99 protein-coding genes (2 of these 99 cut by a window edge) are annotated in these 112192 nt (G+C 69.2%); 44 read left to right on the top strand and 55 right to left on the bottom strand.

Annotated elements, in window-relative coordinates; translation table 11 throughout:
• Together ATSB10_RS13055 and ATSB10_RS13050 are read left to right on the top strand one after the other, a co-directional pair.
• Nucleotides 1-2589 carry the 3' portion of a M16 family metallopeptidase gene (locus tag ATSB10_RS13055; protein ID WP_063673215.1) on the top strand. The gene continues 273 nt to the left of window position 1, outside the view, so 2589 of the gene's 2862 nt are visible here — the last part of the coding sequence; its start codon lies beyond the left edge, outside the window; the stop codon is at nt 2587-2589.
• A 95-nt stretch (nt 2590-2684) separates the two neighbouring features.
• The gene (locus ATSB10_RS13050; RefSeq protein ID WP_063673214.1) at nt 2685-3095 is read left to right on the top strand and encodes a DUF4156 domain-containing protein; all 411 of its coding nucleotides are present in this window, start codon (nt 2685-2687) and stop codon (nt 3093-3095) included.
• Between the two features lie 28 nt (nt 3096-3123).
• Here the strand turns inward: ATSB10_RS13050 and ATSB10_RS13045 are convergent, their stop codons facing one another.
• From ATSB10_RS13045 to ATSB10_RS13015, 7 genes are all read right to left on the bottom strand, one after another.
• Nucleotides 3124-3927: an SDR family oxidoreductase gene (locus tag ATSB10_RS13045; protein WP_063673213.1), complete on the bottom strand. Its 804-nt coding sequence runs from the start codon at nt 3925-3927 to the stop codon at nt 3124-3126.
• Nucleotides 3928-3945: 18 nt separating this feature from the next.
• Complete coding sequence (locus ATSB10_RS13040) at nt 3946-4605, bottom strand: tetratricopeptide repeat protein (protein WP_063673212.1); 660 nt, start codon at nt 4603-4605, stop codon at nt 3946-3948.
• 3 nt (nt 4606-4608) lie between these two features.
• Complete coding sequence (locus ATSB10_RS13035; RefSeq protein ID WP_425478127.1) at nt 4609-5289, bottom strand: iron-containing redox enzyme family protein; 681 nt, start codon at nt 5287-5289, stop codon at nt 4609-4611.
• The gene (locus ATSB10_RS13030) at nt 5258-6748 is read right to left on the bottom strand and encodes an AMP-binding protein (RefSeq protein ID WP_063673210.1); all 1491 of its coding nucleotides are present in this window, start codon (nt 6746-6748) and stop codon (nt 5258-5260) included. Before ATSB10_RS13030 ends, ATSB10_RS13035 begins: the two co-directional genes overlap by 32 nt.
• Complete coding sequence (locus ATSB10_RS13025) at nt 6748-7482, bottom strand: thermostable hemolysin (protein WP_063673209.1); 735 nt, start codon at nt 7480-7482, stop codon at nt 6748-6750. The genes ATSB10_RS13030 and ATSB10_RS13025 overlap by 1 nt, the downstream gene beginning before the upstream one ends.
• 167 nt (nt 7483-7649) lie before the next feature.
• A complete protein-coding gene (locus ATSB10_RS13020; RefSeq protein WP_083966214.1) occupies nt 7650-8144 on the bottom strand; it encodes a hypothetical protein in 495 nt (164 codons plus the stop codon).
• A 9-nt stretch (nt 8145-8153) separates the two neighbouring features.
• A complete protein-coding gene (locus ATSB10_RS13015) occupies nt 8154-9263 on the bottom strand; it encodes a hypothetical protein (protein WP_157469234.1) in 1110 nt (369 codons plus the stop codon).
• A gap of 269 nt (nt 9264-9532) precedes the next feature.
• Here ATSB10_RS13015 and ATSB10_RS13010 point away from each other — a divergent pair, with 269 nt between their 5' ends.
• From ATSB10_RS13010 to pssA, 10 genes are all read left to right on the top strand, one after another.
• Complete coding sequence (locus tag ATSB10_RS13010) at nt 9533-11302, top strand: sensor histidine kinase (RefSeq protein ID WP_063673207.1); 1770 nt, start codon at nt 9533-9535, stop codon at nt 11300-11302.
• 2 nt (nt 11303-11304) lie between these two features.
• Entirely contained in the window at nt 11305-12675 is a 1371-nt protein-coding gene (locus ATSB10_RS13005; RefSeq protein WP_063673206.1) for a sigma-54-dependent transcriptional regulator, read from the top strand.
• 89 nt (nt 12676-12764) lie between these two features.
• Nucleotides 12765-13259 carry a MarR family transcriptional regulator gene (locus ATSB10_RS13000; RefSeq protein WP_063673205.1) on the top strand — a complete coding sequence of 165 codons (495 nt, stop codon included), beginning with the start codon at nt 12765-12767 and terminating at the stop codon, nt 13257-13259.
• A 6-nt stretch (nt 13260-13265) separates the two neighbouring features.
• On the top strand, nt 13266-15374 hold the full coding sequence (locus tag ATSB10_RS12995) for an FUSC family protein (RefSeq protein ID WP_063673204.1): 2109 nt from the start codon (nt 13266-13268) through the stop codon (nt 15372-15374).
• The gene (locus ATSB10_RS12990) at nt 15364-15564 is read left to right on the top strand and encodes a DUF1656 domain-containing protein (protein WP_063673203.1); all 201 of its coding nucleotides are present in this window, start codon (nt 15364-15366) and stop codon (nt 15562-15564) included. The genes ATSB10_RS12995 and ATSB10_RS12990 overlap by 11 nt, the downstream gene beginning before the upstream one ends.
• A 10-nt stretch (nt 15565-15574) precedes the next feature.
• Entirely contained in the window at nt 15575-16603 is a 1029-nt protein-coding gene (locus ATSB10_RS12985; protein ID WP_063673202.1) for an HlyD family secretion protein, read from the top strand.
• Nucleotides 16604-16704: 101 nt separating this feature from the next.
• A complete protein-coding gene (locus ATSB10_RS12980) occupies nt 16705-17445 on the top strand; it encodes a hypothetical protein (RefSeq protein WP_063673201.1) in 741 nt (246 codons plus the stop codon).
• A gap of 6 nt (nt 17446-17451) precedes the next feature.
• Nucleotides 17452-17949 (top strand): RNA polymerase sigma factor, encoded by a 498-nt coding sequence (locus ATSB10_RS12975; protein ID WP_063673200.1) that lies wholly within the window; start codon nt 17452-17454, stop codon nt 17947-17949.
• Nucleotides 17946-18533 (top strand): hypothetical protein, encoded by a 588-nt coding sequence (locus tag ATSB10_RS12970; protein WP_063673199.1) that lies wholly within the window; start codon nt 17946-17948, stop codon nt 18531-18533. The genes ATSB10_RS12975 and ATSB10_RS12970 overlap by 4 nt, the downstream gene beginning before the upstream one ends.
• A gap of 81 nt (nt 18534-18614) precedes the next feature.
• Nucleotides 18615-20015 (top strand): CDP-diacylglycerol--serine O-phosphatidyltransferase, encoded by a 1401-nt coding sequence (gene pssA / locus ATSB10_RS12965; RefSeq protein ID WP_063673198.1) that lies wholly within the window; start codon nt 18615-18617, stop codon nt 20013-20015.
• A 24-nt stretch (nt 20016-20039) separates the two neighbouring features.
• On the opposite strand, the gene ATSB10_RS12960 is transcribed toward pssA, so the two are convergent.
• From ATSB10_RS12960 to ATSB10_RS12940, 5 genes are all read right to left on the bottom strand, one after another.
• A complete protein-coding gene (locus tag ATSB10_RS12960) occupies nt 20040-21647 on the bottom strand; it encodes a diguanylate cyclase domain-containing protein (protein ID WP_083966213.1) in 1608 nt (535 codons plus the stop codon).
• 24 nt (nt 21648-21671) lie between these two features.
• Entirely contained in the window at nt 21672-23150 is a 1479-nt protein-coding gene (locus ATSB10_RS12955; protein ID WP_236886423.1) for an ATPase domain-containing protein, read from the bottom strand.
• A complete protein-coding gene (locus ATSB10_RS12950; RefSeq protein WP_063673197.1) occupies nt 23147-23572 on the bottom strand; it encodes a hypothetical protein in 426 nt (141 codons plus the stop codon). Before ATSB10_RS12950 ends, ATSB10_RS12955 begins: the two co-directional genes overlap by 4 nt.
• A 114-nt stretch (nt 23573-23686) precedes the next feature.
• Nucleotides 23687-24286 carry a GNAT family N-acetyltransferase gene (locus ATSB10_RS12945; protein WP_063673196.1) on the bottom strand — a complete coding sequence of 200 codons (600 nt, stop codon included), beginning with the start codon at nt 24284-24286 and terminating at the stop codon, nt 23687-23689.
• A 7-nt stretch (nt 24287-24293) separates the two neighbouring features.
• Nucleotides 24294-24500, bottom strand: coding sequence for a YdcH family protein (locus tag ATSB10_RS12940; protein WP_017463348.1), 207 nt, complete (start codon nt 24498-24500; stop codon nt 24294-24296).
• Nucleotides 24501-24597: 97 nt separating this feature from the next.
• Here ATSB10_RS12940 and ttcA point away from each other — a divergent pair, with 97 nt between their 5' ends.
• The 5 genes from ttcA (at nt 24598) to ATSB10_RS12915 (ending at nt 29472) form a co-directional block, all read left to right on the top strand.
• Entirely contained in the window at nt 24598-25479 is an 882-nt protein-coding gene (gene ttcA, locus ATSB10_RS12935; protein ID WP_063673195.1) for a tRNA 2-thiocytidine(32) synthetase TtcA, read from the top strand.
• A 39-nt stretch (nt 25480-25518) separates the two neighbouring features.
• Complete coding sequence (locus ATSB10_RS12930; RefSeq protein WP_063673194.1) at nt 25519-26718, top strand: amino acid aminotransferase; 1200 nt, start codon at nt 25519-25521, stop codon at nt 26716-26718.
• Nucleotides 26719-26962: 244 nt separating this feature from the next.
• Nucleotides 26963-27880, top strand: a complete 918-nt coding sequence (locus tag ATSB10_RS12925) for a recombination-associated protein RdgC (RefSeq protein ID WP_063673193.1) — start codon at nt 26963-26965, stop codon at nt 27878-27880.
• A gap of 134 nt (nt 27881-28014) precedes the next feature.
• On the top strand, nt 28015-28785 hold the full coding sequence (locus ATSB10_RS12920; RefSeq protein ID WP_063673192.1) for a M48 family metallopeptidase: 771 nt from the start codon (nt 28015-28017) through the stop codon (nt 28783-28785).
• Between the two features lie 108 nt (nt 28786-28893).
• A complete protein-coding gene (locus ATSB10_RS12915) occupies nt 28894-29472 on the top strand; it encodes a methyltransferase family protein (RefSeq protein WP_063674487.1) in 579 nt (192 codons plus the stop codon).
• Between the two features lie 48 nt (nt 29473-29520).
• On the opposite strand, the gene ATSB10_RS12910 is transcribed toward ATSB10_RS12915, so the two are convergent.
• The 8 genes from ATSB10_RS12910 to ATSB10_RS12880 all read right to left on the bottom strand — a co-directional run bounded on the left by ATSB10_RS12910 (nt 29521) and on the right by ATSB10_RS12880 (nt 36421).
• Nucleotides 29521-29853: a hypothetical protein gene (locus ATSB10_RS12910; RefSeq protein ID WP_063673191.1), complete on the bottom strand. Its 333-nt coding sequence runs from the start codon at nt 29851-29853 to the stop codon at nt 29521-29523.
• 71 nt (nt 29854-29924) lie between these two features.
• Nucleotides 29925-30947 (bottom strand): alpha/beta fold hydrolase, encoded by a 1023-nt coding sequence (locus tag ATSB10_RS12905; RefSeq protein ID WP_083966212.1) that lies wholly within the window; start codon nt 30945-30947, stop codon nt 29925-29927.
• 98 nt (nt 30948-31045) lie between these two features.
• Nucleotides 31046-32905, bottom strand: coding sequence for a M1 family metallopeptidase (locus ATSB10_RS12900; RefSeq protein ID WP_063673190.1), 1860 nt, complete (start codon nt 32903-32905; stop codon nt 31046-31048).
• Nucleotides 32906-32986: 81 nt separating this feature from the next.
• Nucleotides 32987-33628 carry a glutathione S-transferase family protein gene (locus ATSB10_RS12895; RefSeq protein WP_063673189.1) on the bottom strand — a complete coding sequence of 214 codons (642 nt, stop codon included), beginning with the start codon at nt 33626-33628 and terminating at the stop codon, nt 32987-32989.
• An 82-nt stretch (nt 33629-33710) separates the two neighbouring features.
• Nucleotides 33711-34025 carry an EF-hand domain-containing protein gene (locus ATSB10_RS12890; protein WP_063673188.1) on the bottom strand — a complete coding sequence of 105 codons (315 nt, stop codon included), beginning with the start codon at nt 34023-34025 and terminating at the stop codon, nt 33711-33713.
• A gap of 280 nt (nt 34026-34305) precedes the next feature.
• On the bottom strand, nt 34306-34635 hold the full coding sequence (locus tag ATSB10_RS19890) for a DUF2267 domain-containing protein (RefSeq protein WP_425478126.1): 330 nt from the start codon (nt 34633-34635) through the stop codon (nt 34306-34308).
• A 308-nt stretch (nt 34636-34943) separates the two neighbouring features.
• Complete coding sequence (pip, locus tag ATSB10_RS12885) at nt 34944-35897, bottom strand: prolyl aminopeptidase (RefSeq protein WP_063673187.1); 954 nt, start codon at nt 35895-35897, stop codon at nt 34944-34946.
• A gap of 29 nt (nt 35898-35926) precedes the next feature.
• Nucleotides 35927-36421: an Lrp/AsnC family transcriptional regulator gene (locus ATSB10_RS12880; protein WP_063673186.1), complete on the bottom strand. Its 495-nt coding sequence runs from the start codon at nt 36419-36421 to the stop codon at nt 35927-35929.
• Nucleotides 36422-36545: 124 nt separating this feature from the next.
• On the opposite strand from ATSB10_RS12880, the gene ATSB10_RS12875 reads away from it, so the two are divergent.
• Entirely contained in the window at nt 36546-37463 is a 918-nt protein-coding gene (locus ATSB10_RS12875) for a DMT family transporter (protein ID WP_063673185.1), read from the top strand.
• A gap of 202 nt (nt 37464-37665) precedes the next feature.
• On the opposite strand, the gene acpA is transcribed toward ATSB10_RS12875, so the two are convergent.
• A complete protein-coding gene (gene acpA, locus ATSB10_RS12870) occupies nt 37666-39390 on the bottom strand; it encodes an acid phosphatase (RefSeq protein ID WP_063673184.1) in 1725 nt (574 codons plus the stop codon).
• Nucleotides 39391-39519: 129 nt separating this feature from the next.
• Between acpA and ATSB10_RS12865 the strand changes: the two genes are divergently transcribed.
• Nucleotides 39520-40200 carry a glutathione S-transferase family protein gene (locus ATSB10_RS12865; protein ID WP_063674485.1) on the top strand — a complete coding sequence of 227 codons (681 nt, stop codon included), beginning with the start codon at nt 39520-39522 and terminating at the stop codon, nt 40198-40200.
• On the opposite strand, the gene ATSB10_RS12860 is transcribed toward ATSB10_RS12865, so the two are convergent.
• The 7 genes from ATSB10_RS12860 to ATSB10_RS12830 form a co-directional block, all read right to left on the bottom strand.
• On the bottom strand, nt 40175-40864 hold the full coding sequence (locus ATSB10_RS12860) for a Pr6Pr family membrane protein (RefSeq protein ID WP_157469232.1): 690 nt from the start codon (nt 40862-40864) through the stop codon (nt 40175-40177). The genes ATSB10_RS12865 and ATSB10_RS12860 overlap by 26 nt on opposite strands.
• Nucleotides 40865-40874: 10 nt before the next feature.
• Nucleotides 40875-41285: a hypothetical protein gene (locus ATSB10_RS12855; RefSeq protein WP_063673182.1), complete on the bottom strand. Its 411-nt coding sequence runs from the start codon at nt 41283-41285 to the stop codon at nt 40875-40877.
• A gap of 47 nt (nt 41286-41332) precedes the next feature.
• Complete coding sequence (gene ubiE / locus ATSB10_RS12850; RefSeq protein WP_063673181.1) at nt 41333-42100, bottom strand: bifunctional demethylmenaquinone methyltransferase/2-methoxy-6-polyprenyl-1,4-benzoquinol methylase UbiE; 768 nt, start codon at nt 42098-42100, stop codon at nt 41333-41335.
• Nucleotides 42101-42152: 52 nt separating this feature from the next.
• Nucleotides 42153-43517, bottom strand: a complete 1365-nt coding sequence (locus tag ATSB10_RS12845; protein WP_063673180.1) for a metal-dependent hydrolase family protein — start codon at nt 43515-43517, stop codon at nt 42153-42155.
• 61 nt (nt 43518-43578) lie between these two features.
• Nucleotides 43579-46242 carry a glycerol-3-phosphate 1-O-acyltransferase PlsB gene (plsB, locus tag ATSB10_RS12840; protein WP_063673179.1) on the bottom strand — a complete coding sequence of 888 codons (2664 nt, stop codon included), beginning with the start codon at nt 46240-46242 and terminating at the stop codon, nt 43579-43581.
• A gap of 10 nt (nt 46243-46252) precedes the next feature.
• Nucleotides 46253-47209, bottom strand: coding sequence for a hypothetical protein (locus ATSB10_RS12835; protein ID WP_063673178.1), 957 nt, complete (start codon nt 47207-47209; stop codon nt 46253-46255).
• A 252-nt stretch (nt 47210-47461) separates the two neighbouring features.
• Nucleotides 47462-48370, bottom strand: a complete 909-nt coding sequence (locus tag ATSB10_RS12830; protein ID WP_063673177.1) for a 5'-nucleotidase, lipoprotein e(P4) family — start codon at nt 48368-48370, stop codon at nt 47462-47464.
• Nucleotides 48371-48503: 133 nt separating this feature from the next.
• Here ATSB10_RS12830 and ATSB10_RS12825 point away from each other — a divergent pair, with 133 nt between their 5' ends.
• Together ATSB10_RS12825 and ATSB10_RS12820 are read left to right on the top strand one after the other, a co-directional pair.
• Nucleotides 48504-49538, top strand: coding sequence for an AI-2E family transporter (locus ATSB10_RS12825; RefSeq protein WP_236886422.1), 1035 nt, complete (start codon nt 48504-48506; stop codon nt 49536-49538).
• An 856-nt stretch (nt 49539-50394) separates the two neighbouring features.
• Nucleotides 50395-53331: a TonB-dependent receptor domain-containing protein gene (locus ATSB10_RS12820; protein WP_063673175.1), complete on the top strand. Its 2937-nt coding sequence runs from the start codon at nt 50395-50397 to the stop codon at nt 53329-53331.
• Between the two features lie 78 nt (nt 53332-53409).
• Here ATSB10_RS12820 and ATSB10_RS19575 read toward each other — a convergent pair whose 3' ends face one another.
• Nucleotides 53410-53610, bottom strand: coding sequence for a hypothetical protein (locus ATSB10_RS19575; RefSeq protein WP_169816686.1), 201 nt, complete (start codon nt 53608-53610; stop codon nt 53410-53412).
• On the opposite strand from ATSB10_RS19575, the gene ATSB10_RS12815 reads away from it, so the two are divergent.
• Nucleotides 53590-55569 (top strand): alpha/beta hydrolase family protein, encoded by a 1980-nt coding sequence (locus tag ATSB10_RS12815; protein WP_236886421.1) that lies wholly within the window; start codon nt 53590-53592, stop codon nt 55567-55569. The two genes, ATSB10_RS19575 and ATSB10_RS12815, sit on opposite strands and share 21 nt — an antisense overlap.
• Nucleotides 55570-55677: 108 nt before the next feature.
• On the opposite strand, the gene ATSB10_RS12810 is transcribed toward ATSB10_RS12815, so the two are convergent.
• The gene (locus ATSB10_RS12810; protein WP_063673173.1) at nt 55678-57657 is read right to left on the bottom strand and encodes a UvrD-helicase domain-containing protein; all 1980 of its coding nucleotides are present in this window, start codon (nt 57655-57657) and stop codon (nt 55678-55680) included.
• A 65-nt stretch (nt 57658-57722) separates the two neighbouring features.
• Nucleotides 57723-58199, bottom strand: coding sequence for an Lrp/AsnC family transcriptional regulator (locus ATSB10_RS12805; protein ID WP_063673172.1), 477 nt, complete (start codon nt 58197-58199; stop codon nt 57723-57725).
• Nucleotides 58200-58296: 97 nt separating this feature from the next.
• Between ATSB10_RS12805 and ATSB10_RS12800 the strand changes: the two genes are divergently transcribed.
• The 4 genes from ATSB10_RS12800 (at nt 58297) to ATSB10_RS12785 (ending at nt 62353) form a co-directional block, all read left to right on the top strand.
• Nucleotides 58297-59496 carry a trans-sulfuration enzyme family protein gene (locus tag ATSB10_RS12800; protein WP_063673171.1) on the top strand — a complete coding sequence of 400 codons (1200 nt, stop codon included), beginning with the start codon at nt 58297-58299 and terminating at the stop codon, nt 59494-59496.
• A 143-nt stretch (nt 59497-59639) separates the two neighbouring features.
• Nucleotides 59640-60842 carry a hypothetical protein gene (locus tag ATSB10_RS12795; RefSeq protein WP_063673170.1) on the top strand — a complete coding sequence of 401 codons (1203 nt, stop codon included), beginning with the start codon at nt 59640-59642 and terminating at the stop codon, nt 60840-60842.
• Between the two features lie 55 nt (nt 60843-60897).
• Complete coding sequence (locus tag ATSB10_RS12790; RefSeq protein ID WP_063673169.1) at nt 60898-61524, top strand: thymidine kinase; 627 nt, start codon at nt 60898-60900, stop codon at nt 61522-61524.
• 61 nt (nt 61525-61585) lie between these two features.
• Entirely contained in the window at nt 61586-62353 is a 768-nt protein-coding gene (locus tag ATSB10_RS12785) for a hypothetical protein (protein WP_063673168.1), read from the top strand.
• Between the two features lie 112 nt (nt 62354-62465).
• On the opposite strand, the gene mutM is transcribed toward ATSB10_RS12785, so the two are convergent.
• The 6 genes from mutM to ATSB10_RS12755 all read right to left on the bottom strand — a co-directional run bounded on the left by mutM (nt 62466) and on the right by ATSB10_RS12755 (nt 68259).
• Complete coding sequence (gene mutM / locus ATSB10_RS12780) at nt 62466-63293, bottom strand: bifunctional DNA-formamidopyrimidine glycosylase/DNA-(apurinic or apyrimidinic site) lyase (protein ID WP_063673167.1); 828 nt, start codon at nt 63291-63293, stop codon at nt 62466-62468.
• A 116-nt stretch (nt 63294-63409) separates the two neighbouring features.
• Nucleotides 63410-64819 carry an NADP-dependent phosphogluconate dehydrogenase gene (gene gndA / locus ATSB10_RS12775; protein ID WP_063673166.1) on the bottom strand — a complete coding sequence of 470 codons (1410 nt, stop codon included), beginning with the start codon at nt 64817-64819 and terminating at the stop codon, nt 63410-63412.
• A gap of 70 nt (nt 64820-64889) precedes the next feature.
• Entirely contained in the window at nt 64890-65384 is a 495-nt protein-coding gene (locus ATSB10_RS12770) for a hypothetical protein (protein ID WP_063673165.1), read from the bottom strand.
• A gap of 3 nt (nt 65385-65387) precedes the next feature.
• The gene (locus ATSB10_RS12765; protein ID WP_063673164.1) at nt 65388-66737 is read right to left on the bottom strand and encodes a GldG family protein; all 1350 of its coding nucleotides are present in this window, start codon (nt 66735-66737) and stop codon (nt 65388-65390) included.
• On the bottom strand, nt 66737-67522 hold the full coding sequence (locus ATSB10_RS12760; protein WP_063673163.1) for an ABC transporter permease: 786 nt from the start codon (nt 67520-67522) through the stop codon (nt 66737-66739). The genes ATSB10_RS12765 and ATSB10_RS12760 overlap by 1 nt, the downstream gene beginning before the upstream one ends.
• Nucleotides 67519-68259, bottom strand: coding sequence for an ABC transporter ATP-binding protein (locus tag ATSB10_RS12755; protein WP_063673162.1), 741 nt, complete (start codon nt 68257-68259; stop codon nt 67519-67521). Before ATSB10_RS12755 ends, ATSB10_RS12760 begins: the two co-directional genes overlap by 4 nt.
• 158 nt (nt 68260-68417) lie before the next feature.
• Here ATSB10_RS12755 and ATSB10_RS12750 point away from each other — a divergent pair, with 158 nt between their 5' ends.
• Entirely contained in the window at nt 68418-69608 is a 1191-nt protein-coding gene (locus ATSB10_RS12750) for a DesA family fatty acid desaturase (RefSeq protein WP_063673161.1), read from the top strand.
• Between the two features lie 74 nt (nt 69609-69682).
• Here ATSB10_RS12750 and ATSB10_RS12745 read toward each other — a convergent pair whose 3' ends face one another.
• On the bottom strand, nt 69683-70207 hold the full coding sequence (locus ATSB10_RS12745) for a DUF3016 domain-containing protein (protein ID WP_063673160.1): 525 nt from the start codon (nt 70205-70207) through the stop codon (nt 69683-69685).
• Nucleotides 70208-70306: 99 nt separating this feature from the next.
• Between ATSB10_RS12745 and ATSB10_RS12740 the strand changes: the two genes are divergently transcribed.
• Nucleotides 70307-71425, top strand: a complete 1119-nt coding sequence (locus ATSB10_RS12740; RefSeq protein ID WP_063673159.1) for a saccharopine dehydrogenase family protein — start codon at nt 70307-70309, stop codon at nt 71423-71425.
• A 12-nt stretch (nt 71426-71437) separates the two neighbouring features.
• Here the strand turns inward: ATSB10_RS12740 and ATSB10_RS12735 are convergent, their stop codons facing one another.
• The 4 genes from ATSB10_RS12735 to rpmB all read right to left on the bottom strand — a co-directional run bounded on the left by ATSB10_RS12735 (nt 71438) and on the right by rpmB (nt 72934).
• Nucleotides 71438-71845, bottom strand: coding sequence for a thiol-disulfide oxidoreductase DCC family protein (locus ATSB10_RS12735; protein WP_083966211.1), 408 nt, complete (start codon nt 71843-71845; stop codon nt 71438-71440).
• Nucleotides 71835-72389, bottom strand: a complete 555-nt coding sequence (locus tag ATSB10_RS12730) for a DUF4166 domain-containing protein (protein ID WP_083966210.1) — start codon at nt 72387-72389, stop codon at nt 71835-71837. Before ATSB10_RS12730 ends, ATSB10_RS12735 begins: the two co-directional genes overlap by 11 nt.
• A 129-nt stretch (nt 72390-72518) precedes the next feature.
• On the bottom strand, nt 72519-72686 hold the full coding sequence (gene rpmG / locus ATSB10_RS12725; RefSeq protein WP_017463578.1) for a 50S ribosomal protein L33: 168 nt from the start codon (nt 72684-72686) through the stop codon (nt 72519-72521).
• 11 nt (nt 72687-72697) lie between these two features.
• Complete coding sequence (rpmB, locus tag ATSB10_RS12720) at nt 72698-72934, bottom strand: 50S ribosomal protein L28 (protein WP_026107522.1); 237 nt, start codon at nt 72932-72934, stop codon at nt 72698-72700.
• Between the two features lie 325 nt (nt 72935-73259).
• Here rpmB and secB point away from each other — a divergent pair, with 325 nt between their 5' ends.
• From secB to ATSB10_RS12705, 3 genes are all read left to right on the top strand, one after another.
• Nucleotides 73260-73766: a protein-export chaperone SecB gene (secB, locus tag ATSB10_RS12715; RefSeq protein ID WP_063673157.1), complete on the top strand. Its 507-nt coding sequence runs from the start codon at nt 73260-73262 to the stop codon at nt 73764-73766.
• Between the two features lie 7 nt (nt 73767-73773).
• Complete coding sequence (locus tag ATSB10_RS12710; RefSeq protein WP_063673156.1) at nt 73774-74799, top strand: NAD(P)H-dependent glycerol-3-phosphate dehydrogenase; 1026 nt, start codon at nt 73774-73776, stop codon at nt 74797-74799.
• A gap of 104 nt (nt 74800-74903) precedes the next feature.
• Nucleotides 74904-77927 (top strand): DEAD/DEAH box helicase, encoded by a 3024-nt coding sequence (locus ATSB10_RS12705; RefSeq protein ID WP_063673155.1) that lies wholly within the window; start codon nt 74904-74906, stop codon nt 77925-77927.
• Nucleotides 77928-78006: 79 nt separating this feature from the next.
• Here ATSB10_RS12705 and ATSB10_RS12700 read toward each other — a convergent pair whose 3' ends face one another.
• From ATSB10_RS12700 to ATSB10_RS12685, 4 genes are all read right to left on the bottom strand, one after another.
• A complete protein-coding gene (locus ATSB10_RS12700; RefSeq protein ID WP_063673154.1) occupies nt 78007-78339 on the bottom strand; it encodes a hypothetical protein in 333 nt (110 codons plus the stop codon).
• Nucleotides 78340-78423: 84 nt separating this feature from the next.
• Nucleotides 78424-79107, bottom strand: coding sequence for an HAD family hydrolase (locus ATSB10_RS12695; RefSeq protein ID WP_063673153.1), 684 nt, complete (start codon nt 79105-79107; stop codon nt 78424-78426).
• Between the two features lie 73 nt (nt 79108-79180).
• Nucleotides 79181-80200, bottom strand: coding sequence for a glucokinase (gene glk, locus ATSB10_RS12690; protein WP_063673152.1), 1020 nt, complete (start codon nt 80198-80200; stop codon nt 79181-79183).
• Between the two features lie 81 nt (nt 80201-80281).
• Nucleotides 80282-81634, bottom strand: coding sequence for a GH1 family beta-glucosidase (locus ATSB10_RS12685; protein ID WP_063673151.1), 1353 nt, complete (start codon nt 81632-81634; stop codon nt 80282-80284).
• 126 nt (nt 81635-81760) lie between these two features.
• Between ATSB10_RS12685 and ATSB10_RS12680 the strand changes: the two genes are divergently transcribed.
• The 6 genes from ATSB10_RS12680 to hemB all read left to right on the top strand — a co-directional run bounded on the left by ATSB10_RS12680 (nt 81761) and on the right by hemB (nt 89034).
• Entirely contained in the window at nt 81761-82849 is a 1089-nt protein-coding gene (locus tag ATSB10_RS12680; RefSeq protein WP_063673150.1) for an ABC transporter ATP-binding protein, read from the top strand.
• Nucleotides 82850-82932: 83 nt separating this feature from the next.
• Entirely contained in the window at nt 82933-83598 is a 666-nt protein-coding gene (locus ATSB10_RS12675; protein ID WP_236886420.1) for an ABC transporter ATP-binding protein, read from the top strand.
• A complete protein-coding gene (locus ATSB10_RS12670; protein WP_063673148.1) occupies nt 83582-85498 on the top strand; it encodes an HlyD family secretion protein in 1917 nt (638 codons plus the stop codon). Before ATSB10_RS12675 ends, ATSB10_RS12670 begins: the two co-directional genes overlap by 17 nt.
• A complete protein-coding gene (locus tag ATSB10_RS12665; protein WP_063673147.1) occupies nt 85495-86724 on the top strand; it encodes an efflux RND transporter periplasmic adaptor subunit in 1230 nt (409 codons plus the stop codon). Before ATSB10_RS12670 ends, ATSB10_RS12665 begins: the two co-directional genes overlap by 4 nt.
• Nucleotides 86721-87956 carry an ABC transporter permease gene (locus ATSB10_RS12660; protein WP_063673146.1) on the top strand — a complete coding sequence of 412 codons (1236 nt, stop codon included), beginning with the start codon at nt 86721-86723 and terminating at the stop codon, nt 87954-87956. Before ATSB10_RS12665 ends, ATSB10_RS12660 begins: the two co-directional genes overlap by 4 nt.
• Nucleotides 87957-88044: 88 nt before the next feature.
• A complete protein-coding gene (gene hemB / locus ATSB10_RS12655) occupies nt 88045-89034 on the top strand; it encodes a porphobilinogen synthase (RefSeq protein ID WP_063673145.1) in 990 nt (329 codons plus the stop codon).
• Between the two features lie 36 nt (nt 89035-89070).
• Here hemB and ATSB10_RS12650 read toward each other — a convergent pair whose 3' ends face one another.
• Nucleotides 89071-89847, bottom strand: a complete 777-nt coding sequence (locus ATSB10_RS12650; protein WP_063673144.1) for a glutaminyl-peptide cyclotransferase — start codon at nt 89845-89847, stop codon at nt 89071-89073.
• Nucleotides 89848-89945: 98 nt separating this feature from the next.
• Between ATSB10_RS12650 and ATSB10_RS12645 the strand changes: the two genes are divergently transcribed.
• Nucleotides 89946-91784, top strand: a complete 1839-nt coding sequence (locus tag ATSB10_RS12645; RefSeq protein ID WP_063673143.1) for a monovalent cation:proton antiporter-2 (CPA2) family protein — start codon at nt 89946-89948, stop codon at nt 91782-91784.
• Nucleotides 91785-91820: 36 nt separating this feature from the next.
• Here ATSB10_RS12645 and ATSB10_RS12640 read toward each other — a convergent pair whose 3' ends face one another.
• Nucleotides 91821-95243, bottom strand: coding sequence for an ankyrin repeat domain-containing protein (locus ATSB10_RS12640; protein WP_063673142.1), 3423 nt, complete (start codon nt 95241-95243; stop codon nt 91821-91823).
• A 70-nt stretch (nt 95244-95313) separates the two neighbouring features.
• Entirely contained in the window at nt 95314-95604 is a 291-nt protein-coding gene (locus tag ATSB10_RS12635) for a YcgL domain-containing protein (protein WP_063673141.1), read from the bottom strand.
• 265 nt (nt 95605-95869) lie between these two features.
• Here ATSB10_RS12635 and ATSB10_RS12630 point away from each other — a divergent pair, with 265 nt between their 5' ends.
• Entirely contained in the window at nt 95870-97369 is a 1500-nt protein-coding gene (locus ATSB10_RS12630) for an OmpP1/FadL family transporter (protein ID WP_063673140.1), read from the top strand.
• Between the two features lie 69 nt (nt 97370-97438).
• On the opposite strand, the gene ATSB10_RS12625 is transcribed toward ATSB10_RS12630, so the two are convergent.
• The 6 genes from ATSB10_RS12625 to putA all read right to left on the bottom strand — a co-directional run bounded on the left by ATSB10_RS12625 (nt 97439) and on the right by putA (nt 108296).
• The gene (locus tag ATSB10_RS12625; RefSeq protein WP_063673139.1) at nt 97439-98848 is read right to left on the bottom strand and encodes a coniferyl aldehyde dehydrogenase; all 1410 of its coding nucleotides are present in this window, start codon (nt 98846-98848) and stop codon (nt 97439-97441) included.
• Nucleotides 98849-98855: 7 nt separating this feature from the next.
• Complete coding sequence (locus ATSB10_RS12620; protein ID WP_063673138.1) at nt 98856-101330, bottom strand: TonB-dependent receptor; 2475 nt, start codon at nt 101328-101330, stop codon at nt 98856-98858.
• Between the two features lie 82 nt (nt 101331-101412).
• A complete protein-coding gene (locus tag ATSB10_RS12615; protein WP_063673137.1) occupies nt 101413-102555 on the bottom strand; it encodes an SO2930 family diheme c-type cytochrome in 1143 nt (380 codons plus the stop codon).
• Between the two features lie 9 nt (nt 102556-102564).
• Nucleotides 102565-103803 carry a parallel beta-helix domain-containing protein gene (locus ATSB10_RS12610; RefSeq protein ID WP_063673136.1) on the bottom strand — a complete coding sequence of 413 codons (1239 nt, stop codon included), beginning with the start codon at nt 103801-103803 and terminating at the stop codon, nt 102565-102567.
• A 125-nt stretch (nt 103804-103928) separates the two neighbouring features.
• Nucleotides 103929-105008 carry an AraC family transcriptional regulator gene (locus tag ATSB10_RS12605; protein WP_063673135.1) on the bottom strand — a complete coding sequence of 360 codons (1080 nt, stop codon included), beginning with the start codon at nt 105006-105008 and terminating at the stop codon, nt 103929-103931.
• Nucleotides 105009-105140: 132 nt separating this feature from the next.
• Complete coding sequence (gene putA / locus ATSB10_RS12600) at nt 105141-108296, bottom strand: bifunctional proline dehydrogenase/L-glutamate gamma-semialdehyde dehydrogenase PutA (RefSeq protein ID WP_063673134.1); 3156 nt, start codon at nt 108294-108296, stop codon at nt 105141-105143.
• A gap of 379 nt (nt 108297-108675) precedes the next feature.
• Between putA and ATSB10_RS12595 the strand changes: the two genes are divergently transcribed.
• The 5 genes from ATSB10_RS12595 to ATSB10_RS12580 form a co-directional block, all read left to right on the top strand.
• Nucleotides 108676-109116, top strand: a complete 441-nt coding sequence (locus ATSB10_RS12595; protein ID WP_063673133.1) for a DUF2244 domain-containing protein — start codon at nt 108676-108678, stop codon at nt 109114-109116.
• Nucleotides 109117-109136: 20 nt separating this feature from the next.
• Nucleotides 109137-110069: a cytochrome c oxidase subunit II gene (coxB, locus tag ATSB10_RS12590; protein ID WP_063673132.1), complete on the top strand. Its 933-nt coding sequence runs from the start codon at nt 109137-109139 to the stop codon at nt 110067-110069.
• A gap of 61 nt (nt 110070-110130) precedes the next feature.
• Nucleotides 110131-111744: a cytochrome c oxidase subunit I gene (ctaD, locus tag ATSB10_RS12585; protein WP_063673131.1), complete on the top strand. Its 1614-nt coding sequence runs from the start codon at nt 110131-110133 to the stop codon at nt 111742-111744.
• A 54-nt stretch (nt 111745-111798) separates the two neighbouring features.
• On the top strand, nt 111799-111924 hold the full coding sequence (locus ATSB10_RS19800) for a hypothetical protein (protein ID WP_017463548.1): 126 nt from the start codon (nt 111799-111801) through the stop codon (nt 111922-111924).
• A 77-nt stretch (nt 111925-112001) separates the two neighbouring features.
• A protein-coding gene (locus ATSB10_RS12580; protein WP_063673130.1) for a cytochrome c oxidase subunit 3 crosses the window boundary here: on the top strand, nt 112002-112192 show its beginning. 697 nt of this gene lie beyond the right edge of the window; 191 of the gene's 888 nt are visible here — the first part of the coding sequence; the start codon lies at nt 112002-112004; the stop codon falls past the right edge of the window.

The following is a 112192-nucleotide window of genomic DNA, read 5'->3' as shown; positions in this document are numbered from 1 at the left end:
CACCTGATGTTCCAGGGCTCGGAGAACCACAAGGACGAGTACTTCAAGCCGTTCGAGCTGGCCGGCGCCACCGACATGAACGGCACCACCTGGCTGGACCGCACCAATTATTTCGAGACGGTGCCGACCACGGCGCTGGACATGGCGCTGTGGATGGAGTCGGACCGCATGGGCCATCTGCTCGGCGCGATCGGCCAGCCGCAGCTCGACGAGCAGCGCGGCGTGGTGCAGAACGAGAAGCGCCAGGGCGAGAACCAGCCCTACGGCCGCGTCAGCGAGCTGATCCAGGCCGAGGCGTTCCCGGCCAACCACCCCTACCATCACGACACCATCGGCTCGATGGCCGACCTCAACGCGGCCTCGCTGGACGACGTGAAGCAGTGGTTCCGCGGCTACTACGGCGCGGCCAACACCGTGCTGGTGCTGTCCGGCGACATCACCGTGGCACAGGCGAAGGAAAAGGCGCAGAAGTACTTCGGCGACATCGCGCCCGGCCCGCAGGTCCCGCGCCCGCAGGTCTGGGTGGCGCCGCGCCAGCAGTCGACCCGCGGCACGATGACCGACAACGTGGCGCAGACCCGCATCTACCGCGAGTGGAACGTGCCTTCGCGCACCAGCGACGAACTCAACCAGCTGCAGCTGGCCGCATCGGTGCTCGGCGGCAGCAAGACTTCGCGGCTGTACCAGCGGCTGGTCTACCGCGACAAGCTGGCCGACAGCGTCTCGGTGGACATCGACCAGCACGTGCTGGCCAGCATGTTCCAGTTGCAGGTGGACGTGAAGAAGGGCATCGATCCGGCCCGGGTCGAAGCGGCCATCGCCGACGAATGGGCCCGGTTCCTCAAGGACGGCCCCACCGCCGACGAACTGGCCCGCGTGAAGACCGAGGTGCGCGCCTCCTTCGTGCGTGGGCTGGAGCGGGTGAACACGCAGGCCACGATCCTGGCCCAGGGGCAGCTCTATTCGGGTGACCCGGGGCAGTACGAGAGGGATTTCAAGACGCTGATGGCAGCCACCCCGGCCAGCGTGAAGGCCGCGGCGGACCGGTGGATCAGCCACGGCGATTACACGCTCACCGTGGTGCCGGGCAAGGTCGATGCCGCCGACATGGCCACCGTCGCCGGTCGCCCCGCGGCATCCGGTGCACCGGCACCGAAGCTCAGCCCGAAGGGCGACTACCACGTGGTCAGGAGCGATGTGGATCGCGCCAAGGGCGTGCCGCAGGTCGAGCGTTTCCCCGACCTGACCTTCCCGGCCCTGCAGCGCGGCAAGCTGGCCAACGGCATCCAGGTGGTGCTGGCCGAGCGCCATGCGGTGCCGGCGGTGCAGATTGCCCTGCAGTTTGCCGGCGGTTATGCCGCCGATCACGGGCGCAAGCTCGGCACCTCCAGTTTCACCATGGGCATGCTGGACGAGGGCACCCGGTCGCTGGATTCGGTCGAGATCGCCAAGCGCAAGCAGCGCCTGGGCGCGATGATCAACACCGGCTGCAGCCTCGACGCCTGCACCGCCTCGCTCAACGCGCTGGACGACCAGCTCAAGCCTTCGCTCGACCTGTTTGCCGACATCGTGCGCCACCCGGCGTTCCGCGACGCCGACGTGGCGCGTGTGCGCGGCCAGTGGCTCGCCGGCATCGCGCAGGAGAAGAGCCAGCCGGTCGGCATCGCGCTGCGCACGTTGCCGCCGCTGCTGTACGGCGAGGGCCATCCGTATGCGATTCCGTTCACCGGCTCGGGCACCGAGGCGTCGATCAGGTCGCTGACCACCGCCGACATGCGTGCCTTCATGGCCGATTACATCCGCCCGGACAACGTGACCATCCTGGTGGCCGGCGACACCACGCTGGACAAGATCGTCCCGCAGCTCGACGCGGTGTTCGGCGACTGGACGGCCAGCGGCAAGGTGCCGCCGCGCTATCTCGGCAAGGTGGCGCCGCCGGTGCATCCGCGCGTCTTCCTGGTCGACCGCCCCGGGGCGCAGCAGAGCCTGATTCTCGCCGGCGAGCTGGCGCCGTCCACCGAGGCACCGAACAACCTGCCGATCGAAACCATGAGCAGCGCGTTCGGCGGCACCTTCACCTCGCGTCTGAACATGAACCTGCGTGAGGACAAGCACTGGGCCTACGGCGCCTTCAGCTTCCTGCGCGAAGCCAAGGGCCAGCGGCCGTTCCTGATGTACGCACCGGTGCAGACCGACAAGACCGCCGATTCGGTGGCCGAGATCCTGAAGGAGGCACGCGGCGTGGTCGGCGACAAGCCGCTGACCGCCGCCGAGATCGACAAGATCAAGGTGGGCGACGTGCGCTCGCTGCCGGGTAGCTACCAGACCACGGCCGCGGTGATGGGGGCGCTGCAGAACATCGCCCTGTACCACCGCCCGGACGACTACGTGCAGACGCTGAAGTCGCGTATCGACGCGCAGACCGATGCGCAGGTCAACGACGCGGCGAAGGAGATCATCCATCCGTCCCAGCTGACCTGGGTGATTGTCGGCGACCTGTCGAAGATCCGTGCGCCGCTGGAGAAGCTCGATCTGGGCGCGATGCAGGTGCTGGACGCCGACGGCAAGCCGGTCGCCGGCGGCAAGTAAGCCGCGGTTGGGGAATGCGAAGGCATTCCCGCGGTACGATCTGGGGCCGGGCAGGCAACTGCCCGGCCCTTTCGACATCCATCGCGGAGCCCTCCATGCGCAAGACCCTGCTGCTCGTCCCTGTCGTGCTGCTCAGCGCGTGCACCTGGGGCATCACCCTCGACGACGCCGGCAAGGCCGTGCGCACGGCATGGAACGGCGATGTCTCGCAATGCCAGGACCTGGGCAAGGTCACCGTGTCGGTGATGGATCACGTCGGCCCGATCGACCGCAACGACATCAAGGTGCGCGACGAGCTCGAGGTGATGGCGCGCAACGAGGCGGCCAAGATGAATGCCGACACGATCAAGCCGCTGGCCGAGCCCGCGGATGGTTCGCAGCCGTGGGGCGCGTACCGCTGCGGCAGTGCAGGCGCGCCCGCCGGCAATACGCCGGCCAGCGCAGCCTCGGCCCCGCAGACGGTCCCCGCCGCCGGGTTCCAGACCTACCCGATCAAGAGCCACTGAGCCGGCGGGCGCGATCGCATCGGCGGCGTCAGGCGGCGCCGCGGGCGAACCTGGCGATCGACGGCACCACCTTGCGCAGGCCCCGGTCCACCATGCCGGGGAGCAGGGCATTGAGCCGGGCGAAGAAGGACTCCGGCTGGCCCAGGTAGACCTCGGGTCGCCCGGACTCGATGGCCCGCACGATCTGCTCGGCGACCCACAGCGGATCGTCCATGTGCATGAGTCCATCGGCGGCCATCAGGTGCAGTTCGACCGGGTTGAAGGCGGTGCGCACCGCGCGTGGCGCGACGTAGGTGACGGACACGCCCGAGCCATGCAGTTCGCGGCGAAGCGCCTGGGAGAACCCGCGCAGGGCGAACTTGGTGGCCGAATAGGAAGCGAAGCCCGGGTAGCCGATGCTGCCGAAGATCGAGCCGATGTTGACGATCCGGCCGCTGCCCTGCGAGAGCATCGCGGGGAGCACCGCGTGGGCCAGCTGCATGGGCGCTTCCAGGTTCACCGCCAGCAGCCGGGGAATCATTGCCGGTTGCGCGTCCGCGAACAGGCCGAAATCCAGCGCGCCGGCCAGGTTGACCAGGATGTCGATGCCGCCGAACTCGGCGCGCATGCGCTCGACCAGGCGTTCGCGGTCGGCGGCGAAGGTCACGTCCGCCCGCACCACCAGCACGCGATCGCGGTGGGTGTGGACGTGGTGGGCCATGCTGGCCGCGGACGCATCGCTGCGGCTGGTCAGGCAGAGTCTGGCGCCGGCGTCGAGCAGCAGTGGCGCCAGCTCCCGGCCGATCCCGCCGCCCGCACCGGTCAGCAGGATCCGTTTGTCCCTCAGTTGCATGATGTGAACCTCGTCGGCCTAGGAGTTTGACTGGATGGTCTGCAGCAGCTTTTCCGCCTGCGCGCGGCGGCCGCGGTCGGCCAGCGGCTGGTCCGGGCGCGGGGCCGCGGCCAGCGCCTTCTTCACCGCGGCCAGCGCGCCGGCGCGATCGCCGTGGCGGTACAGGAAGTCGGCGTAGAAATAGTTCGAATCGATGCCGTCCGGATTGACCTGCAATGCCTTGAGCAGCAGGGCGCGGGCCTTGTCCTTGTCGCCGAAGCCGAGCGGCCAGCCTGGCACGTGGTCGTACAGGCTGCCCAGCGTGGTGTAGATCGAGCCGTCCAGCGCATCCGGCCGGATCGCCTGCGCCTGCTCGAGCAGCGTGCGCGCCTGCTTGGCCATGCCCAGTGCGCCCAGTCCGCCGTGTTCTCCGGCGTGCGTGCTGAGGATGATCGCCAGCCACACCTTGGCGTCGGCGTCGGCGTCGGCGGGGTTCGCCTGCACCAGTCTTTCGACGCGCGCCTCCAGTGCCTGATAGGCGGCATCCTGGTCGGCGGGCGGGACCTCGTACGTCACGTGGGCCCAGGTGTGGGCGATGTCTTCAAGGTTGGCGGGGAGCTGCGCGGCCCCGACGCAGGTCGACACCATCGCCAGCGCCAGCATCACCACGAAGGGCAGGAACAGGGGTTTGGCGGTCATGGCTCAGCTCCCGGCAGTCGGGTGGTCGATGGACTGGAACATCGCGCCATACAGCGCGTAGAAGCGGTTGGCGGCGTGGATCAGCGCAGCCTGGTCGGCGTCCTCCTCGAGTCGGTTCACCAGCTGCTCGAAGAAGCCGACGTGCTCCTGGTCGAGCGCGCCGTGCGAGCTCAGGTAGCGCAATCCTTGTTTGGGCAGCGCGAGCGCCTGCTGGATCGCGTCGGCGGCCCGACTGGCGAGCGCCGCGCTGATGCCTTCCAGCACGAACACCATGCCGAGGAAGCCGACCGGATTGCCGCGGCAGAGCGTGTCGTGGGCGTAGGCGATCATCAGTTCCACCGCCGCGCCGGGCGGGCTGCGGCGGGCCGCCTCGCCGTCGCCGCCGATGGCGTCGATGTCGTCGAGGATCCACTGGTCGTGGCCGATCTCCTCGGCGATGTACTCGGCGATCGCCGGCTGCATCCAGTGCAGCCGCTCAGGCAGGAAGTAGCCCATGCCCATCATCAGCCGCACCGTGTGGTGCACGTGGTGGTAGGCCTGCTGCAGGAAGCGCAGGTACTCCTCGCGGCTGACCTGGCCGGTCAGCGCGCGCCGGATGATCGGGATGGCGAGGAAGGCCTGGCGACTGGCTTCGGTCTCCAGCACCAGGCGGTCATGCACGTTCATGTCGGGCTTCGCTTGCATACAGGGTTTCCAGGAGCGGGGCGTGATGGCGGGCGATGGCATCGCGGACCAGGCCGCCGGAGGGGCGGGCCTGGCCATTGGCTGGGGTGAACGGGGCGTCGAGCGCGCGCCAGGCAGCGATCCGCGCGTAGTCGGGCAGCGCGGCATTGGCGCGGGCCACGGCTGCGGCGAGGCGGGCGGGGGTGGTGGCCGGATGCGGCACCAGCAGCGCGACGTTGTGCGGCTGACCCTCGCCGAACACCACGGCCTGCAGGATCTCGCCGCTGGCGGTGAGTTCGCTCTCCACCCATTCGGGGGCGACGTTGCGGCCGAAGGCGGTGGCATAGGCGGTCTTCTTGCGCCCGGTGAGGTACAGGTAGCCGTCGTCGTCGAGGTAGCCGAGGTCGCCGGTGGGCCAGGGCGACGGCGGTGTGGCGGCGGTTCCCAGGTAGCCTTCGAACAGGTTGCCCGCGACCAGGATCTCGCCGTCGTCGGCCAGCTGTACCTGCACGTGCGGCAACACCCGGCCGACGCTGCCCGGCCGCAGCGCGCCCGGCGGATTGAGGCTCACCACCGAAGCCGATTCGGACAGTCCGTATCCCTCATGCACCGGGAGGCGGAGCTCCCATGCCCGCTCGATCAGGTGGGGGGCGCAGGGCGCGCCACCGACCGCCAGCATGCGCAGGCTGTCCGGCGCCGGCGCGCCGGTGGCGACGCTCTCGACCAGCAGCTTGAGCAGCTGCGGCACCAGGATCGTCGCGGTGGGCGCGTAGCCGTGCAGGGCGGCGACGAAGCGTTCCGCCCGCACCGAGCTGGAGCCCTCGAAGCCGCAGCTGGCCAGCGACGGCACACAGGCCGTGCCGCCGGCGGCAAGTGCCACGTAGAGGCCGCCGATGTTCTCCAGCAGCGTCGACAGCGGCAGCAGCGAGAGCGCGCGATCCGCCTCCGTGCCGCCCACCGCCTCGCCCAGCGCCTGCGCGACGCGGCCGATCGCCTGGGCGGACAAGCACACGCCCTTCGGCTGGCCGGTGGTGCCGGAGGTGTAGGTGATCTTGGCGGTGCCCGGCGGCAGCGCGGGAGGCGCTGCCACGGCCAGTTCGAACACGGAGACCAGTTGTCCGGCAATGCTCAGTCGTCGCGCCGGTCGTCGCCCCAGCATTGCGCCGACCGGGTCCGGCTGGTTGGTCACCAGCAGGTCGGGTCGCGCATCGGCCAGCAGATGTCCGACCTGCCCGGCGGAGAAGAATGGCGGTACCGGCACGGCCACCGCGCCCTGGCGGGCCAGGGCGAGATCGATCACCGCCCATGCGCAGCTGTTGTCCATCCACAGCGCCACCCGCCCGCCACCGATGGCCTCCACGGCGAGGTCGATCTCCTGGGTCAGCTCGGCGTAGGTGAGAGCGGTGTGCTCGTCCTGCAGCGCCACGTGCAGGGGACGGGTGATCGCGTGCTCGCCGATCCGGCGCAGGATCCCGCGCATCAGCCTTCCTCCCGCTGCGGATCGTCGTCGCGCAGCCGCCGCGCGAGCCGCGTCATGCCGGCGAGAAGCTCGTCCAGGCGGGGCTGTGAAGTGGCACCGGGTCGATGGAGCTTGCGGAAACCGGAAGCGATCGGTCCGGCGCAGACCAGCGGCGCCGTGCGGTAGTAGTCGCCCCACTGCAGCGCCTGCGGACCGAGGCTGTCCGGACGGGCGGCGGCCAGCGGCATCGGCCGCATGCCCAGCCGCTGGAAGGTGTTCACCAGCACGCGGGTCGCGGTGAACAGCACCCAGCGATAGCCGGCCTCGTGCAGGAACTGGATCGTCGCGGCGATCACCCAGCGCGCGTCGCCCGGGTTCTCCAGCGCCAGATTGCCCACCTCGACCAGCTCGTCACGGGCGATGGCCTGGCCGAAGCGGTCGCCGATCGCCTCGTCGGCCGGCATGCCCAGATACCGTTCGGCGAAAAGCGGCCCCAGGGAGGCCTGCCGCATGCCCACCACGGCGCGCTGCCGTTCGTCGTCGCGGTATTCCAGCAGGTCCGGATAGAACGACTGCACGTCGGCGCGATAGCGGGCCGCGAACACGTCGTGCACGAAGCCCTCGCATGCCGCGCGGCCGGGGTGGTCGACGGTGACCACCTCGGCCCGGACGGACGTCTTCAGTTCGAGCAGGAGCGGCTGGACGCTGTCCAGGATGCACGGTTCGGGGGGAGCGGGGAGCTCGGATCGGGGCATGGGCACTCGCCGGCGGGGAACGGTCGGGTGCTTCTTTGCCAATCCCGTGCCATCCGCTCAGTCCGCTGATGCGAAAGGGAATTCCCGGCGATTCGGGGCGGCTCCCCCACAGCGCAAAGCTTGCAGTGCGCAAAAAATGTCTGCACGGATTGTCGGATCGGGCGGCGCTAGTGCGCGGCCGGTTCCCCGCAGCCGGCGGCGGCGGGATCGATCGCCGGGTCGACCACCAGCAGCACCCGGACCCGCTCGTCGAGATGGCACGAGGCGATATAGCCGATCGCCCCCGGCGTGGTGGCCACGAAACGGACCACGGCCTGCTGCGACGCCAGCACGTAGGGTGGGCTCACGCCCTGGAAGTACTGCCGGTTCCAGTAGTCCGCCAGCTGCGGCTCGCCCATGCCGATCAGCCGGCTGGCGAACAGCGCACGCAGCGGCGTCCCGGGGGGGAGGTTCACCGGGATCAGCCGCCGGCCGTCGTCGTCGATGAAGATCTTCTTCAGGTAGATGTTGCGCAGGTCGTCGCGGTCCGGCGCCAGCTTCAGCGGTTGGCTGGCTGATGCAATGACCACCAGGCGCACCGCATCCGTGCTGGCCGCCGGACACGGCGCGGCCAGCGGCAGCAGGGTCAGCGCCGCGATCCAGGCCAGCCGGTGCGAACGCATCCGCATCGCTCAGAACAGCACCGCGAACGAGGCCAGCCAGCCGGCCGGCGCCAGCTCGGTGCTGCGGTTGCCGTCGCGATGCTCGAGCTTGAATACCAGCCCCGGCACCGGCCGGAAGTTGAGCGCCAGCGTGCGCAGGGTCACCGTCTGCGCAGGCGCCGACGTGCGGTAGCGCTCCAGCCGGCCGACCAGATAGAGCCGCTGGGCCAGTGGCACCTCCGCCTCGACGAAGCCGCCGGTCTCCGCCGGCTGTCCCGGGCTGCCGCCTTCGCGGTAGATCCCTTCGCCGTCCAGGCTGAAGTAGCGCCCGCTCCAGCCGAAGTCCAGCCCCACCAGGCGGTAGCTCTGGCGCGGCGCATCGAGCCGGTAGCCGAGCACCGACATGCCGAGCGTGAAGCGGTCCCCGCGGGCGTGCCACAGCACCCGCCCGCCGAAGGCATGACGGAAATTGTTGCGGTTGGGCAGGTCCGTGCCGGAGGCGGCGTAGGCGCGATCCTGGTCGGGGCCGACGTCGAAATCGCGGCTGTCGTCGGCGAACAGCCAGTAGTCGAGATCGTGGCCGTGCGTCGTCACCGTGCCGAACGCCATCGCTCCGGCGGCGTGGCGCGCAAACGCGGACGAGGTGGCCAGCGGGCGCGACACGGTCCAGGTCAGCGGGTCGGCATGCACCTGGTTCCACTGCCCGACGGGGGTGAGGAACTTGCCCAGGCGCAGGTTCAGCCACGGATTGGCGCGGTAGTCCACGTACAGCCGCTCGACGTCCAGCTCGCCGTGCTTCCGGTTCGAGTGCGATCCGCCGAGCTGGACCGCGTCGCCGGCGTCCAGCTCGGTGAACAGCTGCGCGCGCGATCCCAGGTCCTTGGTGACGAACAGGCTGATGTCGCGGGTGTTCAACGTGGGCGGCTCATTGGCCACGTCGTAGTACTGCAGGTTGGCGTATCCACCCAGGCGCAGGCCCTGGGCCGGGAAATACAGGCCCTGGCCGAGCGAGTAAGGCGCGGTGGACCAGGCGTCGGTATCGGCGGCATGGGCCCCTGCCGTCGCGACGAGCATGCAGCCGGCGAGCAGGGCGGCTGCCAGCGGGGCGCGCCGCGCGGGCGGCATGTCTGGGATCTTCATCATGGACACCTGGTGGGCATGTCGCGGCGAACCGGACCGAAGGTGGCGAAGGATCGTCCAGACAGGCTTTCGCCTGGCTCACAGCCGCCCGGACCTGCCCGTGCCCGGTGATTCTGGGACATCCGCGCCGGCGCCGGCAAAGCGGTCCGGGATGGAGCTTGCCGTTGCCGCGCGCCATCGGCCACACTCGAAAACGACGGCCAAGCCAAGCGCACGAACCGCTCAACCATGCCCTGCGGTGCCCTATTCATCGATCGACCCGGCCGCCCATGACCACCCGGCGGCTGCTGTTGCGCCTGCTGCTGGGCATGCTGTTCGGCACCGTGGTGGTGGTCGGTGGGCTGTCCTTCCACGAGTTCCGGGGCGCGCTGCAGAACGAGATCGCGGGCAACCTGCAGTTCGGCGCCAGCACCGTGATGGAACGCATCGACACCTTCCTCTCCGCGCGGGTGGAGAACCTCCGCGTGTGGCGCTCGGTGGAGGTCATGCAGGACATCCGTGTCGATGACGTCGACAAGCGTTTGTCCCATTTCCTCTCCGACCTGCGCGCGCGCCAGGCCGAGATCTACCGGGCGTTGCTGTGTACCGGAGCGGACGGCCGGGTAATCGCGTCGAGCGACCCGGCGCTGATCGGCCAGCCCGCGCCGCGCACCGTCGTCTGGCGGGCGCTGCCGGGCGGGGCGGGCGGTGACGTCCAGATCGCCGTGGATACCGATGGCGACGATCATCGCGCGCTGCTGCGCACGCGTATTCCCAATGCGTTCGGCAGCGGCGACATCGGCTACCTCTACGTGTGGCTGGACTGGCGCGCCATCCAGGGCCTGCTGGACGAGGCGGCGCGCGACACCACGCGCGATGTGCTGCTGCTGGACGCGGATGGCTCCGTGATCGCACGGTCGCGGGCGTTGCGCGGCGCGGCGGCCAACCGCGCGGTACGGCTGGATGGCTGGACGCTGCCGCCCGCCGGCCAGGCGACCTCCTACCAGCACGACGGCCGCGCGCTCGGGCTGGGCAACCTGCTGGTGGGTGCGGCCACGTCGGCCGGCTACCAGCAGTTTGCCGGGCTGGGCTGGCACCTGGTGATGGTCGAGCCGACCGCGGTGTCGTTCCGCCCGGTGTGGCGACTGTTCTGGACCCTGCTCGGCGTGCTCTCGCTGACCGTGTTGGCCGGTATCTGGATCTCCACCCGGCTGGCCGACCGCATCGCCCGGCCGGTGGTGGCGCTGACCGGGTTCGCGCGCGGCTTCCGCCAGGGCGAATCGCAGCCCCCGCCGATGCCGGCGACCACGATCACCGAGGTGGTGGAGCTGCATCGCGCCTACGTCGAGATGATCGAGGCGCTGGAGCGCTCGCGCGAGCAGATCGTGCGGGCCGGCAAGCTGGCGGTGGTCGGCGAGATGGCGGCGATCATGGCGCACGAGGTGCGCACGCCGATGGGCATCCTGCGCAGCTCCGCGCAGCTGCTGCAGCGCGAGGCCGGGCTCGGCGCGCGCGAGCACGAGCTGGTCGGCTTCATCCTCAGCGAGACCGAGCGGCTCAACCGGCTGGTGACGATGCTGCTGGAATGCGCGCGGCCGTCGCCGCCGGAGTTCCGTCCGCATGACCTGCACGCGATCATCGAGGGCGTGCTCGGCCTGCTCGCCTCGCGCGCCGGGAGCGCCGGCGTGAGCCTGCGCAAGGACCTGCCGGAACCGGCGATCGTGCTGGACTGCGACCGCGAGCAGATCATGCAGGTGCTGTTGAACCTCGTGCTCAACGCCCTGTCTTTCGTCCCGCATGGCGGCACCATCGTGGTCAGCACGCATCGCGACGAAGACTCGGTATGGGTCAGCGTGGCCGACAACGGGCCGGGCGTTCCGGTGGAGCTGCGCGAGCGCATCTTCGATCCGTTCTTCAGCCGGCGCGAGGGCGGCATCGGCCTGGGCCTGACCATCGTGCAGCAGATCGTGCATGTGCACGGCGGCGAGATCTCGGTCGGTGAGAGTGCCTGGGGCGGCGCCGCATTCAACATCCGATTCCCATCTCCGCAGAACAGGTGACCATGAGCGCAAAGCGGATCCTGGTGGTCGACAACGAACCGAAGATGCGGCGCATCCTCGAGTTGTCGCTGAAGAACCTCGGCCACGAGGTGGAGCAGGCCGGCGACGGCCGCGAGGCGCTGGCGGCGATCGAGCGCGGTGCGTTCGACCTGGTGCTCAGCGACCTGCGCATGCCGAACATGGACGGCATCGCGCTGCTGGAGGCGCTGCGCGAGCGTGGCGAGGACGTGCCGGTGATCGTGCTGACCGCCTACGGCACCATCGAGACCGCGGTGGCGGCGATGAAGCTCGGGGCGGTCGACTACATCCTGCGACCGTTCGAGATCGAGACGATCGAGCTGGCGGTATCGCGCGTGCTGGCGATGCGCGCGGTGCAGCTGGAGAACCGCTTCCTGCGCGACGAACTGGCGCGCGGCTGGGGCGGATTCATCGGCACCAGCGCGCCGATGCGCCAGCTGTACGAATTGATCGGCCAGGTCGCGCCGGCGCGCAGCAACGTGTTCGTGGTCGGCGAGACCGGCACCGGCAAGGAGCTGGTCGCGCGGGCGCTGCACGAAGCGTCCGGGCGCAGCGGGCTGTTCGTGCCGATCAACTGCGCGGCGATCCCCGCCGAACTGCTGGAGAGCGAACTGTTCGGCCACGCCCGGGGCGCCTTCACCGGCGCGCTGCGCGACCGCGTCGGCAAGTGCGAGCTGTCCTCCGGCGGCACCATCTTCCTCGACGAGATCACCGAGATGCCGCTGGCGCTGCAGGCCAAGCTGCTGCGCGTGCTGCAGGAGGGGGTGATCGAGCGCCTCGGCAGCAATGCGGCGATCCCGGTCGACCTGCGCGTGGTTGCCGCCACCAACCGCGACCCGCAGGCGGCGGTGGACGAGGGACTGCTGCGCCGCGATCTGTATTTCCGCCTCAACGTGGTGCGGATCGACGTGCCGCTGCTGCGCGACCGGCACGGCGACATCCCGTTGCTGGCCGCGCATTTCCTGCAGCAGTACGCGCGCGAGCTCGGCCGTCCGGCGCCGCGACTGGACGAGACGGCGCTGGCCCGGCTCGAGCGCTATGCCTGGCCGGGCAACGTGCGCGAGCTGGAAAACCTGATGGAGCGGGCTGTGGTGCTGTGCCGGGGCGACGAGGTCACGCTGCAGCACCTGCCCGGCGAGATCGCCGGCACGCGTCCGGCCGCGCCTGTCGCCGCGGCGGAAGACGCGGTCGCGGCCCCCGCCGACCTCTCGTTGAAATCGCACGTCGAGACGCTGGAGTCGCGGCTGATCCGCGCAGCGCTGGAGCGCTCGGGCAACAACAAGGCGGCCGCGGCGCGGCTGCTGGAAATCAGCGAGCGGGCGCTCTGGTACAAGCTCAAGCGCTACGGGCTGTGAGGGCGGGTTCGCCGGCGGGCGGCACTTTGTTCATAAATAGATAATACATTTATGTAATACTTGCCGGGTCGTCCCCGATGGAGCCCGCCATGAGCAGCTTTGCCCCGACCGAGCAGCGCCTCGCCGTCACCTGTCGGCAGTACCCGGCGTTTCCCCGCGAGCCGGCGGTGGTGGTGCGCCTGGTCAAGCACATCCACAAGCGGGTGCACGACGACGCCAATGCGCTGCTCAAGCCGTTCGGCATCAACCATCCCGAATACAACCTGCTGATGATGCTGTACGGCACCGAGGGGTACACGCTCAACCCCTCGCAGTTGGCCGAGGCGGCCGGGGAGAAGTCGGCCAACATCACCCGGCTCACCGACGGTCTGTGTGCGAAAGGGCTGGTCGAGCGCACCACCAGCGACGAGGACCGCCGCAAGGTCGCGCTCACCCTCACCGACGCGGGGCTGGCGATGATCAAGAGCTTCCTGCCGGGCATCTGCGATCTGCTGGCGCGGCAGACCGCCACGCTGCAGCCGCGCGAACTGGCGCAGCTGGAAAAGCTGCTGAAGAAATTCCTCGACGGGCTCGAGCAGGGCTGATGCGCCATGGCCGCCGTTCCCGCCGCCCTCCCGATTGCCGAACGCCCCTGGCTGCGTGAGCTGCTGGCCGGCGAGGCGCACGCCTGGCTGTTCGTGGGCAAGAGCGTGCTGGCGATCTACCTGGGCGCCTGGCTGGCGATGTGGCTGCAACTGGAGCAACCCTCGACCACCATGATCACGGTGGCGATCGTGATGCACCCGCACAGCGGCATGGTGCTGGCGAAGAGCTTCTACCGCACGATCGGCACCCTGGTCGGCAGCCTGGTCGGGCTGGTCCTGATGTCGGCGTTCCCGCAGCAGCGCGAGCTGTTCCTGCTGAGTCTCTCGCTGTGGGTGGCGCTGTGCGCCGGCGGCGCGCTGCGTTACCGCAACTTCATGGCCTACGGCTTCGTGCTGGCCGGCTACACCGCGGCGATCGTGGCGCTGCCGGCGATCGCCAACCCCTACGGCGTGTTCGATTCGGCGGTGATGCGGGTGAGCGAAGTGCTGCTCGGCATCGGCGTGTCGGCACTGGTCAGCGAACTGGTGCTGCCGGAGCGGCTGCGGCCGATCCTGCGCCGCGAAGCCCGCGCGCACTTTGCGAAATTCGTGGCGTTCCTGCGCAACAGCACCGCCGGGCGGATCCCGCGACAGGCGATGCAGGACGCCCAGCTCGCCTCGGTGCGCGCGGCGGTGCAACTGGAGGACCTGCGCTCGTCGGTGATCTTCGAGGATCCGGAGGTACGCCTGCGCAGCCGCCGGATGCGCCTGCTCAACCAGCGCTACATGGCCGCAGCCACCAGCTTCCAGTCGCTGCACCACCTGATCAACCGCCTGCAGCGCGGCGGGCGGGAGGCCGCCGCCGCCGCGCTGATCGCGCTCTACCGCCCGCTGGCCGCGGCGCTGACGCCGCCGCCGGGGCACGCCGGGGATGACGATCTGCATGCCCTGCCGCCGCAGCTCGACGCGTGCGCCCGGGCGCTGCCCGGGCGTGCCGCGGCGCTGCGCCAGGAGCTCAACGGCGCGGCCTGCCGCGAGTTCGACACCGGCGCGGCGCTGCTTGCCCGGCTGGTCGACGAACTGGCGATCTTCGTCACCACCGAGCACGCGCTGCGTACCGGCATCCCGGTGAAGGGTGGCGTGGAGAAGGTGCACTTCAGCCGCTCCAGCGACCTGGCAAGCGTCGGCGTGGCGGTGCTGCGCACCTTCCTGACCATGGCCACGCTGAGCGTGTTCTGGCTGGCCAGCGGCTGGACCTTCGGCGCCAACGCCATGCTGCTGGCGGCGATCTTCAGTGGCCTGATGGCCGCGTCGCCGAACCCGATCGGCTCGGTGCTGCACACCCTGGTCGGCTATGCCGCCGGCATGCTCGGTGCGGCGATCACCGTGTTCGTGCTGATGCCTGGCGGCGACGGCTTCATCATGCTGATTGCCAGCACCCTGCCGCTGCTGCTGATCGGTCCCTACCTGTCCACCCGCGACACGCTGCCGGGCGTGGGCGCCGGCTACACGCTGGGCTTCGTCTACATCCTGGCGCTGAAGAACCCGATGGTCTACGCGCCGGAGCATTTCTTCAACGACGCCATCGCGCAGCTCGCCGGCCTCGGCCTGTCCGGCGCCGCCTTCATGCTGCTGCCCGGACTGGCCGGCACCGGCTGGCAGCGCCGCCGCCAGCTGCACCGGCTGCGCACGCTGGTGTGGCTGGCTGCGACCGAGCCACTGGACGGCCTGCTCTGGCGCTTCGAGAGCCGCAGCCGGGACCTGCTGCTGCAGGCGGTCGCCAACACCCGCCCCCGCAGTACCGAGTCGCGCACCTTGCTGGCCTGGTCGCTGGCGGTGCAGGAGACCGGCCGCGCGCTGATCGAACTGCGCCAGGACGTCGCCGCCGGCGAGCTTCCGGTCACCGCACGCGACGCCTGCCAGGTCGCCGTGCAGGCGGTCGGCGCGCTCTATCGCGAGCCCGGCCTGCCGGCGTGGGAAGCGGCCGACGGTGCGGTCGACACCGCCATCGCGCTGGCCCCCGGCCGCGCCCGCAATCACCTCCACCAGTTGCGCAGCGCGCTGCGCGACGACGAGTCGCCGCTGCTCGCCGCCGTGCATGCGATGCCCGCGCAGGAGCCCGCCCATGCCTCGTGAAATCGCCTTCTACGGCGCGCTGATGCCCGGCCTGTTGCCGGTGTTCGTCGGCTGCCTGCTGCTGATGGTGCTGCTGGACCTGCTGCTCAGCCGGATCGGGCTGTACCGGCACGTCTGGCACGCCTCGCTGTTCCGTCTGGCCCTGTTCGTCTGCCTGTTCGGCGGCGCGGGGCTGTTGCTGGTCCGTTGAGTACCGCCCCATGAAAATCGTCCCCGCCCTGTTCCGCTTCGCCCTCACTTCCGTCGTCGTCGTGCTCGCGCTCGTGCTCGGCCACGCGCTGTGGAAGCATTACCTGTACTCGCCATGGACCCGCGACGGCCGCGTGCGCGCCGAGGTGGTGCGCGTGGCACCGGACGTGTCCGGGCTGGTCAGCGCGGTCGCCGTGCACGACAACCAGTTGGTCCGCAGGGGCGACGTGCTGTTCGTGGTCGACCAAGCGCGTTTCCGCAACGCGGTGGATCAGGCGCAGGCCAACCTCGCCGCCGCCGAGGCCGCCGCGCGCGCGGCCGGCGCCAGCATCAGCGCCGCGGCCGCCGGTGCGGCCGCACGCCACGCCGAATACGAGATGTACGCGGCCCAGGCCGAACGTCGCCAGCGCATCGGCAGCGTGATCTCGCAGGAAGACCGCAACGATGCCGCCGCCACCGCAAGCGCCGCACGCGCCACCTGGCAACAGGCCCAGGCCAGCGGCCACCAGGCCAGCGCCTCGCGGGAGCAGGCCGCGGCCGCGGTCGAGCAGGCGCAGGTCGCGCTCGATCGCGCCGAGCTGGACCTCGCCCGTACCGAGGTGCGCGCGCCGGTCGACGGCTATGTCACCAACCTCGACCTGCGCGCGGGCGACTATGCCGCCGCCGGCGCTGCGCGGCTTGCCCTGGTCGACAGCCACAGCTACTACGTCTACGGCTACTTCGAGGAGACCAAGCTGCCGCAGCTGCACGTGGGCGACCCGGTCGACATCCGCCTGATGGCCGGCGGCGCGGCACTGAAGGGCACCATCACGGGTATCGCCCGCGGCATCACCGACGCGGACAATCCCGCCGGTGCCGACGGCCTGGCCGACGTCAATCCCACCTTCAACTGGGTACGCCTGGCCCAGCGTGTGCCGGTGCGCGTGGCGATCGATGCCGACCACCTGCCGCCCGGCACGGTCCTCTCGGCCGGCATGACCGCCACCCTGGTGGTGCATCCGCATCGCGACACCGGAGCAGCGCTGGCCGACGCGCGCTGAGCGGCACGGTGGCGGCTCGGGGTGGTGGCCTGCCCGATGGCATGTAAGGTTTTCCCCGCGGCGGAGGACTACCGGATAGCCACCCCGATCAAGGAACGACCATGTCCAGCGCCGTACCGTCCGTCTCCATCGTCCCGATTTCGCCGCTGGCCCGAGCAACTGGCTGGTATCGCGACGCCTTCCGCCTGTGGCGACGGGCGCCGTTCCGGCTGGTCGGGCTGAGCCTGGCCTGCCTGGTCGCCGAGGCGCTGCTGCAACTGGTGCCCTTGGCCGGCACCGTCCTGTCCAAGGCCGTGGTGCCGATGCTTGCGGTTGGCGTCTGGATCGGACTGGACCGGCTTGCGCGCGGCGAGCCGCTGCGTTTCGCCTGCCTGTGGTCCGGTTGGCGCCATCCGCGCTGGCCTGCGCTATGGGGGCTGGCCGCCGCCGTGGGACTGATCGTGTTTGCCGTGCAGGTGGCTGCGGCCACAGCGGTGTACGGCCCGGTCGTCTGGGATGCCGTCGTGCTCGGCCACCTGCTGCATCATCCTGCGCTGCAGACGCGCCGCATGGAGTTCGTACTGATGCTGCCCGGGCTGGTGCCCGCGACGTTGCTGACGCTGGCGCCGCCACTGTTCCTGTTTCGTGGCGAGGGTGTGCTGGCGGCGCTGGCCGGAAGCCTGCACCGGGTGGCAGCGCACGCCGTGGCCTTCACGCTGGTGCTGCTGCCGCAGCTTGTGCTGTTCGCCGTGGCCCTGTCCTCCCCGTGGGCGATGCCGCTGCTGCTCGTGTTGCTGCCGCTCGGCACCCTGCTGGCCTACGCCGCCTGGCGCGACTTGGCCGGTGCGCCGCCGGAGGGCTGAGGCGGCGTGGGCGCACGCAATCGGTTCGCCGAGGTACTCCAGGCCCATGGCGGCCTGATCTCACGCATCGCGGCCAGCTACGAAGCGGATCCGGCCCTGCGCGACGACCTGCTGCAGGAGATCGCGCTGGCGTTGTGGCGCGCCTTGCCGCGCTGGCGCGGCGAGGCCGGCCTGCGCACCTTCGTGGCCAGGATCGCGCACAACCGCGGCGCTAGCCACGTACTGGGAGAGCAGCGTCGGCCACGTCCGGGTGCGTTTCCGGAGGACCTGCCGGACCCCGGCATCGCGCCGGAGCAACACGCTCATGCCCGGCAGGAAGGCGCTCGCCTGCAGGCGGCGGTTCGTGCGCTGCCGCTGGCGTTGCGACAGGCGGTGACGCTGGCGCTGGAAGGCTTCAGCCACGCCGAGATCGCCGACGCGTTGGGTATCCGGGTCAATGCCGTCGACGTGCGACTGAGTCGGGCCCGCCAGGCGCTGCGCGAACAGTTGGGAGGGACGGCATGAGTGCACACGACGAGTGGAGCGACTGGGCCGCGCAGTGGCGGACCCAGCCGGTGGTGGATGTCGAGCGCCTGCGCCGGCGCGCGCTGACCAAGCGGTGGCGGATGCTGGCAATGGTGGTGTTCGAAACCGTCACGGCGATCGGTGCGCTGGTCCAGACCGGCTGGCTGTTCGCCCACCCGGGGCTGGCGCTGCGCTGGAAGCTGTTTGCGGCCGGCGGCACGGCGTTGGTGGTGGTGATGTGGTCGATCACCCTGTGGTTGCGCCGGGGCACGTGGCGGGCCGCTGGCGCACGCGTGGCCGATCTCCTGCAGCTCGACGCGCTCCGTGCAAAGGCCGGCATCCGTCTGGCGCAGGCACAGCTATGGGGGTTTGCCGCGCTGCTGGTGGGCGTGACGGTGCTGGCTTGGCCGTCCCTGCAGCCCTCGGCGTGGCTGCACGATGCCGCCCTTCGCCGGTTGTTGCTGGTGCAGGTTGTCGCCAATGCGCCGATCGTGCTCGGCGGCGTGGCCTTCTGCCTCTGGTACATCCGCCGCCAGCGCCGGCGGCTGGCACGGATCGCGCAGATGCAATCGGAGCTTGGCTGAACGCATCGCCTTTTCCTGCGACGGCGTTCCCGGCATGCTCGCCACTTTGTGACGACGTCCGGGGCGCCATCCTTGTCCGCGATGAAACGACTGACCCGACTGCCCGGCCGCGTGGTGCGGCGGTTGCTGCCGTTCGGCCGCGCCGCCCGCCGGCAGGCACGGCTGGACGGCATGCCGGCGTTCGCGGTGCCGGCAGCGGCGATCGAGACGCTGGACGGCCCAGCGGCCCACCGCGAGCGCCTGCTGGCGGCGATCGCCGCGGCCGAGCGGCGCATCGTCATCGTGGCGCTGTACCTGGAGGACGACGACGGCGGCCGCGAGGTGCTGGAGGCGCTGTACGCGGCCAAGGCCCGTCGGCCGATGCTCGACATCGCGGTGTTCGTCGACTGGCACCGCGCCCAGCGCGGGCTGATCGGCAAGGCGCGCAGCGAGGGCAACGCCGGCATGTACCGCGCCTGGGCGCGCGAGCGCGGCGACGGCGTGGCGATCTACGGCGTGCCGGTGCAGAACCGCGAACTGTTCGGCGTCCTGCACCTGAAGGGCATGGTGATCGACGACACCGTGCTTTACTCCGGCGCCAGCTTCAACAACGTCTACCTGCAACGTCACGGTCGCTACCGGCTGGACCGCTACCACCTGCTGCGTCATGCGCCGTTGGCCGACGCGATGGCCGGTTTCGCGCAGCGGCATTTCCTCGGCCAGGCCGCCGTGCCGCGCCTCAACGTGGCCGATGTGCCGACCACCGCCAGCCTGCTGCCGGCGATCCGCGCGCTGCGCCAGCAGCTGGCCGAGGCGCGCTACGACGTGCCGGACGAGCCGGTCGGCGAGGGCACGGTGGCGGTGACGCCGCTGGCCGGTTTCGGCCGCACCGCCAATGCACTCAACGACACCCTGCTCGCCCTGCTGGCCGGCGCGCGCGAGCGGGTGGTGCTGCTCACCCCATACTTCAACCTGCCGCGGCCGGTGCGCGCCGCGGTCGGCCAGCTGCTGCGGCGCGGCTGCACGGTGGAGATCATGGTCGGCGACAAGGTCGCCAACGACTTCTACATCCCGCCGGAGCAGCCGTTCCGCACCATCGGCGTGTTGCCGTATCTGTACGAGAGCAACCTGCGCCGCTTCGCCCGTCGTCACCAGAAGCATCTGGCCAGCGGCCAGCTGGCGCTGCACCTGTGGCGCCACGCCGACAACAGCTACCACCTCAAGGGGCTGTTCATCGACGACGACGTGGCGGTGCTGACCGGCAACAACCTCAATCCGCGCGCCTGGGCGCTGGATCTGGAAAACGCGCTGGTGCTGCGCGACCCGCATGGCCTGCTGCACGAACAGCATGCGGGGGAATGGGCGGCGCTGCTGCGGCATGCGCAGCGGGTGCACGACTACCACGCGCTGCAGACCTCGCGGCACTACCCCGCGCCGGTGCGCAAGCTGCTGCGCCGGCTGAGCCGGGTGCGGCTGGACCGGCTGGTCAATCGGCTGCTGTGATGCTTGCGATCGCCGCTTGCGCCGCTAACCCGGGGGCGCGGCATCGTCCGGCGCGCCATCCGGCAAGGTAACGACGAAGCGGCTGCCGCGGTCGATGCCGTCGCTGCTTACCGTGACGGTGCCGCCATGGGCCTCCACCAACTCGCGCACGACCGCGAGGCCGACACCGATGCCACCCTGCGCATGGGGCGCAGCGCGCTCGTCCTGCACAAACAGGCCGAAGACCGCTTCCAGGGCATCCGCCGCGATGCCGATACCGGCGTCGCTCACGGTGACCACCCGCGTACCCGCACCGGGACACAGTTCCAGCACGATCTCCCCGCCTTCCGGGCTGTACTTCGATGCGTTGTCCAACAGGTTGCCGAACACCTGGGTAAGTCGTACCGGGTCGCCGTAGAAGTTGACCGGACCCGGCGGCAGCGCCAACCGCAAGCTCTGCTGGCGGCGCAGGAACATCGGCCGGCAGCCCTCGGCCACGGCACCCAGCAGGGCCACCAGATCCAGCGTCTGTCGACGTAGCTTCAGCTTGCCGGCATGGATGCGGGTGCCGTCGAGCAGGTCGCCGATCACCCGCGACATGTGTGCCACCTGCTGGTTGATGATCGCATGCAGCCGCGTCATCGCGTCGCTGTCGCGACTGTCCCCGTCGGCCAGCAGGTCGGTAGCCAGCTTCAGTGGCGTCAGCGGATGCCGCAACTCGTGCGCGACCATCGCCATGAAGCGGACCTGCCGTTGCTGCTCGTGGCGTAGCTGCAATTCCTCTTCCTGTGCCTTCAGCGCGGCCATCAGCAGTTCCGTGTTGGCTTCGCGCAGGTCGTCCAGACGGGCGGCCGCGGCCGCACCAGCCGCGACGGTGGCCGTGCTGTCTGTGCGGCCAGCGCTCGTGTCGCTTTCGCGGAAGAAACAGAAGCCACCCGGAGCGGAGCTCTTGGAGCGATACATGGCAGCATCGGCATGCTTGACGAGGGTGGCGGCGTCCTCGCCATCTTCCGGGTAGATGGCAATGCCGATGCTGGCCGACAGGACCAGCGGGTGGCCACCCACGCTGGCCGGTTCGGCCAGTGCAGCGAGCATCTTGCGCGCCACCGGAACAGCATCCCCGGGCGTGTCGAGCCCGGTGACCAGGGCCAGGAACTCATCGCCGCCGTGGCGGCTCAGCGTGTCGCTGTCGCGTATCGCCGAACCCAGCCGCAGGGCACCCAACTGCAGCAGTTTGTCACCCGCGGCGTGACCGAGCCCACGATTGACCTGCCGGAAATGATCGAAGTCGACGAAAAAAACCGCGAAATGCGCATGCGCGCGTCGCGACGTCGCGATCGCCGCGTCCAGGTGTTCCTGCATCAGGGCCCGGTTGGGGATGCCGGTGAGCAGGTCGCGATGGCTGCGGTGTGCCAGTTCGGAAAGGCTGCGCAGGGCGTCTTCCGCGATCGCATCCGAGCGCAGCGCGGCGATCACCAGCCCCGCATTGGCTTCCTTCAGGTCCGTCCCGCTCAGCGAGCCGAGCGCCGTACGCGTGTGTTCGAGCTCGTCGTAAAGCCGGGCCAGCGCGGTCTGAAGCGCGTTGCGCGCGGCGGCCGGCGGGCGGCTTTCGGAGGCGGGTGGACCGTCACGGGAAGGGGAGTGGCGACTCATGGCATGTTCCGCGATGCGGGCCGGTCATCCATCGTCTGGGACATCGGGCAACGGCACGGCGCGGCGCGTGGGGCTACCTCCGAACAGACCTTCATAGCCCGTCAATGGTTGCCCGATGCGGATGCCCTGGTCGTCGATGGAGAACTGGCGCACTTCGTCCGAGTGGGCGCTGGCCCGCACCTTCACCACCGCCATCACCCGCTGCAACCGGCTGTCGACCTCGATGTAGCGCTGCACGATGATCGCATCGGTGAGGAAGGCGGTACCGTACGGGCTGAACCGCAACTCGGTATAGCGGTCTTCCAGTTCCGAGGTCATCAGCACGGTGACGCCCGTACCGCACAGCGCGGACACCATGCGCGCCAGGGATTCGCGGAAGTCCTCGCGGAACGTGGGGGCCAGCGCCAGCTCGAAGCCCGACAGCGAGTCGATCACCAGGCGCGTGGCCTTGAGTCGGTGGATTTCGGCGAGCAGCAGCATCGACATCTCGTCGACCGACAACCCGGGCGCGCGCGTGTCCACCACCCCCACGGTGCCGTTCTTGATCAGTTCGACCACCGCACGCCCGCGCGAGTGGTCGGCGCGTTGCTCGAAGGCGGCGATCACGCCGGTCTCGCCCTTTCTTGCGCCCTCGGCAAGAAAGGCGCCGGCGAGGATGCTCTTGCCCGAGCCGGAGGGTCCGGCCACCAACAGCGAATAGCCTGCCGGCAGTCCCCCGCCAAGCATTGCGTCGAGCCCCGGTACGCCCATCGCCACGCGGTGGCCGAACGGCTCCAGCAGCGGTGAGCTGGTCGGTGCCAGCGGTGGCGGTGCAAACATGCGGATGCCGTCGTCGCCGATGCGGAAGGTGTGCAGTCCCGGCTGGGTCGGTTGTCCGCGCATCTTCATCACCTCCACCTTGCGCACCATGGAGTTGCCCTGGACGCTCTGGCGCAGCCAGATCAGGCCGTCGGCGACGGTGAAGATCGGGCTGGGATCGCTGTCGTGGAAGTACTCGCCGAGCAGGAAGGTGGTCGCCTGCCAGCTGGTCATCAGCATGCCCAGCTGCTGGATGAATTGCTGCAGGCTGATGAAGGTCTGCTCGCCGCCGCGGCCGGCGAGCACCACCGAGCGGAACGAGTCGACGAATACCAGCCCCGGCCCGTGCCGGTGTACCTCGTCCACGATGCGGTCGAGCACCTGGCCGAGGTCGCCGGTACCGGCCTCCTCGGCCAGGTTGATGAAGTGGATGGATTGCCCCACTTTTTCGCTGTCGAAAAAGCCGAACTGCTGCTGGTAGCGCAGCATCTTCAGCGGCGGCTCGCCCAGCACGGTGAAGTAGAGTGCCGGTCGCTCGCGGGTGGCCAGGGCAAACATGATCTGGTGGGCCATGGTGGTCTTGCCGCAACCTGGCGGTCCGGCCAGCACGTTGAACGAAAACTCCGGCAAGCCGCCGCCGAGGATGTCGTCAAGCCCCGGCACGCCGGTGGGCAGCCGATGGATGGTGGCTTTGGCCATGCTCATGAAGCGTTGTCCTGTGCGGCTTGGTCGCTCGGAGGGGAGATCCATACGGACTGCAGCAGACGCCGGGTGAGCGAATCACCGATCAGATGGGTCAATAGATCGTGGAACGTGTATGCCAGCGCGGTGGCAGCGGCGGCAGCATCGGTGCCGGAGAGCCCGGCCAACGCCAGCCGCAGCGATTCGAATTCGTCCGGCGCCGGATCCGGCGCGCTGGCGGATGGCAACCCGGGATGCCCGGTACGGGTCAGGTGGATGCTGCGCTGGTACAGCGCGGCCACGCCAGCCGGGCCAACGATCGGCGACAGGGCCGCACTGACACCCCGCCACAAGACAACGGCGTGCTCCGCAATCTGCCCGGCGTCGGTGCCTGCGGCGGCCATCTTTCCCCACGAGGCCGGGATCTCGTTTCCATCATGGTGCATCGGTGATCCCGTGGAGTCCGGCGTTCATGCGGACGCCGCGACCATCCATCAGCATAGGCTCATTGGCGGCCAGCCATGTTCACAGAGCGTGAGGGCTCGCCGCAGAGCCGCTGATCAAGCCACGACCAGGCGCTGCAGGCGCATCGCCAGCCAGCGCCGTACGTCCGGCCACTCGCCGGCCAGCACCGAGTAGCACACGGTGTCGCGCAGGCTGCCGTCCGGGCGCCGCTTGTGGGCACGCAGCACGCCGTCGCGGTGGGCGCCGAGGCGCTCGATCGCACGCTGCGAGTCGAGGTTGCGGTGGTCGGTGTGGAACTCCACCGCCACGCAGCCGAGCCGCTCGAACGCGTGGCCCAGCAACAGTCGCTTGCAGGCGGTGTTGAGGTGACTCTTCTGCCAGCGCTTCGCGTACCAGGTGTAGCCGATCGCCACGCGCGGCAGCGCCGGATCGAAATCGTAGTAGCGGGTCGAGCCGACGATCTCGCCGTAGCGCTTCTCGCGCACGGCGAACGGCAGCATCCGCCCCGTCGCCTGGCCAGCCAGCGCCGCGGCGATGTAGTCGGCCGAGGTCCCCGGTGGCGGCGCGCTGGTGAACCACAGGTTCCACAGCTCGCCATCGGCGGCCGCGGCCTCCAGTGCGGGGGCGTGGTCGGCGTGCAGGGGCTCGAGCAGGACGTGGTCGTCTTCCAGGTGGACCGGGGCCAGCGTCGTCATGCGGGGCTCAGGCGTCGAGGTCGGGGATCAGCTTGCTTTCCAGCCGCGCGATGGCGTCCTTCAGCAGCAGCTTGCGCTTCTTCATGCGGGTGACCTGCAGCTCGTCGCGGAAGCCGGTGGCCTGCAGATGGGTCACCAGCGCGTCCAGCTCGCGGTGCTCCCGGCGCAGTTCGAACAGGGTCTGGGCGATCGAGGGTTGATCCGGTTCCGTCATGGCACGCGCACGAGGAGGTAGGCGCGCAGTGTACGCCTCCGGCCCGGTGCCGGTCAGCGGGCTACAATGTCGCGCTTCCAATCCGGTTCAAGCCCCGATGTCCGCCACTCCCGAATCTTCCCGCAAGCAGGCCTACGAGGCCGGCAAGCTGGCCAAGCGCCTGCGCCACCAGGTCGGCCAGGCGATCGCCGACTTCAACATGATCGAGGACGGCGACAAGGTGATGGTGTGCCTGTCCGGCGGCAAGGACTCGTACACCCTGCTCGACATCCTGCTGTCGCTCAAGGCGAAGGCGCCGGTGCACTTCGAGCTGATCGCGGTGAACCTGGACCAGAAGCAGCCGGACTTCCCCGAGCACGTGCTGCCGGACTACCTCACCGCGCGCGGCGTGCCGTTCCACATCATCGAGCAGGACACCTACAGCACGGTGACGCGGGTGATCCCGGCCGGCAAGACCATGTGCAGTCTGTGCTCGCGCCTGCGTCGCGGCGCCTTGTACTCGTGGGCGGCCGAGAACGGCATCACCAAGATCGCGCTGGGCCACCACCGCGACGACATCCTCGCCACGTTCTTCCTCAACCTGTTCCACCACGCCAGCCTGAAGGCGATGCCGCCGAAGCTGCGTTCGGACGACGGCCGCCACGTGGTGATCCGCCCGCTGGCCTACTGCAGGGAGAGTGACATCGCCGAGTACGCGGCCCAGCGGGCATTCCCGATCATCCCGTGCAACCTGTGCGGCTCGCAGGAAAACCTGCAGCGCAAGCAGGTCGGGCTGATGATGGCCGAATGGGAGCGCCAGTTCCCCGGCCGTGCCGAGACCATGTTCCGCGCGCTGGGCAATGTGGCCCCGTCGCAGCTGGCCGACCGCAACCTTTTCGACTTCGCCTCGCTCGGTTCGCGCGAGGGCGCGGGCCGGGCCGATGCGCATGGCTGGCTGGCCGGGTATGCTGGCGAGCCCGCCACGGATGACGCGGTTTAGCCGTCCAGACTTCCAATTTTCCTCTCTTCGAGTATCGACATGTCCTTCTTTGCTTCCGTTGAAATGGCTCCCGGCGACCCGATCCTCGGCCTGACCGAGGCCTATCTCGCCGACCCGCGTCCGAACAAGGTGAACCTCGGCGTGGGCATCTACACCGACGAGCAGGGACGGGTGCCGGTGCTCAAAGCCGTGCAGCAGGTCGAGCAGGCGCTGGCGCGTGACACGCAGCCGCGCGGATACCTGCCGATCGATGGCCTGCCGGCCTACAACAAGCTGAGCCAGGAACTGCTGTTCGGCGAAGGCTCGCCGCTGCTCGACGCCGGCCGCGTGGCGACCGCGCAGACCATCGGCGGCAGCGGCGCGCTGCGCGTGGCGGCGGACCTGCTCAAGCAGGTCGCCGGCGACAGGGCACGCATCGCGATCAGCAACCCGAGCTGGGGCAACCACCACGTGGTGTTCCGCACCGCCGGCTTCCAGCTGCAGGACTACCGCTATTACGACGAGGCCACCCGCGGCCTGGATTTCGCCGGCATGCTGGAGGACCTGGGCAAGCTGGAGCCGGGCACCGTGGTGCTGCTGCACGCCTGCTGCCACAACCCGACCGGCGTGGACCTGGAGCCCGTGCAGTGGGCGCAGGTGGTGGAACTGGTGAAGGAGCGCGGCCTGCTGCCGTTCGTCGACATGGCCTACCAGGGCTTCGACCAGGGCATCGACGCCGACGCCACCGCGGTGCGCATGTTCGCCGAGTCCGGCATCGAGGCGTTCGTGGTGGCCAGCTCGTACTCCAAGTCGTTCTCGCTGTATGGCGAGCGCGTGGGCGTGCTGTCGATGATCGGCGCCGACCGCGACGAGGCCGCGCGCCTGCGCTCGAAGATCAAGCAGACCATCCGCGCCAACTACTCCAGCCCGGCCGCCCACGGCGGCCAGCTGGTGGCCGGCGTGCTGGCCAGCAGCGAGCTGCGTGCGCTGTGGGAGAGCGAGCTGGGCGAGATGCGCGAGCGCATCCACGCCATGCGCGCCGGGCTGGTGCAGAAGCTGGCCGCCCACGGCCACGAGTTCGGCTTCATCCAGCGCCAGGCGGGGATGTTCTCCTACTCCGGCCTGAGCAAGCCGCAGGTGGAGCGCCTGCGCGAGGAATTCGCGATCTATGCGCTGACCACCGGCCGCATCTGCGTGGCCGCGCTGAACACCCAGAACCTCGACTACGTCGCCGACGCGATTGCCAAGGTGGTGGGCTGAGGGCGCTGTCGCAGACGGTGCGCGTTGCGCACGATAGCCTCGCTCCAGCTAGCCGTCATTCCGGCGAAAGCCGGAATCCAGCGCCTCTGCCGTACACCTCGAAAGACGCTGGATCCCGGCTTTCGCCGGGATGACGGTGAGGAAATCCGAAGTCTTTCGGAGCATCTCCATGGCATCGGCCATGACATCTTCATAAGGTAGTCAGGCCCTACCGCGGCGCGGCTACCCCCAACCCGGATCCTGCATGTTCTTCCGCAATCTCACCCTGTTCCGCTTTTCCCCAGCCGTCGCCGACGACCTGAACCGCCTCGACGAGGTGCTCGCCGAGCACCGCCTGCGCCCGTGCGGGCCGATGGAGATGTCCACCCGCGGTTTCGTGCCGCCGGTCGGCCGCGGTGAGGAGGCGGCGCTCACCCATGCGGTGAACGCCTGCACCTGGCTCACCGTGGGCGGCGAGGACAAGCTGCTGCCGGCGGCGGTGATCAACGACGAGCTGCAGCGCAAGGTGCAGAAGATCGCCGAGGAGGAAGGCCGCAAGGTCGGCGGCCGCGAGCGCAAGCGGATCAAGGAAGACCTGCTCAACGAGCTGCTGCCGCGCGCCTTCGTGCGCAACTCGCGGCTCTCGGCCTATGTCGACAAGAAGCACGGCTGGCTGGTGATCGACACCGCCAGCCGCAAGTCGGCCGAAAACGCGCTGAGCCAGGTGCGCGAGGCGCTGGGCAGCTTTCCCGCCGTGCCGCTGGCGCCGGAGGAAGGCCCGCGCGTGCTGATGACCGACTGGCTGGCCAACGGCACCCTGCCGGCCGGGCTGGCGCTGGGCGACGAGGTGGAACTGCGCGATCCGGGCAGCGCCACCGGTGCGATCGCCAAGTGCCGCCGCCAGGACCTGGACAGCGAGGAGATCAAGGAGCACCTGCGCAACGGCAAGCAGGTGTTCCAGCTTGGCCTGGTGTTCGACGACCGCATGAGCTTCGTGCTCGGCGAGGACCTGGTGGTGCGCAAGCTGAAGTTCCTCGACGTGGTGCTCGACGAGATGGGCGACAGCCACCAGGACGCCGCCGCCGAGGCCGATGCCAGCTTCGCCCTGCTGACCCTGGAGATCGAGCGCCTGCTGGCCAAGCTGGAGGAGTGGTTCGGCCTGCCGCGGCCGGCCGACGCCTGACGTACGCAGCCGTATGGTGATGATTTTCGCGGGTCGACGCGCGACCGCTTGAATCATCACCTCTCCGTCGCCAATCCCTGCCAGAATCCAATCGGGCCCCTCGCGGGGCCGTGTTTTCTGGCGGGCAACTGGGCATGGCGCAGCAACTGGAAGGCGACTGGCTGGAACTGGCGACCACGGGCGGCAGCACGATCCGCGTGCTCAAGGCCGCCCATCCGCGTGCGCGCCGCCTGCGCCTGACCGTCACGCCCAAGGGCGCCCGGGTCAGCTACCCGCGCGGCACCCATCCGGCCCAGGTCAGCGCCTTCCTGCGCAGCCACGCCGACTGGCTGGAGCAGAAGCTCGACGAGCTGAACCTGCTGGTGAAGCCGCTGCCGCCGCTGCGGGTCGGCCAACCGGTGGAGATCCCGCTGCGCGGCGAACGCATCTGGCTGGACTGGGACGAGGGCCCGTACCCGCGTATTGCCAGCGGTGAGGGTGTGCTCACGCTCATCCTGCCGCGCCCGCATACCCGGGCGCTGCCGGTGGCGCGCGGGCTGCTCGCCTCGCATCTGGAGTCGCTGATCCGCCGCGACGTATCGCGCTGGCTGGCGCAGTACGTACCCCAGCTCGGCCTGGCGCCCACCGCACTGAAGGTGCGCCCGCTGAAGAGTCTGTGGGGCAGCCTGGACACGCGCGACCGCATCAACCTCGACCTCGCGCTGGCGCTGGCCCCCCCGGCCGCGCTGCGCTACGTGCTGGCCCACGAGCTGTGCCACCTGAAGGTACGCAACCACTCGCCGCGATTCTGGGCGCAGGTGGAAACCCTGTTCCCGAACTGGCAGGAACAGCGCGACTGGCTGCGCCAGAACGGCGCCGTGCTGAAGGCCGAGCTGGACCGGCTGGTGGCCGACGTGGCGGACTGACCCGGCTTCGGCGCGCGGGCCGCGCCGTTGGATGACGGGTGTAACTTGCCGCCCCCGTCGTCGGCGGCCAAGCTGAGTCTCCCTCACGGATGGCTCCAGGCAATGACGATGCATCTCCCCCTCGGCGACATCATCAAGGCCGGCTGGCTGGTGTTCCTGCTGTACTGGGCGATCCGCGCCCGGGACGCGAAGGCCGCCGTCCGCAGCGAGCCGTTCGTGCTTCGCCTGCTCAAGCACTGGCTACCGTTGATGGTCGGCACGGTGCTGGTGTTGCCCTGGCGCGGCGGCGAAGGCTCGCTGTTGCGCCTGCGCTTCGTGCCGCCCGAGGCGGCGCTGTCGATCCTCGGAGCGCTGCTGGTCTGGGCCGGCGTGCTGTTCGCGATCTGGGCGCGGAACATCCTCGGCCGCAACTGGAGCGCCGTGGTGCAGGTCAAGCAGGATCACGAACTCGTGGAGCGCGGTCCGTACCGCTGGGTGCGCCATCCGATCTATACCGGCCTGCTGCTGGCCTTCTTCGGCACCGCGCTGGCGCAGGGCGAGTGGCGCGGCCTGCTCGGCACGGCCATCGTGGGCGTCTCGTTCTGGTTCAAGCTGCGGCTGGAGGAGCGCTGGATGCGCGAGCAGTTCGGCGAACGCTACGCGGCCTACATGCAGCGGACGAAGGCGCTGGTGCCGGGCCTGCTCTGAGGACACCGCACCCGCGCCTCCCGAAGGGACGCGGATGCGGTTCCGGTCTTACCCGAGCGCCATCTTCAGGATGACCAGGGCCCCGACCAGCATGATCACGCTGCTGATCAGGCTGATCGCGACGCCCTTCAGGAACGTCGTCTCCAGCACCCACTGGTAGATCAGTGCGCCGCCGGCCAGCGCCAGCACGAAATGCACGAACATGCCGCCGAAGTGCAGTGCGTCGAGCATCCGCGACAGGATCACCTGCAGCACCAGCGAGCCGAGCACCGGCCCGATCGTGGTGCGTTGCGCACCGAGCGCGCGTGCCGTGTACATCACCGGTGCGATCAGCAGCGCCACCAGCGCCGCCAGCAGGAATATCACCTTCAGAAACGCCATCCCCTTCCCCTGTCTGCTCCGTCAATGGAGCCGGGGAGTGTCGTCGTGAATTCTTGCGGCGTAAAGAGGCCTCAGTGCGACAGCTCGAACGCGGTCAGCACCTGCGCGGTCTGCTCGGGTTTCTCCAGCATCGGCATGTGATTGCAGCCGGCCAGCGTGGTGCTGCTGATCGCCGGCGCGTGCACCAGGCCGTCGCGCAGGCTGTCCATCGCCGAGATGTCGCTGATCTTGTCGCCGGCGCACCACAGGCCCATCACCGGCATGGTCAGCTGGTCCAGGCGTTGCTGCACGGAGAGATACTGCGAGGGCTGGCGCAGCTCGTTGAACACCTTGTCGAGGAAGGCGCGGTCGCGCTTGTTGCGCGCGATGAACACGTCGATGAAGCGCCCCGGCAGGTCCGGCACCTTCTCGAACGCCAGCGCGAACGCACGCTGGAAGCCGGCACGGTCGTCGTAGTCGAACGGGTTGGTGCCGGCCAGCGCCTCGCGGGCGAACGCGTTCTCCTTCTGCTTGAGGCCGAAGGAGTCGACCAGCACCAGCCGGTTGACCCGTTCCGGGTGTTCGGCGGCATAGACGCCGGCGATGGCGCCGCCCATCGAGTGGCCGACCAGGGTCACGTTGCGCAGCCCCAGCGCCTGCATGAAGCCATCCAGCCGCGCGGCCTGCGTGTCGACGTCGTAGTCGGCGCCCGGGTCGCGCGAGGAGTCGCCCCAGCCGGGCAGGTCCGGGATCACCAGGTGGAAGTGCGGGCTGAGCTTCGCCGCCACTTTCAGCCACACCGCCTTGTTCGAGTCGTAGCCGTGCAGCAGCACCAGGGTCGGCCCTTCGCCACCCTCGTAGTACGACCAGTGGGCGCCGCCGGCCTGCACCGTTTTCTCGTCCAGGTGCGCGGCCATCGCCTGGCGTGCCGCATCCGCGCGCATCAGCCACTGCGGAGCGAACAGGTAGCACGCGCCCAGGCCGAGACCGATCACCGCCACCACCGCGGCGAGAAACTTCAGCCGCCGGATCAGCAGGCGCTGCCACAGCGGACGGCTGCCGGGGCCGGCCGGGGGCGGTGCGACGGAGCGGGAGGAGGAGGTCTGCTTTGCCATGGGAGGAAGCCTGACGGTCGGAAACAACCGGGATGTGACAGCGTGGGTGGGCGCCGGTTCGGCTGGAACGGGGCGTTTCGTGCCCCGTCCCCTGACGATCACTTCGCCGACTTCGTCTTCGCCTTCGCGAAGATGCCCTCGATCACCTGCTGGGTCAGCGGGTGGTAGCCGTCCTTCGCCTTCGCGTATGCCGCCTCGGCATAGGCCAGGCCGTCGGGCGAGGCGGCGAAGGCGCGGTACACCGGTGCGGTAAGGTAGATGCGGCCGATCCGCGTCATGTGCTCGCGCGCCGCCGGCCATACCGCCTTGTCGCCGGCGGCGATGGCGTGGATGTACCAGCGCATGCCGATCTCCGCGTTCGGCGTGCCGGTGAGGTGCCAGGCCGCGTCCAGCGCCTGCATCTGCGCGAGCTTCGGCGTGTCGGGCAGGCGGTCGAGGAAGTACATCCACTCCTGGGTGTTCCAGTCCTTCGCGTCGAGCTTGTCGGCGGCCAGCGTGCCGGCGGTGAAGGCCTTCACCTTGGCGTCGATCATGTCGAAGCGCGCCGAGGTCGGCAGCGGTGCGTTCTTCGGGATGCCGGTGCCGTAGACCCACTCGTTCACCTCGGCCATGCTCATCTTGCCGGGGTACTTGTCGATCAGGTTCGCCTTGAGGAAGGCCAGCATCTGCTCGGTGGTGATGCTCTGGAACGCGAAGTGGTCGAAGTAGCTCTTCAGGTACGGGTCGAACGCGGCGCGGCCGAAGCGCTGCTCCAGCGTGCGCAGGAACCACGAGCCCTTGTCGTAGGCGACGTCGGACAGTGCATCGTCCGCATCCACCTTGCCCGGCACGGGTGCCAGCTTCTGGCTGTTCGGCGGCATCGTGCCGATGCTCTTCTCCAGCGCGCGGGCCGAAAGCAACGCCTCTTCGTCGGCCAGCGTCTTGCCGTACACCGCCTCGGTGATGCGGCCCTGCACGTAGGTGGTGAAACCCTCGTTGAGCCAGCCGTCGCGCCAGGTGGCGTTGGTCACCAGGTTGCCGGACCAGCTGTGCGCCAGCTCGTGCGAGATCACCGAGGCGAGACTCTTGTCGCCGACCACGATGGTCGGCGTGGCGAAGGTCATGTTGGGGTTTTCCATGCCGCCGAACGGGAACGACGGCGGCAGCACGATGAGGTCGTAGCGGCCCCAGCGATACGGGCCGTACAGCTTCTCGGTGGTGGCGATCATCTTCTCGGTGTCTTCGAACTCGTGCGCCGCCTTGTGCACCATCGACGGCTCGGCATACACCGCGCTGCGCGGCCCGGTGGCCTCGGCGGCGATGTCGCCGGCGGCGATCGCCAGCAGGTACGAGGGGATCGGGTGCGGCTGGTCGAAGCGGAAGTCGCCGTCGAGCGGGTGGTGGAGGTCGTTCAGCGCACTCATCACCACGCGCACGCCCTTCGGCGCGGTGACGTGGGCGTCGTAGGTGATGCGTATCGCCGGTGAATCCTGCAGCGGCACCCACGAGCGGGCGTGGATCGACTCGCTCTGCGAGAACATGAAGGGCAGCTTCTTGTCGGCGGTCTGCGCCCTGGTCAGCCACTGCAGGCCGGTGGCTTCTGGCGAGGTGTCGTAGACGATGCGCACCTTGGCCGGATGGTCCGGCGTGGCGATGGTGAGCTTGCTGCCCAGCTGCTTGTCGCGCGGCGCCAGCGCGTAGGTCAGCGCGTGGGCGTGGCCTTTCGCGTCGATACCTTCGATGCTGGCGATCTTCAGGTCACGCGTGTCCAGCACCAGCGAGCTCGCCTTGGGGTTGACCCACTTCAGGCTGAGCGTGGCGCGGCCGTGCAGTTCCTGGTGCGGGAAGTCGAGCTTCAGGTCGAGGTCGAGATGGGTGACCCTGACCTGGTCGGGCTGCGCGTACGAGTACGGATCGGTCGCATGGGCCGCCAGCGGCAGCAGCAGGGCGCTCGCGGCGAGCGTGGACAACAGGCGCATCGGGGACCACTCCGGCAGACGGAAAACCCCGAGTATGCCATTGGCCCTCCCGCGCCGACCCGTGCCCGAAGGCCCGGTTGCTCAGGGCAGGTCGCCGCCCGAATGCGGGTCGATGGCGTATGGGTGGGTGGCGGCCAGGTGCCCGGGCTGCGCCCGCACGCGCGCGATCCAGCCGCGGATCGCCGGGTAGCCGTCGAGCGGAAAGCCGGCCTCGTCGGCGCGGCTGCCGTAGGCGAACACCGCAATGTCGGCGATGGTGTAGCGCTCGCCGGCGAGGAACGACCGCTCCGCGAGTTCACGCTCGAGGATCGCCAGCGTCCGCTGCGCCGCCGCGCGCTTCGCTTCCACAAGCGCCGTCGCGCGTCGCGCCAGCTTGCCGGTCAGCGTCCAGTGGCGCAGCGTGCCGATCACCGACTCCACCCGTTCCTGTTCGAAGCTCAGCCACTGCCACACTTTGCCGCGGCCGAAGGCATCGTCGGGCAGGTAGGGCGTGTCCTCGGCGAGGTACAACAGGATCGCGTTGGACTCGGCCAGCGCGCGGCCGTCCTCCAGCTGGATCGCCGGCACTGTGCCGGTCGGGCTGATGCGCAGGTACTCGGGCCGCTGGCCGTCACCCTCGAAGATGCTCACTTCCACCGTGCGGTAGGGCCGCTGCAGGTGCTGCAGCAGCTGGCGGACTTTCCAGGCGTTCTGGGAGGGCAGGTAGTCGAACAGGGTCAGCATCGGATGGGCTCATGTGGTTGGGGAGCCCAGTGTCCTCAGCCGGCCGGCACCGGCGCCATCCGCTTCTTGCGCAACCCGGCGATCAGCTGCCGCTGTTGGTTGAAGATGCGGCCGCCGGCTTCGGTTGCAGCGAACGCACGTAGGCCTTTACGTCGTCGACCGAGACCGCGCCGCGATGCTCGCGATCGATCTGGTCGAAGTGGGCACGGATGAACGGCACCGGCCCCTTCTCCGCCTCTTCGCGGGAGATCAATCCGTCATGGTTGCGGTCGGCGATCTTCATGTTCTTGATCGCGATGGCGGCGTCGTTGGCCAGGCCGCCCATGCCGTGCTGCGCAGCGGCTGGCAAGGCGGCGAGGGCGAAGCAGGAAGCCAGGATCAGACGTGCATGGCGCATGGCGATCTCCTTGGATGGCCGCCGCGAGTATCGCACCACTCGTGATGCGAGGATCGGCCGGAGTAGTCGACTGACGTCCTGCGTCTGCGAACTGGCTCAGGTGGATGACGGAGCCTTGAAGCGCTCGCTGTAGCGGGCGGTGGTTCCTGGACCATGCCTGGGCATGGGGCACTCCTGAAAAGTTGGATCAGGGTGTCCACTAAACCGTAGGAACTACCGTCCGTTCGACCGGAGGGTTAGGCCATCACCCGATGCGCTACCGCGGGTCGAAGGCTTGAAATCAAGAAGTCGCCCAGAAGTCCGTTGCGCCGATAGGTAGGGCAGAGAGGGCCCGTTCAAGTGCCTCCCCCTTTATGCATGCCCGAAGCGCCGTTGCCACAGCCTCAACAGCGTTTGGCGGCGAGAAGTTGTGCTTGGGCCTCACGCTCCGGACTTCCGCAAGGATCTCCTCTGGAGTGCCCAAAGGCGTAGGGCTGGAGTCCGGGTGCCAGTTCTCGAGAAACAAGGCTCGAACCACGGGCGGGAGGCAATCGGCAAAGCGTAGAGCCTGATCCACAGTGAGGCGACGCCGAAAGGCGTGGAGTACGCCTTCAACCATGTTCCAGGCCATGTTCGTAGTCTGGAGCCCCGCTGCGTCACGCGCTGCGACCATGAATCTTTCAAACTCAAGCGAAGCGAGCTGGTACTCAAGTGGCCAGGTCATCGAGTATGCGAAGGTGTATGGCGTGGGGTCCAACGCTGGAATTGAGCGGCGGCGCAGCCGTCCGCCTTGAACGAACTGTTAGTCATCATATCTTTTTGTTGAGTGCAATCAGGATCGTGCGGGAGACGCTGACCTGACAGCGTGCTGGTGTGTCGCGCGTTCCCCGGGACGATGCCCGAGGTGCGCTTCAGGAGCGCACCGTTACCTTGGTGCGGTCAGGCGTAGCGGTCGGCCAGCGCGTCGGTGGTGGTGACCAGCGCGTCGACGATTGCCGGGTCGGTCGCGCTGTGGCCGGCGAGCACCACGCGCAGCTCCGCTTCGGGCCAGGCCTGGCTGAGGTCCCAGGCACTCTTCATCGGGCAGATGATGTCGTAGCGTCCGTGCACGATGGTGGCGGGGACATGCCGGATGCGGTCGACGTCGCGCAGCAACTGGTCCGGTTCCAGGAAGATGCGATGGCGGAAGAAGTGCGCCTCCATCAACGCCAGGCTGACGGCGCGATGCGGGTCGTCGAAGTCGCCGCCGCCGTCCGGGTCGTGCACGAGGGTGGTGCCGCCGCCTTCCCAGGCACTCCAGGCGTGCGCCGCGGCCAGCCGGATGGCTTCGTCCGGGCTGGTGAGCCGGCGCCAGTAGGCCTCGAGCATGGAGTCGCGCTCGGCTTCGGGAATGAGCGCGACGAAGCGCGCCCAGCGCTCGGGGAATATCTGCCGCGAGCCGCCATCCATTTCGTTGAACCAGCGCAGCTCCTCGTCGCGGCCGAGGAAGATGCCGCGCAGCACCAGCGCCAGCGCGCGTTCCGGGTGGGTCTGCGCGTAGGCCAGCGCCAGGGTGGAGCCCCACGAGCCGCCGAACACCACCCAGCGCTCGATGCCCAGGTGCTCGCGGATCGCCTCGATGTCGGCCACCGCATGCCAGGTGGTGTTGTCGGTGAGTTCGGCGAACGGCGTGGACCGGCCGGCGCCACGCTGGTCGAACAGCACGATGCGGTAGCGCGCCGGGTCGAAGAAGCGGCGGTGGTAGTCCGACAGTCCCGCGCCCGGTCCGCCGTGCAGGAAGATCACCGGCAGCCCCTCGGGGTTGCCGCACTGTTCCACGTAGAGCGTGTGCAGGGCATCCACCGGCAGGTGCTCGGTGGCATACGGGGTGATCTCGGGGTACAGCGCGCGCATGTCGGGCTCCGTGATGGCGAGCGACAAGCCTAGTCCACCGGCAGTGCGGCGGCAGCGTTCCACATCGAACGGGTGATCGGCCGGTTCACGTGCGGTGCCTGCAGTACCACCAGGGTGGTGGTGCTGATGCTGGGATGGATCTTCAGCAGGCGGTCGAGCACGGTTTCCAGATGGGCGATCGACATCGCCACCAGGTGCAGCAGCGCCGAGTCCTCGCCGGCCAGTCGCCGGCAGTCGAGCACCTCGGGGATGTCCTCGACGATCTCGCCGATGCGCTTGCACACGCCGCCATCGCAGCGCAGCCGCACCATCGCGTCGATGCTGTAGCCCAGTCGCCGGGGGTCGATCACGGCGCGGTAGCCGCGGATCACCCCGGCCTCTTCCAGCCGCTTCACCCGTTCGGCTACCGCCGGCGCCGACAGGTGCACCAGCCGGCCCAGCTCGGCATAGCCCAGACGCGCATCGGCCTGCAGCGCCTCGAGCAGTTGCCAGTCCTTGGCATCGATATCGGGTTTGGAATCCACGGTAGCTCTCCCTGAAGAATCATTGATTCGATGGCGAGGCTCGGTTGGCCCCGTCGATCCATTATTCATGGCGACGGGGCTGCTCACTAGCATGCGCACTTCCCCGTCCCCGGATCTGTTCACCATGGCTAGCCCCGAACGACTCGACGCCCGCGCCCTGGCGCTGGTCGGCGTCGCCCTGCTCACCTGGTCCTCGGCCTATGCGGCGATCGCCTACGCCCTGGCGGCCTTCACCCCCGGCGAGGTGGCGCTGGCGCGGCTGGCGATCGCCTCGCTGTGCTTTGGCCTGTTCCTCACCGTGCGCCGCGTGCCGCTGCCGGCGCGGCGCGAATGGCCGGGCCTGCTGGTGCTGGGGATCATCGGATTCACCGTTTACCACCTGGCGCTGAACCATGCGGAGACACGCATCGCCAGCGGCACCGCATCGATCCTGATCTCGCTGGTACCGGCAGCGACCGCCGCCGTGTCGGCACTGTGGATGGGCGAACGACTGCCGGTGCGTACGCTGGCGGGACTCGGCGTGGCGCTGATCGGCGTGGTGCTGGTAGTGCTGGCCAGCGGCAAGCAGGTGCGCTTCGAGCCGATGGCCGCGCTGGTTCTGGTGAGCGTGCTGGCCTCGGCGATCTACTTCGTCGGGGTGAAGCCGTACTTCGCGCGCAGCAGCGCGTTGGGCGTGACCGCGTTCGGCTTCTTCGCCGGCACGCTGGGCGCGCTGCCGTTCGGCATCCACCTGCCGCAGGCGCTGGCCGCCGCGCCGTGGCCGGCGATCGCGTCGTTGCTGTGGCTGGGCGTGGCACCGACCTTCATCGGCTACATCGCCTGGAACGTGGCGATCCACCGCAGTTCGGCCTCGCAGGTATCCAGCTTCATCTACTTCTCGCCGCCAATCGCGGTGCTGATCGGCTGGTTCTGGCTGGGCGAGCGGCCGGGGCCGCTGACCCTGGTCGGCGGCGTGGTCACCGTGGCCGGCGTGGTGCTGGCGAACACCCGGCGGCGGGCGCTGCCGCCGGCGCCGCGCGACGTGGCGGCGTGCGAGCCCTGAGCATCGGCTGCGCGTGATGCCTGATCAGCGCGGATGCCGGTCGCGCAAAGGGTGCGCTCCTACCGGGCCGGACGCAGTGGTAGGAGCCCACCTTGTGGGCGACCGATTTTGCGAAGGGCCCGCACCGGTCGACCCGTGCGGGCGGCGTCGCGAACCCGGCAGAGGTTCCGGGCCGGTCATGCGTGTCGCGAAGGCGGCCGACTCAGCCGCTGCGTTTCGTCCGCCCGAAATCCAGCGCCGCGGTGAGGTCGCCCGGAGCCGGCCCACCCGCGGCGAGCATGGCCTCCTCGCGCAGTGCCAGCCCGGGCAGCTTCTGCAGCCCGAAACGGCGGGTGATGAAGCGGGCGATCGATCCGGTGTCGTAGGTGGTGTGGTCGACGTGCCCCTTCTTCGCCCACGGCGAGACGATGATCGCCGGGATACGCGTGCCCGGACCCCAGCGGTCGCCCTTCGGTGGCGCCACGTGGTCCCACCAGCCGCCGTTCTCGTCGAAGGTGATGACGATCAGCATCTTCTTCCACTGCGGGCTCTTCTGCAGCGCCTGCACCACGCGGGCGAGGTGGCGGTCGCCGGCCTCCACGTCGGAGTAGCCGGCGTGCATGTTGAGGTTGCCCTGCGGCTTGTAGAACGCCACCGGCGGCAGCGTGCCGGCCAGCGCATCGGCGACGAACTTGTTGCCGGGTGCCGTCTCGCCCAGGCCGCCGTCGCGCAGGTGCTGCCTGCGTGCTGCGGTGCCGGGAGCCAGCGAAGCGAAGTAGTTGAACGGCTGGTGGTGCACCTGGAAGTTCGGCCGGTCGGGGAACTCGCCCTCGGGGCCATCGCCGTGGCCGTCCAGCGCGGCCTGGAACGCGCCGGCATACCAGGCCCAGTCGATGCCCTTGGCCGAGAGCATGTCGCCGATATGTTTGTGGTGCTGCGGCGGCAGGGTGTTCGGGCTGGCCGGGTCGGCACGGGTCGGATCGGTGGGATCCTGGGTGAACGCCGGCGCGTAGGCGGGGCCGATGGTGTTCACGGCATGGAAGTCCGGGGTCAGCGTGGAGCGCCCCTCGAACTTCGGCTTGCCGTTCATCGCGCTGGCCGGCGAGTCGTGCGCCAGCTTCAGGCGCGGGTCGTCGACGCGACCGCTTTCGGTGACCGCGATGTTGTACTGCGCCGGGCTGGTGTCCGCGTGCGGGTAGAACGGCGGCTGCGCGGCGACCAGATACTGGTGGTTGAGGAACGAACCGCCGAAGGCGCCCATGAAGAAGCGGTCGCACAGCGTGTACTGCTCGGCCAGGCGCCACAGCCGCAGGTTCACCGCGTTGTCGCCGTAGTGGCCCATCACCAGTGCGCCGGAGTCGCCCCAGGCGACGAAGCCGTCGTTGCGGCCGCCGCTGATCTGCATCTGGTTCTGGTAGAACGCGTGGATCAGGTCGCGTGTCACCACGCCCTGGGGCAGCGGCTCGCCATCGGGCGTGTGCAGCGCGAACGGCGCGTTGGGCAGGCCGGTGAGGTCCGCCTCCTGCACGTGGTAGGTGCGGTGGTTGACGGTCTGCGCGTGCGGCACCAGGCCGTGCCAGATCGGCGGCAGGGTCTTCAGCGGCGTGCCGTCGCGATCCATCTGCACGGCGCGCTCCGGCGGCAGCGCCTCCAGCGGTTCGGCCAGTCCGGGGAAGCCGGCGAACAGGTTGTTGAAGCTGCGGTTCTCCGCGTACAGCACCACCACGTGGTCGATGTGCTCGCGAAGCAGCGCGTCCATCGCCGCGTCATCGAGCGGGGCTGCACCCTCCGCGCCGGCGGCGGCCACCGCCGCGCGGGCCGCCTCGCCGCCCAGCGCCAGGCCGGCACCGGCCACCGCCAGCCCGCCGAGCAGGCGTCGCCGCTGCGGATCGCGCGGTGCGTCGGGGGTGCGGGAGGGCGTGTCGTCGCGGGGTGGCTTGCTGGTCATGGCGGGTCAGGCGGGAGATGCTTGGGGATCGGAGAGCATACGCACGCCGTCCCCGCCGATCCATGCGCCATCTGGCCCGTGCGCCGCAGGAAATTCCGTTTTTGTCCGTGACCGAAGAGGTTGTTCCGCATGATCACCCTGCACATCGCCAACAAGAACTACTCGTCGTGGTCGCTGAGGCCGTGGGTGCTGCTGCACGAGCTGGGCGTGCCGTTCGAGGAACGGATGCACCCGTTCGCGCCCGGTTCCAACTGGGAGGCCTTCCGCGCGTTTTCGCCGAACGGCCGCGTGCCCTGCCTGCGCGACGGCGACACCGTGGTGTGGGACTCGCTGGCCATCGTCGAGTACCTCGCCGAGCACCATCCGGCCTGGCCGCAGGACGCCGCCGCGCGTACCTGGGCGCGCTGCGCCACGGCGGAGATGCACTCGGGCTTCGGCGCGCTGCGCCAGCAGTGTTCGATGAGCTGCGGCCTGCGTATCCGCCTGCACGAAGTCGGCCCGCAGCTGGCCGCCGACGTGGCACGCATCGACGAGCTGTGGCGCGAAGGCCTGCGCCGTTTCGGCGGCCCGTTCCTGGCCGGCGACCGCTTCACCGCGGTGGATGCCTTCTACGCGCCGGTGGCGTTCCGCGTGCAGACCTACGGACTGTCGCTCTCGCCCGAGGCGAGCGGCTGGGTCGAGCGCATGCTCGCATTGCCGTCGATGCGCCGCTGGTACGACGAGGCGCTGGCCGAAACCTGGCGCGACACGCCGCACGACGTGGAGTCGGCCGAGGTCGGCACGATCACCGCGGACCTGCGCGCCCGCTGAGCGCCGGCCGCAGGGGGCGCCGCGCGGCCAGCCAGGCCAGCGCGGCGCCGATCCCGACGAACGCGAGGCCGACCAGCGCCGCGTTGCCCAGCACCCGTACCCATCCCAGCGTCGCCACATCGAGGAACGGGTACGGATAGCGGCCGTCGAGCGCGGCGCGACCGAGCGCGTACGCGAGGTACACGACCGGGTAGGCCATCCAGGCCAGCAGGCGCGAACGCGAGACTGCCTGGCCGCGTCCGGCGACCCACCAGGTCGCCAGGTACAGCAGCGGCATCGCCACGTGCAGCAGCTCGTCGGTGACATCGGCCCAGCCGGTCGGGTGCCAGGTCTGACGCAATACGAGGTTGTAGACCAGCCCGACGATCAGCAGGCTGGCGGCAATCGCGGTGAGGTCCTCGTCGCGGGCGAGCAGGCCGTCGCGGTGGCCGGCCGCCAGCCGCGCCAGCGAGAGCGCGCCAAGCGCGTTGGTGAGGATGGTGAAGTAGCCGAGGTAGATCCACAGCGCCCGCTCGGCGCCGAAGCCCTGCCGGTGCACCGTCGCCAGCGTCAGTGCGAACTGCAGGCCCAGCGCGAACACGCCGGCGAGCAGCGCCACCAGCGCCAGTCCGCGCGCGCGCCTATCCGGCGGCGCGGAGCGTGGGTCGGGGGCGCGGGGCGTCATCGGGGCACGATCACGAGGACAGGCGGTGCCGGTAGAACGCATGCACCAGCTCCTGAAACTCCTGCGCCGGATCACTGCCCAGCGCGATCAGGCAGGCGATCGCCTGCGCGAACAGCAGGCTGGCCGGCACCAGCAGCAGGTCCGGCACGATCCAGCGCGAGGAGGTGGAGGCGGCGATCACCAGCATGCCGCCATGGAAGGAGCGGTCGCGGGTGCTGCAGCGCCGCTCGACCACGGCCATCAGAACGATCAGCGCCGCGCTGGCCGTCCAGGCGGCCAGCCACCAGCCGTGCGTGGGCGGGCGGCGGACCACCGCGTGCCACGCGGACACGCCGACCAGGGGCGAGAGCCGGAACAGGCCGGCGGCAGCGAAGGTGAGTGGGCGGGTGAGGAAGAACATCCGGAGCGGTTCGAGCCACATCACCAGCGTCCCCCTGTCGGCGGCGGCCCCCGGGCCGCATGGTCTGCTTAGAGTTTCCAGCCCTTGTGGATCGCCACGATACCGTTGGTGAGGTTGCGCACCTCGACCTTGCCGAAGCCGGCGCGCTCCATCATGCCCTTGAGCGTGGCCTGGTCCGGATGCTTGCGGATCGACTCGGCCAGGTACTGGTAGCTGTCCGCATCACCGGCGAACAGCTTGCCGAGCTTCGGCAGGATGTTGAACGAATGGAAATCGTAGAGCTTGCCGAACGCCTCGTTCTGCACCCGCGAGAACTCCAGCACCAGCGCGCGGCCGCCGGGCTTGAGCACGCGGCAGATGTCGGCCAGCGCCTTGTCCTTGTCGGTCACGTTGCGCAGGCCGAACGCCATCGTCACCGCGTCGAAGCTGTTGTCCGGGAACGGCAGGCACTCGGCGTTGAGCTGGCTCCAGCGCAGGCCTTCGACCAGGCCGCGGTCGGTCATCCGGTCGCGGCCGACCTGCAGCATCGATGCGTTGATGTCGCCGACGACGATCTCGCCATCCTTGCCGACCACCGGCCGCAGCAGCGCGGCGATGTCACCGGTGCCGCCGGCCAGGTCGAGCACGCGGTCACCGCGGCGGATGCCGCTGATCGCCACGAAATGGCGTTTCCACAGCCGGTGGACGCCGAACGACATCAGGTCGTTCATCAGGTCGTAGCTGCGCGCGACCGAGGTGAATACCTGGCCGACCAGCTTCTGCTTCTCGCCGACGGGCACGTCGCGGAAGCCGAAATGCGTGGTCGGCGCCGGGTCGGGTTTGGGGGACTCGTTCATCGGTGCAATCGTACAGGGATCGGACGGCCAATTCCGCTGTGGATTTCCCCCCTCAGAGAACCGGCTTGCCGTCCTCCTTGTAGACCACTCCGTCCTTCATCACGAAGCCGACCTTCTGCATGAGGGTGATGTCCTCCAGCGGGTTGCCCGGCACGGCGACCACGTCGCCGACGAAGCCCGGTGCCAGCTGGCCCAGCCGCCTGGCCTGGTGCAGCAGTTCGGCATCGTGGGTGGTGGCGGCCTGCAGCACGTACATCGGCGGCATGCCGGCGTCCACCATGTACTTGAACTCCTTCGCGTTCTGCCCGTGCGGGTAGACCGCCGCGTCGGTGCCGAAGGCGATCTTCACCCCGGCCCGGTAGGCCTTGCCGGCGGTGGCCTGGATGATCGGGCCGACCTGCTTCGCCTTGGCCGCCACCTGGTCCGGGTAGTAGCCGTGGATGGCGGCCATCTGCTCGACGTACTTGCCGGCGATGATGGTGGGCACGTACCAGGTGCCGTGCTCCTTCATCAGCTTCATGTCCGCCTCGTTCATGAAGGTGCCGTGCTCGATCGAATCGACCCCGCCGAGCACCGCACGGCGGATCGCCTCGGCGCCGTGGGCGTGCGCGGCCACGGTGAAGCCGTAGTCGTGCGCGGCGGCCACCACGGCCTTGATCTCCTCCAGCGTCATCTGCGGGTTGTCGGCGCTGGCGCTTTCGTCCAGCACGCCGCCGGAGGGCATGATCTTGATCAGGTCGTCGCCGTCCTTGTAGTGCTGGCGCACCGCCCTCCAGGCGTCCTCGGGGCTGTTGATGATGCCGTCCTTCGGACCGGGATTGCCGGCCAGGTCGCTGCGGTAGCCGTCGGTCGGATCGGCGTGGCCGCCGGTCGAGCCGATCGGCACGCCGGCGGTGTAGATGCGCGGGCCGGGCAGCACGCCGGCGTTGATCGCGTTGCGCAGGGCGACCGAGTCGTTCTGCTGGTCGCCGACGTTGCGCACAGTGGTGAAGCCGGCCATCAGGGTGCGCTTCGCGTACACGGTGGAGCGCACCGCGTAGTCGGCGATGTTCCAGCGGAACTGGTCGGAGTAGCCGGTAGGACTGGTTTCGTCGGTCAGGTGGGTATGCGCGTCGATCAGGCCGGGCAGGCAGGTGGAGGTCGGCAACACGTGCGCCTCGAACGCCTTGCCGACGGCCTGCGCCTGGTCGCCCATCGTCTTCAGGTCGACCGCACCGGGGCGCACCTCGCGGATCACGCCGTCCTCGACGATCACCGTGGTTTCGCCCAGCAGCTTGCCGGCGGCGGTGTCGATGGCGTGGCCGCAGGTCACCATGGCGATGCGGCCCTTGCTTGCCGGGGCGGCGGGAGCATCGGCCCGGGCCGCGGGCAGGGCCAGCGCGGCGGCAAGGGCGATCGCGACGGGACGGACGGTCATGGAGGCGCTCCGGCAGGGGAAAGCGCCATGGTAGGCACGGGCCGCCGCGGGCGGCCAGTGGCTATTGGTCGGACTTGCCTTCGGGGGGGGCGTCGGCCGCCGCCTCGGCGGCGACCGGCTCGTGCACGTGCTGGCGATGGGCCGTTTCCACGTGGCGGGCGTGCAGGTCGGCCGGCGAGGCGTCCGGCGGCGTGGCATCGGCCGGCGGCAGCGCCGCGGTCTCGGCGTCGTGCTCGGCCTTGTCTTCGCCGCCCGGGGTGATCTTGAGGATCGAGTGGCGCACTTCGCGGGCCAGGATCACCCGCGCGTCGCGCACCATTTCTTCCAGTGCGCGGTCGTAATCGAGCTTGCCGGCCTCGTCGGTCCACACGATCCTGCGCTCGCGCAGCTTCTGGATGAAGCCGCGGAACAGCGCCTTGTCGAAGAACTCCGGCGCGGCCTGCTCGCTGAGCAGGGACAGCCGCTGGGCGGTGAGCGTGCAGGCATTTTCCAGTTCGGCCGCGGTCATCGTGTGCGGCCCGTTCTTGGCCAGCGCGGCCAGCGTGATGTAGTAGCGCTCGAACGCCTGGGTCAGGCTGCGGGCGATCACCTTGAGCTGGAACGCCGCATCCTCCTGGCCCGGGCCGCGCTCGAGCACGCGGCCTTCGCCGCTGGCCTCGAGCAGGCCGCGGCGCAGGAAGAAATCGATCGTCGCCTGCATCTGCTGGCCGAAGCCCTCGGTGTCCCACGGCAGGAACAGCTCGCCCTGGATGAACGGGTAGATGATCTTGCCCAGCCGCAGCACCGAGCCGCGCGACATGCGCCGGTTGTTGAGGAAACAACAGGCGACCCAGGCCGCGGTGGCGGTCAGGTGCAGCACGTTGTTGCGGAAGTAGGACAGCAGCACCGCCTGCTCGTCGTCCGCCACCAGCACGTCGCCGAGCGAGTGGCTGACGCGGCGGATCCAGCCCATCTGTTCGCCGTAGGCGATGATGCCCGCCGGGTCCATCGGGGTCAGCGTGACGCGGTCGGAGTAGGGCAGCTCCTCGATCAGCGCCTTGCTCAGCTCCAGCTGGGTGAGCAGGTCGGCCTCGGCCATGGCGTGCTTGGGCGTGGCCAGCAGTGCCAGCGCCAGCAGGTTGATCGGGTTCACGTCCGCGGCGCGGTTGATGTTGACCTGGATCTGCTCGGCCAGCCGGTCGACCACGCTGCCCAGCCATTCCGGCTTGGCGTCCGGATCGCCGCCGACGGCGCGCCACTGCGCGCTGGCCGCGTCGAGCATCGGGGTCAGTTCGATCGGCTCGCCGAAGTTCAGCGCCACGTGGCCGTAGCGCTGGCGCAGCACCTTCAGGCCCTTGATCAGGCCGATCAGCGATTCCTTCTCCTTCGGCTTGCCGGACAGCTCCCCCGCGTACGACTTGCCCTCCATCAGTTTCTCGTAGCCGATGTACACCGGCTGGAACAGCACCGGGCGGCGCGGCGCGCGCAGGAACGCCCGCACCGTCATCGCCAGCAGGCCGGCGCGCGGCGCCAGCAGCCGGCCGGTGCGCGAGCGGCCGCCCTCGATGAAGTATTCGATCGGTACGCCGCGGTCGATCAGCTGGGCCATGTACTCGTTGAAGATCACCGAGTACATCGCATTGCCCTTGAAACTGCGGCGCAGGAAGAACGCGCCGCCGCGGCGCAGGATCGGGCCGATCACCGGCAGGTTGAGGTTCACGCCGGCGGCGATGTGCGGCACCACCACGCCGGAGGCATGCAGCTGGTAGGACAGCAGCAGGTAGTCGGCGTGGCTGCGGTGGCTGGGCACGTACACCACTTCGAAGCCGGGCGCGGCGGCGCGGGCCTTGTCGAAGTGGTGCATGGCGATGCCGTCGTACAGCTTGTTCCAGAAGTTCGACAGCACGAACGAGGCCGAGCGCACCACCGGATGCGAGTAGTCCGCGGCGATCTCCAGCATGAGCTTCTGCGCGCGGCGCCAGGCCTTGGCATAGGAGATCTTCTCCTTGCTGGCGGTGGCGGTGATCGCGGCACGCACCGGCTCGGCGTTGAGCACGGCGTCGACCACGGTACGGCGGTGCGAAAGATCGGGGCCGATCACCGCGGCGCGGATGCGGCGGAAATGCACGCGCAGCACGCGGGCGATCTTGCGGGCGAAGCGTTCCGGCGGGATCTCGCCGGCATCGGCCAGCGCCTCGCGCAGCGACACCGGATCGGAGAACTGCACCACGGTGTCGCGGCCGTTCAGCAGCAGCGCCAGCAGGCGACGGAAGTGGCCGACCACCACCCAGTTCTCGGAGAACAGCACGCGGAACCATCCGCTGTCGCGGCTCGGCGCACGGCCCACATAGATCGACACCGGGACGATCTGCACGTCGCGCCCGGGGTCGCCTTCCAGCGCGCGGGTGAGCTGGCCCAGCGCATCCTTCGGCGAGCGCTGGCGGTTCTTGCCCAGCACCAGGCCGTCGCTGCGCCCCAGCGCCAGCACCGAGCGCCGCCGGCGGGTGCCCGGCAGCGGCTGCATCGGCGAGGGCAGGCCGGCCTCGCGGCAGGCGCGTTCCAGGATCAGCGCGTCGGAGATGCCGTCGCGCTCGATCACGTAGCACACCGGCACGCCGGCCTGGAGCAGGGCGGCGGGCTCGGCCGGGTCGCGACGCAGTTTCACCCACGGCTCGAGCAGGTGGCCGAGCAGGTTGAACCACCACGGCGCGCGGCTCTTGGGGGGCGTGTCCATCGAAGAGGTCATGGGCATCCGCCTATTGTACCGGGACAGCGCGGGGGTCTCCGGTCCTGGCCACGACACCGGCCCGGTCCGGCGCGAACTGGGCCCAGCCCGCCCAGTCCGGTGGATCGATGGTCCCGGCGAGCCGGGGGAGCGCCATGGGATACCAGTGCCCGTCGACCCGTTGCATCCTCAGCACCGCCTGCCGGGGCTGGCCCTGCAAGACGTAGTCGATGCGCACCCAGGCCAGGTCGCCCTTCCGCGATGCCAGGCTCACCTGCGCGGAATCGAGTACCTCGTCGAGTGACAGGCCGTAAAGCGCGAGGCACCGCTTGGCTCCAGCCAGCAGGCGCGAGGCCCGGGCCATGGCCGCGGTGAAATCGAGGGTGCTGACCCGCGAGAACGTCGTCAGGCGCAGCGATCGCACGGTCTCCACGGCGACTTCCGCGGCCTGCCGGCTGCGGTCCAGGTCGAGCCAGGGGGCCTGTTCCGCCCAGCTGACCCACGGTGCCAGCAGCGGCTCCAGGCTGCGGGAGTGCGCAGTGTCGAGTGCGAGCGCGCGGTTCGCCGCCTGCCGCACCATGCCGCCACCGATGGCGATGAGGACGGGTAGCTGGTCGCTGTATTGCCGGTCGAGGCGCACGAGGGTGGGCTGCCATTGCGCGGCCAGGGTCGCCGCGGCCCGCGGCCTGTCGAACCCGTCCGTGAATCCGCGGAAGCCCGCGCGCGCCCGCTCGGTCGCCGCCTGCTGCTGGCGCCGCTGCCAGTCCCGCTCGACCGCGGCGTAGGTCGCCGGCGGCAGACCGTGCTTCCAGAACGCCACGAGATCGTCATGGCGCACGTCCGCGACCAGTACGCGTAGCGCCGCGGTGGCTCCGCCGTTGCCGGGAGTCGGCGGCTCGCCCTGGTGGCGGCCACAACCGGACAGCGGCACCAGCGCGCCGAGCAGCAGGAGCAGGCGTGGAGCGGGGCGGCGAGGCAGGCGGGGCATCGCGGGGACGGAAGTGGCGGAAGCACCGAGGCTACGGACCGCCCGTTGCGCGGACAAGGCAGCCGCACGGTGCGGCAAAAGAAAACCCCGCCGGCGTGAGCCTCGCGGGGTCAGTCCCGGCAGAGCCGGAAGGGAAATGGCCTTGCCTGTGTTATCTGCGGTCAGCAGCAGGTGTCGGCGAAGCCATGGTAACGGCTCGCCGAAGTTAAGGCAATGGATTTGTTTTGTGATGCAAGTATTTGATTTTGTGTATCACTTCACGCGCAGTGCGGCTTCCTTCTGGCGCCGCCGCTCCTCGCGGGACTGGGTCCAGTCGTTGTTGAACAGGGCCGGCTCCCAGCTGCCGTAGGTGGCGTTGGGCAGCACGAACCAGCGCGTGCCGATCCACTTCAGGTACGGCGCCACCGCCTGCTGGCGGCCCGCGGCGTTGTTGGCGATGACATCGGCGAAGTCGCCGATCTGGTCGCCCACCTGCATCAGCACGCGGTACTTGCGGCTGATCAGCTGGCGCCGGCAGCCCTTTTCGGTGCCGATCTGCTCGCAGCCCTCGACGAAGGTACCCAGACCGAGAAACGCGTCAGGCCCCGAGACCGGAAAGCCGACCTTGCGCAGGTTGGCCAGGGTGACCGTGTCCAGGTCCTTGGCGCGGTTGGAGATGAAGATCACCGCGATGCCGTGTCTGGCGGCGAACTGGGTGAATGCGACGGCACCGGGCAGCGCGCGCGCGGCCTCCTCCTTGCACCAGTTGGCCCAGTCGGCCTCGTTGTATTCGCCACCGCTCTTGATCAGGCGCGCCTGGTAGGGGGAGTTGTCCAGCGCGGTCTCGTCCACGTCCAGCACCACCGCCGGCTTCAGTTTGCGGCTGAGCGGTGCGACGCGATCGTCCCGGGTCAGCGCGTCCCAGGACGGATCCTTCAGCGCCTTGAGCAGCTGCATCTGCGCGTCGCGGTAGGTCTGCTGGAAGATCAGGTCGTGCTCGATCGCGGTCTGCGACCACACCACGGCGTTGAGATTGTCGTCCGCACCCGGCCCGGAGGGCGCCGGGGCCGGCGTGGTCACCGGTGCCGGCGGCGGGGTGGCCGTTGCGGGACGGGACGGGGCGGTACTGCAGCCGGCGACGAGGGCGAGGGCGGCGATGAGGGCGGGAACGCGTGGGCGCATGGGCAACCTTGGCAATGACATCGGATCGACAAGCATCGGGCGAGTTTACGACAGCCGCATGTCCGCGCCCCCGGCGCTGGCGGTCCTGCGATGCCGCTGACAGACTGCACTCCCCCGATGCGGAAGGATGCCGATGACGCCGTCCCCCAACCCCCCGATGCCGCGACCGCCCGGCCGGATCGAGCTGGCCAGCTACCTGCTCGCCGCGCTGGCGCTGTTCCTGGTGCTGCGCCTGCATCTGCTGCCGGCGCTGCTGGCCGGCCTGCTGGTGTATGAGCTGGTGTACTCGGCCAGTCCGCTGCTGGGCCGGCGCATCTCCGGCGACCGCGCGCGGATGGTGGTGGTCGCCCTGCTCGGGGTGGTGATCGTCGGCCTGCTGCTGTTGCTGGTGCTTGCCATCGTCAGCCTGCTGCGCAGCGAGATCGGCAACCCGACCCAGCTCTGGCAGGACCAGCTGATGCCGCTGGTGGAGAAGGCGCGGCAGCAGCTGCCGCCGGCGCTGACCACCTGGCTGCCGGACAGCGTGGACGAGCTGCGCGTGATGGCGGTGGAGCTGACCCGCAAGCATGCCGGCAGCCTGCAGCTGGCCGGCAAGGAGACCGCGCGGGTGATCCTGCACATCATCCTCGGCCTGGTGCTCGGCGCCATCGTGGCGCTGGGCCGGACCCGCCCGGCGCACCTGCAGGGGCCGCTGGCGCTGGCCCTGTCGGCGCGCTGCCAGAAGCTGGCCGAGGCGTTCCACAACATCGTGTTCGCGCAGATCAAGATCTCGCTGATCAACACCGTGTTCACTGCCATCTTCCTGCTCGGCGCCCTGCCGCTGTTCGGCATCCACGTGCCGTTCGCCAAGACCCTGGTGGTGATTACTTTCGTGGTCGGCCTGCTGCCGGTGATCGGCAACCTGTTCTCCAACACCGCGGTGACCATCGCCGGGCTGTCGGTGTCGCTGGGCGTGGGCGTGGCGGCGCTGGCCTTCCTGGTGCTGATCCACAAGCTGGAGTATTTCCTCAACGCACGCATCGTCGGCACGCAGATCCGTTCGCGCGCGTGGGAGCTGCTGATCGCGATGCTGGTGATGGAGGCGGCCTTCGGCCTGTCCGGACTGGTCGCTGCGCCGATCTACTACGCCTACCTCAAGCGCGAGCTGGAAGTGCGCGACCTGATCTGACGATCGGCCGGACTTCGCTCGGGCTGGCGGGGAATCGATGACGCAAGTCCGTCGGCCTGTCCGACTCCCGGCACGGTGTCGATCGACGAGCTGCACCGTTCCGTTTGTCCAGCGGCGGTCAATGGCTATCAACCGTCCTACCCGATCGCATGTGCCGCGTTCCAGCGCTGCCCCATGTCGCTGCGGCGGGAGTCGGTTGCTGATCCTGGGTGGCCAAGCACGGTGCGTTTGCTCTGCGATGCGCAGACGGCTGTGATGCATAGAGAGCACGGCTGGCTATTGGCCTACCTGATCCTGGCTTGTTCGCCCCGGCGTCACGCGACACCGGTCTGAACCACGATGATGGTCCGGACGTGGTCCTGGGTCCCCGCCCACCGGGTCACCTCCGATGCCTGGGTTCAAACTGCCGCATCCGTGCTCCGTAGCGCCATCTCAGGACTCTCCATCAAGCAGGAGGTGTCGGTGGAGAGCGCCTCCCGTCGCCGTCGCTACGTCGATCCGCTGCGCCCAACGCAAAGATCTTTCAGATGAGCAATACCGGTGCAATGACCGACTTCTTCATCGTCCCCCACCCGGGAGACGTGAGCGGCGGGGTTTGAAGTGTGGTCGCTCGCAGCCTGATCGGTTGCGTCAATACGCCACGGCGCTACCTCATCGGTGCTTCGTGTGCCCCGCTTGAGCGAGCCTTGGCTCGCAGCGCGACTTTCGAGCAAGTTTTGAGCTTCGAATCAACGCTTTGTGCAGTACTTCGCAGAAAGAAAAAGCCGGTTGCGTTGCGCACAAACTTGCGGATACCCTCCTGAACGTCAATTTAATGGATTGACAACATCAAACAGAGGGATAGGGGAGAGAAACCATGAGCAAGTTCGTGCGTCGCGGACTTCCGCGTTTGCCGTTAGCCGTCGCGATCGTCGCTGCGCTCCAGTTCGCACCGGCGTTTGCGCAGGACCAGCCGGCCTCTGCTGACCAGCAGCAGTCCAGCAGCACCAAGGCGAAGCCCGCGGATCAGCCGCAGCAACTGCAGACCGTCACGGTCACCGGTAGTTTGCTGAGCCGGCCTGAGTACCAGGACATCGTTCCGATCCAGAAGGTCAACATCGAGGCCGATCGCGCCGCCGGCTCGTTCGGTACGGTGAACCTGTTGCAGTCCACTGCCGTCGCGTTGGGCTCGACCCAGATCAACAACCAGTTCAGCGGTTTCGTGGTGGGCGGTGGTACCGGCATCCAGACGATCGACCTGCGTGGCCTGGGTGCGAACCGCACGCTGGTTCTGCTCGATGGTCAGCGCCCCGGTCCTGCCGGCACGCAGGGTCAGACCGGTTCCGGTTTCGACCTGAACGTGGTGCCCGAGGTCATTCTGGGCGGCGCGGAAATCGTGAAGGACGGCTCGTCCTCGCTCTACGGTTCCGACGCTATTTCCGGCGTGGTGAACCTGGTTACCAAGAAGCGGATCGATCGCACGGAGCTCGAAGCTTTCTGGGGTTCGCCGCAGCACGGTGGCGGCGATCAGGTCACCACGTCGATCGCCACGGGCTTCAACTTCGACAAGGGCAACGTGGTCCTTGCGGCGCAGGTGCAGGAACAGCTGCCGCTGGCACTCAAGGACCGCGACTTCCTGAAGTGCAGCCAGGATCGTATCCGGGGTACCGACGGGCAGATTATCGACCGCCAGGATCGTTCGATCCTGCAGGGCACGCCGTACGCCGGCTGCAACAACATGCTGCAGAACGAAGTCATTTCGTACTACTCGGGAACCCGGTACGTACCCTCCGGCGATGGCAGTACGGTCGGCCCTCTGCCTGGCATGAAGCCGGCGCAGCGCGGCACCTACGCCAATGGCGGTCAGGCGTTCTACGAGGAAGTGCTCAATTCGCCGTTCCAGGACCAGGCCTGGGCGATCAACAAGAACCGCAACAGCAGCGGTTACGCGAGCACCCACTTCATCTTCGGCGACCTGACCTGGGACAACCAGTTGCTGGTCAATCGCCGCGTCACCACCACCCGGGGCTGGCGGCAGTTCTTCCCGGTCGTCGAGCATGACGTCCCGGTCGGTTCGCCCGACGATGCCAGTTCGCTCTTCGGCGTGCCCGACCAGGGTATCGGTCTATTCCAACCGGTGATGCCTTTTCCGTCCAATGACAAGGAGGTTGTGGATTACTTCTATTTCAGGAGCGGACTTGAGGGTGGTTTCGGTGACAGCAGCTGGGACTGGAACGTCAACGGGACCTTTTCGCGCAGCGGTGGCACTTACAGCCACCTCGGCATCGATGCGCGCAAGAGCGGTGACCTGACCCTGAATGCCAACGAGCAGCCCGGATTCAGCACGCCGGTTGATTATTTCAATCCGGACATTCTGAGCGGCAAGAACATGGGTGCCCTCATTGCCGCGGTCGGCCTGCCCACGCAGGGCAAGACCATTTACAAGCAGACGACGTTCAATGCCACGGCGAAGGGCGATCTGTTCAGCCTGCCGGCGGGCGAGGTTTCGGCCGCTACTGGTGTTGAGTTCCGTCGCTACTCCATCGATGACACGCCCGACGCCAACAATGCCGCGGGCTACGAGTGGGGCTACTCGTCGGCACAGCGTACCAAGGGCACCGACAAGGTCGAGGAGGCTTTCGCCGAGCTGGGTGTGCCGCTGCTGAGTGGCATCCCGGGCATCGAGTCGCTGACCGCCGACGTGTCGGGACGCGTGTTCAAGTACGACAGCGTGGGCTCGTGGGACAAGGTGTGGAAGGCCGGTCTCAGCTGGCAGATCACTCCGACCTTCCGCGCCCGCGGCACGCTGGGCACGTCCTATCGCGCGCCGCAGCTGTACGAGCTGTACCTGGGCAACCAGTCGGGATTCGTGAGTCAGCTGTCGATCGATCCATGCATCCGCTGGCAGGACAGCACCAACGACTTCGTCCGCACCCACTGTGCAGCGGCCGGTATCCCGGCGGACTACTCGGCTTCGGGCAACTCGTCGGCGCAGGTGTTTACCGGCGGCGGCAAGGGCTTCCTGAAGCCGGAAACCTCCCGCGCCAAGTCCGCCGGCCTGGTGTGGACGCCGACATTCGCCAATCTCAGCCTGGCGGTCGACTACTTCGACTACCAGATCAAGGGCGAGATCGGCACGCTCAGTGCGTCCAACATCGTGACGGGCTGCTACTCGTCCCCGGTGTATCCGAACAATCTCTGCAGCCTGTTCCAGCGTAATCCGGGCACCGGTGGCGAAGCGTTCAAGATCACCAACGTCTACGCCACCTTCATCAACATCAACAGCCAGCGCCAGCGCGGCTACGACTTCCAGGCCGACTTCGCCCAGGACTTCTCCTTCGGAACCATCCGCGCGGGCGCCCAGGTAGTGAAGACGCTGTCCGACGTGACGCAGTATTTCAGCACGGCGGAGGCGAGCGGCGTCGCGAATTCGGACCGCATTGGCTACATCGGCAGCCCGCAGTGGACCGCGCTGCTGAACGCCAGCTACAAGCGGGGTGACTGGACGGTGTCGTGGCAGGGTCAGTACGTCAGCGCCACGCGCAACAAGGACATCTCCCCCACCTTCACGTATCAGGGCTACGCGAACGCCACTCGCGACATCAAGGCCGATGCGCAGTTCCTGCATGACCTGTCGGTGACCTACGACCGCGACAAGTGGACCGCCACGTTCGGCATCCGCAACCTGTTCGACACGAAGCCTGATCTGATCTCCTCTGGAGTGAGCGACCGGGTTGGCAATACGCCGATCTACGCTTCCCAGTACGACTGGTTCGGCCGCACGTTCTTCGGCCGCGTCAATTATCGGTTCTGAGGAAACGTAGTCGGATGACCTGGAGGGAGGCGACGTTGGTCGCCTCCCTTTCTTGTCATCGCGTGCATGCCAGCGGATTCACACGATACGGATCGCCGGGATGTCAAGATCATCGTGCCGTTTTCGCTTGCGGTAGGGGGAGGGCGAGCCCGGGACGTTGATGGAGTAGGCCGTCATCTCGGCTTCTACTGCATGGAGTAGAAAGATATGCGACAGCTTTTCACACGGCCCTTGTTCGGCGGCCTTTCGATCTTGCTCATGGGCATCGGCATCGCCCACGCAGCACAACCCATCGCCATCGAGGATCTCGCCCGTGAACCGGCGCTGCAGTCGATGAGCATGAGTCCGGACGGCAAACATCTGGTCGGCCTGATCCCATCGCCCAGCAATAAGGACGAGACGGCGCTGGCGACCTGGGACCTCGATGCGCTGTCCGCCAGCCCCAAGGTGGTGACGCCCTCGGGCGAGCACATGAAGTTCATCGCCGCCTACGCCCTCAAGGCGGACCGGATTCTCGCCATTGCCCGCCAGGAGTGGACGGGCCAGCTGGGTGGTTGCGGCGAGGGCAAGATGGTCGGCGCGACCAAGACCTTCATCACCAAGACCTATCTGACGGACGCCGGCCAGAAGAAATTCGAGGAAGCGTTTGCGCAGAAGACGCGCCGGATGGGCGTAAGCAGCAACACCGAGATATGCCTCGAGCTGGCCGGTACGGCCGCGTTGGTCGACATGCTGCCGCTGGACCCGGACAAGGTCATCATTCGTCGCCTGAGCGGCGTAAGCTTCATGACCAACTATTACCTCTACAACCTCAAGACCGGCGATACCGAGTTGCTCTTCACCGGCAGCACTCGTACCACGCCCGCCCTGTTCGATTCGCGCACGGGCAAGGTGCTGGTGAAATCGGAGATCGAGCCGGTCGGCGACGATTATGAGCAGCGGTTCCTGATCCTCAACCCGAGGACCGGCATGTTCGAGGTGCAGGATCCGCTGACCACCAAGCTCTCGAATCGCTACGAGGTCAGCGTGGCTGGGGTGGACGACGCCACGGGCAAGTACTACGTACTGACCAACCAGTTCTCCGACAAGATCCAGGCACGGCTCTACGACGCGGTCACGCACAAGTTCGACGTCGAGCCCGCCGTGGCCGACAAGGATTACTCCATCACCGACCTGATCTTCAGCAGGCGGCCGGAGAACTTCAACCAGGTCGTCGGCTTCGTGGTCGGTGGTCCGCGACCGCAGACGGTCTACGTCGATCCGGTGCTCAAGGGGATCGCCGCAGGCATTGCCCAGGCTTTTCCCGACCAGAACGTTGCCATCTCCTCTTACACGAACGATTTCTCCAAGGTTCTGTTCACCACGGAGAACGCGGGCACGCCCGTGGCGTATCACCTGCTTCTGAACAAGAGCAAGCTGGTGACACTCGGCAGCACCCGCCCTTGGATCAAGCCCGGCATGACGGGCAAGGAGAGCTGGGTCAGCTACAAGGCGCGCGACGGCTTGGACATCCCGGCCATCCTCGACCTTCCAGCGGGTTGGAAGAAGGGTGACGCGCCCGCACCGGCGATCGTGCTGCCCCATGGTGGCCCTTGGGCCCGCGATTACACCGGCTGGGACGAGAGCGGCTGGGTGCCCCTGCTCACATCGCGCGGATATGCGGTCTTGCGGCCCCAGTACCGGGGGTCGCAGGGGCTCGGTCGCAAGCTATGGCTCGCCGGCGACGCCCAGTGGGGCCTGAAGATGTCCGATGACCTGGACGACGGCGCTGCCTGGCTGGTTTCGCAGGGCATCACCACGAAGGGCGACATCGCCATCTTCGGATACTCCTACGGCGGATTCGCAGCCGTGGCGGCCACCGTGCGTTCCCCGTCGCCGTTCAAGTGCGCGATCGCGGGAGCGCCGGTTGCCGATCTGGGCCGGCTCAATACCTCGTGGAGCGACAATCGCCTGCAGCGCATCCTGCAGGGCACCACTGTCAAGGGCATGGATCCGATGGCCAATGCCGACAAGGCGCATCTCCCGATCCTGTTGTTCGACGGTGATCGTGATGTGCGCACGCCGCCGGCGATCCACGCGCATCGGTTCTACGAAGCGGTCAAGGACAAGGTTCCGGCCAAGTTCCACTGGATCGCCGACATGCCCCACAGCATGCCCTGGTATCCGCGTCAGCAGCGCGAAACGCTCACGCTGATCCAGAACTTCCTCAAGGACGATTGCGGGCTGGGCAGCCACTGATGAGCCCGCGCGCGATGGGGCAGCCGAATCGGCTGTCCCATCGCGCGCATCGTGTGGGGTGCCGGTGGCGCGGTGAGGTCGATCCCGCCTCCGCGGCCAATGCCGGCCTCAGCCGGCGAGCATCGCGGCGATCTTCGCCATGTGCGATTCGGCGGTCTCCCGCACCGCTTCCTTGTCGGCTTCCGGATCCTTGCCCTGCCAGTGCAGGTCGTCCTGGGGCAGCTCATGCAGGAAGCGGCTGGGCTGGTTGGCGTGGACCTCGCCGTAGCGTTTGGTCTTCGCCGACCACGACAGCGTGAGCACCTGCTTGGCGCGGGTGATGCCGACGTACATCAAGCGCCGCTCCTCATCGATGCGACCCTCGTCGATGGCGCCCTCGTGCGGCAGCGTGCCTTCCTCGCAGCCGACGATGAAGACGAAGCGGAACTCCAGCCCCTTGGCCGCGTGCATGGTCATCATGCGCACGGCGTTGCCCGGGTCGTCGCGGTCGGCGTGGCTGAGCAGGGCCAGCTGCGAGGCGAGGTCGCCGGCGCTGTTGTTCCCCTTCTGCATGGCACGGAACCAGTCGGTGAGTTCCTTCAGGTTGCCGAGCTTGCGGTCGCGCACGGTGGCGTCGGGGGTGCCCGCCATGATGTGGGTGGCGTAGCCGGTGCGCTTGAGCACGCGCTCGACCAGGTCGGCCGCGCTCTCGTGCAGCGAGGCGCTGCGCAGTTCGTCGAGCAGTTCGGAGAACGAGGCCAGCGCCGCGGCCGGGCGCGGGCTGAGCTGGCGCAGCACGCTGTCGCTGCGGGTGGCTTCCAGCAGCGAGCAGTGTTTCGACTGTGCGATCTGACCCAGCTTCTCCAACGTGGTGGAGCCGATCTCGCGCTTCGGCACGTTCACCACGCGCAGGAAGGCGGCGTCATCGCTGGGGTTGGCCAGCAGGCGCAGGTAGCACAGCAGGTCCTTCACCTCGGCGCGGTCGAGGAAGGACAGCGCGCCGGTGAGGTGGTAGGGCACGCGCGCCAGACGCAGCGCCTTTTCCAGTGGACGGGCCTGGAAGTTGCCGCGGTAGAGGATCGCCATGTCCTCCCAGCGCGCCTTGTGCTTCTCGGCCAGGGTGACCGCGATCGCGGCGATCTTCTCCGCCTCGTGCTCGGCGTCCTTGCACTCCAGCACGCGGATCGGCGCGCCCTCCGGGTGCTCGCTCCAGAGCTTCTTCTCGTGCAGGTGCGGGTTGTTGGCGATCAGCTTGTTGGCGGCGCGGAGGATGCGCTTGCCGCAACGGTAGTTCTGCTCGAGCTTGATCACCTTCAGGTTCGGCCAGTCGCGGCCGAGCTGGTCGATGTTCTCCGGGTTGGCGCCGCGCCAGGCGTAGATCGACTGGTCGTCATCGCCCACGCAGGTGATGTGGCCGCGCTCGCCGGTGAGTGCCTGGAGCAGGCGGTACTGCGCGTCGTTGGTGTCCTGGTACTCGTCCACCAGCAGGTAGCGCAGGCGCTCGCGCCAGGCGTCGCGGCACTCGGCGTCCGTTTCCAGGATGCGCAGCGGCAGCCGGATCAGGTCGTCGAAATCCACCGCGTTGAACGCCGCCAGGCGCTGCTGGTAGAGGTCGTAGATGGTCGCCGCCTCCAGCTCCTTCGGGCTGCGCGCGGCGGCCAGCGCTTCCTCCGGCGACAGACCGGCGTTCTTGGCGCGGCCGAGCAGGTTGCGGATGCCCCACAGCACGTCCGGCTTGGCGCCCCTCGGCGCCAGCTCCTTGACGATGCCCTCGCTGTCGTCGGCGTCCAGCACCGAGAAGCCGCGGCGCAGGCCGGCGCGCTCGTGCTCGATCTGCAGGAACTTCAGGCCCAGCGCGTGGAAGGTGCACACGGTGAGCGCGGCGGCGTCCTCGCCGCTGACCAGCTTGCCGACACGCTCGCGCATCTCGCGCGCGGCCTTGTTGGTGAAGGTAATCGCCGCGATCTTCGAGGCGGCCAGCTTCCGGCGCTGGATCAGGTGGGCGATCTTCTGGGTGATCACCGAGGTCTTGCCGGAGCCGGCACCGGCCAGCACGAGCAGCGGGCCGTCGCAGTACTCGACGGCGGCCAGTTGTTGGGGGTTGAGCATCGGATTCGGAACAGCGGACGCGCCGCAGCGCGGGCCGGGCGATGGTAGCAGAGCCCTGTGCCGGCTCAGGGCTCGTCCGCGTCGCGGTAGACCGGCAGGTCCGGGTTGCGACGGAAGCTGAAGATCAGGCTGGTTTCGATGTGCGACACCTCCGGCCGGGTGGTGAAGGCGTCCAGCGCGAAATCGCGCAGGTGGTCGCTGTCGCGCACCGCCACGTGCACCAGGTAATCGTTGGCGCCGGCCACGTGGTAGAAGCTCAGCACCTCGCGCAAGGTCAGCAGGTAGGCGTGGAAGGCATCCACGTCGCCGCGCGCGTGGCGGGCTAGCCGCACGCTGATCATCGCCTGCAGCCCGATGCCCGCCGCGCGCGGGTCGATCTCGGCATGGAAGCCCTGGATCGCACCGGCGGCGCGCAGCCGGCGCACCCGCTCCAGCGCGGTGGACGGCGCCACCCCGAGGCGCTCGGCCAGGGTCTTGTTGGGCAGCCGCGCGTTCTTCCGCAACTCGCGCAGGATGGCGAAGTCGGTTCGGTCCAGATGCATGGTTTGCGCCCATTTCCGAAGAATGTTCGGAAGTGTTCCGCCTCGTGCCGTCTCGGTTCTACCCTCGAGACCATTTCGCGAATCAGAGGGCAGGACCATGCGCCACGACCACGCCACCCATCCGGACACCCTGGCCGTCCACGCCGGACGCGAGGACTTCGCCGAGCTGGGCGTGCACGCGCCGCCGCTGGACCTGTCCACCACCTACCCGGTGCGTGACCTGGAGCAGGGCACGGCCAGCTTCGACGCCCTGGTCGGCGGGGCGGCCAGCGCCGCCAACCCGATCTACGCCCGACTGTTCAATCCGACCGTGGCCCGCTTCGAGGCCGCGATGGCCCGGCTCGAGGGCACTAGCGACGCGGTGGCGTTCGGCTCCGGCATGGCGGCGATGTCGGCCTGCCTGCTCGCCGCCGGCCAGCGCGGCAAGCACGTGCTGGCGATGCGTCCGCTGTACGGCACCAGCCACCACCTGCTCGATTCCGGCCTGCTCGGCATTCCGGTGCGCTGGGTGACGGCGGAGATCCTCGCCGGGGCGATCGACGCCGACACCGCGATGGTGGTGATCGAGACCCCGGCCAATCCCACCCTCGACCTGATCGACATCGCCGCCGTGGTCCGCGCCGCCGGTTCAGTGCCGGTGCTGGTGGACTCCACCTTCGCCACCCCGGTGCTGCAGCAGCCGGCGGAACTGGGCGCCCGGCTGGTGCTGCACAGCGCGACCAAGTTCCTCGGCGGGCACGGCGACGTGATCGCCGGCGTGGTGGCCTGCGACGCGGAGTGGGCGCAGGTGCTGCGCCAGGTGCGCGCCGCTACCGGCGGCCTGCTGCATCCGCTGGGTGCCTACCTGCTGCATCGCGGCCTGCCGACGCTGGGGCTGCGCGTGCGCCAGGCGCAGGAGAACGCCCGCCGCATCGCCGAGCGGCTGGCCGCGCACCCGGCGGTGGCCAGGGTCAGCTACCCCGGGCTCGGTACGGTGGCCAACGCCCACCTGGTCGGCACCCAGATGCGCGGGCCGGGCAGCCTGCTCGCGTTCGAGCTGCACGGCGGCCATACGGCGGCCGCCGCGGTAATGGGGGCGGTGCGATTGGCCACGCCGGCGGTGAGCCTGGGTTCGGTGGATACGCTGATCCAGCATCCGGCCGGACTGACCCATCGCGTGGTCGATGCGCAGACCCAGCAGCACTGCGGCATCACCCCGGGGCTGATGCGGCTGTCGGTGGGCATCGAGCACGTCGACGACCTGTGGGCGGATCTCGCCCGGGCGCTGGTTGCCGCGCGGCAGGCCGAGGCGGCCTGAATTTGCCTGCGCGCTGATCCATGCGTGGCTGTCGTGGTCGTCCACGACAGCTGTTGGCCGGAGAGGGGCCGGCCGCGGGGCGGGCGATGTGGGCCATCACCGACCGGCCCGCTATGCTTTTGTGTTTTGCCCGCGGGCCCGGCATGACTCCCCAGCTCCTCGACGTCATTGCGTTGCTCGTACTTGCGCCGGCACTGGCCCTGCTGCTGGCGCCGGGCACGCGTCGTCGCGACGGCTGGCGCGCCACGGTGACGCCGCTGGCCTCGATCATCGGATCGGGCTTCCTGGTGGTGGGGCCAATCCTGGCCGACGTGGCCGGGCGTGGGGCGGCGCTGGCGATGGCCAGCCTGTGCGCGCTGGCCTGGCTGTTCGGCAGCGCGGTGCGCTTCAACATCGTCCATGCCGAACCCCTGTCCGACAGCGGCCGGGCCGGCTCGCTGCGGAAGCTCGATCGCTTCTCCGAGCTCGGCCTGTCCCTGGCCTATTTCATCTCGGTGGCCTACTACCTCAACCTGCTGGGCGCCTTCCTGCTGAAGGGCTTCGGCGTGGTGTCGCCCGACCTGGCGAGGATGGTGACCACGGCGATCCTTGCCGGCGTCGGTGCGCTGGGCTGGTTCCGCGGTTTCCGCGGGGTCGAGCGGTTGGAGGTCTACGCGGTGAGCTTCAAGCTCGCGGTGATCGCCGGTGTGCTGGCGGCGCTGGCCGCTGTGTGGATGGCGGTCCCGTCGGTGCGGGCGGTGGCGCTGCCGGCGCGGCATCCGGGCTGGCACGAGCTGCGCGTGCTGCTGGGCTGCGTGATCCTGGTGCAGGGCTTCGAGACTTCGCGCTTCCTCGGCCGCGACTACCCGGCTGCCTTGCGCGTACGCAGCATGCGCTGGGCGCAGGGGCTGTCGACTGCGATCTATGTCGCCTTCATCGCCCTGCTGCTGCCACACGTACCGGCGGGCCACGCGGGCGCGGCGGTGGAGGAGACCGAGATCATCGACATCCTCGGCCGGGTCGGCCCGCTGCTCGGGCCACTGCTGGTGCTGGCAGCGGTCGCCTCGCAGCTGTCGGCGGCGGTCGCCGACATGGGCGGGGCCGGCGGCCTGCTGGCCGAGTTGTCCGAGCGGCTGCCGCCGCGCCGGGCCTACGTGGCGATCGTGGTGGTGGCGATCGCCCTGACCTGGATGGCCAACCTGTTCGGCATCATCGCGATCGCCAGCCGCGCCTTCGCCGTGTACTACGCGCTGCAGTGCGTGCTGGCGGTGGCACTGGCCGGCGGCAGGCCCTGGCTGCGGGCGGTGTATGGGCTGGGCGCGGTGCTGGCCGGGGTGGTGGTGCTGTTCGGGCTTCCGGCGGGCTGATCGCACGAGGCGCGGTCGGCTACCATGCCGGATCGTTTCGCCCGATTCCGCGCCCATGGCCAAGCTCTATTTCTATTACTCGGCAATGAATGCCGGCAAGACCACCACGCTGCTGCAGAGCGCGTACAACTACCACGAGCGCGGCATGCGCACGCTGATCCTCACGCCGGCGCTGGACGACCGCTTCGGCGAGGGAGTGGTGGCTTCGCGGATCGGCCTGAAGGCCAACGCGCGGCGTTTCAGCAGCGAGGAAAACCTGCTTGCCATGGTCGAGCGCGACATCGGCGCGCGCGGTGCGCTGCATTGCGTGTTCGTCGACGAGGCGCAGTTCCTCACCAAGGCGCAGGTCTGGCAGATCAGCGACGTGGTCGACCGGCTCAACATCCCGGTGCTCGCCTATGGACTGCGCACCGACTTCCGCGGCGAGCTGTTCGAGGGCAGCCGGCACCTGCTGGCCTGGGCCGACAACCTGGAAGAGATCAAGACGATCTGCCACACCGGACGCAAGGCGACCATGGTGGTGCGCGTGGACGAAAGCGGCCGCGCGGTGACCGAAGGTCCGCAGGTGGAGATCGGCGGCAACGACCGCTACGTCTCGGTCAGCCGCGCGGAGTTCAAGAAGATCACCGAAGGCAGCGGCAGCATCGAGCTGCAGCAGAGCGTGCTTCCGCTGGGCGAGTAGGCCTTCGCGCGATGGCTACATCGCTGTTCCCACACTTGCACGTTTACCGAAAGGATTTCCGATGAGCCCGACGATGTCCCTGCCCGCCTGGGCCCGCCCGCACTGGCAGCCGAACGACGAGGAGATCCTGCTGCAGTTCTACGTGTTCGGAAACTTCGAGGCGGTGCGCGTGCCTTCGCAGGACTACGGCAGCCCAGGCCTGCCCGAGGGCATCACCTCCACCAACCACCATCACCACGAGTTGCGCGCGTGGGAGGGTTATCCGCTCGGCGGAAGCATGGGCAAGCTGTTCAAGGAGGAGGCGCCCGAAGCCTACCGTGCTGCCGTGGACGCACCGCAGGTGCTGGTGGTGCGCGGTCGCCTGCCCGACCAGCCGGATACCGGCTACCTGCGCGACGTGATGGGCGTGATCGCGGGCCTGCTCGATATCGGTGGCGTGGCCGTGCTCGATCCGCAGATCGTCTCGCTGTTCGATGCCGATGGCTGGCGCCGCCGCTACCTGGTGCCGGACGGCGCACCGATCCGCAGCCACCTGCTGATCCTGCGCGACGCCGAGTCCGAAGCCGGCCGCAGCTGGATCCACACCCGCGGCATGCGCAAGTTCGGTCGTCCCGATTTCAGCCTGCGCGACGTGCCGGATGCCCAGGTCAACCTCGCCGGCAGCCTGTGCGAGCGCCTGGTGGAGCTGGAAGTACTCGGCGGTCGTTTCCAGGATGGCCAGCAGGTCGAGATCCCGGGCCTGCCCGAGGATCTGGTCGCGCGCCTGGGCGGCGGTCCGGAGCATCCGGACTTCAACAACAGCTTCGTGGAATTCCGCTGGCCGGTCTGACGTTGCCTGTTCGCTTCCGGACGTAGGAGCCCGCTGGCGGGCGATGCTTTTCGGCTTCGATGTGGATCAGGAGCAGGCGCATCGCCCGCCAGCGGGCTCCTACCGAGGTAGGTCACTTCTGGCAGCGCGGGCACCAGAAAGTCGAGCGCTGCCCCAGCGTGGCCTGGCGGATCGTCGCGCCGCAGGACCGGCACGGTTCGCCGGCGCGGCCATAGACGAACAGTTCGCGGAAGAAATAGCCCGGTGCGCCGTCCGGGTTGAGGAAGTCGCGCAGCGTGGTGCCGCCGCGCTCGATCGCCCAGCCGAGGATGCGCTTGATCTCGCCGGCGAGCCGCGCGTAGCGGGCGCGCGAGATGCTGCCGGCGGGCTTGCGCGGATCGATGCCGGCGGCGAACAGCGCCTCGCTGGCGTAGATGTTGCCCACGCCGACCACCACCGCGTTGTCCATGATGAACAGCTTTACCGCGGCGCTGCGGCCGCGTGAGAGACGCCACAGCAGGTCACCGTCGAAGTCGTCGGTCAGTGGCTCCGGTCCCAGCGTGGCGAGCAGGTTGTGCGTTTCGCCCGGCCACTGCCACAGCAGGCAGCCGAAGCGGCGCGGGTCGGTGAAGCGCAGCACGCGCGCCGGCTTGTTTGGCGCCGCATCGATGGCGATGTCCACATGGTCGTGCGTGTTGACCGGCGCGTCCGGCGGCAGCACGCGCAGCACACCGCTCATGCCCAGATGCAGCAGGGCGCTGCCGATCTCCGTGCGCAGCAGCAGGTACTTCGCCCGTCGCTCCACCGACTCGATGACCTGCCCGGGCAGCAGCTCGGCCACCTCGCGCGGAATCGGCCAGCGCAGATCCGGCCGACGCAGCGTCACCGCGCCGATGCGCCGGCCGACCAGGTGCGGGGCGATGCCGCGGCGGGTGGTTTCGACTTCGGGGAGTTCAGGCATAAAGGCGGAGGGGGCAATGGTGACGGGTAGGAGCGCACCTTGTGCGCGAACGCTTTTGCTCTCGATCTACATCAACGCCAGAAGCATTCGCGCACAGGCTGCGCTCCTACGGGAGCTCAGCTCCAGTCCGCGTGGAAGCTGCCTTCGCGGTCGATGCGCTCGAACGTGTGCGCCCCGAACAGATCGCGTTGCGCCTGGATCAGGTTGGCCGGCAGGCGCTCGCTGCGGTAGCCGTCGAAGTAGGCGATGGCCGAGGCCAGACCCGGTACCGGCACGCCGGCCTGCACCGCCGTGGTGACCACCTCGCGCAGCGCCGCCTGGTAGTCGGTGGCGACCTTGGCGAAGGTCGGTGCCAGCAGCAGGTTGGCCAGCGAGGCGTCGGCGGCGAAGGCGCGGGTGATGTCCTCGAGGAAGCGGGCGCGGATGATGCAGCCGCCGCGCCAGATGCTGGCGATGGTGCCGTAGTCGAGGTTCCAGTCGTACTCGGTGGAGGCGGCGCGCAGCTGGGCGAAGCCCTGCGCGTAGGAGATCAGCTTGGCCAGGTACAGCGCGCGGCGCACCGACTCGACGAAGGCGGCGCGGTCGCCGTCGAACGGCTTGGCGGCCGGGCCGGCGAGCTGCTTGCTGGCCGCCACGCGCTCGCTCTTCAGCGAGGACAGCACGCGGGCGAACACCGACTCGGTGATCAGCGGCAGCGGCACGCCGAGATCCAGCGCGCTCTGGCTGGTCCACTTGCCGGTGCCCTTCTGCGCGGCGCGGTCGAGGATCACGTCGACCAGCGCCTGGCCGGTCTCCTCGTCCTTCTTGCCGAAGATCTGCGCGGTGATCTGGATCAGGTAGCTGTCCAGCTCGCCGGCGTTCCAGTCGCCGTAGACCTTGGCCAGTTCCTCGTTGGACAGATCGAGGACGCCCTTGAGCAGGGCATAGCTCTCGGCGATCAGCTGCATGTCGCCGTATTCGATGCCGTTGTGCACCATCTTCACGTAGTGGCCGGCGCCGCCGGGCCCCATGTACGCCACGCAGGGCGTGCCGTCCGGGGCGCGGGCGGCGATTTCCTTGAGGATCGGCGCGACCAGGTCGTAGGCGTCGCGCGGACCGCCCGGCATGATCGACGGGCCCTTCAGCGCGCCTTCCTCGCCGCCGGACACGCCGGTGCCGATGAAGTGCAGGCCGGCCTCGGACAACTCCGCGGCACGGCGCACGGTGTCGGTGAACAGCGTGTTGCCGCCGTCGATCAGGATGTCGCCCTTGGCCAGCAGCGGCTTGAGCGCGGCGATGGTGTCGTCGGTCGGCTTGCCGGCCTTGACCATGAGCAGGATGCGGCGCGGGCTTTCCAGCGAGTCGACGAATTCCTGCAGCGAGAACGTCGGCACCAGGCCGGCGTCCGGGTATTCGGCGACGACCTCGTCGGTCTTCTCGCGGCTGCGGTTGTAGATCGATACCGCGTGGCCGCGGCTGGCGATGTTCAGCGCCAGGTTGCGGCCCATCACGGCCATGCCGACGACGCCGATGGCCTGCTTGCTCATGGGGCTTGCTCCGGAAAAGGTCAGTGCGGGGGAAGATGGGGCGTCCCGGCGCGCAGGCAAGCCGCGCGGCTCAGGGCTGGAGCTGGATTGCGTCGCGCTTCGGCGGGCGCGGCGTGGCGAGGATCGGCACCAGCGCCACCCGGTCGCCGACCTGCACGTAGCGCAGCGGGCCGGTGGCGCTGGTGTCGCCGAAGCGCAGCGTGCGGTCGTCCAGGGTGAGCGTGGCGACCGGATGGGTCAGGCCGATCCTCGCCGGATCGAAGTCGGACAGCGGGCGCCAGGCAAGGGCCTGGGCGGCAGCGATGCCGGTGAGCTGCTCCAGCCGTCCCTCGTCGGCCGCGACCGGCGGTTCGCCGTCGCGCCACCAGTGGCCGTCGTGCCGCACGTAGCGCTCGGTGGGATGGCCAGGCAGCGCCAGCGTGACGCGGGTGATTGCGTCCGGGTCGAGCGGCAGCAGGGTGGCCGGCGACGCGGCCGCGTCGTGCCGCCACTGCCACAGCGCGGTGACGGCAAGCGCGGCGACGACAAGAACCAGTGCAAGTCGCTGGCGAACGGCGCGACGCATCGCTCAGTACCGCCGCCGGCGCCAGACCACCAGTCCGCCGACCAGCAACAGCGCCAGCGGCAGTCCGGCGAGAAAACCGAAGGTCACTGCGTTCAGTCCGCCCTGCGACAGCTGCAGGAAACGGTCCGGCGCGCCGCGCGGCGGCAGGTTCACCAGCGCGTCGTCGCCGAGCAGCCAATCGAACAGCCGCTCGCCCAGTGCGCGGTTGCCGCCGTTGCCGAGATAGGTGTTGGAGAGGAAGTCGCCGTCGCCGACCACCGCGGCACGCTGCTCGCGCTTGGCCGGGCTGGGCGAGAGGCGGCTGAGCGCGAAGCCGAAATCCAGCGCCCGGCCGGGCTGGCTGTCCAGGTCCGGCTGGCCGGTGTCGATCCGCGTCTGCGGGTTCGAGCGCAGGAACGGCACCGCCGACCAGTCCCTGCCCGGGTGCGCCGCCAGCGCGGCGACCTCGGGGAACAGCGTGGTCAGGGTGAAGCCGCGGGTGATCGCCTGCGCGGGATAGTCCCCCAGCGCGATCATGTGCGGATCGTGCAGGCCGAGCGCGCTGCCGGACGGATCGGACAACGTGCCTGGCAGCACCGTGACGCCCAGCGCATCGGCCAGCGGCTGCAGGCCGAGATCGTTGCCCAGCGGCTGGGGTCCCTGCGGGTCGGTCAGCCACAACAGGTTGCCGCCGTCGGCGACGTAGTTCACCAGCGCCTGCACGCCACCGGGCGGCAGCGGTGCACTGGGGCTGGCCAGCACCACCAGATCGGTGTGCTCCGGTACCGCGGTGACCTGGGCGAAGTTCAGCGGCACCGCGCGCATGCCGCGGCCTTCGAGCTGGTGCATGAAGGTGCCGAGGTCGGCGTTGGCCTGGCCGTCGGCGCGGCGCTCGCCGTCGCCGGTGACGAAGGCGACGATGCGATCGCCGCCGCGGGCCAGGCGTTCCAGCGCGTTGGTCAACGGCGCTTCCGAGGACAGGTCGTCCAGATGCTGCTCGCGGCCGTGGTAGCGGATCACCAGCTCGCCGTCGACGGTGATGCCTTTCTCGCGCATGGCGCCGGGGTCGAGCTGCGGATCGACGAAGCGCAGCGAGATGTCCGGCTTGGTCTGCTGGTAGCGTGCGATGAAGCTGGCGATGCCCTGCCGCAGTGGACCCTGCGGATTGGCGTAGCTGGTGATCTCCACCGGACCGTCCAGCCGGGCCAGTACCGCGCGGCTCTCCTTCGACAGGCTGGCGCGGGCGTCGTGGGTCCAGTCCGCCACGTGGTGGTAGCGGGTGGCGAGGTAGCCAGCCGCTGCGAAGGCGAGGATCGCCAACGCGGCGAACAGCCAGCTGTCGAGGCGGCGCAGGGTGCGGTGCAGCGTCGTCATCAGCCGCGCTCCCGGTCGGCGTCGAGGCGGCGGATGGCCAGTGCCAGGGCCAGCGCGGTGAGCAGGACGAACCACAGCACGTCGCCGCTATCGACCAGTCCGCGCAGCAGCGGCTCCAGGTGCGTGCCCAGTGCCAGCCAGTGGATCACCCCGCTGTCCACGCCGGCGGCCTGGGCGCCCAGGTTCACGCAGCACAGCGCCAGCGCGACCACCAGCGCGGCGGTGGCGGCGATCGCCGGATGCGAGGCGAAAGCCGAGCAGGCCAGTCCGATCGCCGCGAGCAACGCCAGTACCAGCACCAGCCCGATCGTCGCGGCGGCCAGCTTGCCCCAGTCCAGCGTGGTGCCGTGGGCCAGCGACAGCGGCATCGCCAGCACCAGCGTCAGCCACAGCACAAGCCACGTCAGCGTGGCCAGGTACTTGCCCAGCACGATGCCGGCGGGCGACTGGCCGGTGGCCAGCAGCAGCGGCAGGGTGCCGTTGCCGCGTTCGCCGGCGAGGCTGGACATGGTCAGCAGCGGCACCACCAGAAGCGCCAGTTCCGTCAGCCCGAACGGCACCAGCGAGCCGGTGAACAGGCTGCTCAGCAGGGGCACCGCCACCAGATCGGTGTAGCCCGGCCCGGCCGGCAGCGCGGCCAGCCGCACCTGGGCGGCGAGGAAGTTGCCCAGCAGCAGGACGAAGCGCCAGGCCAGTTCGCCCAGCGTGAGGGCGCCGAGCACCCAGCCCAGCGGGCGGACGAACAGGCGACGGAGTTCCAGGCGCGCCACGGCCAGCGCGCTCATGCGGCGTGGCTCCGGCCGTTCATGGCGATGTCGAAGAACTGGCGCTCCAGCGTCGGCAAATCGGCGGCCTGCACCAGGCCGGTGTGGCGCAGCCGGCCCTCGTGCAGGATCGCCACCCGTCCGCAGACCGTCGTGACCTCGGCCAGCAGGTGGGTGGACAGGATCACCGCCGCGCCACGCGAGGCTTCCTCGCGGATCAGCTGGCGCAGGGCCGCCACCTGCACCGGGTCGAGCGCGTTGGCCGGCTCGTCGAGGATCAGCAGGTCCGGCCGGTGCAGCATCGCGCAGGCCAGGCCCAGGCGCTGCCGCTGGCCCTGCGACAGCACGCCGGCCAGGCGGCACGCCATCGGCGCCAGCTCCAGGCGTTCCAGCATGCCGTTGCAGGCGCTCGTCAGCGCCGCACCGTGCAGGCCGCGCAGGCGCCCGTGGGCGTACAGGTGTTCGCGCACGGTCAGTTCCTGCCACAGCGGGGCGCGTTCGGGCAGCCAGCCGATGCGAAGACGGCCCAGCTCCGGGCGCTCCAGGAAATCCTCGCCGTCCAGCCGGATGCTGCCGCTGTCCGGCCGCATGGCGCCGGCGATCATGCCCAGGGTGGTGGATTTGCCGGCGCCGTTCACGCCGAGCAGGCCGAGTACCTCGCCCCGGTCGACAGTCAGGCACAGATCCTGCAGGGCCATTCGGCCGGCGCGTTGGCGGGTCAGCCGGTCGATCTGAAGCAGCGGGGGCGGCGTGGTCATTGCATGATTGTCACGGCGCCCCCACTTTCAGACAACCGGCAAGGGTTTGCGCCAGGCGTGCACACGTCACGCTGCGACATTGCGCGCACCGCCCATGCTGGTGGGTACGGAGACCCGTGCACTAGACTGCTTTTTCAACGACATAGAGACGTACTCCGATGCTCGACGCCGTACTCAACTTCCTGTCCAACGGGCTGACCCACATGAGCTGGGTCGGCATGCTGGTCTACATGCTGGTGGTGACCCAGCTCACCATCTTCACGGTGACCATCTACTACCACCGCTGCCAGACCCACCGTGGCGTCGACCTGCATCCGGTGGTGCAGAACTTCTTCCGCTTCTGGGGCTGGCTGACTACCGGCATGGTGACCCGGGAGTGGGTCGCGGTGCATCGCAAGCACCACGCCAAGGTGGAGACCGCCGAGGACCCGCACAGCCCGCAGATCTACGGCATCAAGAAGGTGTTCTGGGACGGTGTGGCGCTGTACCGCGACGCCAGCGAAGTGAAGGAAGACCTCGAGAAGTATGGCCGCGGCACCCCGGACGACTGGATCGAGCGCAAGCTCTACACCGGCCATCCGTACTGGGGTCCGGCGCTGATGCTGATCATCAGCTTCGCCCTGTTCGGCGTGATCGGCGTGGCCTTCTGGGCGGTGCAGATGATCTGGATCCCGTTCTGGGCCGCCGGCTTCGTCAACGGCATCGGCCACTGGTGGGGCTACCGCAACTTCGAGAGCGCCGACACCGCGACCAACCTGATCCCGTGGGGCTTCTGGATCGGTGGCGAAGAGCTGCACAACAACCACCACGCCTTCCCCAGCTCGGCCAAGTTCGCCCTGCGCAAGTGGGAGTTCGACATCGGCTGGGCGGTGATCTGTGCCCTTCGCGCGGTCGGCCTGGCCAAGGTGCTGCGCGTGGCGCCCACGCTGGACGTGCGTCCGAACGTCAGCCTGCCCGATGCGGAGACGCTGAAGGCCGTGCTCACCCATCGCTTCCAGGCGATGACCGACTACTACCGCGGCGTGATCGTGCCGACCCTGCGCGAGGAAGCGGCCCATGCCGGCGAGAGCATCAAGGCCGTGCCGCGTCGTCTGCGCCGCGCGCTGGCCGACGGGGGCCGCTGGCTGGACGGCGAAGGCCATGACCGGCTGCAGGCGGTGCTGGCCAAGCGCCCGACCCTGCGCACCGTGGTCGACTTCCGCAGTCGCCTCGCTGCCTTGATGGAGCAGCGTGGCACCGACCAGGCGCTGAAGGGCCTGCAGCAGTGGATCCACGAAGCCGAGCAGAGCGGTATCCGCGCCCTGCAGGAGTTCGCGGCCAAGCTCAAGGGTTACGCGATCGCCAGCTGACGTCGTATCCCGGGTTCCCGGTAAAGAAAAAGCCCGCCTTCCCGGCGGGCTTTTTTGTTGGGCGGTGGAGCGGTTCAGAGCTGGTCCGGGCCCTTGCGAAGCCACCGGTCGATCAGCTGTTTCTCGTAGCGCAGGCTGTCGGTGCTGGTCGGTGCGGTATTGCTGGTCAGGAAGCCCGGATCGCGCAGCTTGCGGTCGCCTTCGCGGATCACCTTGCCGTCGGCATCGAGCAGCTTGAAATGGAGGTTGATGCGCGGCGGGTAGATGTCCTTGATGATCCGCACCTCGCGCATTGCTCCTCCGTGCCACGGCTCGAACGAACCGGCGCGGTCGATGTCGGTCACCACCACGTCGAGCTGTTGGCCGGGTTGCAGCATCTTCGCGCCGCGCTTCTCGATGTAGGCCTTGAGCGTCGCCAGGTAGTCGTTGCTGGCGCGGGTCGGCGCGAGCGCCTTCTCCTCGCGGGTCTCGGTGAAATGCTCGGGGTGGTCGTAGGTGACCGTCACGCTCTGCGGCGCCGCCGCGCCGGCGAGGACGAGCGGTGGCGTCGCCAGGCCACTGGTGGCGAGCAGGGTGAACAGGGCAGTCCGCACTTTCATGGCAGTTCTCCTGGTCGGGGATAGGGTGGGAGCGGCTGAAGGTTCGACAATAGCCCGGCGCGAGCGGTTCGGCGCGTCGGCCAGGGAGAGGGGAAGGGTATGGCGTTCAGGGTGTTGCTGCTGGGGGCGACCGGGGTCTTCGGGACGCGGTTGGCGCGGCGACTGGCGTCCGACGGGCGCTTCGAGCCGATCCTTGCCGGACGCTCGCCGTGCGCGCTGCAGGTGCTGGCCGACGAGATCGCTGCCGCCGCGGGTCGATCGGTGACGGTGGCGTCGCTCGATGTGTTCGCCGACGACTTCGCCGCCCGGCTGGCCGCCCTGCAACCCCAACTGGTGATCCACGCGGCAGGCCCGTTCCAGGCCCAGGACTACCGCGTGGCAGAGGCATGCCTGGGCTGTGGCAGTCACTATGTCGACCTGGCCGATGGGCGGGATTTCGTCGCCGGCATCGTGCGGCTGGATCCTGCGGCACGTGCAGCGGGCCTGCTAGTCACCAGCGGGGCATCCAGCGTGCCGGCCCTCAGCAGCGCGGTGGTCGATGCGTTGATGCCGCGCTTCGCCAGGCTGGACGGAATCGAGAGTGCGATCAGCCCCGGCAACCGGACTCCTCGCGGCGACGCCACGGTAGCCTCGATTCTCGGCTATTGCGGGCGGCCGATCCGCGTCTGGCGCGACGCGCGCTGGCAGGTGATGCACGGCTGGATGGATACGCGGCGCGTGCGACTGGCCCGCTCCCGCCGCTTCGTCGGGATCTGCGAAGTGCCTGACCTCGAACTCTTTCCCCACCGCTATCCCGGGGTGCGCACCGTGCTGTTCCGTGCGGGGCTGGAGCTGCCCCTGCTGCACGGCGGTACCTGGCTGGCGGCGGCGCTGGTGCGGTTGGGTCTGATTCGCGATCTGCCGCGCCATGCGGTACGCCTGCGCCGCTGGAGCGAATGGTTCATGCGCGGGGGCAGCGACGTCGGCGGCATGGTGGTGGAGCTCACTGGCGAGGGTGCGTCCGGGGGCCCGCTCCGCGTGCGGTGGTGGCTGGAGGCCGCGGCGGGCGAAGGGCCGGAGGTGCCAGTGACACCGGCGCTGGTGCTGGCGCAGCGACTGGCCGACCGATCCCTGCACGCGACCGGGGCGATGCCCTGCGTCGGCCTGCTGGGACTGGGGGAGCTGATGGCGGCGCTGGCATCGTCCGCCGTCACCAGCGGAGTCGAAGTGCTTGCCTGAGTTGTGGAGCGTTCAGTCGAGGAAGCGCCAGGCCTCGGCAGGCTCCGGCATCCGGCAGGCGTCGCGTTGGCCGAACAGCCGGTAGCGGTGCCGCGCCACCCAGCGATAGGCTGGATCCGCGAACCACCGCGGTGTCCAGCGCAGCAGTGCGGACGGGATGCGCCACGGGCCGCCCAGCCGCTGCAGCACGCCGGCGATGGCCGCGGTGTCGATGTGGCCGACCCCGTCGGCCACCAGCAGCAGCGAGGCCGGATCGTCGGGCGACAGTCCGTGCGCGGCGAGCAATGCACGGCCGTGCCGGCCCTGCATCGCCGCCAGCCGGAACCGGCCAGCGCGATCATGCCTGAGAATGAAGTCCACCCAGCGGCTACACAGTACGCAGACGCCATCGAAGACCACCACGGCCGGTTCATGCGCCATCATCGACCTCCAGCGTGCCGCGGTAACCGATCCAGCGGCCGATGCCGGGCAGGCTGGCCTCGACAGTAAAAGCGTATCGGTCGCCCTCGGCGCCACTGCAGGCCAGCACGTGACCGAGCCACCGACGGGGCAGGGGCAGGCCAAGCAGGCGCGCGCCAAGCAGGTGCCAATGGATCGCGCCACCGTCCGCTTCGAGGCGGAAGCGCAGCAGCACCGGTCCCAGCCGTTCGTGCAGCCGCCGGTCCGGCCCGGCGCTCAGCCGCGAGCGCATGCGCCCATGGGCAAAGCGGCGTGTCCACCGTTCGCCGTCGCCGTCGCGCTCGATTTCCACGGTCAACGGTTGCGCCGGTCCCGGCGCAGGCACGCCCAGCAGCTGCCGCAGCAGGCGTGCCGCACGGCTGTCGGTGCCGACCACGTCGGCCTGGCCGCGCAGAGCTATGCTGCCGCGGCCGCCATGCGCCCGGCGCACCGGGGCCGCAAGTCCGGCCCAGGCGGGGCCCAGCAGTGCGGGAAACAGCGACTCGTCCCTGGTCATGCCGCGCATGATCGCGGTCGCCGTGCGACCGGGCAAGAAAAAACCCGCCACGAGGGCGGGTTTCGAAGGCTGGACCCCGGCCTGCGCCGGGATGACGTTCCGGCCAGCCGTCCGCGCAGGCGCGGACGGGGCGTCACGTCACTTGATCTTGCCTTCCTTGTAGATCACGTGCTTGCGCACGACCGGATCGTACTTCTTGAACTCGAACTTTTCCGGGGTGTTCTTCTTGTTCTTCTGCGTGGTGTAGAAGTGGCCGGTACCGGCCGACGAGATCAGACGGATCTTGTCCTGGGTCTTGTTCGCCATGGTCTAGCTCCTCAGATCTTCTCGCCGCGGGCACGCAGCTCGGCAATCACGGCCTCGATGCCATTCTTGTCGATGGTGCGCAGGGCGTGGTTGGACACACGCAGCTTGACCCAGCGGTTCTCGCTGGCGACCCAGAAGCGACGCTCATGCAGGTTGGGCAACCAGCGGCGACGGGTCTTGTTGTTCGCGTGCGAGACGTTGTTGCCGGTCCGCACACCCTTTCCGGTGACTTGGCATACACGGGCCATGATGACCTCCGTATTCGTGGTGTAACGCCCGTTGGCCAGGGCGACGTCGGCCCAGCGGCGCCTTGGCGCCACGCGATGCTGGAGGGTGCAGCTCTCTAGGCTTGCCGTGAGGTCCGCATCGCGTCGCGGACGGCCCACATGAGCGGGCGGCAGGAGTCGAGCCGCGCATTATCGCGGAATTTCATCCGCTTGCGCAATCCTTGACCAGCGGGCCGGGCGGCTGCGCCAGTGACGGCGCGCCGGCTTGTATGGAACAATCGCGCTCTTTGCGGTTTTCCGTCCGCCCGCGGATGGAGCCGGCCCGAACTTTCGAAGAGGACTCCCGATGTCAGACGTAACCACCAACGGCCAGGCCGACGGCCAGGCCAACCAGCCGCAGCTCGCGCTGCAGAAGATCTACGTGAAGGACGTCTCGTTCGAGGCCCCCAACGCGCCGCAGATCTTCCAGGACATGGGCGTTACCGACGAGCAGCCGCAGGTGCAGCTCAACCTCGGCCAGCGTGCCACCGACCTGGGCGACGACCTGTACGAAGTGGTGCTGAGCCTGACCCTGACCTGCACCATCGGCGAGCGCACTGCCTACCTGGCCGAAGTGCACCAGGCCGGCCTGTTCGGCATTGCCGGTTTCGCGGCCGAAGACCACGCCGGGATCATCGGCAGCTACTGCCCGAACCTGCTGTTCCCGTACGCGCGCCAGGTGATCTCGCAGCTGGTGCTGGAAGGCGGCTTCCCGCCGTTCCTGCTGCAGCCGATCAACTTCGACGCGCTGTATGCCGAGCAGATGCGCCGCAACGCCATGGGCGGCGAGACCGCGCCGACGCTGAACAGCTGATCCAGCCATGAGCACCCGACCGACCCTGGCGGTACTTGGTGCCGGTTCCTGGGGCACGGCGCTGGCGGCGCTTGCGGCACGCAACGGCGTGCCGACCCGGCTTTGGGGCCGCGACCGGCAGGCACTGGAAGCGATGGCGAAGACCCGTCGCAACCAGCGCTATCTGCCGGATCTGGAGCTGCCGGCCGAGCTGCACTACGAAGGCGACCTGGCCGCCGCACTGCGTGGCGCCCAGGTGGTGCTGATCGTGGTCCCGAGCCATGCGTTTGCGTCGATGCTCGACCAGATCGCGCCGCTGCTCGAGCCGGGTGCCGCGATCGCCTGGGCGAGCAAGGGCTTCGAGCCGGGCACCGGCCGGTTCCTGCACGAACTGGTGGCCGAAAAGCTGCCCGGTCGGCCGGCGGCGGTGGTCACTGGCCCCTCCTTTGCCAAGGAAGTGGCGGCCGGGCTGCCCAGCGCGGTCACCGTGCATTCGGACGACGAGGCGTTCGCCAGGGAAATGGCGGGGATGCTGCACGCCCCCAACTTCCGCGCCTACACCGGCAGCGACGTGCTGGGCGGTGAGCTCGGCGGCGCGATGAAAAACGTGCTGGCGGTCGCCACCGGCGTGGCTGACGGCATGCAGCTGGGCCTCAACGCCCGCGCCGGCCTGATCACCCGCGGCATGAACGAGATGCTGCGGCTCGGCCTGGCGCTCGGTGCGCGGCCGGAAACCCTGATGGGGTTGTCCGGCCTGGGTGATCTGGTGCTCACCTGTACCGGCGATCTGTCGCGCAACCGCCGGCTCGGCCTGGCGCTGGGCAAGGGCATCGCGCTGGACGAGGCGGTGCGCCAGATCGGCCAGGTGGTGGAGAGCGTGCTCACCGCCGACGAGGTGGCGCGGCTGGCTGCCAAGCACGGCCTGGACCTGCCGATCGCCAGCGGCGTGCGCGCCGTGCTGCACGGCGAGGTCACCCCGGTCGAAGGCCTGCGCGCGCTGATGGCACGCGAGCAGAAGCCGGAATACCCGCAGGGCCTGTTCCCCGGCACCTGAGCGTGCAGGTCGGTTCGCCGCACGAGTTTGCGGTAAGGGCGTGGGCACACCGTGACAAGCCTTGCTAAGCTCAAGGTTTTGATCGCCCAACGGACCGCATGCCCATGCAGCAACCGGACGACCGAAAGCCTGGCGATCCCGCCCCCTCGCGCGTTTCCGCCGTGTCGGGCCTGTCGTCGGTGTGGCGCCGCGTGCTGGAGCCGCCGGTACCCCCGGCGCCGGCCGAACGCGGTGTGCTCGGCTTCTTCCTGGATGTCGTCCACGAGGACGGCGCGCCGTATGGGCGCGTCGACGTCGCGCCGGCCGTGCTGGCGGTGGCCGAGCACGGCCGCTTCGTGCGTCCGTCGCCGCTGGACAGCAAGCATCTGGTCAACGCCCAGTTGGAGCCGCACGAGCAGCGACTGGCGGCCACCGTGCTGGGTCTGCCGCAGAACGTGCGCAAGAGCCGCAGCTACGCCCGGCTGTCCGGTCATGTGGGCGACGCCCTGCTGGCCGAGATCCTTGACACCGCACCCTGCTTCCTCGGTGGCCTGGGTGGCCTGCGCCTGTCGCGCGGCAAGTCGCATCAGCTGAACTGGCATTGGCACCTGGAGAGTGACGGCAGCCAGCGCCTGCTTCCGGCGCTGGCCACCGGCCAGCGGCTGCTGCGCATCGATGGCCTGTGGTATCTCGATGCCGAACGCGCCGAGGTGGGGCATCTGGAGGCGCCGGTCGAGGAGATCGTCTGGCTCGACCTGCCGGCGCTCAAGCACGACGACAGCCATCGTCTGCGCGATGTCCTGCCGCACAGTCGGCTGGCGCAGCGGGTGCCGTTGCCGCAGGTGTTCGAGGACCTGCGGCGGGAGGATCTCGCCCCCAAGCCGCTGCTCACCCTGCACGCGCTGACCCGGCACGCCCGGCTGGCCGCCGGCACGCCGCCGCTGGCCTACGCGCGGCTGGCCTTCGACTACGCCGGCGAGCGCCTGCCCGGTCGCGGTGGCGAGCCGCTGGTGCGTCGCGTGCGACAGGGCCAGCTGGTGGAGATCGTGCGCCGACGCGCCGACGAACTGGCGGCGATGGAGCAGCTCGAGCGTGCGGGGCTCACTCCCGCCGTGGACACCGAGGGTCTGCCCTGGGACCTCGCCGACACGTTGCCGGAAGACGCCTGGCTGTTCCCCGGCAAGGGCTACGCCGGCGCGCTGGAGGTGAACACGCCGGCGCGCTGGCTGGCGCTGCGGGCGCGCCTGGAAGGCGAGGGCTATCTGGTCGAATACGCGCCCAGTTTCCCGTTCGAGGTGCTGGAAGGCCCGGTGCGCTGGTACGGCGACGCCACCGAGGACGCCGACGACCACGCCTTCGACCTGGAAATCGGCATCGAGGTCGAGGGCAAGCGGCACAACCTGCTGCCGGCCGTGGCGCAGGCGCTGGCCGAGCATCAGCTCAGCCTGAGCCCGGTGCCGAACGAGCCGGAGGACGCGGTGTGGTATGCCCCGGTGGACGACCGCCGCCGCGTGCCGGTGAAGCTCAAGGAGCTGCGCGACCTGCTGGCGCCGCTGGCCGAGTACCTGGAGAAGCCGCGCAAGCAGCTGCACCTGCCGCGCGTGCAGGCCGGCCGGCTGGACGAGCTGGTCGACGTGATGCCCGAGGGCGGCCAGCTGCAGGCGCCGGAGGCACTGCGCGGCTTCACCACGCGCCTGCGCGACGCCGCCGAGCGCGCCAGCGATGCGATCCCCGAGGGGCTCACGGTGGAATTGCGTCCCTACCAGCGCGAGGGCCTGCGCTGGCTCAACGCGCTGGCCGAGGCGGGTGTCGGTGGCGTGCTCGCCGACGACATGGGCCTGGGCAAGACGCTGCAGCTGATCACCCACCTGCTGGCGCTGAAGCAGCGTGGCGCGCTGACCCAGCCGGCGCTGGTGGTGGTGCCGACCAGCCTGATCCCGAACTGGCAGGCCGAGTGCGCGCGCTTCGCGCCTGCGCTGAAGGTGTTGGCGCTGCACGGTCCGCAGCGCAGCGGCGACTTCTCCCAGCTCGGCCAGCAGGACATCGTGCTGACCAGCTACGCGCTGCTTCCGCGCGACGTGGTGGCGCTGCGCAAGCAGCCGTTCGCGCTGATCGTGCTGGACGAGGCGCAGCAGGTGAAGAACCCGCGCACGCAGGCGCGCCGCGCGGTGCTCAGCCTGCGCGCGCCGCGCTGCATCTGCCTCACCGGCACGCCGCTGGAGAACCACCTGGGCGAGCTGTGGTCGCAGGTCGACCTGGCCGTGCCGGGCCTGCTCGGCGACGAGGGCGCGTTCCGCCGCCACTACCGCGGCCCGATCGAGAAGCAGCGCGACGAGGCCTGCCAGGCGCGGCTCAACCGTCGGCTGGCTCCGTTCATCCTGCGCCGGACCAAGAGCCAGGTCGCGGCCGAGCTGCCGCCGAAGACCGAGATCACCCGTCGCGTGGTGCTCGACGGCCGCCAGCGCGAGTTGTACGAAAGCCTGCGCCTGTCGCTGGCCGACGAGCTGCGCCAGGTGATCGCCCAGCGCGGCATCGCGCACTCCGGCATCGTCGTCCTGGACGCGCTGCTCAAGCTGCGCCAGGTCTGCTGCGACCCGCGGCTGGTGAAGCTGGAAGCGGCCCGCGGCGTGCGCGACTCGGCCAAGTTCGAACTGCTCATGGACATGCTGCCGGCGCTGCTCGCCGAAGGCCGCAAGGTGCTGCTGTTCTCGCAGTTCACCGAGATGCTCAAGCTGATCGCCCACGAGTTGGACCGCCGCCGCATTCCCTACGTGACGCTGACCGGCGAGACGCGCGACCGCGCCGAGCCGGTGAAGCAGTTCCAGGAAGGCGACGTGCCGCTGTTCCTGCTCTCGTTGAAGGCCGGCGGCGTGGGCCTGAACCTCACCGCCGCCGACACGGTGATCCACTACGACCCGTGGTGGAACCCCGCTGCCGAGGCGCAGGCGTCCGACCGCGCGCACCGCATCGGCCAGGACAAGCCGGTCTTCGTGTTCCGCCTGATCACGGCAAACACGGTGGAAGAGCGCATCGAGGAAATGAAGGCGCGCAAGGCAGAACTGGCCGACGCCGTGCTGGAAGGCGGTGGCGCGCGCGAGAAGCTGAGCTTCGACCAGGAAGATCTGGACGCGTTGCTGGCGCCGGGCTGAGGGCGCGCCGGAGCGGCGGCACCGCTATCCCGCGTGATGGCTGCCTCGGGCATCCTGCGGGCCGCGTGATCGTTCCGGCTCAGTCCGACGATGGCGGGTTGCCGCGTGTACGCAACAGCGCGTCGACCGACTGCTGCCACTGCGGCGAACCGGGGGTCGCCTGCGGGGCTTCCTGTCCCAGTTTGCGCTGCACCGCCTGGTTCCACTCGGGTGAACCGTGGTCGGGGCCATGGCCGTCACTGGAGATTCCCAGCGAGCGGTCGACCCAGTCGTACCAGGCGGGCGAGCCCAGCGTGGCATCCGTCGGCGCGCTGGGCGGCGGGGTGCCGGTCGCGGTCGGTGGTGGCGGGGTGGACGGGGAGCAGGCGCTGGCGAGCAGGGCGGTCAGGCTGACGGCAAACAGGCGGCGCATCGGCGTGCCTCGGTCGGGAGAGGGGCACGGGCGAGGCTAGCCCCTGCGCGTTCAGTCCGCGTCAGGCCGACGCGAAGAGCGGGTTCACGCTCGTGCGGCGACTTCGTCGACGTGGCGCAACAGGTCGGCGGGATCGTCGTACACGCGCAGGGCGCCGGCATGCTGCAGCTCCTCGCGGCCGTAGCCGCCGGCGAGCAGGCCGATGCCGATGGCGCGCGCACGCTGCGCGGCCAGCATGTCCCATACGCTGTCGCCGACCACCAGCGCGTGGCGGATATCGAAATCCAGCCGCTGCGCCGCGGTGACGAACAGGTCCGGGTCCGGCTTGGCGTGGCGCACCTGGTCGCGCGTCACCACCGGCACCTTCGCCGGATCGACGCCGAGCGCGGCGAGGTTGTGCGCGGCGGTCTCCATGCGGCCGCTGGTGGCGATCGCCCAGGGAATCTGCTGCTCGGTGAGAAAGGCCAGCAGCTCGCGCGCACCGGGCAGCGGCTTGACCGAGCCCTGCGTGTGCTGACGGTTGAACGCCTCGGCGTGGCGCCGGCGCAGCCGCTCCAGCCGGTCCTCGGTTATATCCAGCCCGGTCTCGCGCAGCAGCATATTGGCGAACAGGCCGCCGCTCATGCCGATCTTGCGGTGGATGCGCCACACCGACAGCTCGACGCCTTCGGCGTCCAGCGCTTCCTTCCAGGCGAGCACGTGCTGATAGACGCTGTCGACCAGGGTGCCGTCCAGATCGAACAGGAAGGCGGTATCACTGCGGGGCATGGGTTTCTCCTGCAACACCGGCGCACCGTGCCACGGATCGCGTGACGGCCGCGCCATCGCGCGGTGGCGAGGCTCAGCGGCCGAGCAGCGGCCGGCCCGATTCCATGATCGCGATCGCGGCGGCGCCGAGCAGGCCCGGCTCCGGATTCATGATCGCCTGGGTGGGCACCTTCTCCATGATGTCGCGGAAGCGGCCCTTGGCTTCGAAGCGCTCGCGAAAGCGGCCGCGCTCCAGCCATGGCAGCAGGATCGGAATCAGGCCGCCGGTGAGATACACACCGTCCCACGCGCCGAGCGTGAGCACCAGGTCGCCGGCGACGCTGCCGAAGATGCCGGCGAAGGTCTCCACCGTGCGCGTGCACAGCGGGCAGCTGCCGTCCTTCGCGCGGGCGGTGATGTCCTCCGGCTTGAACGGCTGCGCGGTGGCGCCGGTGATGTGGCAGATCGCGTCGTACAGGTTGACCAGGCCCTGGCCGCAGATCAGCCGTTCGTTGGAGACCCGGCCGTACTTGTGGTTGAGGTAGTCGAGGATGGCGATGTCCTCGGGCGAGTGCGCGGCGAAGCCGGCGTGGCCGCCCTCGGTCTGCAGCACGCTGCAGTGGCCCTGGCGCACCAGCAGGCCGCCGACGCCCAGGCCGGTACCCGGGCCGACGATGGCAAAGGTCTGCTCGTCGTGCGCGCCGATCGTCGGCAGCGGCAGCGGGCCGACCGGGACCAGGTCGTCGCCCTTGAGCAGGGTTACCGCCATGCTCTGCGCGGCGAAGTCGTTGACCAGGTGCACGCCATCCAGATCCAGCGCGGCGGCGGTCTGGCGGGCGGAGATCGCCCACGGATTGTTGGTGACCTTGACCGTCTCGCCGTCCTCGATGCGGCCGGCGGCGGCGACCACGGCGCGCTTCACCTCCAGGCCGGTGTCGGCCAGGTACTGCTTCGCCGTGGCGACCAGCGACTCGTGCTCGGCGACGCGGTAACGCCGGATGCTGTCCTTCAGCAGCGGGTCGGTGCGCGACGGATCGGCCACGCCGAAGCGGACATTGGTGCCGCCGAGGTCGACCAGCAGGGTGGGAACGGAGGCGTGGACGTCAGCCGGCATGCTCAAAACCTTCAGCACAAGCGAATAGACAAGGGTGCCCTGCCCTCGGGCGCACGTCCAGTGGGACGGAGCGGAGGGGCATCACGGGGCCAGGCAGGCCCCGTCGCTGGCGATCACGTCGGCGTAGAACCTTGCGCTCGCCTTGGGGGTGCGCTTCTGCGTGGCGAAGTCGACGTGGTAGAGCCCGAAGCGCTTGGCGAAACCCAGCGACCATTCCAGGTTGTCCAGCAACGACCAGGCGTAATACCCCTTTACGTTCACGCCCGCGCGCATCGCCGCGTGCACCGCCTTCAGGTGGCGCCGGAAGTAGTCGACCCGCAGCGGATCTTCCAGCAGGTCGCCCTCGACCACCGGCGGGTCGTAGAACGCGGCGCCGTTCTCGGTGACGTAGAGCGGGAGGTCGCCGTAGCGGTCCTTGAACCAAGTGAGGGTGTCGACCAGACCCTGTTCGTACACCTCCCAGCCGGTCTCGGTGTAGGTGCGGTTGGGCTGGCGCACCGGCGAGGCGCGCAGCGGGTGCTGCACCGGGTCGTGCCGCACTACCGCACGGGTGTAGTAGTTGACGCCGACGAAGTCGACTTTCTGTCGGGTCAGCCCGAAATCGCTGGCCGGGAATGCCGGCCACGCGTCGCCGAAGCATTCCCTCAGCTGCGGCGGGTAGCTGCCGAGCAGCGCCGGGTCGGCGAACTGCTGGTTCATGTACGCGTGGGCGCGGGCCGCCGCCGCCACGTCCTCGTTGCGGTCGCTGGCCGGATATTTCGGTTCGATGTTGAACACCACGCCGATCTGCTGGCGACCCACCGCGCGGTAGGCCTGGATCGCCGCGCCGCTGGCGCGCATCAGGTTGTGCGCGGCGATCGGCGCCTCGTAGGTGTTGCGGTGCCCGGGGGCGACGGTGCCGTGCAGGTAGCCGCCGTCGGTCACCACCCAGGGTTCGTTGAGCGTGCTCCACATCGGCACGCGGTCGTCCAGCGCCTTGAACATGATCTCGGCGTATTCGGCAAACCAGTGCGCGCTGTCGCGGTTGAGCCAGCCACCGCGATCGTCCAGCGCCGCGGGCAGGTCCCAGTGGAACAGCGTGGCATTGGGCGCGATGCCGTGCTCGAGCAGGGTGTCGACCAGGCGCGAGTAGAAGTCCAGCCCAGCCGGGTTGATCCGCCCGGTGCCCTCGGGCAGCACGCGCGACCAGTTGATGCTGAAGCGGTAGCTGGTGAGTCCCAGTGCCTGCATCAGCTTCACGTCGTCGCGGTAGCGGCGGTAGTGGTCGCAGGCGACGTCGCCATGATCGCCGTTGGCCATCATCCCCGGGGTGTGGGCGAAGCGCTGCCAGATGCTCGGTCCGGCACCGTCGGCCAGCGGCGAACCCTCGATCTGGTAGGCCGACGTGGCGGCGCCCCAGACGAAGTCCGCGGGGAAGAGAAAGCGTCCTGACATTGACGGGTCCGATGGCCGCATCGCGGCTTGCTGTAAACGATTACGCCGCGAGAATAGCCGAACGCCCCTTTGGCATGCACCATGGCGGCTTCGGGCTCCGGGGCGGGCCCAATCGTGGAGAACCCGATGGCGGTCGTTCGGCTGGAGGCGCTGCGCAAGGAGTACCCGGACGGCCACGTCGCCGTCGCCGACGCGACGCTGGAGATCGCCGATGGCGAGCTGCTGGTGCTGGTCGGACCCTCCGGCTGCGGCAAGACCACCCTGCTGCGGATGATCGCCGGGCTGGAGCCGATCACCTCCGGCACGCTGAGCATCGGCGGGCGGGTGATGAACGAGGTGCCGCCGAAGGATCGCGACATCGCGATGGTGTTCCAGAACTACGCGCTGTACCCCCACATGACAGTGGCCGAAAACCTGGGCTTCGGCCTGCGCCTGCGTGGACAGCACCGCCACGAGGTGGCGCGGCGCGTGCGCGAGGTGGCGCGGCTGCTGGAGATCGAGCCCTGGCTCGAAGCGCGGCCGGTGGCGCTGTCCGGCGGCCAGCAGCAGCGCGTGGCGCTGGGTCGGGCGCTGGTGCGCAACCCGCGCGTGTTCCTGCTCGACGAGCCGCTGTCCAACCTCGACGCGCGCCTGCGCCTGTCGATGCGGCTGGAGATCGCCCGCCTGCACCGGCGGCTCGGCGCCACGATGATCTACGTCACCCACGACCAGATCGAGGCGATGACGCTGGGCCAGCGCATCGTGATGCTCGACGGCGGCGTGATCCAGCAGATCGACACGCCGATGAACCTCTACCGGCGGCCGGCCAACCGTTTCGTCGCCGGCTTCCTCGGCAGCCCGGCGATGAACTTCCTGCCCGGTACCCTGCGGCTGGCCGACGGCTGGGCGCTGGACGGCCCGCACGGTGTGCTGACCCTGCCGGGGGTCGCCGGCTGGCCGGCGTCGTGGGATCGCCGCGAGGTCACCCTCGGCGTGCGACCGGAAGACCTGCATCCGGTCGACGCGCCCGGTCTGCACACACTCAGCGCGCGGGTGGAAGTGGTCGAGCCGGTCGGCAACGAGGTGTTCCTCAACCTGCGCACCGGCGGCAAGCCGCTGGTGGTGCGGCTGCCGCCACGCACGCTGCCCGAGCCCGGCGCGCTGGTGCATCTGGCGCCCGATCCGTCGATGCTGCACCTGTTCGATGCGGCCAGCGGAGAGCGCATCGGCGACTGAAGGCTTGCGGTGCGAACTTTTTTCCCGCAAGACTGACAAAAGGACACTTGGCTTCAGGGGGAAGGTCCAGGCACATGGTCCGCATGGAAGCGATTACCCGCCACTACCGGGTGGGCGGGCAGACGATCGCCGCGCTGGATGGCGTCGGCTTCGAAGTCCCGAAGGGGCAGTTCACCGCGATTGTCGGGCCGTCCGGTTCGGGCAAGTCGACCCTGTTGAACATGCTCGGCTGTCTGGATCGCCCGGACAGTGGCCGCTATCTGCTCGACGACGTGGACGTGTCCACCTTCGACGACGAGCGCGCCAGCGATTTCCGCAACCGGCGCATCGGCTTCGTGTTCCAGTCGTTCCATCTGCTGCCGCGACTGAGCGTGCTGGAGAACGTATTGCTGCCTCGGCGCTTCCTGCGGGGCGATGGCAACGGGCTGGACGAGCGTGCACACACCCTGCTCGAGCGGATGGGACTGGGCCAGCGGCTGGAACATCGCCCGGGCCAGCTGTCCGGCGGCCAGATGCAGCGCGTGGCGATCGCCCGCGCCCTGCTGATGCAGCCGGCCCTGCTGCTGGCCGACGAGCCCACCGGCAACCTCGACTCCAAGAGTGCCGCCGACGTGCTGGCGTTGATCGACGAGGTGCATGCCGATGGCCAGACCGTGGTGCTGGTGACCCACGATGCCGACGTCGCCGCGCGGGCACAGCGGCAGATCACCCTGCGCGACGGGAGGATCGAGCATGATTCGGCGGAGTGACTGGTTCGGTCTGGTGATGGTGCTCGCGATGCCGTTCGCGCAGGCGTCCGCCACGGTGTTCACCGGCGAGATCCGCCTCGAGGGCGCCCAGCGCATCGAGACGCCGCCCTCCAACAGCTCACCGGTGGTGCTGCGCTACTACGCGCCCGATGGCAGTCACGTGAAGCCGGGCGAGGTGCTGCTGCGCATCGATGCCGGGCAGGCGGAATCGCAGGTGCGCAAGCTGCAGGCGGAACTGGCCGCGCAGCAGGCCAAGGACGCCAAGGAGATCGCCCAGCTCGAGCTCAAGGCCAGCGATGCCGAGCTCAAGCTGGCCGACGCACAGGCCGAGCGCGACACCGCGGCGGTGGACGCCGCCCTGCCGCGCCATCTGATTTCCGCACTCAACTACGACCGCTACCAGAGCGAGATGCAGCGCACCGAGCGCGCACTGGCGGTGGCGCACGAGCAGGCCGACGAAGCGGAGGCGGCGGTAAAGCGCCGTCGCGAGGACGGCGCCCTGCAGCAGCGCAAGAAGCAGATCGAGCTGGATTTCGACCGCCGCCAGGTCACCCGCGCCGTGGTCAAGGCGACCCGTGCCGGCACCGTGGTGCACGGCTTCGACAACATGTTCGGCAACGGCGGGCGCTACGAGGAGGGCTCCTCCAGCTATCCCGGGCAGGCCGTGGGCGAGGTGGTTGGTGGCGGGCACGACTACGACGTGCGCGCCTGGGTGCTGGAGCCCGATCGTGCCGGACTGAAGACCGGGCAGGCTGTCGCACTGACCGTCGACGCCCTGCCCGGGCGGCTCCTGCACGGCCGAATCCGGAGCATCACCGGTGCGTCGGTCGCACACAAGGACTGGGGAGACGGTCGCTATTTCGAACTGGCCATCGACCTGGCCGACGGCAACGCGTTGCCGCTGCGGCCCGGCATGAGCGTGCGCGTGGACACCGACCCGGCCGACCTGTCCGCCGATCGGCCGGTCGTGGCGGATACCCAGCCATTGCATGCCGATGGCGAGACGTTCGCGCGCGACAGCATCGCCATTTCCCCGCCGGCGGTGAATGGCCTGTGGCAGATGACCGTGACCCAGATGGCCGGCGACGGTGAGACGGTGAAGAAGGGTGCGCCGGTGGTGGTGTTCGACGGCAGCCAGGTGATGAAGCAGCTCACCGCCAAGCGCAGCGAACTGGACGAGAAACTGCGCAAGCAGGAGCAGACCCGGCTGGACCTGGCCGACCGCGCGCGCGAAGCCGAACTGGCCACGGCGCAGGCCCGCGCCGAACTGGAAAAGGCCCGCCGCAAGGCCAACCAGCCGAAGGAATACGTTGCCGGCGTGGAATACGCCAAGCTGGTGATCGCGCGGACCAAGGCCGAGCGCAGGCTCGCCCTCACCATCGAGCGCGGTCGGGTGGCGGCGGACGAGCGCCGTGCCGAGCAGCAGGTGGCCGATGCCGACGTCGAACAGGCGAAGCACGAGGTCAGCGTGCTCACCGCGGCACTCGCCTCGCTCACGGTGAAGGCGCCGCGCGCCGGCATCGTGCTGCACCAGAGCGCCTGGGACGGCAACAAGATCGATACCGGTTCGCAGGTGTGGATGGGGCAGTCAGTGGCACAGATGCCTGACCTGTCCACGCTCGCGGTGCGTGCCTCGCTGCCGGAACGCGAACTTGAGCGCGTGCACCAGGGGCAGCGCGTTCGCGTGGTGGTGGCCGGCGGCGGCGACCGCTCGGTCGACGGCACCGTGGCATCGGTGGGCGGTACCGTGCACAGCAAGTCGCGGGTGGAGGCGATCCCGGTGGTCGACCTGGTGGTCACGCTCGATTCCAACCATCTCAAGCTCAAGCCCGGGCAGGCGGTGCGGGTCGATTTCCCGGTCGATGCCGCGAACTCCGCATCCACGAGGCAGGCGCCATGAGCCGCCGCATCGCCTGGCTCGCCTGCGCGACCCTCGCTCTGGCCGGCTGCGGCAAGCCGGACACCGCGCGCGTGGTGCTGGAACGGGTCCACGCCGGTCCGCTCGATTTCGTCGTCAGGGGGGAGGGTGAGCTGCGTTCGGCGAAGTCGACGCCCCTGCTGATTCCCGGTCAGGTGTTCACGACGCGCCAGGTGGCCTGGATGCTGCCGGACGGCAGCCCGGTCACCAAGGGCGAACTGGTGGCGCGATTCTCCGCCGAGCAGAGCAGGCAGGACCTGGACCAGGCCGAGATCGACCTGGAGCGCAACCTGCTCGCGCGCGCCGCCAAGCAGGCCGAACTGGACGACAAGCGGGGCCAGCTCGGGGTGGACCTGACCCAGGTCGCCGGGCAGCTGGCGATCGCCCACCGCTATGCCAACGCCAGCCCCGAGGCGATGGCGCGCAACGACATCCTCGATGCCATCCAGGACGCCAACTACCTCACCGTGCGCCAGCGGATCCTGGAGTGGCGCGAGCAACAGTCCGGTGTGCGCGGCAAGGCGGAACTGGCCGTGCTGGATGCCCAGCACAACACCTACGCCACCGTCGCCGACCAGAAGAAGGCCGATCTCGACGCGCTGGAACTGCACGCCCCGCACGATGGCGTGCTCGTGCTGGAGCGCGACTGGATGGACCAGGTGCCCCACGTCGGCAGCCGTCTCTTCGCCGGCGACAGCTTCGCCAGCCTGCCCGACCTGTCCCGGTTGGAGGTGCAGCTGGCGGTGCCGCAGATCGAGGCGCAGGGCGTGCAGGTGGGCGATGCGGTCGAGCTGCATCCCTGGGGCGAACCCGCGCAGAAAGTCGCCTCCCGGCTCAGCTGGGTGGCGGCGGCCGCCCAGTCGCGCAGTCGGCAGAATCCGGTGAAGTACCTGATGATGAAAGCCAGCGTGCCCGCCGAGGTGGCGCGTCGCTATGGCTGGACGCCGGGCCAGCGCTTCGTCGGCACCGTGGTGCTGCTGCATGCGGACAAGGGCCTGGCGGTGCCGAACGTGGCGCTGGCCAGCGACGGCGACGCCAGCACGGTGCAGGTGCTCGCCGACGGCAGGGTCGAGCGGCGCACCCTGCAGCTGGGCGTGCGCGGATCGTCCCGCAGCCAGGTGCTGTCGGGTCTGCACGAAGGTGACGAGGTACTGCTCGGCCAGTCCGGCAGCGACGGCGCACCGGCGGGCAAGGGAGTCGCACCATGATGCTGTCGCCCGCCTGGCGCGAGGCCGTCGAGGCGCTGGCACGGCGCAAGCTGCGCACGCTGCTGACCCTGCTCGGCATGATCTTCGGCGTTGCCGCCATCGTCGCCATGCAGGGCGTGGGCGAGGGCAGCCGGCGCGAGGCCCTGAAGCTGGTGGAGAGTCTTGGTCTGCACAACCTGATCGTCGAGGCCAAGCCGCAGGACCAGGACAGCCTCAAGGAGATCCGCGCACGCAGCCTTGGCCTCAGCGAGGCCGACGCCCGCGCCGCGCTGCTGGTGGTACCCGGCGCGGAGCGGTACGCCGCCGAGAAGCGGGTGCATCGCTGGGCCGTGTTCAGCGACGACGGCCAGAGCACGGCCGAGGTCAGCGGCATCACACCGGACTATTTCCGGCTGGCCGCGCTGCGGGTGGCGAGAGGGAGGGCGCTGGACGCCCACGACAACGATTCGCTCGCCGCCGTCGCCGTGCTCGGGGCGCAGGCCGCGCACGACCTGTTTCCCGACGGCAAGGCGCTGGGTCGGCTGGTCAAGGTCAACCAGGTGTGGCTGCGGGTGGTCGGGGTGCTGGCCGATCGCGATCTCGGCCAGGACAAGTTCGAGGGCGTTTCGCTGGGAGCGGATGCCAATCGCGTGTTCGTGCCGCTGCAGAGCGCGCATGCCCGTTTCCGCTTCCAGCCGATGGAAGATCCGGTCGACCGCTTCCTGCTGCAGCTGAAGGATCCCGACACCCTGGCGGCCGGCGCACGCGTGCTCACCCAGGTGCTCGACCAGCGGCACGCCGGGGCGGCCGACTACCGCATGATCGTGCCGCAGCAGCTGTACCGGCAGAACCAGAAGACCCAGCGCATCTTCTCGATCGTGATGGGTTCGATCGCCGGCGTCAGCCTGCTGGTCGGCGGCATCGGCATCATGAACATCATGCTGGCGAACGTGCTCGAGCGCCGTCGCGAGATCGGCCTGCTGCGTGCGATCGGTGCGCGGCGCGGCGACATCGTCAAACGCTTCCTGCGGGAGGCGGTGGTGATCTGCACTTCCGGCGCCGTGATCGGCCTGGTGTTCGGCGCCCTGCTGGCTTACGCCATCGCCGTGTTCGCCGGCTGGAAGGTGGCGTGGCAGCCGGTCGGGGTGCTGGCATCGGCGGTGGCCTGCGTGCTGATCGGTCTGGCTTTCAGCATCTATCCGGCGCGCCAGGCGGCGGCGCTGGACCCGATCGCGGCGATCCGCGACGAGTGAGGCGGGGGCCTGCTGCGGCGGCGTGCCTCGTGGGACGCGGCCACCGCGGGCGTACAATGCGTAGCCGATTTGCCTGCAGGAACGATCCATGAGCTACCCCGCGATCCGCCCCCGCCGCATGCGCCGCGACGCGTTTTCCCGCGCGCTGATGCGCGAGCACACCCTGCAGGCGACCGACCTGATCATGGTGGCGTTCGTGATCGAGGGCGAGAACCGGCGCGTGGACGTGCCGTCGATGCCCGGCGTGCAGCGGCTGTCGATCGACCTGCTGCTGGAACTGGCCGGCGAATGCGTGCGGCTGGGCATCCCGGCGCTGGCGCTGTTCCCGATCACCGACGCGCCGAAGACCGAGGACGCCGCCGAGGCGTGGAACCCCGACGGCCTGATGCAGCGGGCCTGCCGCGCGCTGAAGGCGAAGTACCCGGAGCTGGGGCTGATCGGCGACGTGGCGCTGGATCCGTACACCAGCCACGGCCAGGACGGCCTGATCGACGAACACGGCTACGTGATGAACGAGCCGACCATCGAGGCGCTGGTGAAGATGTCGCTGGCGCAGGCCGAGGCGGGCATGGATTTCGTGGCCCCCTCGGACATGATGGACGGCCGCGTCGGTGCGATCCGCGATGCGCTGGAAGCGGCCGGCCACATCCACACCCGCATCCTCGCCTACTCGGCCAAGTACGCCTCCAGTTTCTACGGCCCGTTCCGTGACGCGGTCGGCTCGGCCGGCAACCTCGGCAAGGGCAACAAGCACACCTACCAGATGGACGTGGGCAATGCCGACGAGGCGCTGCGCGAGGTCGAGCTGGATATCCATGAAGGCGCGGATGCGGTGATGGTCAAGCCGGGCCTGCCGTACCTGGACGTGCTGCGCCGGGTGAAGGACGCCTTCGGCATGCCCACCTTCGTCTACCAGGTCAGCGGCGAATACGCGATGCTCAAGGCCGCCTGCCAGAACGGCTGGCTCGACGAGAAGTCGGTGGTGCTGGAAACGCTGACCTGCTTCAAGCGCGCCGGCGCCGACGCCATCCTCACCTATTACGCAATCGACGCCGCACGCTGGCTGCGCAGTGAGTAGGACGCGCCGGAAAGCCCGCGCCGGCGGCCTGCGGACTCAGTGCTTCGGGCCGGTCAGCCGGATCTCGTAGATCTTCGGCCACTGCTTGCCGGTGACGAACAGCCGGTCGCCCTTCGCGTCGTAGGCGATGCCGTTGAGCACATCGTTGGCCGGGTCGATCATCTGGTCCGGTTTCGGGCCGAGGCCGGCCAGGTCGATCCAGCCGACCACGTGGCCGCTGACCGGATCGATCCGCGCGATGCGTGAGGTGAGCCACACGTTGGCGTAGATCTGCCCCTTCACCCATTCCAGCTCGTTGAGGTTCTTCACCGGCGCGCCGTCGGCGGTGACCATGATCGAGGACACCTGGTCGAGCGTTTCCGGGTCGAGCACGCGCAGGAACGCCGTGCCGTCGCTCATGTAGATGTGCCGGCTGTCGGCGGTCAGGGCCCAGCCCTCTCCCGGGTAGTGGAAGCTGCCGGTGGGACGGAAGCTGTCCAGATCGTAGGTGTAGCCCTTCTGCGATTGCCAGGTCAGCTCGACCAGCTTGTCGCGCCAGGCGACGATGCCCTCGCCGTAGTCCGGCGGCGCCAGGTCGCGCTGCTGCAGCACGTGGCCGGTGGCCAGCTCGACCTTGCGGATCGAGGAGGCGCCGATCATGCCGGTGCTCTCGTAGAGAAAGCCGTCGCGGTAGAACAGGCCTTCGGTGAAGGCCTGCCGGTCGTGCGGATAGGTGTGCACCACCTTGTAGCCGTAGACCGGGACGGCGGCGTCGGAGGCGCAGGCGGTCAGGACCAGGGAAGCGGAGAGCAGGAGGCGGGTGGCAGCGTTCATGCCCGTGATGATTCCACACTTGCGGTGGTGTTGGTCGCGGTCACGGAGCCGCCGCAGGCGCGTGACATAATCCGGCGACCTGCCGAGGAGCACGCCGCTTGCACAGTCCGCACTATCTCGAGACCGCGCTGGTGTTCCTGCTGGCGACGGTGATTGCCGTACCGCTGACCAAGCGCTTCCGCCTGGGCGCGGTGCTGGGCTACCTGGGGGCGGGCGTGGTGATCGGGCCGCAGGTGCTGGGCCTGGTGCGAGACACCGACGGCGTGGCCACGATCTCCGAGTTCGGCGTGGTGCTGATGCTGTTCGTGATCGGCCTGGAACTGTCGCCGCAGCGTCTGTGGGTGATGCGCCGCTCGGTGTTCGGCACCGGCGCGCTGCAGGTGATCGCCAGCGCGCTGGTGATCGGTGGCGTCGGGTACGCGCTCGGCGGGCTCACCGGCAAGGTGGCCGTGGTGGTCGGCGGCAGCCTGGCGCTGTCGTCCACCGCGTTCGGCCTGCAGATCCTCGCCGAGCGCAAGGAGGCCGGTTCGGCCTACGGCCGCCAGGCGTTCTCGATCCTGCTGTTCCAGGATCTGGCCGCGATCCCGCTGATCGCGATGGTGCCGCTGCTGGCCAGCTCCTCGGCGCGGCACGGCGTGGACCTGGTCGGCATCGCGCGTACCGTCGGCATCATCGTGGTGGTGATGGTGGGGGGGCGCTACCTGCTGCGCCCGGTGTTCCGCTTCGTCGCCAAGGCCAACGCGATCGAGGTGTCCACCGCCACGGCGCTGCTGGTGGTGATGGGTACGGCGTGGCTGATGGAACGGGTCGGTGTGTCGTCCACCCTGGGCGCGTTCCTGGCTGGCGTGCTGCTGGCCGATTCGGAGTACCGCCACGAGCTCGAATCGCACATCGAGCCGTTCAAGGGCCTCCTGCTGGGGCTGTTCTTCATCAGCGTGGGCATGTCGATGGACCTGGGGCAACTGCTGCACCAACCGTGGCTGGTGCTCGGCCTGGTGGCGGGGCTGCTGCTGATGAAGGGCGCGCTGCTGTGGCCGCTGGGGCGCACCCTGGGCGGGCTGGACGGCGCCGATGCCCTGCGGCTGGCGGTATTGCTGGCCTGCGGCGGAGAGTTCGCCTTCGTGGTGCTGAAGCAGGCCGGTGATCGCCATCTGCTGGAGTCGGGCCTGCATGGCGTGCTGGTGCTGGCGATCACCCTGTCGATGGCGCTCACGCCGCTGCTGGTGGTGGCCGCGGCGAAGCTGCTGAACGTGAAGGCGCGGGTGCCCGAGCGGGAGTACGACGTGATCACGCCGGATGCGCCGCCGCGCGTGATCATCGCCGGCTTCGGCCGGATGGGGCAGATCGTCGGCCGCATGCTGCGCGCGCAGAACATCCCGTTCGTGGCGCTGGAATCCTCGGTGGAGCAGATGGACACGCTGCGCCGCTTCTCCAACACCTCGCTGTTCTTCGGCGATCCGGCGCGGCCGGACCTGCTGCGTGCGGCGCAGGCGGACAAGGCCGAGGTGTTCGTGCTGGCCACCGACGATCCGCAGGCCAACCTGCGCATCGCCCGGCTGGTGCGCCGGCAGTTCCCGCACCTCAAGCTGGTCGCCCGCGCACGCAACCGCCAGCATGCCTTCCGGCTGATGGACCTGGGCGTGGACGAGCCGGTGCGCGAGACCTTCCATTCCAGCTTGAAGATGACCCGCAAGACGCTCGAGGCGCTGGGCATGCCCGCCGCGCAGGCGGTCGACCGGGTCGAGCGCTTCCGCCGCCACGACGAAAAGCTGCTCAAGACGCAGTACCTGGTCTACGACGACGAGACGCGGCTGGTGCAGACCTCGCTGGAGGCGCTCAGCGATCTGCAGAAACTGCTCGACGCGGACATGTCGCCCGAGGCCGAGGAAGAGCGTCGCAGCACCTCCACGCCGGTGGGAGCAGTCGATCCCGACTAAGCAGGTGGCGCGGAGCCGCCAGGCTCCGCGCCTGCCTCATTCCGCCGGCTGGGCCGGTTGCCGCAGCGTCTGGCGCACGCTGGGAACGACCGACGCACCGCGGGCGGCCAGCTCGTGGGCGATGTCGACGTAGCCCAGGTGCCGGGCCACGTCGGCGGCAGTGCGGCCGAAGCCGTCGGCGGCGTTGCGGTCGGCCCCGCGGGCCAGCAGCACGCGGGCAGCGGGCAGCAGGGCGTGCATGGCACAGGCGTGCAGCGCGGTCACGCCACGCTGGTCGGCGTGTTCGAGCCGTGCGCCGGCGTCCAGCAGTACCGGCAGCAGCGCACCGATGTGGGTGGCGTCGCAGTCGCTGCCCGGGCGCAGCTGGGCACCGAGCAGCATCAGCAGCGGGGTCTTGCCTTCGAGGTCGGCGCGGTTGACGTCGGCGCCGCGCTTGAGCAGCACGTCGAACAGCCGGCGTGCGCGCAGGCTGTCCTGGCTCTCGAACCCGAACTGCGCCGCGGCGTGCAACGCACTGCGGCCGCGGGCATCGACCGCATGCACGTCGGCTTCGCCCTCGAGCAGTCGTTCGACCAGTTCGGGATAGCCCATCGCCGCAGCGACCATCAGCGCGGTGCTCTCGCCGGGCAGGCGCTGGTCGACGGTGACGCCGCGTTCGAGCAGCAGCGCCACCAGCGGTTCGCGCCGGGCCGCCACGGCCGCGCCGAGCGCGGTCATCCCGTTCTGCGCGGTCGAGGATGCATCGGCGCTGGCGTCGAGCAGCCGTGTGGCGACGTCGCGATGACCGGCACCGCAGGCGTGCAGCAGGGCGCTGGCGCCCTGCGCGTCGCGACTGTCCACCGGCGTGCCCAGCTTGAGCAGTCGCTCCACCGCCTGCGCCGCACCGGCCGCCGCCGCCGCCGGCAGGTCGCTGTCGCGCAGCGCACGGCGCGGCAACGGCCAGTGACCCCAGTCCAGCCAATGCTTGAGTTCGGGGTGCTCCATCGACAGGCCCAGCGGCGTCTCGCCGCGGGCGTCGCTGGCCTCGGGGTCGGCGCCGTGTGCGACCAGCGACTTCACCACCGGTAGCGCCCGGGCGCCCGCGGTCAGTGCATCGAACAGCGGCGTGCGGCCGTGTGCATCCCGGGCGTTCGGATCGCAGCCGCGAGCCAGCAGCGCCTCGGTCATGGCCAGATGTCCCGATGCCGCCGCCAGATGCAGCGGGGTGCGTTGCTGGACGTCCGGACCGAACGGATCGGCGCCGCGTTCCAGCATCGCCAGCGGCAGGCCGAGCGCCTGGGCGTCGCCGTCCAGGTGGGCCAGGGCCACGCCCAGCAGGCCAGCGCCGGCCGGAGTGGCGCCAGCGAGCAGCAGGTCCTCGATCGCTTCGGCCGAGGAGGGCAGCCGTTCGAGCAGCGCGTCGAACAGGCGCGGGCCGCGGGCGTCTTCTTCGCCGGCCATGTGCGCCTCGGCGGACAAGCCGTGCTCGAGCAGCCAGCGACGTGCACCGCCCAGGCCTGGCTCGGCGAGCTCCTGATACAACCGCGCCAGTTCCGACTCCGGCCACTCGCGCACGCGCTGGACGAAGCTGGAGACCACGGCCCAGTGGCCGAAGCGCAGGGCATCGAGCAGATGGCCCGGGGTGTCCTCGCCGGCGGCGAGCGTCTCGGCACTGAGGCTGGCCGGCAGCGGAGTATCGGGGTCGAGCAGGGCGACCAGGTCCCAGCGTCCGGCAGCCGCGGCGTGGTCCAGCGCGCTGCGGCCATCGGTGCCGGCAGCCTTGGCGTCGGCACCCAGGGTCAGCAGCGCGCGCACGGTGTCCGCGTGGGCGCGCGGCGACTGGCAGGCGAGGGTCAGTGCGTCGCGGCCGTGCTGGTCGCGCAGCGAGGCATCGGCCCCGGCCTGCGCCAGCAACTGCACGATGCCCACCGCGCCGGCGCGGGCGGCTTCCATCAGGGCGGTGCTGCCGTTGCGGTCGGACAGATCGACCTCCGCGCCGGCGGCGCGCAGGGCGCGGGCGATCTCCTCGTGGCCTTCGGCCGCGGCGACCATCAGGGCGGTCCTGCCGCGGACATCGGTGGCGTTGACGCCCGCCCGCTGCTTGAGCAGCAGGCGTACCCCGGTCGGGTCGTCGTCGGCGATGGCGGCGGCGGCAACCAGCGCGGGCTCGCTGTCGGGCAACAGGGGCTTCGCGCCACGTTCGAGCAGGAACCGGGCCAGCGTCCAGTTGGCGGCACGGCAGGCGGCTGCCAGCGGAGTGAGACCGGCGCGGTTCGGCGCGTTGAGGTCCGCGCCGGCATCCAGCAGCATCGCCGCCACGATCGGCTCTTCGCTGAGCACGGCGCCGTGCAGCGGGGTGTTGCCGTCGGCGTCGCTGACGGTCGGGTCGGCGCCGTTGGAGATCAGCGTCATGACCGCCTCGGCGCGTCCGGACAGGCTGTCGCGGGTGGCTGCCAGCAGCGCGGTGAGCCCGCCCTGTGCGCGGTTCACGTCGGCGCCCCGCGAGATCAGTGCGCGCAGCAGGCGGATGTCGGGCAGCAGCGCGGCAAGCAACAGCGCCGGGCGCTGGTCGCGATCGTCCGGGGGCGGGGTGGTGTCCGGGTCGGCGCCGTTTTCCACCAGCGCCAGTGCGCGCTCGATGTCGCTGTCGCGGATCGCCGCCAGCAGTGCGGCGGACTGCTCCGGGCTGCCGGCAGTGCGCTCGGCCTCGGTCAGCGGCGCCACCGGCGCCCGCTTCACCGGCGCGGGCCGGTCCAGATCGGCTCCGGCCGCCATGCGCGGGCGGTGGCGCTCGCACAGCAGGGCGCGCAGCGTACGGTTGGCGATCACCAGGCAACCCAGCGGCATCAGCACCAGGCCGTACAGCACCATCGCGGCGGTGCGCAGCTCCGGCGGCAGCACGCCGTACAGGCCGGTCAGTGCGAGCGCCAGGAACGCCAGCACCAGCAACGAAAACGCGGCCGGCAGGAAATGCGAGAAGAAGCGCTCCTCGCGCGACAGGTGCCGGCCGAACGCGATGCTCCGCGCAGTGGCCGTGAAGATCCACGAACCATCGCTCTGCGGCGGGTAGGCATCGTCCCACACGAACACCAGGCCAAATGCGGGCCACAACCGCCACAGCACGCTCAGCGCGATCACCAGCGCCGCCGCCAGCAGCAGCGCGGCGCTCAGGCTCGGCGCCTGGCTCAGCTTCAGCAGTGGCCAGGCGACCAGCAGGAAAACCAGCGCGACGTAGGTGCTGAACATCACCAGGTACGCGGCGCCACGACGCAGTACGGTGCGCCCGAAACGGGGCTCCGGGTCGAAGCCGATGGCGTGGCACACTGCGGCCATGGTCAGTGCGTTGGCGGCCAGCAGGGGAATCAGCACCAGCGGATGGGTGGTGGCCGCGGCGATCGCCACGGCGATCCATCCAGGAATGAACCAGGCCAGGGCCTGCAGAAGGGGGGGCGGCCGGCGCCGCAGCTTGGGGGGAGTCATCGGGCGAGTATAGAAACCGGAGAAGGAAACGGCGGTAACCCGGTGTTAACGGAAACCGGACGCGGTGGGCTCAGTGCGTGGAGTCGCCACGCGGGCCGCGGTGATAGTCCGGCTGGTGACCGGCGAGGCCCTCGGTCGGCGGCAGCTGCAGGTGCCAGCCGCGCTCGCGCAGGTTGGCCAGCACGTGCCGCGCATCTTCCAGGGGCAGGCGCCGATGCTCGTCGAGGTCGACTTCGAGCGCGAAGCGCAACTGGCCGAGCAGCGTGGCCAGGTCGGCGGGAAGCAGCTCGAAGGCGTCCCGGCGGGCCAGCCAGAGATAGCTGTCTGCCTTGCGCAGACTGGCGTAGACGTAGCAATGCATGGCGATCACCGTCGTGCGGGGAGGCTAAGGGAAACCGCTGCAGCGGCCCGACAAGCTTAGCAGTCCCCCCTCGGGCGCCCCGAACGGCGTGGTCGCGGCGGACCGGGTATCGATCGGAAGGTTTTGCTGCAACCGCACTTGCAATGCCCGGCAGGCAGTCGGCACAGTGCCGCGCGGGGACATCAAACGCGCGTATGAAAATAACAACGCGAAGGGGTTCCCGCTACTCGTCCCGAGACGCATCCACGAACAGCAGGAGCAACCGATGCAGATGTCCATCCGTCCCTTCCAGGTGGCCGCCCGGCCGCTCGCGCTGGCCGCGCTGAGCCTGGCCATCGCCGGCGCACTGGTGGCCCCGAACGCCGCCCATGCAAGCGCGTTCCAGCTCAAGGAGAACAGCGCGAAGGGCATGGGTCGCGCCTACGCCGGTTCGGCCACCGCCGGCGGCGATGTTTCCGTCGTGGCGAACAACCCGGCCGCGATGAGCGAGCTGGACGGCACCTATTTCCAGGCCGACGTCACCGCCATCAATTTCAGCGCCAAGTTCAGCGGCAGCGCGCACGACGTGCTGGGCCGCCCGATCAGCGGTGGCAACGGCGGCGACGCCGGCACCACGCTGCCGGTACCGGCGCTGTTCTTCGCCACCAAGGTCAACGACAAGCTGCACCTCGGCGCCGGCTTCTCGGTGCCGTTCGGCTTCCAGACCGAGTACGACCGCGACTGGATCGGCCGCTACAACGGCATCAAGTCCAAGTTCGAGTCGCTCGACGCCACGCTGTCGGCTTCGTACGACCTGACCGACACCTTCGCGCTGGGCGTGAGCGCCATCGCGCAGCGCACCTCGGCCGAGCTGACCAGCGCGATCAACTTCAACGCGATCGGCCTGCAGGTGCAGCAGGGCATCCAGCAGCAGGTCGCGGCGGGTGTGGCGCAGATCCAGGCCGGCATCGCCGCCGGCCAGATCCCGCCGGCCACCGGTGCCGCGATGATCCAGGCGGCCGTGCAGCAGGGCCAGGCTTCCGCCGCTGGCGTCGCTGCGTTGACGCCGCAGGGCGTGGACGGCTATGCCCGCATCAAGGGCGACGACTGGGGCTACGGCTACCAGGTCGGCGGCTTCTGGAAGCTCACCCCGAATGACAAGCTGGCGGTGAACTACCGCTCGAAGATTAGCCACCGCCTGACCGGCACCGGCAACTTCACCACCACGCCGGGCTACCAGCTGCTGCTGACGAACCCGGCGCTGGCCGGCAGCCTGCCGCCGTTCGCCAACACCACCGGTACGGCCGACTTCACCACGCCGGCCGTGCTCAGCGGCAGCTACTGGCACCAGGCCGAGAAGTTCGGCTTCGGCATCGACCTGGCCTGGACCAAGTGGGACGTGTTCAAGGAACTGCGCGTGAAGTACGGCAATCCCGGGCAGCCGGATACCGCCGAGGAGTTCAACTGGCGCAACTCGATCTACGCCTCGATCGGCGGTGACTACTACCTCAACGACAAGCTGACCCTGCGCGCCGGCATCGCGGTCGACACCTCGCCGACCTACAACGCCGTGCGCGACGTGCGCGTGCCGGACTCCACCCGCAAGCTGGCTACCGTGGGCCTGGGCTACAAGGCCAGCGAGCACTTCGAGATCAACGCCTCGTACGCGCACATCTTCGTGAACAACGCGCACATCGACAGCACCAGCTCCACCGGTGACGTGATCTCCGGCAACTACAGCGATTACGGCAACCTGCTGAGCCTGTCGGCGATCTACAAGTTCTGATCGTCGTTCATTCGAACGAAAAAGCCTCCCCTGCAAAGGGGAGGCTTTTTTTATGCCTGGGTCGGGCTTTCAGCCCCGTCGCAGCAGCAGCGCGAGCACCTTGCGGAAACGCTCGCCATACGGCGGGTTGAGCAGCCCGGCACCGTTGAGGCGGGCCTGGCGGAACACCGGCTTGAGATGCGAAAACGTGCGGAAGCCCGCTTCGCCGTGATATCCGCCGATGCCGGACGGACCGACACCGCCGAACGGCAGGCGATGCTGGGCGATGTGGTACAGCGTGTCGTTCACCGTGACGCCGCCAGCGGTCGTCCGGGCGAGCACCTTCTCGATCGTCCCGGTGTCGTGCTCGAACAGGTAGAGGGCCAACGGATGCGGGCGGTCGGCCACGTAGTCGATCGCCTCCTCCAGGGTGTCGTAGGGCACCAGCGGCAGCAGCGGGCCGAAGATCTCCTCCTGCATCACCGCCATGCGGTCGTGCACGCCGGTCAGCAGGGTCGGCAGCAGTCGGCGCGGACCGGGTCCGGCCGACTCCGTGCCCAGCCTCAGCGCCGAGGCACCCTCCGCGACCGCGGCATCGCGCAGCGCCCGCAGCCGGTCGTGCTGGCGATCGGAGGCGATGCTGGCGTACTGGCGGTTGCCGGCGATGTCCGGGTAGAAGCGCTCGACCGTGGCACCGGCGATGCGGACGAACTCGTCCAGGCGCTGGCGGGGCAGCAGGACGTAGTCCGGCGCGATGCAGGTCTGGCCGGCATTGATCAGCTTGCCGAACACGATGCGTTCCACCGCATGCGCGAAGTCCGCGCCGGGGCCGATGATCGCCGGTGACTTGCCGCCCAGTTCCAGGGTCACCGGGGTGAGGTTGTCGGCGGCTGCGCGCATGACGTGGCGACCGACGGCGGTGGAGCCGGTGAACAGCAGATGGTCGAACGGCAGGCTGGAGAACGCCTGCGCCACGCGGGCGTCGCCATTGACCACGGCGACTTCCTCGGTGGGGAAGTGACCCGCCACCAGCTCGGCGAACAAAGCGGAGAAGCGGGGCGTGTACTCGCTCATCTTCACCATGGCGCGGTTGCCGGCGACCAGCGCATCGACCAGCGGACCTACCGCCAGGTAGAGCGGATAGTTCCACGGCACGATGATGCCCACCACGCCCAGCGGCTGCGGCCTCAGCTCGGTGCGGGCCGGCAGGAACGCCAGGTCGGCGAGGTGCCGCCGCGGGCGCATCCAGCGTCGTCCATGCGCCAGCGCGTGGCGGATCGCCGAAAGGCACGGGAAGACCTCGAGCAGATCGGTCTCCTCGGCGGGACGGAAGCCGAAGTCGGCACTGATGGCCTCGGCGATCGCCTCGCGATGCTGCCGGAGCAGGGCTTCTAGCGCACGCAACCTTCCCGACCGTGCCGGCCAGGAAGGTTGCGGGTCGCGTGCCTGCGCTTCGCGCTGGCGCCGCAGCAGGTCGGAGAGGTCGGTGCTGTCGGTCATCGGATGCTCAGAGTCTGGCGCGCAGTTCCACGCCCCACATGCGCGGTGGCGTCACCGAAGCATACGGGGTTCCGAACACGCTGCTGCTGATATTGCTCACGCCGGTCACGTAGCGCTTGTCGAACAGGTTGTTGACGTAGAAGGCCACGCCCCAGCGGCCGCCGGACGACTGCCAGTCCAGCCGGGCGTCGGTGCGCTGCTGCGCGGCGCCGACGGTGAAGTTCGGGCTGATCTGGCAGGTGCCCTGCAGCTGCGAATCGCGGTTGCAGCGCGACTTGCCACGGTAGGCGTGCGACAGGTCGAACGTCAGCGCCCCGTTCGCCACGCCCTGCCAGGTGTAGGACATGCCGCCGGCGAAGGCGTACTTCGGCTCGCCGGTCGGCTGGCCGCTGAGGTCGGCGCCAGAGGCCGCGGTCGCGTGGCGGTAGGTGGCATCGATATAGGTGCCGTTGAAGTGGGCGCGGAACGCCTCGACCGGCTGCCACTGCGCCTCGACCTCCAGCCCCTTCGCCTGCTGGTCGGTGCTGCTGACCAGATAGCGCGGCACACCGGTGCCGGCGCTGTTCGGATCGAGCGTGAGCGCCTGCCGGTTGTCGTAGCGGTACGCGTAGGCCGACGCGTTGAGCAGCAGGTTCTGCTCGGGAAACAGCGTCTTGATGCCGGCTTCGTAGTTGATCACCTTCTCGGGCGCGAAGCGCGAGCCGATCTGCACGCTGTTGTAGCCGCCGGCCTTGTAGCCCTTGGTGACCGAGACGTAGCCCATCACGTCCGGGGTGAATTTGTAGCTCAGCACCGCGCGGGGGCTGAGGTCCTGCCAACTGTCGCGACGCTGTACCAACACCCCGACCGGCGCGCCGCTGGCGTCGGTGAAGATCACGTTGCCGCCGAACGCCGCCAGCGCCATCTGCGCCTCCGGCGGCAGCATCGCCAGCACCCCGGCATCGTTCAGCGCCTGCACCGTGGCGTCGAACTGCGGCGCGCTGCGCGGCCGGTTGTACCAGGAGAACTGCTTCTGGTCGTGGGTGTAGCGGATGCCGGTGGTCAGGTCGAGGCGGTCGTCCAGATGCCAGATCACGTCGCCGTAGGCGGCATAGGCCTTGAAGTGGCCGACGTTGTCGATCGCCTCGTGCCACGGGTCGCCGAGCAGGGTGTAGGGGAGGCCGAACGAGGCCAGTGCGGCGCTGATGTCGGCCAGCGGCGTACCCACGCCCATCACGTTCTGCGCCAGCGTATCCAGGCTGTCGGTGGTGACGTTGGTCTGGCTGGTCTGGTGCGCGTCTTCATCGTAGTAGCTGACGCCGGCGACCCAGTCGGTCAGGTCGGTGGTGCCGGCCAGCTTGAACTCCTGGTACCAGCTCGTGTTGCGCTCGACGTTCGCCGTGTCCAGGTAGCTGACGATGTGGTTGGTGCCGTCGTAGTCACCCAGGTTCAGCGTGTTGAAGTGGCGCCATGCGGTGATCGAGGTCAGGCTGCCCCAACCGAAGGCATGGTCGATGTTCAGCGTGGCGCCGTCGAAGCGCCGCGTCTCGGCCGCGCCGACCGCATCGTTGTAGAGCGGCGCATGCAGCGGGTCGAGGTAGGTCGACGGGTCGGCCGGGAAGGGTGGGCGCTGGTTGGGGTCGTTCGACAGCGGAACCAGCCCGATCGCCGGCTGCGGCGGCTGGTTCAGGCGTTCGTGGTCCCAGGACAGCAGCACGCGGGTGTCCTTGTCCAGGTTCCAGCGCCAGGCGATGCGGCTGCCCCAGTCGTCGTCCTTGCCGTAGTGCCTGCCGGTCGCCGCATCCTTGATCCAGCCGTCGCTCTGGTTGTCCAGCACGCTCACCCGCAGTGCCATGTCCCGGTTCAGCGGCAGGTTGAGGAGGGCGTCGGCGTAGCGCTTGCCGTAGTTGCCGAAGCGCAGCCGCGCCTTCGCCTCGAGACGGTCCGACGGTTCGTTGGTGATGATCGAGATCGCGCCGGCGGCGGCGTTGCGGCCGAACAGCGTGCCCTGCGGGCCCTTCAGCACCTCGATCCGCGCGATGTCGTTGAAGGCGAGCAGGGCGCCGCCGGAGCGGGCGGCGTACACGCCGTCGATGTACACGCCGACGGCCGAATCGGTGCCGACGCCGAAGTCGTCGGTGCTGATGCCGCGCAGCTCGTAGCGGGGCTGGGTCGGCTGGTCGCCGCCGACCACCAGGCCCGGTACGAACAGGCTCATCTTGCTGAGGTCGGTGGCGGCGAGCGTGTCGACCTGTTTGGCGGTGACGATCTGCAGCGGGATCGGCACCGACTGCATCTCCTGCGAGCGGCTCTGCGCGGTCACCGTGATGTTGCCCAGCAGCTTGGCCTTCGCCGGGCTGGCGGCCTGGGTGGTGTTGCCATCGCTCTGCCGGCCGGCGGCCGGTTCGTCCGCCAGCGCAACGGACGGTGCCATCGCCAGCAGTGCGATACCCGGCAGCAGCCGGCGCAGGCCGACGGTCAGTGGACGTGGACGCATGCTCATGCCCTGCTCTCCCCTATGCAACGCATCGGATGCGCGCGGCCACCCGCTGCCGCGCGATGGACCGGTCGGACGACCGGTGGTGTCAGTGGATCGGCGTGCAGCTCCCCGGTTGTGCCGCGATCCATGCCCTGATCAGCGCCAACCCCTCGCGGTGCACGGTGCTGCGCCCCAGCTCGGGCATCATCACGCCCGGTTCCGCCGACGACAGGCGATAAGGAATGATCGATTCGTCGGGCTGCCCCGGCACGATGTCGAACAGGTGGTCGCCGGTGCCGCGCCCGGCCGCGGTGGGCGGCTTGCAGATGCCCATGTGGCGGTCCTCCGGCGTGCCGTAGATCAGCGACAGGCCGGTGGTGTTGGCAGCGCCGTGGATGTTGTGGCAATGCCCGCAGTTGATGTCGAAGTAGGCCCGGGCGCGCGCGTCGAGCGGGGCCTTGGGATCGTTCCACACGGCGTCGCGCGGCACCCCGGCCATCGCCGGCAGGCCACTCAGGTAGCCGACCTTGACCAGGTGCTCGAGCTGGTTCTGCACGCCATCGGCATAGGCGTAGTCCTTGTTGATGTGCCGCGCCTTGGGTCCGATCGGGTGCACCTGGCGGCTGACCCAGTCCTGCGCGTGGCAGCTGGCGCACTGGCTCTCGTCGGGCACCACGTAGTTGAAGTCCTCGCGGCTGCCGTCGGCGGCGACCAGGGTCAGCGGTTCGACCGCGCCGGTGCGCTGCAGGGTGGCCTCGGTCTGCGCGTTGTTCCACACGTAGGGGAACGCCACCCAGCCGTCCTTGCGGCGCGCCAGGATGCGCGTCTCGACCAGGTGCACGCGGGACAGGTCCAGCCCCTGCCCGGCGAAATCGTGCGAGTAGTCGTCGGTGCGCAGTACGTCGGTGAAGGTGCCGTCGGCGGCACGCGGGTAGTAGAAAGTCTTGCTGATCACCGTGCCGACCGGGAAGTCGAGGGTGTCGACCGGCTGGTACTTGGCCGATTCCCCCTTCGGCATCCAGATCGTGCGCAGCTTGTGCGCGTAGTCGGTGAACAGTGGCGTGTTGAGGTCGTAGGGCACCACGCCCTGGTTGAGCTCGAGCTTGCCGCCGTGCACCTCGACCACGTGCCAGTCGCTCAGCCGGGGCGGCCGTCCATCGGCATGGAAGGCGACCGGCGGCATCGGGCGGTGGCAGCCGCCCAGCAGCGCCGCCAGCCCGACGACGAGGAGAATCGCGCGGTACGTCATCGCCACCCCTCAGGCCTTCGGTGCCGGGTCGAGTACCACCGCAGGCAGCTTGGGCAGGTCGCACTGGTAAGGCTTGATGTCGGTGCTGGGGTTCTTGTAGTCGTGCGGGCCGTCGGCGTTCAGCACGCCGTTGACGTCATGGATGCAGATGCGGTCGTTCGGCGGCGGCAGGCCGTCGACCAGCGACTTGGTGTCGACGTAGCCGTCCCACAGCACGTCGGGGAAGTGGCCGCCCAGCCCGTACACGGCGGTCTTGAGCGTCTTCAGCTTCAGCCCGTCGGGCGAGTCGCCGCCGCCCTTCAGGCGGTTGCCGTAGATGTAGATGCCCTTCGGATACGGGTTGTAGTCGGCCGCCACGCCGCGGGTGTTGTAGTAGTTGGTGGAGAAGTAGCTGGAGATGATGATGTTCGCCGTCTGGTTGTCGGCGATGTCGTTGTCGAAGATCTCCACCTTGTCGTTGGAGTTCACCACCACGCCGGAGCCGGCCGGCACACTGGCCACGGCAGCACCCTTGGCGGCGAAGTTCTCGGTGTCGTTGGCGAAGACCTTGTTCCCGAACACCCGCGTGGCGTGCCCGGCCTGCGACAGGTTGGGCATGTTGAACACCAGGATGCCGCCGGTGTTCTTCGTGGCGGTGTTGCCGTAGACGTCGGCGTTGACCGAGTTCTCGATCTCGATGCCGGCCACGTTCTGCTCGGCGCGGTTGTTGCGCACCACGATGTTGTTCGACTGGCCGACGTAGATGCCGGCATCCGAGGCGCCGATCACCACCGAATCCTCCACCAGCACGTTCTGCGTCTTCACCGGGTACAGGCCGTAGGCGCCGTTGGTGGTCTTCGGGCCGCCGGTCCACTCGATGCGCACGCCGCGGATGGTGATGTTGCGGCCCTGGTTGATCTTCAGCGCATCGCCCTTGGTGTCCTCGATGGCGAGGTTCTCGATGGTGAAGTCGTTGGCATTGACCAGCAGGCCCTCCGGGCCGACCACCTGGCCCTTGAACGAGAGCACGGTCTTGTCCATGCCGGCGCCCTTGATGGTGACGCCGTCGGTACGCAGGCTGAGGCCGCGCTTGAGCGCGTAGTGGCCGGCGGGGATCTCGATCACGCTGCCGGGCTTGGCGTCGAGGAACTGCTCCTGCAGCTTCGCCTCGAAGCTGGCGTCGCCGGCACTCTGCTGGGCCGGCTGCTGGCCGCCGCCGCAACCGGCGAGCGCCGCGGCCAGCGCGGCGGTGATGATGGTCTTGCGCATGTGTTGTCCCCTTGCCCCCGACGCGGATGCCGCGGATGGTTCACTGTCCCCCAAGCCGGTCCGGGCGGGGAGGGGGAAACGGCCAGTGCAGGGGGGGCAAGCCGGCCAGCTTTCGCCGTGCGGCGTCAGCCGGCGGGCTGGCGGGCGTCCTGGGGCGCCATGCCGGTCCAGCGCTTGAAGGCGCGCCGGAACTCGCGCGGGTCGCTGAAACCCACCTCGCTGCCGACCTCGGCCACGCTGAGGCTGCCGGCCTGCAGCAACTGCAGCGCCCGCTCCGCCCGCACCCGGTCATGGATCTCCCGGAAGATGCGCCCGCTCTCGGCCAGTTTGCGGCGCAGCGAGCGCTCGCTGAGGTTGAGTCCGCGCGCGACGTCGTAGAGGCGCGGCTGTTGGCGCAGCTGGCAGCGCAGCAGGCGTTCGACCGCGGCGACGATCTCCTGGTGCGGCTCGCCGCCGTCCGGCGTGCGCTGCTGGGCGCACAGGGCCAGCGCCTGCCTGGCGGTGAGCGGGTTGAATCCGGGCAGCGGACGGGCCAGCCACTGGGTATCGATCAGCAGCCGGTTCTGCGGCATGCCGAAGCGGATCTCGCAGCCGAACAACTGGGCGTACTCGTGCGCGTAGCGCGGCTCGGGATAGGCCAGCTCCACGCGCAGCGGGCGCAGCTCCGGCCCGACCAGTTCACGCGCGATCATCAGGCAGCTGGCGAACAGCTCTTCGCAGAAGAACGGCAGCAGTTCGGTGTCGCCGAACTGAGGCCAGGCGACCAGCGCCGCCTCGCGCTCGCTGACAGCCTCGAAATTGAGATCGAGCAGGCAACCGCAGATCTTGTGGTGGGTGATGCCGGCGAGCATCGCCTCGCCCAGCGTGCGCGAGGTCATCATTGCCAGGCCGAGCAGGCCGAAGCCGCCGATCGTGCCCTGCCTGCCGATCAGCAGGCCGGCATCGGGCACATCCAGCGCCGCAAGCGCGCGCCGCACCAGCACGCTGGCCTGGCGGTAGGAGACCCGCAGCGCCGGATCGGCGACCTGCGCCCGGGTAAGGGCGAGTCCGGCGAACCAGGGGCGACAGTCGATGCCGCGGGCATCGGCCAGCTGCACCAGGTAGAGCAGCTTGTTCGGCGGAAACTCGGCGGCCGTGTAGCGCGGATCGTCGGCCGCCAGCACGGCGCCTTGGTGGATGCCGAGCATGCCGGCGGGTCGAGCCATGGTGGAATCGCTCCGGAGTCGTGGCCTGCCGTGGCCAGGTGGGAGCCATTTCTATAGCACGCACGTCGTTGCCGCGTTGGCGCGGCGCACCATGCACGGGCCGGCCGGGGAGGCCGGCCCGTGCGGGGCGTGTCATTCGCCGATGGTCAGCAGCGAGGCGTTGCCGCCGGCCGCCGTGGTGTTGATGGTGAGCGTGCGCTCGCCGGCGAAGCGCAGCAGGTAGTGCGGACCGCCCGCCTTCGGGCCGGTGCCCGAGAGGCCCTCGCCGCCGAACGGCTGCACGCCGACCACCGCGCCGATCTGGTTGCGGTTGACGTAGCAGTTGCCGACACGCGCATGACGGCTGATGTAGTCGATGGTGGCGTCGATGCGGCTGTGCACGCCGAGCGTGAGGCCGTAGCCGGTGGCGTTGATCGCGGCGATCACCTGGTCCAGTTCGCTGGCCTTCCAGCGCAGCACGTGCAGCACCGGGCCGAACACCTCGCGCTTGAGCGTGTCCAGCGAGGGGATCTCGTAAGCGCGCGGGGCGAAGAAGGTGCCGTGCGCAGCGACTTCCGCGTCCAGCGGTGCCTCGGCGATCTTCTTCGCCTCCTTGTCCATGCGGGCGGCGTGCTCGACCAGGATCGCCTTGGCGTCTTCGTCGATCACCGGGCCGACATCGGTAGACAGCAGGCCAGGATCGCCGACCTTCAGCTCGGCCATCGCGCCGGCCAGCATGGTGATCACCTTGTCGGCAATGTCGTCCTGCACGTACAGCACGCGGGCCGCCGAGCAGCGCTGGCCGGCGGACTGGAACGCCGAGGCGATCACGTCCTTGACGATCTGCTCAGGCAGCGCGGAGGAGTCGGCGATCATCGCGTTCTGGCCGCCGGTCTCGGCGATCAGCACGGCGATCTGCGAATTGCGCGCGGCCAGCGCGCGGTTGATCGCCCAGGCGGTTTCGGTCGAGCCGGTGAACACCACGCCGGCCACGCGCGGGTCGCGGGTCAGTGCGGCGCCGACGGTGGCGCCGTCGCCCGGCACGAACTGCAGCACGTCCTCCGGCACGCCGGCTTCGTGCAGCAGCCGGGTGGCGAGGTAGCCGATCAGGCTGGTCTGCTCGGCGGGCTTGGCGATCACCGGGTTGCCGGCAGCCAGCGCGGCGCTGACCTGGCCGACGAAGATCGCCAGCGGGAAGTTCCACGGGCTGATCCCGACGAATACGCCGCGGCCTTCCAGGTACAGGCGGTTGCTCTCGCCGGTCGGCCCGGGCAGCTGCTCCGGCTCGGCGAACAGGCGCCGCGCCATGGTGGCGTAGTAGCGCAGGAAGTCGGCGGCCTCGCGGATTTCGGCGATCGCGTCGGGCAGGCTCTTGCCCGCCTCGCGCACGCACAGCGCGATGAACTCGGCGCGGCGCGCCTCGAGCTGCTCGGCGGCGTATTCCAGCATCGCCGCGCGGTTGGCCACCGGCATGTTGTTCCAGCGGTCCTGCGCGGCGTGGGCGTTGGCCAGCGCCTGCTGCACGGTGGCGTCGTCGGCGCTGAGGTAGCTGCCCACGCGCTGGCGGCGGTCGGCCGGGTTGGTGACCTCGACCATCGCGCCCTGGCTGGCCGCGCCCGGCACCAGCGGGCCGGCGGTCCACGGACCGGTGCATGCGTTGACCGCCTCGGCGAGCGCGGTCAGTTCGTTGTCGTTGGCAAAGTTGACGCCCATGGAATTCTTCCGAAGTTCACCGTAGAGGTTGGCCGGCAGCGGGATGCGCGGGTGGGGAATCGACTCGAACGCACGCACCGTATCGCAGGGGTCGGCGACGAGGTCGCGGGCCGGTACGTCCTCGTCCACCACGCGGTTGACGAAGCTGGTGTTGGCACCGTTCTCCAGCAGGCGCCGCACCAGGTAGGGCAGCAGATCCTCGTGCGAACCCACCGGCGCGTACACCCGGCACGGCACGTCGAAGCGCTTGGGTCCGATCACCTCGGCGTACAGGTCCGCGCCCATGCCGTGCAGGCGCTGGAACTCGAACGGACGCCCCTGCGCGATGTGATGCACCGCGGCGATGGTGTGCGCGTTATGGGTGGCGAACTGGGGATAGATCAGGTGGCTGCCGGCGGCGAACAGGCGGCGTGCGCAGGCCAGATACGACACGTCGGTGTTCGGTTTGCGAGTGAACACCGGGTAGCCCGACAGGCCCTGCTCCTGCGCCTTCTTGATCTCGGCGTCCCAGTAGGCGCCCTTGACCAGGCGTACGTACCAGCGGCGGTCGTGCATCAGCGCCATCTCGACCAGCCAGTCGATCACGAACGGGGTGCGCTTGGCATAGGCCTGCACCACGATGCCGAGCCCGTTCCAGCCGGCCAGCGACGGGTGCGCGAAGACGTCGCCGATGATGTCCAGCGACAGCTCCAGCCGGTCGGCCTCCTCGGCGTCGACCGACAGCGCGATGCCGGCTTTCATCGACAGTTGGGCCAGCTCCAGCAGCTTCTCGGTGAGCGCCACGCGGGCGCGCTCCCGCTGGGCCACTTCGTAGCGCGGGAACAGCGCCGACAGCTTGACCGAGATCGAGGGCGCATCGGTGTGGTTGGCGAAGGGCCCCCGCTTGCCCAGCGCGGCGATGGCGTCGCGGTAGGCCTGCTGGTAGCGCTCGGCATCGGCGGCGGTCAGTGCGGCCTCGCCCAGCATGTCGAACGAATAGCGGTAGGCCGCGTTCTCTTTCTTTACCGAGCGGTCCAGCGCTTCCTCGATGGTCCGCCCCATCACGAACTGGTGGCCCATGATCCGCATGGCCTGACGCACCGCGCCGCGGATGGTCGGTTCGCCGATGCGCGCGACCAGCCGGCGCAGCGCGCCGGTGAAATCGTCACGCGTGCCGTCGGCGAGGTTCACCAGCTGGCCGGTGAGCAGCAGGCCCCAGGTGGAGGCGTTGACCAGCAGCGATTCGCTGCGGCCCAGGTGCTTGCGCCAGTTGGCGTCGCCGAGCTTGTCGCGGATCAGCTTGTCCGCGGTGCGCGTGTCGGGGATGCGCAGCAACGCCTCGGCCACGCACATCAGCAGCACGCCTTCCTCGCTGGACAGGTCGTACTGGCGCATGAAGGATTCGACCACGCTCTGGTCCTTGGCCCGCGCGCGGACGCGGGTGACCAGGGCGGCGGCGCGGTCGACGACCTGCTCGCGTTCGTCGTCGGGCAGGCTGGCCTGGTCGAGCAGGTCGAGCACGGCTTCCGTTTCATCGCGCAGCCAGGCTGCAGTGATGCGCGCACGCGCCGGCGTGGTGCGATCGGGGAGTTCGGGACTCAGGATGGGAGCGGTCACGGGTCGTTCGATCCGTTGGTGGACGTGCGGGTGGGGGAGGGGCGAAAGCGCCGCATTGTACGCGTGTGTCCCGGCCCCACCCAAGCCGCCAGGCCTTGTCCGATGCTGCGTTGCAACGCAATGCGCGTCGTCGATAGGGCAAAGTGTCGCACCCCCACGTCTCGCCCTCCGTCGCGGATGCGGATACCGGGCATCGGCATGTCTTGCGGGCCCTTGCCGCAGCTGTCGCGGGCGCGCGTGGATGCGCGTGCTGATCCGCGTCAGTCCCCTGCGGCAATGTTGCCCACCGGACGGGGGCGGCCTATGATTCGGGCGTTCCAGGCACGCCGGTTTCGCCATGATCGTGCTTCGACCCGCCTCCGAAGGCTTGCCGTGCGCGATGTGGCTTCGTCCCAATCGCGTGCTGAGCCGCAAGGGTTTGCGTCGACTGATCCTGGTGCTGGCTGCGCTGGCGCTGACGACCGCCGCTCTGGGGGCGTGGCAGGGGAATGTCTTCGCTCCGCTGTTTGCGCTGATCGAGTCCGTGGCGATGGCCGTCGCGCTGAGCGTGGCTTGGCGGGCGGGCGACCGTGGGGAGCGCATCACCCTCGACGAATCGTCGCTGGAGGTGCGATCGCTGCCGGGGCAGCGGCGCATCCGTTTCCAGTCGCACTGGGTGCGGGTGAAGCTGGTTCCGGGTGCGGGGCGCCGTCGTCTGCTGCTGGCGTCGCATGGTCGCGAGCTGGAAATCGGGGCTTTCCTCGCCGAAGAGGAGCGTGCCGAGCTGTCGGGGAAACTCAAGGTGCTGCTGGCCGAATCCACGGCTCCGTGGCGCAGGTAGGTTCAACAAAGGTGCAAGACATGACATCTGGCGGCATCAAGCCTCACGGTATCAAGCGCGCGGTGTTGGCCGGCCTCGGCGGGGCGCTTGCCCTGTTCGGCGGCTCGGCGATGGCCAATCCGAAGCCATGGCAGCTCAACATGACGCGCGGCGCCAGCGAGTGGTCGTCGGTGCCTTACCACCTGAACAACATCGCCCTGGGCGTGTGCGTCGGCATCGGCATCCTGGTGTTCGGCGCGATGTTCATCGCCATGTTCCGCTTCCGCAAGTCGCGCGGTGCCGTGGCCGAGAAGTGGACCCACAACACCATGCTCGAGGTGGTGTGGACCACCGTCCCAGTGATCATCCTGATCACGCTGGCCTACCTGGCTACCGGTGGCCTGACCTCGTTCGCCAACACTACCGGCTCGCAGATGACCGTGAAGGTCACCGGCTACCAGTGGAAGTGGCGCTACGACTACGTCGACTACAAGGGCAAGGCGATCGACCATGTCGGCTTCATGTCCAAGCTCGACCGTCTCTCCGACGAAACCCGCCAGCTGGATTCGGGCATGGACCCGAACGCCGTGCAGACCGACGGCGAGAACACCTATCTGCTGAATGTCGACAAGCCGCTGGTGGTGCCGGTGGGCACCAAGATCCGCTTCGTGATCACCGCCGGCGACGTGATCCACTCTTGGTGGGTGCCGGCGCTGGGCTGGAAGATGGACGCCATCCCCGGCATCGTCAACGCGGCCTGGACCAACATCGAGAAGCCGGGCGTGTACCGTGGCCAGTGCGCCGAGCTGTGCGGCCAGGACCACGGCTTCATGCCGATCGTGGTGAAGGCGGTGCCGAAGGCCGAGTTCGAGCAGTGGCTGGCCCAGCAGGAGGCCGCCAATGCGCCGAAGCCGGCTGCAGCGGCTCCGGCCACCGCACAGGCAACCACTCCGGCCCAGGGCAACCAGGGTTGATTTTCCGGACCGCGCCTGGCGCGGTCCCATGTCATTACGTATCAGGTAGAGGTGCAAGGCCATGGCCCACGCAGCCACCCACGATCACCACGATCATCACGGTGCCCCGAGCAACTTCTTCGTGCGCTGGTGCATGTCCACCAACCACAAGGACATCGGCACCCTGTACCTCGTGTTCGCGCTGACGATGTTCTTCATCGGCGGCAGCTTCGCCATGGTGATCCGCGCCGAGCTGTTCAAGCCCGGCCTGCAGCTGGTGCAGCCGTACTTCTTCAACGAGATGACCACCATGCATGCGCTGGTGATGATCTTCGGCGCGGTGATGCCGGCCTTCGTGGGCCTGGGCAACTGGATGATCCCGCTGATGATCGGCGCGCCGGACATGGCGCTGCCGCGCATGAACAATCTCTCGTTCTGGATCATGCCGTTCGCCTTCGCGCTGCTGCTGTCCACCCTGTTCACCGCGGGCGGCGCGCCGGCCGGCGGCTGGACGATGTACCCGCCGCTGGCGCTGCAGGGCGGTTCGGTGGCGCAGATGGTGTTCGCGATCCACCTGATGGGTATCAGCTCGATCATGGGCGCGATCAACATCATCGCCACCATCCTCAACATGCGCGCGCCGGGCATGGACCTGCTGAAGATGCCGGTGTTCGTGTGGAGCTGGCTGATCACCGCCTTCCTGCTGATCGCCGTGATGCCGGTGCTGGCCGGCGCGGTGACCATGCTGCTGACCGACAAGTACTTCGGCACCAGTTTCTTCAATGCCGCCGGTGGCGGTGACCCGGTGCTGTACCAGCACATCTTCTGGTTCTTCGGGCACCCCGAGGTGTACATCATGATCCTGCCGGCGTTCGGGATCATCTCGGAGGTCATCCCGACCTTCGCGCGCAAGCCGATCTTCGGCTACAAGGCGATGGTGTTCGCGATCGCCTCGATCGCCTTCCTGTCGTTCATCGTGTGGGCGCACCACATGTTCGCCGTCGGCCTGCCGCTGGGCGCCGAGGTGTTCTTCATGTACGCCACGATGCTGATCGCGGTACCGACCGGCGTGAAGGTGTTCAACTGGGTGTCCACGATGTGGGGTGGCTCGATGACCTTCGAGACGCCGATGCTGTTCGCCATCGCGTTCGTCATCCTGTTCACCATCGGCGGCTTCTCCGGCCTGATGCTGGCGCTGGCCCCGGCCGACTTCCAGTACCACGACACCTACTTCGTGGTGGCGCACTTCCATTACGTCCTGGTCACCGGTGCGGTGTTCGCGATCATTTCCGGCACCTACTACTGGCTGCCGAAGTGGACCGGTCGGATGTACTCCGAGTTCTGGGGCAAGATGCACTTCTGGAACTCGGTGATCTGGGTCAACGTGCTGTTCTTCCCGCAGCACTTCCTGGGTCTGGCCGGCATGCCGCGCCGCATCCCCGACTACAACGTGGCGTTCGCCAACTTCAACATGATCAGCTCGATCGGCGGCTTCCTGTTCGGCGCCTCGCAGCTGATCTTCGTGGGCGTGGTGATCCACGCTGTGTGGGGCTCGAAGAAGAAGGCGACCGACCGCGTGTGGGAAGGCGCCAAGGGCCTGGAGTGGACCGTGCCGTCGCCGGCGCCGTTCCATACCTTCGATGTGCCGCCGGTGATCAACGACGACGAACTGGCGCACGGCCACGTCGACCACTGAATCAGCCAAGGTGCCGTCACCACCGGTGGCGGCATCGGAGAGAGTTAGCCGGTCATGCAAGAGACTTCGCAGCAGGCCATGATGGATGCACGTCGCCGGGGCGCCCGGCGTACCGCACTGATCGTGGCGGGGATCGCCCTGGCAATATTCGCCCTGTCGTTCCTGCAGATGGTGCGTTGAGCCCGGCCTGTTAGAGCAAGTTCCCCGCACGACATGGCGGGGTGGTCGTTAGAGAGACATCCACGGGAACCTTCACGATGGGTCAGCAGCAAGGCGCTTACTACATACCAACCAAGAGCTCGTGGCCGTTCATCGCCGCCGTGGTGATGTTCGTCACCATGTTCGGCGCCAGCCACTGGCTCAGCGCGCAGCCGAGCGACACCTCGTTCGGCAAGACCGTGCTGACCATCGGCATCGTCGGCGTGCTGGCGATGTTCTTTGGCTGGTT

Source organism: Dyella thiooxydans (genome assembly GCF_001641285.1).
Lineage (GTDB): Bacteria > Pseudomonadota > Gammaproteobacteria > Xanthomonadales > Rhodanobacteraceae > Dyella_A > Dyella_A thiooxydans.
The sequence above is the reverse complement of the archived record's forward strand: the minus strand, read 5'-3'. Positions and strand labels throughout refer to the sequence as shown.

Excerpts from the sequence above, each read along its gene's own strand:
- ATSB10_RS19800 (WP_017463548.1), top strand. The coding sequence starts at position 111,799 with ATGCAAGAGACTTCGCAGCAGGCCATGATGGATGCACGTCGCCGGGGC.
- ATSB10_RS12695 (WP_063673153.1), bottom strand. The coding sequence starts at position 79,107 with ATGCCCCGCAGTGATACCGCCTTCCTGTTCGATCTGGACGGCACCCTG.
- ATSB10_RS12900 (WP_063673190.1), bottom strand. The coding sequence starts at position 32,905 with ATGCGCCTGTTGTCCACGCTCGCCGCGAGCGCCCTGCTGCTGCCGCTG.
- ATSB10_RS12755 (WP_063673162.1), bottom strand. The coding sequence starts at position 68,259 with ATGACCACGCCGCCCCCGCTGCTTCAGATCGACCGGCTGACCCGCCAA.
- ATSB10_RS12790 (WP_063673169.1), top strand. The coding sequence starts at position 60,898 with ATGGCCAAGCTCTATTTCTATTACTCGGCAATGAATGCCGGCAAGACC.
- secB (WP_063673157.1), top strand. The coding sequence starts at position 73,260 with ATGTCAGACGTAACCACCAACGGCCAGGCCGACGGCCAGGCCAACCAG.
- ATSB10_RS12835 (WP_063673178.1), bottom strand. The coding sequence starts at position 47,209 with ATGCCCCGCCTGCCTCGCCGCCCCGCTCCACGCCTGCTCCTGCTGCTC.
- ATSB10_RS12740 (WP_063673159.1), top strand. The coding sequence starts at position 70,307 with ATGGCGTTCAGGGTGTTGCTGCTGGGGGCGACCGGGGTCTTCGGGACG.
- rpmG (WP_017463578.1), bottom strand. The coding sequence starts at position 72,686 with ATGGCGAACAAGACCCAGGACAAGATCCGTCTGATCTCGTCGGCCGGT.
- ATSB10_RS12800 (WP_063673171.1), top strand. The coding sequence starts at position 58,297 with ATGCGCCACGACCACGCCACCCATCCGGACACCCTGGCCGTCCACGCC.
- ATSB10_RS12920 (WP_063673192.1), top strand. The coding sequence starts at position 28,015 with ATGGCGCAGCAACTGGAAGGCGACTGGCTGGAACTGGCGACCACGGGC.
- acpA (WP_063673184.1), bottom strand. The coding sequence starts at position 39,390 with ATGACCAGCAAGCCACCCCGCGACGACACGCCCTCCCGCACCCCCGAC.
- rpmB (WP_026107522.1), bottom strand. The coding sequence starts at position 72,934 with ATGGCCCGTGTATGCCAAGTCACCGGAAAGGGTGTGCGGACCGGCAAC.
- ATSB10_RS13010 (WP_063673207.1), top strand. The coding sequence starts at position 9,533 with ATGACCACCCGGCGGCTGCTGTTGCGCCTGCTGCTGGGCATGCTGTTC.
- ATSB10_RS12945 (WP_063673196.1), bottom strand. The coding sequence starts at position 24,286 with ATGACGACGCTGGCCCCGGTCCACCTGGAAGACGACCACGTCCTGCTC.
- ATSB10_RS13000 (WP_063673205.1), top strand. The coding sequence starts at position 12,765 with ATGAGCAGCTTTGCCCCGACCGAGCAGCGCCTCGCCGTCACCTGTCGG.
- ATSB10_RS12640 (WP_063673142.1), bottom strand. The coding sequence starts at position 95,243 with ATGACTCCCCCCAAGCTGCGGCGCCGGCCGCCCCCCCTTCTGCAGGCC.
- ATSB10_RS12890 (WP_063673188.1), bottom strand. The coding sequence starts at position 34,025 with ATGCGCCATGCACGTCTGATCCTGGCTTCCTGCTTCGCCCTCGCCGCC.
- ATSB10_RS12675 (WP_236886420.1), top strand. The coding sequence starts at position 82,933 with ATGGAAGCGATTACCCGCCACTACCGGGTGGGCGGGCAGACGATCGCC.
- ATSB10_RS12930 (WP_063673194.1), top strand. The coding sequence starts at position 25,519 with ATGTCCTTCTTTGCTTCCGTTGAAATGGCTCCCGGCGACCCGATCCTC.
- ATSB10_RS12825 (WP_236886422.1), top strand. The coding sequence starts at position 48,504 with ATGACGCCGTCCCCCAACCCCCCGATGCCGCGACCGCCCGGCCGGATC.
- ATSB10_RS12795 (WP_063673170.1), top strand. The coding sequence starts at position 59,640 with ATGACTCCCCAGCTCCTCGACGTCATTGCGTTGCTCGTACTTGCGCCG.
- pssA (WP_063673198.1), top strand. The coding sequence starts at position 18,615 with ATGAAACGACTGACCCGACTGCCCGGCCGCGTGGTGCGGCGGTTGCTG.
- ATSB10_RS13005 (WP_063673206.1), top strand. The coding sequence starts at position 11,305 with ATGAGCGCAAAGCGGATCCTGGTGGTCGACAACGAACCGAAGATGCGG.
- ATSB10_RS12915 (WP_063674487.1), top strand. The coding sequence starts at position 28,894 with ATGCATCTCCCCCTCGGCGACATCATCAAGGCCGGCTGGCTGGTGTTC.
- ATSB10_RS12875 (WP_063673185.1), top strand. The coding sequence starts at position 36,546 with ATGGCTAGCCCCGAACGACTCGACGCCCGCGCCCTGGCGCTGGTCGGC.
- ATSB10_RS12605 (WP_063673135.1), bottom strand. The coding sequence starts at position 105,008 with ATGGCTCGACCCGCCGGCATGCTCGGCATCCACCAAGGCGCCGTGCTG.
- hemB (WP_063673145.1), top strand. The coding sequence starts at position 88,045 with ATGAGCTACCCCGCGATCCGCCCCCGCCGCATGCGCCGCGACGCGTTT.
- ATSB10_RS19890 (WP_425478126.1), bottom strand. The coding sequence starts at position 34,635 with ATGGCCTGGAACATGGTTGAAGGCGTACTCCACGCCTTTCGGCGTCGC.
- ATSB10_RS13030 (WP_063673210.1), bottom strand. The coding sequence starts at position 6,748 with ATGCGCGGGATCCTGCGCCGGATCGGCGAGCACGCGATCACCCGTCCC.
- ATSB10_RS12620 (WP_063673138.1), bottom strand. The coding sequence starts at position 101,330 with ATGAGCATGCGTCCACGTCCACTGACCGTCGGCCTGCGCCGGCTGCTG.
- ATSB10_RS13040 (WP_063673212.1), bottom strand. The coding sequence starts at position 4,605 with ATGACCGCCAAACCCCTGTTCCTGCCCTTCGTGGTGATGCTGGCGCTG.
- ATSB10_RS12970 (WP_063673199.1), top strand. The coding sequence starts at position 17,946 with ATGAGTGCACACGACGAGTGGAGCGACTGGGCCGCGCAGTGGCGGACC.
- ATSB10_RS13045 (WP_063673213.1), bottom strand. The coding sequence starts at position 3,927 with ATGCAACTGAGGGACAAACGGATCCTGCTGACCGGTGCGGGCGGCGGG.
- ATSB10_RS12810 (WP_063673173.1), bottom strand. The coding sequence starts at position 57,657 with ATGCTCAACCCCCAACAACTGGCCGCCGTCGAGTACTGCGACGGCCCG.
- ATSB10_RS12910 (WP_063673191.1), bottom strand. The coding sequence starts at position 29,853 with ATGGCGTTTCTGAAGGTGATATTCCTGCTGGCGGCGCTGGTGGCGCTG.
- ATSB10_RS12595 (WP_063673133.1), top strand. The coding sequence starts at position 108,676 with ATGTGGCTTCGTCCCAATCGCGTGCTGAGCCGCAAGGGTTTGCGTCGA.
- ttcA (WP_063673195.1), top strand. The coding sequence starts at position 24,598 with ATGTCCGCCACTCCCGAATCTTCCCGCAAGCAGGCCTACGAGGCCGGC.
- ATSB10_RS12805 (WP_063673172.1), bottom strand. The coding sequence starts at position 58,199 with ATGCATCTGGACCGAACCGACTTCGCCATCCTGCGCGAGTTGCGGAAG.
- ATSB10_RS12610 (WP_063673136.1), bottom strand. The coding sequence starts at position 103,803 with ATGCGCAAGACCATCATCACCGCCGCGCTGGCCGCGGCGCTCGCCGGT.
- ATSB10_RS12665 (WP_063673147.1), top strand. The coding sequence starts at position 85,495 with ATGAGCCGCCGCATCGCCTGGCTCGCCTGCGCGACCCTCGCTCTGGCC.
- ATSB10_RS12785 (WP_063673168.1), top strand. The coding sequence starts at position 61,586 with ATGAGCCCGACGATGTCCCTGCCCGCCTGGGCCCGCCCGCACTGGCAG.
- ATSB10_RS12940 (WP_017463348.1), bottom strand. The coding sequence starts at position 24,500 with ATGACGGAACCGGATCAACCCTCGATCGCCCAGACCCTGTTCGAACTG.
- ATSB10_RS12650 (WP_063673144.1), bottom strand. The coding sequence starts at position 89,847 with ATGAACGCTGCCACCCGCCTCCTGCTCTCCGCTTCCCTGGTCCTGACC.
- mutM (WP_063673167.1), bottom strand. The coding sequence starts at position 63,293 with ATGCCTGAACTCCCCGAAGTCGAAACCACCCGCCGCGGCATCGCCCCG.
- ATSB10_RS12685 (WP_063673151.1), bottom strand. The coding sequence starts at position 81,634 with ATGTCAGGACGCTTTCTCTTCCCCGCGGACTTCGTCTGGGGCGCCGCC.
- ATSB10_RS12980 (WP_063673201.1), top strand. The coding sequence starts at position 16,705 with ATGTCCAGCGCCGTACCGTCCGTCTCCATCGTCCCGATTTCGCCGCTG.
- ATSB10_RS12990 (WP_063673203.1), top strand. The coding sequence starts at position 15,364 with ATGCCTCGTGAAATCGCCTTCTACGGCGCGCTGATGCCCGGCCTGTTG.
- ATSB10_RS12865 (WP_063674485.1), top strand. The coding sequence starts at position 39,520 with ATGATCACCCTGCACATCGCCAACAAGAACTACTCGTCGTGGTCGCTG.
- ATSB10_RS12705 (WP_063673155.1), top strand. The coding sequence starts at position 74,904 with ATGCAGCAACCGGACGACCGAAAGCCTGGCGATCCCGCCCCCTCGCGC.
- ATSB10_RS12845 (WP_063673180.1), bottom strand. The coding sequence starts at position 43,517 with ATGACCGTCCGTCCCGTCGCGATCGCCCTTGCCGCCGCGCTGGCCCTG.
- ATSB10_RS12905 (WP_083966212.1), bottom strand. The coding sequence starts at position 30,947 with ATGGCAAAGCAGACCTCCTCCTCCCGCTCCGTCGCACCGCCCCCGGCC.
- ATSB10_RS12860 (WP_157469232.1), bottom strand. The coding sequence starts at position 40,864 with ATGACGCCCCGCGCCCCCGACCCACGCTCCGCGCCGCCGGATAGGCGC.
- ATSB10_RS12730 (WP_083966210.1), bottom strand. The coding sequence starts at position 72,389 with ATGCGCGGCATGACCAGGGACGAGTCGCTGTTTCCCGCACTGCTGGGC.
- ATSB10_RS12670 (WP_063673148.1), top strand. The coding sequence starts at position 83,582 with ATGATTCGGCGGAGTGACTGGTTCGGTCTGGTGATGGTGCTCGCGATG.
- ATSB10_RS12680 (WP_063673150.1), top strand. The coding sequence starts at position 81,761 with ATGGCGGTCGTTCGGCTGGAGGCGCTGCGCAAGGAGTACCCGGACGGC.
- ATSB10_RS12950 (WP_063673197.1), bottom strand. The coding sequence starts at position 23,572 with ATGCACCATGATGGAAACGAGATCCCGGCCTCGTGGGGAAAGATGGCC.
- plsB (WP_063673179.1), bottom strand. The coding sequence starts at position 46,242 with ATGACCTCTTCGATGGACACGCCCCCCAAGAGCCGCGCGCCGTGGTGG.
- coxB (WP_063673132.1), top strand. The coding sequence starts at position 109,137 with ATGACATCTGGCGGCATCAAGCCTCACGGTATCAAGCGCGCGGTGTTG.
- ATSB10_RS12895 (WP_063673189.1), bottom strand. The coding sequence starts at position 33,628 with ATGCTGACCCTGTTCGACTACCTGCCCTCCCAGAACGCCTGGAAAGTC.
- ATSB10_RS12625 (WP_063673139.1), bottom strand. The coding sequence starts at position 98,848 with ATGACCGACAGCACCGACCTCTCCGACCTGCTGCGGCGCCAGCGCGAA.
- ATSB10_RS12815 (WP_236886421.1), top strand. The coding sequence starts at position 53,590 with ATGGGCATCGGCATCGCCCACGCAGCACAACCCATCGCCATCGAGGAT.
- ATSB10_RS12750 (WP_063673161.1), top strand. The coding sequence starts at position 68,418 with ATGCTCGACGCCGTACTCAACTTCCTGTCCAACGGGCTGACCCACATG.
- ATSB10_RS13020 (WP_083966214.1), bottom strand. The coding sequence starts at position 8,144 with ATGCGTTCGCACCGGCTGGCCTGGATCGCGGCGCTGACCCTGCTGCCG.
- ATSB10_RS12660 (WP_063673146.1), top strand. The coding sequence starts at position 86,721 with ATGATGCTGTCGCCCGCCTGGCGCGAGGCCGTCGAGGCGCTGGCACGG.
- ATSB10_RS12985 (WP_063673202.1), top strand. The coding sequence starts at position 15,575 with ATGAAAATCGTCCCCGCCCTGTTCCGCTTCGCCCTCACTTCCGTCGTC.
- ATSB10_RS12630 (WP_063673140.1), top strand. The coding sequence starts at position 95,870 with ATGCAGATGTCCATCCGTCCCTTCCAGGTGGCCGCCCGGCCGCTCGCG.
- ATSB10_RS13025 (WP_063673209.1), bottom strand. The coding sequence starts at position 7,482 with ATGCCCCGATCCGAGCTCCCCGCTCCCCCCGAACCGTGCATCCTGGAC.
- ATSB10_RS12700 (WP_063673154.1), bottom strand. The coding sequence starts at position 78,339 with ATGCGCCGCCTGTTTGCCGTCAGCCTGACCGCCCTGCTCGCCAGCGCC.
- ATSB10_RS12955 (WP_236886423.1), bottom strand. The coding sequence starts at position 23,150 with ATGAGCATGGCCAAAGCCACCATCCATCGGCTGCCCACCGGCGTGCCG.
- ATSB10_RS12855 (WP_063673182.1), bottom strand. The coding sequence starts at position 41,285 with ATGTGGCTCGAACCGCTCCGGATGTTCTTCCTCACCCGCCCACTCACC.
- ATSB10_RS12995 (WP_063673204.1), top strand. The coding sequence starts at position 13,266 with ATGGCCGCCGTTCCCGCCGCCCTCCCGATTGCCGAACGCCCCTGGCTG.
- ATSB10_RS12760 (WP_063673163.1), bottom strand. The coding sequence starts at position 67,522 with ATGAGCGCGCTGGCCGTGGCGCGCCTGGAACTCCGTCGCCTGTTCGTC.
- ATSB10_RS12710 (WP_063673156.1), top strand. The coding sequence starts at position 73,774 with ATGAGCACCCGACCGACCCTGGCGGTACTTGGTGCCGGTTCCTGGGGC.
- ATSB10_RS12770 (WP_063673165.1), bottom strand. The coding sequence starts at position 65,384 with ATGCGTCGCGCCGTTCGCCAGCGACTTGCACTGGTTCTTGTCGTCGCC.
- ATSB10_RS12735 (WP_083966211.1), bottom strand. The coding sequence starts at position 71,845 with ATGGCGCATGAACCGGCCGTGGTGGTCTTCGATGGCGTCTGCGTACTG.
- ATSB10_RS12745 (WP_063673160.1), bottom strand. The coding sequence starts at position 70,207 with ATGAAAGTGCGGACTGCCCTGTTCACCCTGCTCGCCACCAGTGGCCTG.
- ATSB10_RS12830 (WP_063673177.1), bottom strand. The coding sequence starts at position 48,370 with ATGCGCCCACGCGTTCCCGCCCTCATCGCCGCCCTCGCCCTCGTCGCC.
- pip (WP_063673187.1), bottom strand. The coding sequence starts at position 35,897 with ATGCGCGCGCTGTACCCCGAGATCACCCCGTATGCCACCGAGCACCTG.
- ATSB10_RS12925 (WP_063673193.1), top strand. The coding sequence starts at position 26,963 with ATGTTCTTCCGCAATCTCACCCTGTTCCGCTTTTCCCCAGCCGTCGCC.
- ATSB10_RS12635 (WP_063673141.1), bottom strand. The coding sequence starts at position 95,604 with ATGCATTGCTACGTCTACGCCAGTCTGCGCAAGGCAGACAGCTATCTC.
- ATSB10_RS12765 (WP_063673164.1), bottom strand. The coding sequence starts at position 66,737 with ATGACGACGCTGCACCGCACCCTGCGCCGCCTCGACAGCTGGCTGTTC.
- ATSB10_RS13015 (WP_157469234.1), bottom strand. The coding sequence starts at position 9,263 with ATGAAGATCCCAGACATGCCGCCCGCGCGGCGCGCCCCGCTGGCAGCC.
- ubiE (WP_063673181.1), bottom strand. The coding sequence starts at position 42,100 with ATGAACGAGTCCCCCAAACCCGACCCGGCGCCGACCACGCATTTCGGC.
- ATSB10_RS12615 (WP_063673137.1), bottom strand. The coding sequence starts at position 102,555 with ATGACGTACCGCGCGATTCTCCTCGTCGTCGGGCTGGCGGCGCTGCTG.
- ATSB10_RS12820 (WP_063673175.1), top strand. The coding sequence starts at position 50,395 with ATGAGCAAGTTCGTGCGTCGCGGACTTCCGCGTTTGCCGTTAGCCGTC.
- glk (WP_063673152.1), bottom strand. The coding sequence starts at position 80,200 with ATGCCGGCTGACGTCCACGCCTCCGTTCCCACCCTGCTGGTCGACCTC.
- ATSB10_RS13035 (WP_425478127.1), bottom strand. The coding sequence starts at position 5,289 with ATGCAAGCGAAGCCCGACATGAACGTGCATGACCGCCTGGTGCTGGAG.
- ctaD (WP_063673131.1), top strand. The coding sequence starts at position 110,131 with ATGGCCCACGCAGCCACCCACGATCACCACGATCATCACGGTGCCCCG.
- ATSB10_RS12960 (WP_083966213.1), bottom strand. The coding sequence starts at position 21,647 with ATGAGTCGCCACTCCCCTTCCCGTGACGGTCCACCCGCCTCCGAAAGC.
- gndA (WP_063673166.1), bottom strand. The coding sequence starts at position 64,819 with ATGAGCAAGCAGGCCATCGGCGTCGTCGGCATGGCCGTGATGGGCCGC.
- ATSB10_RS13050 (WP_063673214.1), top strand. The coding sequence starts at position 2,685 with ATGCGCAAGACCCTGCTGCTCGTCCCTGTCGTGCTGCTCAGCGCGTGC.